Source organism: Ruegeria sp. YTSA075 (genome assembly GCF_059610245.1).
Genome location: NZ_JBXWNG010000004.1, coordinates 55456 through 169674, shown reverse-complemented (window position 1 = coordinate 169674; position 114219 = coordinate 55456). Strand labels below are relative to the sequence as shown.

110 protein-coding genes and 1 tRNA gene (2 of these 111 cut by a window edge) are annotated in these 114219 nt (G+C 58.1%); 51 read left to right on the top strand and 60 right to left on the bottom strand.

Annotation, left to right across the window (positions count from 1 at the left end):
* The 4 genes from plsY to AC2FGE_RS09350 all read left to right on the top strand — a co-directional run.
* Positions 1–360 carry the 3' portion of a glycerol-3-phosphate 1-O-acyltransferase PlsY gene (gene plsY, locus AC2FGE_RS09365; protein ID WP_496818949.1) on the top strand. 246 nt of this gene lie to the left of the window's left edge, so only the last 360 of its 606 coding nucleotides appear in the window; the start codon falls outside the window, past its left edge; it ends in the stop codon at positions 358–360.
* Complete coding sequence (locus AC2FGE_RS09360) at positions 357–626, top strand: hypothetical protein (RefSeq protein WP_496818948.1); 270 nt, start codon at positions 357–359, stop codon at positions 624–626. The genes plsY and AC2FGE_RS09360 overlap by 4 nt, the downstream gene beginning before the upstream one ends.
* A 188-nt stretch (positions 627–814) precedes the next feature.
* The gene (locus AC2FGE_RS09355; protein WP_496818947.1) at positions 815–1288 is read left to right on the top strand and encodes a YHS domain-containing (seleno)protein; all 474 of its coding nucleotides are present in this window, start codon (positions 815–817) and stop codon (positions 1286–1288) included.
* 258 nt (positions 1289–1546) lie between these two features.
* Entirely contained in the window at positions 1547–2080 is a 534-nt protein-coding gene (locus tag AC2FGE_RS09350) for an outer membrane protein (protein ID WP_496818946.1), read from the top strand.
* Positions 2081–2131: 51 nt separating this feature from the next.
* Here the strand turns inward: AC2FGE_RS09350 and AC2FGE_RS09345 are convergent, their stop codons facing one another.
* From AC2FGE_RS09345 to AC2FGE_RS09335, 3 genes are all read right to left on the bottom strand, one after another.
* On the bottom strand, positions 2132–3115 hold the full coding sequence (locus AC2FGE_RS09345) for a quinone oxidoreductase family protein (RefSeq protein ID WP_496818945.1): 984 nt from the start codon (positions 3113–3115) through the stop codon (positions 2132–2134).
* Positions 3116–3223: 108 nt separating this feature from the next.
* Positions 3224–4210 (bottom strand): NAD(P)H-quinone oxidoreductase, encoded by a 987-nt coding sequence (locus tag AC2FGE_RS09340; RefSeq protein WP_496818944.1) that lies wholly within the window; start codon positions 4208–4210, stop codon positions 3224–3226.
* A 57-nt stretch (positions 4211–4267) separates the two neighbouring features.
* On the bottom strand, positions 4268–4960 hold the full coding sequence (locus AC2FGE_RS09335; protein WP_496818943.1) for a COQ9 family protein: 693 nt from the start codon (positions 4958–4960) through the stop codon (positions 4268–4270).
* Positions 4961–5071: 111 nt separating this feature from the next.
* Between AC2FGE_RS09335 and rpsU the strand changes: the two genes are divergently transcribed.
* Both rpsU and AC2FGE_RS09325 read left to right on the top strand, forming a co-directional pair.
* A complete protein-coding gene (gene rpsU / locus AC2FGE_RS09330) occupies positions 5072–5278 on the top strand; it encodes a 30S ribosomal protein S21 (protein ID WP_008207378.1) in 207 nt (68 codons plus the stop codon).
* A 303-nt stretch (positions 5279–5581) separates the two neighbouring features.
* Positions 5582–6616, top strand: a complete 1035-nt coding sequence (locus tag AC2FGE_RS09325; protein WP_496818942.1) for a CAP domain-containing protein — start codon at positions 5582–5584, stop codon at positions 6614–6616.
* A 65-nt stretch (positions 6617–6681) separates the two neighbouring features.
* Here the strand turns inward: AC2FGE_RS09325 and ppk2 are convergent, their stop codons facing one another.
* Positions 6682–7617 carry a polyphosphate kinase 2 gene (ppk2, locus tag AC2FGE_RS09320; protein WP_496818940.1) on the bottom strand — a complete coding sequence of 312 codons (936 nt, stop codon included), beginning with the start codon at positions 7615–7617 and terminating at the stop codon, positions 6682–6684.
* 253 nt (positions 7618–7870) lie between these two features.
* On the opposite strand from ppk2, the gene AC2FGE_RS09315 reads away from it, so the two are divergent.
* On the top strand, positions 7871–8683 hold the full coding sequence (locus AC2FGE_RS09315; RefSeq protein WP_496818939.1) for a CPBP family intramembrane glutamic endopeptidase: 813 nt from the start codon (positions 7871–7873) through the stop codon (positions 8681–8683).
* Here AC2FGE_RS09315 and AC2FGE_RS09310 read toward each other — a convergent pair whose 3' ends face one another.
* Positions 8684–9142 carry an Lrp/AsnC family transcriptional regulator gene (locus tag AC2FGE_RS09310; RefSeq protein ID WP_496818938.1) on the bottom strand — a complete coding sequence of 153 codons (459 nt, stop codon included), beginning with the start codon at positions 9140–9142 and terminating at the stop codon, positions 8684–8686.
* A 138-nt stretch (positions 9143–9280) separates the two neighbouring features.
* Here AC2FGE_RS09310 and ald point away from each other — a divergent pair, with 138 nt between their 5' ends.
* Positions 9281–10399, top strand: coding sequence for an alanine dehydrogenase (gene ald / locus AC2FGE_RS09305; RefSeq protein ID WP_496818937.1), 1119 nt, complete (start codon positions 9281–9283; stop codon positions 10397–10399).
* A gap of 189 nt (positions 10400–10588) precedes the next feature.
* Here ald and AC2FGE_RS09300 read toward each other — a convergent pair whose 3' ends face one another.
* Together AC2FGE_RS09300 and mscL are read right to left on the bottom strand one after the other, a co-directional pair.
* The gene (locus tag AC2FGE_RS09300; RefSeq protein WP_496819252.1) at positions 10589–11383 is read right to left on the bottom strand and encodes a mechanosensitive ion channel family protein; all 795 of its coding nucleotides are present in this window, start codon (positions 11381–11383) and stop codon (positions 10589–10591) included.
* Positions 11384–11494: 111 nt separating this feature from the next.
* Complete coding sequence (gene mscL, locus AC2FGE_RS09295; RefSeq protein ID WP_496818936.1) at positions 11495–11923, bottom strand: large conductance mechanosensitive channel protein MscL; 429 nt, start codon at positions 11921–11923, stop codon at positions 11495–11497.
* A gap of 145 nt (positions 11924–12068) precedes the next feature.
* Between mscL and AC2FGE_RS09290 the strand changes: the two genes are divergently transcribed.
* A complete protein-coding gene (locus AC2FGE_RS09290) occupies positions 12069–12767 on the top strand; it encodes a glutathione S-transferase family protein (RefSeq protein ID WP_496818935.1) in 699 nt (232 codons plus the stop codon).
* A gap of 62 nt (positions 12768–12829) precedes the next feature.
* Here the strand turns inward: AC2FGE_RS09290 and AC2FGE_RS09285 are convergent, their stop codons facing one another.
* The gene (locus tag AC2FGE_RS09285) at positions 12830–13279 is read right to left on the bottom strand and encodes a YtoQ family protein (RefSeq protein WP_496818934.1); all 450 of its coding nucleotides are present in this window, start codon (positions 13277–13279) and stop codon (positions 12830–12832) included.
* Positions 13280–13364: 85 nt separating this feature from the next.
* On the bottom strand, positions 13365–14000 hold the full coding sequence (locus tag AC2FGE_RS09280) for a class I SAM-dependent methyltransferase (protein ID WP_496818933.1): 636 nt from the start codon (positions 13998–14000) through the stop codon (positions 13365–13367).
* Positions 14001–14084: 84 nt separating this feature from the next.
* On the opposite strand from AC2FGE_RS09280, the gene AC2FGE_RS09275 reads away from it, so the two are divergent.
* Entirely contained in the window at positions 14085–14969 is an 885-nt protein-coding gene (locus tag AC2FGE_RS09275; RefSeq protein WP_496818932.1) for a LysR family transcriptional regulator, read from the top strand.
* A gap of 45 nt (positions 14970–15014) precedes the next feature.
* On the opposite strand, the gene pheT is transcribed toward AC2FGE_RS09275, so the two are convergent.
* The 10 genes from pheT to AC2FGE_RS09225 all read right to left on the bottom strand — a co-directional run bounded on the left by pheT (position 15015) and on the right by AC2FGE_RS09225 (position 25593).
* On the bottom strand, positions 15015–17411 hold the full coding sequence (gene pheT, locus AC2FGE_RS09270) for a phenylalanine--tRNA ligase subunit beta (RefSeq protein WP_496818931.1): 2397 nt from the start codon (positions 17409–17411) through the stop codon (positions 15015–15017).
* Positions 17412–17482: 71 nt separating this feature from the next.
* Positions 17483–18256: a type 1 glutamine amidotransferase gene (locus AC2FGE_RS09265; protein ID WP_496818930.1), complete on the bottom strand. Its 774-nt coding sequence runs from the start codon at positions 18254–18256 to the stop codon at positions 17483–17485.
* A gap of 83 nt (positions 18257–18339) precedes the next feature.
* Positions 18340–19143 carry a CE1 family esterase gene (locus AC2FGE_RS09260; RefSeq protein WP_496818929.1) on the bottom strand — a complete coding sequence of 268 codons (804 nt, stop codon included), beginning with the start codon at positions 19141–19143 and terminating at the stop codon, positions 18340–18342.
* A gap of 192 nt (positions 19144–19335) precedes the next feature.
* Complete coding sequence (locus tag AC2FGE_RS09255; protein WP_496818928.1) at positions 19336–19800, bottom strand: hypothetical protein; 465 nt, start codon at positions 19798–19800, stop codon at positions 19336–19338.
* A gap of 110 nt (positions 19801–19910) precedes the next feature.
* The gene (pheS, locus tag AC2FGE_RS09250) at positions 19911–20984 is read right to left on the bottom strand and encodes a phenylalanine--tRNA ligase subunit alpha (protein ID WP_496818927.1); all 1074 of its coding nucleotides are present in this window, start codon (positions 20982–20984) and stop codon (positions 19911–19913) included.
* A gap of 85 nt (positions 20985–21069) precedes the next feature.
* Complete coding sequence (locus AC2FGE_RS09245; RefSeq protein WP_496818926.1) at positions 21070–22140, bottom strand: Hint domain-containing protein; 1071 nt, start codon at positions 22138–22140, stop codon at positions 21070–21072.
* A gap of 106 nt (positions 22141–22246) precedes the next feature.
* Positions 22247–23617, bottom strand: a complete 1371-nt coding sequence (locus AC2FGE_RS09240; protein WP_496818925.1) for a glutamate--cysteine ligase — start codon at positions 23615–23617, stop codon at positions 22247–22249.
* Positions 23618–23684: 67 nt separating this feature from the next.
* Positions 23685–24212 carry a hypothetical protein gene (locus AC2FGE_RS09235; RefSeq protein WP_496818924.1) on the bottom strand — a complete coding sequence of 176 codons (528 nt, stop codon included), beginning with the start codon at positions 24210–24212 and terminating at the stop codon, positions 23685–23687.
* Positions 24209–24871, bottom strand: coding sequence for a hypothetical protein (locus AC2FGE_RS09230; RefSeq protein ID WP_496818923.1), 663 nt, complete (start codon positions 24869–24871; stop codon positions 24209–24211). The genes AC2FGE_RS09235 and AC2FGE_RS09230 overlap by 4 nt, the downstream gene beginning before the upstream one ends.
* Positions 24868–25593 (bottom strand): 16S rRNA (uracil(1498)-N(3))-methyltransferase, encoded by a 726-nt coding sequence (locus AC2FGE_RS09225; RefSeq protein ID WP_496818922.1) that lies wholly within the window; start codon positions 25591–25593, stop codon positions 24868–24870. The genes AC2FGE_RS09230 and AC2FGE_RS09225 overlap by 4 nt, the downstream gene beginning before the upstream one ends.
* A gap of 12 nt (positions 25594–25605) precedes the next feature.
* On the opposite strand from AC2FGE_RS09225, the gene ubiA reads away from it, so the two are divergent.
* The 4 genes from ubiA (at position 25606) to AC2FGE_RS09205 (ending at position 29783) form a co-directional block, all read left to right on the top strand.
* Complete coding sequence (gene ubiA, locus AC2FGE_RS09220; RefSeq protein ID WP_496818921.1) at positions 25606–26568, top strand: 4-hydroxybenzoate octaprenyltransferase; 963 nt, start codon at positions 25606–25608, stop codon at positions 26566–26568.
* Between the two features lie 63 nt (positions 26569–26631).
* Positions 26632–28551, top strand: coding sequence for an OmpA family protein (locus AC2FGE_RS09215; protein WP_496818920.1), 1920 nt, complete (start codon positions 26632–26634; stop codon positions 28549–28551).
* Between the two features lies 1 nt (position 28552).
* Positions 28553–28873, top strand: a complete 321-nt coding sequence (locus AC2FGE_RS09210; RefSeq protein WP_170446384.1) for a hypothetical protein — start codon at positions 28553–28555, stop codon at positions 28871–28873.
* A 91-nt stretch (positions 28874–28964) separates the two neighbouring features.
* The gene (locus tag AC2FGE_RS09205; protein WP_496818919.1) at positions 28965–29783 is read left to right on the top strand and encodes an isocitrate lyase/PEP mutase family protein; all 819 of its coding nucleotides are present in this window, start codon (positions 28965–28967) and stop codon (positions 29781–29783) included.
* A 30-nt stretch (positions 29784–29813) separates the two neighbouring features.
* On the opposite strand, the gene AC2FGE_RS09200 is transcribed toward AC2FGE_RS09205, so the two are convergent.
* The 3 genes from AC2FGE_RS09200 to pgsA are packed head-to-tail and all read right to left on the bottom strand — an operon-like array spanning position 29814 to position 31176.
* The gene (locus AC2FGE_RS09200; RefSeq protein WP_496818918.1) at positions 29814–30257 is read right to left on the bottom strand and encodes a molybdenum cofactor biosynthesis protein MoaE; all 444 of its coding nucleotides are present in this window, start codon (positions 30255–30257) and stop codon (positions 29814–29816) included.
* Position 30258: 1 nt separating this feature from the next.
* A complete protein-coding gene (gene moaD / locus AC2FGE_RS09195; RefSeq protein ID WP_496818917.1) occupies positions 30259–30504 on the bottom strand; it encodes a molybdopterin converting factor subunit 1 in 246 nt (81 codons plus the stop codon).
* A gap of 3 nt (positions 30505–30507) precedes the next feature.
* Positions 30508–31176, bottom strand: coding sequence for a CDP-diacylglycerol--glycerol-3-phosphate 3-phosphatidyltransferase (gene pgsA / locus AC2FGE_RS09190; RefSeq protein ID WP_496818916.1), 669 nt, complete (start codon positions 31174–31176; stop codon positions 30508–30510).
* A 170-nt stretch (positions 31177–31346) separates the two neighbouring features.
* Here pgsA and AC2FGE_RS09185 point away from each other — a divergent pair, with 170 nt between their 5' ends.
* Complete coding sequence (locus tag AC2FGE_RS09185) at positions 31347–32231, top strand: DMT family transporter (RefSeq protein ID WP_496818915.1); 885 nt, start codon at positions 31347–31349, stop codon at positions 32229–32231.
* Here AC2FGE_RS09185 and uvrC read toward each other — a convergent pair.
* The 6 genes from uvrC to AC2FGE_RS09155 form a co-directional block, all read right to left on the bottom strand.
* Positions 32228–34102, bottom strand: a complete 1875-nt coding sequence (uvrC, locus tag AC2FGE_RS09180; RefSeq protein WP_496818914.1) for an excinuclease ABC subunit UvrC — start codon at positions 34100–34102, stop codon at positions 32228–32230. The genes AC2FGE_RS09185 and uvrC overlap by 4 nt on opposite strands.
* A 290-nt stretch (positions 34103–34392) precedes the next feature.
* Entirely contained in the window at positions 34393–35172 is a 780-nt protein-coding gene (locus AC2FGE_RS09175) for an SDR family oxidoreductase (RefSeq protein ID WP_496818913.1), read from the bottom strand.
* A gap of 21 nt (positions 35173–35193) precedes the next feature.
* The gene (locus AC2FGE_RS09170) at positions 35194–36144 is read right to left on the bottom strand and encodes a calcium/sodium antiporter (RefSeq protein WP_496818911.1); all 951 of its coding nucleotides are present in this window, start codon (positions 36142–36144) and stop codon (positions 35194–35196) included.
* A 168-nt stretch (positions 36145–36312) separates the two neighbouring features.
* The gene (locus AC2FGE_RS09165) at positions 36313–37110 is read right to left on the bottom strand and encodes a S49 family peptidase (protein WP_496818910.1); all 798 of its coding nucleotides are present in this window, start codon (positions 37108–37110) and stop codon (positions 36313–36315) included.
* A 103-nt stretch (positions 37111–37213) separates the two neighbouring features.
* Positions 37214–37975, bottom strand: a complete 762-nt coding sequence (locus AC2FGE_RS09160) for an ABC transporter permease (RefSeq protein WP_496818909.1) — start codon at positions 37973–37975, stop codon at positions 37214–37216.
* Positions 37972–38901, bottom strand: coding sequence for an ABC transporter ATP-binding protein (locus AC2FGE_RS09155; protein ID WP_496818908.1), 930 nt, complete (start codon positions 38899–38901; stop codon positions 37972–37974). The genes AC2FGE_RS09160 and AC2FGE_RS09155 overlap by 4 nt, the downstream gene beginning before the upstream one ends.
* A 172-nt stretch (positions 38902–39073) precedes the next feature.
* Between AC2FGE_RS09155 and AC2FGE_RS09150 the strand changes: the two genes are divergently transcribed.
* Entirely contained in the window at positions 39074–40183 is a 1110-nt protein-coding gene (locus tag AC2FGE_RS09150) for a CaiB/BaiF CoA transferase family protein (protein ID WP_496818907.1), read from the top strand.
* A gap of 58 nt (positions 40184–40241) precedes the next feature.
* On the opposite strand, the gene hemE is transcribed toward AC2FGE_RS09150, so the two are convergent.
* The gene (gene hemE / locus AC2FGE_RS09145; protein ID WP_496818906.1) at positions 40242–41276 is read right to left on the bottom strand and encodes a uroporphyrinogen decarboxylase; all 1035 of its coding nucleotides are present in this window, start codon (positions 41274–41276) and stop codon (positions 40242–40244) included.
* Positions 41277–41384: 108 nt separating this feature from the next.
* On the opposite strand from hemE, the gene hemC reads away from it, so the two are divergent.
* Complete coding sequence (gene hemC, locus AC2FGE_RS09140; RefSeq protein ID WP_496818905.1) at positions 41385–42347, top strand: hydroxymethylbilane synthase; 963 nt, start codon at positions 41385–41387, stop codon at positions 42345–42347.
* Between the two features lie 226 nt (positions 42348–42573).
* Here hemC and AC2FGE_RS09135 read toward each other — a convergent pair whose 3' ends face one another.
* From AC2FGE_RS09135 to AC2FGE_RS09110, 6 genes are read right to left on the bottom strand one after another with little or no spacing between them, the layout of a single operon-like run.
* A complete protein-coding gene (locus AC2FGE_RS09135; protein WP_496818904.1) occupies positions 42574–43845 on the bottom strand; it encodes an aspartate aminotransferase family protein in 1272 nt (423 codons plus the stop codon).
* Positions 43846–43878: 33 nt separating this feature from the next.
* Entirely contained in the window at positions 43879–44985 is a 1107-nt protein-coding gene (locus tag AC2FGE_RS09130; RefSeq protein ID WP_496818903.1) for a mandelate racemase/muconate lactonizing enzyme family protein, read from the bottom strand.
* Positions 44982–45266: a cupin domain-containing protein gene (locus AC2FGE_RS09125; RefSeq protein WP_496818901.1), complete on the bottom strand. Its 285-nt coding sequence runs from the start codon at positions 45264–45266 to the stop codon at positions 44982–44984. Before AC2FGE_RS09125 ends, AC2FGE_RS09130 begins: the two co-directional genes overlap by 4 nt.
* On the bottom strand, positions 45263–46369 hold the full coding sequence (locus AC2FGE_RS09120) for a mandelate racemase/muconate lactonizing enzyme family protein (protein WP_496818900.1): 1107 nt from the start codon (positions 46367–46369) through the stop codon (positions 45263–45265). The genes AC2FGE_RS09125 and AC2FGE_RS09120 overlap by 4 nt, the downstream gene beginning before the upstream one ends.
* Positions 46366–46944: a dimethylsulfonioproprionate lyase family protein gene (locus AC2FGE_RS09115; RefSeq protein WP_496818899.1), complete on the bottom strand. Its 579-nt coding sequence runs from the start codon at positions 46942–46944 to the stop codon at positions 46366–46368. The genes AC2FGE_RS09120 and AC2FGE_RS09115 overlap by 4 nt, the downstream gene beginning before the upstream one ends.
* Positions 46941–48023, bottom strand: a complete 1083-nt coding sequence (locus AC2FGE_RS09110; RefSeq protein WP_496818898.1) for an alcohol dehydrogenase family protein — start codon at positions 48021–48023, stop codon at positions 46941–46943. Before AC2FGE_RS09110 ends, AC2FGE_RS09115 begins: the two co-directional genes overlap by 4 nt.
* 96 nt (positions 48024–48119) lie before the next feature.
* Between AC2FGE_RS09110 and AC2FGE_RS09105 the strand changes: the two genes are divergently transcribed.
* The 11 genes from AC2FGE_RS09105 (at position 48120) to AC2FGE_RS09055 (ending at position 59938) form a co-directional block, all read left to right on the top strand.
* A complete protein-coding gene (locus tag AC2FGE_RS09105) occupies positions 48120–49007 on the top strand; it encodes a MurR/RpiR family transcriptional regulator (protein WP_480544457.1) in 888 nt (295 codons plus the stop codon).
* Positions 49008–49141: 134 nt separating this feature from the next.
* On the top strand, positions 49142–49843 hold the full coding sequence (locus tag AC2FGE_RS09100) for a hypothetical protein (RefSeq protein ID WP_496818897.1): 702 nt from the start codon (positions 49142–49144) through the stop codon (positions 49841–49843).
* Positions 49840–51150, top strand: coding sequence for a hypothetical protein (locus AC2FGE_RS09095; protein ID WP_496818896.1), 1311 nt, complete (start codon positions 49840–49842; stop codon positions 51148–51150). Before AC2FGE_RS09100 ends, AC2FGE_RS09095 begins: the two co-directional genes overlap by 4 nt.
* Positions 51140–52096 (top strand): AAA family ATPase, encoded by a 957-nt coding sequence (locus tag AC2FGE_RS09090; protein ID WP_496818895.1) that lies wholly within the window; start codon positions 51140–51142, stop codon positions 52094–52096. Before AC2FGE_RS09095 ends, AC2FGE_RS09090 begins: the two co-directional genes overlap by 11 nt.
* 17 nt (positions 52097–52113) lie before the next feature.
* A complete protein-coding gene (locus tag AC2FGE_RS09085) occupies positions 52114–53376 on the top strand; it encodes a DUF58 domain-containing protein (protein ID WP_496818894.1) in 1263 nt (420 codons plus the stop codon).
* On the top strand, positions 53376–54371 hold the full coding sequence (locus AC2FGE_RS09080; RefSeq protein WP_496818893.1) for a stage II sporulation protein M: 996 nt from the start codon (positions 53376–53378) through the stop codon (positions 54369–54371). The genes AC2FGE_RS09085 and AC2FGE_RS09080 overlap by 1 nt, the downstream gene beginning before the upstream one ends.
* Positions 54368–55261: an RDD family protein gene (locus AC2FGE_RS09075; protein WP_496818892.1), complete on the top strand. Its 894-nt coding sequence runs from the start codon at positions 54368–54370 to the stop codon at positions 55259–55261. Before AC2FGE_RS09080 ends, AC2FGE_RS09075 begins: the two co-directional genes overlap by 4 nt.
* Before the next feature lie 121 nt (positions 55262–55382).
* Positions 55383–56174 (top strand): hypothetical protein, encoded by a 792-nt coding sequence (locus AC2FGE_RS09070; protein ID WP_496818891.1) that lies wholly within the window; start codon positions 55383–55385, stop codon positions 56172–56174.
* Positions 56175–56315: 141 nt separating this feature from the next.
* Positions 56316–56405 (top strand) — tRNA-Ser (locus AC2FGE_RS09065).
* A gap of 530 nt (positions 56406–56935) precedes the next feature.
* Positions 56936–58354: a mannose-1-phosphate guanylyltransferase/mannose-6-phosphate isomerase gene (locus AC2FGE_RS09060; protein WP_496818890.1), complete on the top strand. Its 1419-nt coding sequence runs from the start codon at positions 56936–56938 to the stop codon at positions 58352–58354.
* A 90-nt stretch (positions 58355–58444) separates the two neighbouring features.
* Positions 58445–59938, top strand: coding sequence for a glycosyltransferase family 4 protein (locus tag AC2FGE_RS09055; RefSeq protein WP_496818889.1), 1494 nt, complete (start codon positions 58445–58447; stop codon positions 59936–59938).
* Between the two features lie 43 nt (positions 59939–59981).
* On the opposite strand, the gene AC2FGE_RS09050 is transcribed toward AC2FGE_RS09055, so the two are convergent.
* Together AC2FGE_RS09050 and AC2FGE_RS09045 are read right to left on the bottom strand one after the other, a co-directional pair.
* The gene (locus tag AC2FGE_RS09050) at positions 59982–61238 is read right to left on the bottom strand and encodes a glycosyltransferase (RefSeq protein ID WP_496818888.1); all 1257 of its coding nucleotides are present in this window, start codon (positions 61236–61238) and stop codon (positions 59982–59984) included.
* Positions 61239–61282: 44 nt separating this feature from the next.
* Positions 61283–61573 (bottom strand): hypothetical protein, encoded by a 291-nt coding sequence (locus tag AC2FGE_RS09045; protein ID WP_496818887.1) that lies wholly within the window; start codon positions 61571–61573, stop codon positions 61283–61285.
* A 249-nt stretch (positions 61574–61822) separates the two neighbouring features.
* Here AC2FGE_RS09045 and gmd point away from each other — a divergent pair, with 249 nt between their 5' ends.
* From gmd to AC2FGE_RS09015, 6 genes are all read left to right on the top strand, one after another.
* Entirely contained in the window at positions 61823–62860 is a 1038-nt protein-coding gene (gmd, locus tag AC2FGE_RS09040; RefSeq protein ID WP_496818886.1) for a GDP-mannose 4,6-dehydratase, read from the top strand.
* Between the two features lie 17 nt (positions 62861–62877).
* Positions 62878–63750, top strand: coding sequence for a GDP-mannose 4,6-dehydratase (locus tag AC2FGE_RS09035; RefSeq protein ID WP_496818885.1), 873 nt, complete (start codon positions 62878–62880; stop codon positions 63748–63750).
* A 123-nt stretch (positions 63751–63873) separates the two neighbouring features.
* Complete coding sequence (locus AC2FGE_RS09030) at positions 63874–65574, top strand: class I SAM-dependent methyltransferase (protein WP_496818884.1); 1701 nt, start codon at positions 63874–63876, stop codon at positions 65572–65574.
* On the top strand, positions 65571–66764 hold the full coding sequence (locus tag AC2FGE_RS09025) for a glycosyltransferase family 4 protein (RefSeq protein ID WP_496818883.1): 1194 nt from the start codon (positions 65571–65573) through the stop codon (positions 66762–66764). The genes AC2FGE_RS09030 and AC2FGE_RS09025 overlap by 4 nt, the downstream gene beginning before the upstream one ends.
* 97 nt (positions 66765–66861) lie before the next feature.
* Positions 66862–68550 carry an FkbM family methyltransferase gene (locus AC2FGE_RS09020; RefSeq protein WP_496818882.1) on the top strand — a complete coding sequence of 563 codons (1689 nt, stop codon included), beginning with the start codon at positions 66862–66864 and terminating at the stop codon, positions 68548–68550.
* On the top strand, positions 68543–69391 hold the full coding sequence (locus AC2FGE_RS09015) for a class I SAM-dependent methyltransferase (RefSeq protein ID WP_496818881.1): 849 nt from the start codon (positions 68543–68545) through the stop codon (positions 69389–69391). Before AC2FGE_RS09020 ends, AC2FGE_RS09015 begins: the two co-directional genes overlap by 8 nt.
* Before the next feature lie 330 nt (positions 69392–69721).
* Here AC2FGE_RS09015 and AC2FGE_RS09010 read toward each other — a convergent pair whose 3' ends face one another.
* The 11 genes from AC2FGE_RS09010 to AC2FGE_RS08960 all read right to left on the bottom strand — a co-directional run bounded on the left by AC2FGE_RS09010 (position 69722) and on the right by AC2FGE_RS08960 (position 78318).
* The gene (locus AC2FGE_RS09010) at positions 69722–69964 is read right to left on the bottom strand and encodes a hypothetical protein (RefSeq protein ID WP_496818880.1); all 243 of its coding nucleotides are present in this window, start codon (positions 69962–69964) and stop codon (positions 69722–69724) included.
* A gap of 152 nt (positions 69965–70116) precedes the next feature.
* Positions 70117–70593, bottom strand: a complete 477-nt coding sequence (gene smpB / locus AC2FGE_RS09005; protein WP_170379480.1) for an SsrA-binding protein SmpB — start codon at positions 70591–70593, stop codon at positions 70117–70119.
* A gap of 57 nt (positions 70594–70650) precedes the next feature.
* Positions 70651–71193, bottom strand: coding sequence for an isopentenyl-diphosphate delta-isomerase (idi, locus tag AC2FGE_RS09000; protein WP_496818879.1), 543 nt, complete (start codon positions 71191–71193; stop codon positions 70651–70653).
* A gap of 198 nt (positions 71194–71391) precedes the next feature.
* The gene (locus tag AC2FGE_RS08995) at positions 71392–71805 is read right to left on the bottom strand and encodes a c-type cytochrome (protein WP_480500269.1); all 414 of its coding nucleotides are present in this window, start codon (positions 71803–71805) and stop codon (positions 71392–71394) included.
* Between the two features lie 110 nt (positions 71806–71915).
* Positions 71916–72929 (bottom strand): P1 family peptidase, encoded by a 1014-nt coding sequence (locus tag AC2FGE_RS08990; RefSeq protein ID WP_496818878.1) that lies wholly within the window; start codon positions 72927–72929, stop codon positions 71916–71918.
* An 81-nt stretch (positions 72930–73010) separates the two neighbouring features.
* Positions 73011–73757, bottom strand: a complete 747-nt coding sequence (locus AC2FGE_RS08985; protein WP_496818877.1) for an SDR family oxidoreductase — start codon at positions 73755–73757, stop codon at positions 73011–73013.
* A gap of 54 nt (positions 73758–73811) precedes the next feature.
* Positions 73812–74231 carry an alternative ribosome rescue aminoacyl-tRNA hydrolase ArfB gene (gene arfB / locus AC2FGE_RS08980; RefSeq protein ID WP_496818876.1) on the bottom strand — a complete coding sequence of 140 codons (420 nt, stop codon included), beginning with the start codon at positions 74229–74231 and terminating at the stop codon, positions 73812–73814.
* Between the two features lie 263 nt (positions 74232–74494).
* Positions 74495–75142 (bottom strand): queuosine precursor transporter, encoded by a 648-nt coding sequence (locus AC2FGE_RS08975; RefSeq protein WP_496818875.1) that lies wholly within the window; start codon positions 75140–75142, stop codon positions 74495–74497.
* Positions 75143–75233: 91 nt separating this feature from the next.
* A complete protein-coding gene (locus AC2FGE_RS08970; protein ID WP_496818874.1) occupies positions 75234–76118 on the bottom strand; it encodes an esterase-like activity of phytase family protein in 885 nt (294 codons plus the stop codon).
* On the bottom strand, positions 76091–76954 hold the full coding sequence (gene mepA / locus AC2FGE_RS08965; protein ID WP_496818873.1) for a penicillin-insensitive murein endopeptidase: 864 nt from the start codon (positions 76952–76954) through the stop codon (positions 76091–76093). Before mepA ends, AC2FGE_RS08970 begins: the two co-directional genes overlap by 28 nt.
* A complete protein-coding gene (locus AC2FGE_RS08960; RefSeq protein WP_496818872.1) occupies positions 76951–78318 on the bottom strand; it encodes an MFS transporter in 1368 nt (455 codons plus the stop codon). Before AC2FGE_RS08960 ends, mepA begins: the two co-directional genes overlap by 4 nt.
* A gap of 128 nt (positions 78319–78446) precedes the next feature.
* Between AC2FGE_RS08960 and AC2FGE_RS08955 the strand changes: the two genes are divergently transcribed.
* From AC2FGE_RS08955 to yaaA, 3 genes are all read left to right on the top strand, one after another.
* A complete protein-coding gene (locus AC2FGE_RS08955) occupies positions 78447–78734 on the top strand; it encodes a YggT family protein (RefSeq protein ID WP_496818871.1) in 288 nt (95 codons plus the stop codon).
* A gap of 78 nt (positions 78735–78812) precedes the next feature.
* A complete protein-coding gene (recQ, locus tag AC2FGE_RS08950; protein ID WP_496818870.1) occupies positions 78813–80852 on the top strand; it encodes a DNA helicase RecQ in 2040 nt (679 codons plus the stop codon).
* Between the two features lie 133 nt (positions 80853–80985).
* A complete protein-coding gene (yaaA, locus tag AC2FGE_RS08945) occupies positions 80986–81756 on the top strand; it encodes a peroxide stress protein YaaA (protein WP_496818869.1) in 771 nt (256 codons plus the stop codon).
* An 82-nt stretch (positions 81757–81838) separates the two neighbouring features.
* On the opposite strand, the gene AC2FGE_RS08940 is transcribed toward yaaA, so the two are convergent.
* Positions 81839–84028: a response regulator gene (locus tag AC2FGE_RS08940; protein ID WP_496819251.1), complete on the bottom strand. Its 2190-nt coding sequence runs from the start codon at positions 84026–84028 to the stop codon at positions 81839–81841.
* 115 nt (positions 84029–84143) lie between these two features.
* On the opposite strand from AC2FGE_RS08940, the gene AC2FGE_RS08935 reads away from it, so the two are divergent.
* Positions 84144–89567, top strand: a complete 5424-nt coding sequence (locus AC2FGE_RS08935; RefSeq protein WP_496818868.1) for an alpha-2-macroglobulin family protein — start codon at positions 84144–84146, stop codon at positions 89565–89567.
* 36 nt (positions 89568–89603) lie between these two features.
* Positions 89604–91640: a penicillin-binding protein 1C gene (pbpC, locus tag AC2FGE_RS08930; protein WP_496818867.1), complete on the top strand. Its 2037-nt coding sequence runs from the start codon at positions 89604–89606 to the stop codon at positions 91638–91640.
* An 11-nt stretch (positions 91641–91651) separates the two neighbouring features.
* On the opposite strand, the gene AC2FGE_RS08925 is transcribed toward pbpC, so the two are convergent.
* The 4 genes from AC2FGE_RS08925 to AC2FGE_RS08910 are packed head-to-tail and all read right to left on the bottom strand — an operon-like array spanning position 91652 to position 98329.
* Positions 91652–93694, bottom strand: coding sequence for a hypothetical protein (locus tag AC2FGE_RS08925; protein ID WP_496818866.1), 2043 nt, complete (start codon positions 93692–93694; stop codon positions 91652–91654).
* Positions 93691–96453 carry a DUF4159 domain-containing protein gene (locus AC2FGE_RS08920; RefSeq protein ID WP_496818865.1) on the bottom strand — a complete coding sequence of 921 codons (2763 nt, stop codon included), beginning with the start codon at positions 96451–96453 and terminating at the stop codon, positions 93691–93693. The genes AC2FGE_RS08925 and AC2FGE_RS08920 overlap by 4 nt, the downstream gene beginning before the upstream one ends.
* Complete coding sequence (locus AC2FGE_RS08915; RefSeq protein WP_496818864.1) at positions 96450–97325, bottom strand: DUF58 domain-containing protein; 876 nt, start codon at positions 97323–97325, stop codon at positions 96450–96452. The genes AC2FGE_RS08920 and AC2FGE_RS08915 overlap by 4 nt, the downstream gene beginning before the upstream one ends.
* Positions 97322–98329, bottom strand: coding sequence for an AAA family ATPase (locus tag AC2FGE_RS08910; RefSeq protein WP_496818863.1), 1008 nt, complete (start codon positions 98327–98329; stop codon positions 97322–97324). Before AC2FGE_RS08910 ends, AC2FGE_RS08915 begins: the two co-directional genes overlap by 4 nt.
* Positions 98330–98393: 64 nt before the next feature.
* Between AC2FGE_RS08910 and AC2FGE_RS08905 the strand changes: the two genes are divergently transcribed.
* Entirely contained in the window at positions 98394–98972 is a 579-nt protein-coding gene (locus tag AC2FGE_RS08905; protein ID WP_496818862.1) for a DUF1285 domain-containing protein, read from the top strand.
* Here AC2FGE_RS08905 and AC2FGE_RS08900 read toward each other — a convergent pair.
* A complete protein-coding gene (locus tag AC2FGE_RS08900; protein WP_496818860.1) occupies positions 98969–99904 on the bottom strand; it encodes a DMT family transporter in 936 nt (311 codons plus the stop codon). The two genes, AC2FGE_RS08905 and AC2FGE_RS08900, sit on opposite strands and share 4 nt — an antisense overlap.
* Positions 99905–100082: 178 nt before the next feature.
* Between AC2FGE_RS08900 and AC2FGE_RS08895 the strand changes: the two genes are divergently transcribed.
* Together AC2FGE_RS08895 and AC2FGE_RS08890 are read left to right on the top strand one after the other, a co-directional pair.
* The gene (locus AC2FGE_RS08895; RefSeq protein WP_496819250.1) at positions 100083–100838 is read left to right on the top strand and encodes a hydroxypyruvate isomerase family protein; all 756 of its coding nucleotides are present in this window, start codon (positions 100083–100085) and stop codon (positions 100836–100838) included.
* A 70-nt stretch (positions 100839–100908) separates the two neighbouring features.
* A complete protein-coding gene (locus AC2FGE_RS08890; protein WP_496818859.1) occupies positions 100909–101139 on the top strand; it encodes a DUF2798 domain-containing protein in 231 nt (76 codons plus the stop codon).
* A gap of 43 nt (positions 101140–101182) precedes the next feature.
* On the opposite strand, the gene polA is transcribed toward AC2FGE_RS08890, so the two are convergent.
* Positions 101183–103984: a DNA polymerase I gene (gene polA, locus AC2FGE_RS08885; RefSeq protein WP_496818858.1), complete on the bottom strand. Its 2802-nt coding sequence runs from the start codon at positions 103982–103984 to the stop codon at positions 101183–101185.
* Between polA and AC2FGE_RS08880 the strand changes: the two genes are divergently transcribed.
* On the top strand, positions 103952–104383 hold the full coding sequence (locus AC2FGE_RS08880) for a hypothetical protein (RefSeq protein WP_496818857.1): 432 nt from the start codon (positions 103952–103954) through the stop codon (positions 104381–104383). The genes polA and AC2FGE_RS08880 overlap by 33 nt on opposite strands.
* Positions 104384–104532: 149 nt before the next feature.
* Here the strand turns inward: AC2FGE_RS08880 and AC2FGE_RS08875 are convergent, their stop codons facing one another.
* Together AC2FGE_RS08875 and AC2FGE_RS08870 are read right to left on the bottom strand one after the other, a co-directional pair.
* A complete protein-coding gene (locus tag AC2FGE_RS08875) occupies positions 104533–105003 on the bottom strand; it encodes a hypothetical protein (protein WP_496818856.1) in 471 nt (156 codons plus the stop codon).
* 82 nt (positions 105004–105085) lie between these two features.
* Positions 105086–105262, bottom strand: a complete 177-nt coding sequence (locus tag AC2FGE_RS08870; RefSeq protein ID WP_170533977.1) for a zinc-finger domain-containing protein — start codon at positions 105260–105262, stop codon at positions 105086–105088.
* A gap of 87 nt (positions 105263–105349) precedes the next feature.
* Between AC2FGE_RS08870 and AC2FGE_RS08865 the strand changes: the two genes are divergently transcribed.
* The gene (locus tag AC2FGE_RS08865) at positions 105350–106291 is read left to right on the top strand and encodes an ABC transporter ATP-binding protein (RefSeq protein ID WP_496819249.1); all 942 of its coding nucleotides are present in this window, start codon (positions 105350–105352) and stop codon (positions 106289–106291) included.
* A gap of 20 nt (positions 106292–106311) precedes the next feature.
* Here the strand turns inward: AC2FGE_RS08865 and AC2FGE_RS08860 are convergent, their stop codons facing one another.
* Complete coding sequence (locus AC2FGE_RS08860; RefSeq protein WP_496818855.1) at positions 106312–106776, bottom strand: DUF1203 domain-containing protein; 465 nt, start codon at positions 106774–106776, stop codon at positions 106312–106314.
* Positions 106777–106929: 153 nt separating this feature from the next.
* Between AC2FGE_RS08860 and AC2FGE_RS08855 the strand changes: the two genes are divergently transcribed.
* Both AC2FGE_RS08855 and AC2FGE_RS08850 read left to right on the top strand, forming a co-directional pair.
* On the top strand, positions 106930–107343 hold the full coding sequence (locus tag AC2FGE_RS08855; protein ID WP_496818854.1) for a group III truncated hemoglobin: 414 nt from the start codon (positions 106930–106932) through the stop codon (positions 107341–107343).
* A 143-nt stretch (positions 107344–107486) separates the two neighbouring features.
* Complete coding sequence (locus tag AC2FGE_RS08850) at positions 107487–108425, top strand: DMT family transporter (protein ID WP_496818853.1); 939 nt, start codon at positions 107487–107489, stop codon at positions 108423–108425.
* A 52-nt stretch (positions 108426–108477) separates the two neighbouring features.
* On the opposite strand, the gene AC2FGE_RS08845 is transcribed toward AC2FGE_RS08850, so the two are convergent.
* Complete coding sequence (locus AC2FGE_RS08845) at positions 108478–109590, bottom strand: S-(hydroxymethyl)glutathione dehydrogenase/class III alcohol dehydrogenase (protein WP_496818852.1); 1113 nt, start codon at positions 109588–109590, stop codon at positions 108478–108480.
* A 129-nt stretch (positions 109591–109719) separates the two neighbouring features.
* Between AC2FGE_RS08845 and AC2FGE_RS08840 the strand changes: the two genes are divergently transcribed.
* A complete protein-coding gene (locus tag AC2FGE_RS08840) occupies positions 109720–110007 on the top strand; it encodes an I78 family peptidase inhibitor (RefSeq protein WP_496818851.1) in 288 nt (95 codons plus the stop codon).
* A 13-nt stretch (positions 110008–110020) separates the two neighbouring features.
* Here the strand turns inward: AC2FGE_RS08840 and AC2FGE_RS08835 are convergent, their stop codons facing one another.
* Positions 110021–110746: an SDR family NAD(P)-dependent oxidoreductase gene (locus AC2FGE_RS08835; RefSeq protein WP_496818850.1), complete on the bottom strand. Its 726-nt coding sequence runs from the start codon at positions 110744–110746 to the stop codon at positions 110021–110023.
* Between the two features lie 186 nt (positions 110747–110932).
* Here AC2FGE_RS08835 and AC2FGE_RS08830 point away from each other — a divergent pair, with 186 nt between their 5' ends.
* The 4 genes in view from AC2FGE_RS08830 to AC2FGE_RS08815 are tightly spaced (each overlapping or abutting the next) and all read left to right on the top strand, a layout consistent with a single transcriptional unit that may run on beyond the window.
* The gene (locus AC2FGE_RS08830) at positions 110933–112267 is read left to right on the top strand and encodes an NAD(P)/FAD-dependent oxidoreductase (RefSeq protein ID WP_496818849.1); all 1335 of its coding nucleotides are present in this window, start codon (positions 110933–110935) and stop codon (positions 112265–112267) included.
* Entirely contained in the window at positions 112218–112766 is a 549-nt protein-coding gene (locus tag AC2FGE_RS08825; RefSeq protein WP_496818848.1) for a hypothetical protein, read from the top strand. Before AC2FGE_RS08830 ends, AC2FGE_RS08825 begins: the two co-directional genes overlap by 50 nt.
* Positions 112766–113989 (top strand): MFS transporter, encoded by a 1224-nt coding sequence (locus AC2FGE_RS08820; protein WP_496818847.1) that lies wholly within the window; start codon positions 112766–112768, stop codon positions 113987–113989. The genes AC2FGE_RS08825 and AC2FGE_RS08820 overlap by 1 nt, the downstream gene beginning before the upstream one ends.
* Positions 113986–114219, top strand: partial view of a DUF3833 domain-containing protein gene (locus AC2FGE_RS08815; protein WP_496818846.1) — the start only. 384 nt of this gene lie beyond the right edge of the window; only the first 234 of its 618 coding nucleotides appear in the window; the start codon lies at positions 113986–113988; its stop codon lies beyond the right edge, outside the window. Before AC2FGE_RS08820 ends, AC2FGE_RS08815 begins: the two co-directional genes overlap by 4 nt.

Below are 114219 nucleotides of genomic sequence, written 5' to 3'. Positions count from 1 at the left end.
GCCGGTGAAGACGCGGCCCAGATTGCAGCGCTCATGGCGTTTTTGGGCCATTGCTATCCCGTTTGGTTAAGCTTCAAGGGCGGCAAGGGCGTGGCCACATTCCTCGGCCTTTGGCTGGCACTGGATTGGCGGGTCGGTGTTGCCTGCTGTCTGACGTGGTTGGTTGCGGCGGCGATCTGGCGGATATCCTCAATCGGCGCACTGGCGGCGGCCGCATTGTCGACCACCTGGATCGTGGTGCTGACGGATGGCTCCACCTTCGTTTTGGGTATTGCGCTCACCTTGCTGGTCTACTGGCGCCACAACGCCAATGTAGCACGTATCAAGGCGGGGACTGAGCCCAAGATCGGAAAGCCGTGACCGCGACCGACGCGTTCACCCGCGCCTTTTTCGCATTGCCCTTGGGCACATTCACTGGCCGCGCCCAGGGGCGGCGCTATGTGGTCTCGCGTCAGGCCATAGCAGGAAACAAGTCCCATAAGCTTGTGGCGCGTGAGCTTGGTGGCTCGGACTATATAAGCCTGAACCTCTATCAAACACGCAACAGCGGCGCATTGCTGCGCCCTTGCGAAATGCCTGCCCAGAAGGTTACCGACTTTGTTCTGGCACTGACGCCCGAGGACTAACCCGACCACATTTCTGAACAGCATCTCTGCACCTCTGCACAATCACAATTGATTGCTTTGAACGTGAACATCCGGCTTCCCACCTGAGGTTCTGTGACGGCCAATTACCGGCGTCACAGGACAAAATCCGGGATCGCAAATCGCAATTACGGCGACCGCGCGCATCCCCTTTCACGAAAGGTGAAGCTATGAACACGTTTAAATCTCTGATCGGTGGCGTTGCACTGTCTGTTGCCCTGGCAACTTCGACCCTGGCCGCAGGCGTTGAAATCAATGCCAGCTCGACCGGGCTGGCGATGCAGGGCTATGACCCGGTTGCGTATTTTACCGAAGGTGAAGCCACCAAGGGCGATTACCGCATCACCACACTGCATGATGACGCAATGTACCGCTTCTCGTCCGAGGAAAACAAAGCCGCATTTGAAGCCAACCCCGAAGCATATCTGCCTGCATATGGCGGCTACTGCGCCTTCGGTGCGGCGATGGGCTTCAAGTTTGATGGTGACCCGAACCATTGGAAAATCGTCGACAACACACTGTATCTGAACCTGTCGAAAGACATTCAGGAACGCTGGGAGGGCGACATCCCAGGTTTCATCGAACAAGCCAGCACAAACTGGGAAGACATTGCTGACAAAGCTCCGGCTGAACTGCAGCAATAATCCGCCTAGAAATTATCGTCTGTCGGCGGCAGCTCGTTCTGCCGCCGCTTCTTATTTGAAGCCATCGCGGCGCATCCTACCTTTCAGAGTACAGACCCGGTCATGGCGGGCACAGGCCGGTCGAATTGACCAGCATTCCGTACGGAAAATATGGGCAACGGTGATCCAGTCTCGGATTGAGACCGTAACAGCTTGTACAATCGCGCAGCCACAAACCCAAGGCAGCTGCGCGCATATTTCGAATGAAAGGATCAGAAGATGAAAGTGAAACTGGCTCTAATAGCAGCTGTATCGAGTATGACGGCCGGGTCGCTCATGGCGCAGTCCACCGGAGACTGGACCGGATTCTACGGCGGTTTGCAGTTGGGTTATCTCGACGCTGACACCAACCTTTCCGGCGTCGATGGTGATGGTGCGATTGGCGGCATCATCCTGGGCTACGATTATGATTTGGGCGACTGGGTTGTTGGTGGTGGTTTTGACTATGACTGGGCAGATATCGACCTGTCGGGCGCGGCCACAATCGAGGATGTCTGGCGTATCAAAGCGCGTGCGGGTTACAAAGTGACCCCCCAAGGATTGCTTTACGGCGTTGGCGGCTATGCCGAAGCCGGGACCGATACCTTGGGCAGCGATGATGGTTGGTTCATCGGCGCAGGATATGAACAAGCCGTTGCCCCCAATGTCACCATCGGGGCCGAGTTGCTGTATCATGAATTCGACAACTTCAACTCTAGCGGCGTGGATGTCGATGCCACCACACTTCAGTTCCGTGCAGCGTATCGTTTCTGATCCGCTTTGGCATATCAAACAGACCCGGCGCATCCCGCCGGGTCTTTCCGTTCAAACATCCAATATCGTGCTACCGGTGGTCTGGCGCGCCTCAAGCGCGCGATGCGCGTCGGCGATCTGATCCAGAGGAAAACGCTGGTCGATATGAATCTTGACCTCGCCACCTTCGACCTTACCAAACAACCGCCGCGCCATGGCCTGACAGACCGTGTGATCGCCAATATGCGTAAATAGGGTTGGACGGGTGATCTTGAGCGATCCTTTCTGCCCCAGGATCCCGATATTCACAGGCGGCACCGGCCCCGAAGCATTGCCGAATGAGATCATCATCCCAAGCGGTTTCAGGCAGTCCAGCGACCCCTCAAACGTGTCGGCGCCGACCGAATCCATCACCACGTCAACGCCGTGCCCATTGGTGATCTCGGCCACGCGTTCGACGAAGTTCTCGGTGCGGTAGTTGATGCAATGCGCCGCGCCGTTGAACTGGGCCAGCGCGCATTTCTCATCTGTACCGGCAGTACCGATCAGAGTGATGCCTTCGGATTTCGCCCATTGGCAGGCGATCAGGCCGACACCCCCGGCCGCAGCGTGGAACAACACCGTATCCCCGCGACGCAAAGGCGTGGTGCGGTGGAACAGATATTCAACGGTCATGCCCTTCAGCATCATCGCCGCCGCCGCTTCGAATGAAATGCCGTCTGGCAACGGACAAACCTGAGCCGCTGGCATCACCCGCGCCTCGCAATAGGCGCCCGACGGTGCGGCAGCATAGGCGGCGTGCTGACCCGGTGTCAGATGAGCGACTCCGTCGCCAACGGCTTCGATCACGCCCGACGCTTCCATCCCCAGCGCATGCGGCAACTCCAACGGATAGAGGCCGGTGCGCTGATAAACATCGATGAAGTTCAGGCCGCAAGCATGATGGCGGATGCGAACCTCACCTGGACCGGGATCGCCCAAGGGCCGATCTTCGATCTGCAAGACCTCGGAGCCGCCGAATTCGTGGATGACGACTGTGCGCGCAGTATTCTGCATTCTGAACCTCCTCTTGCCTGACCCCAAGCTAGCATGCTTGCGTGACAGGGCAATCAGGAGCTTGTGCTGCGGCGAGTTTGCGCGCGGATCAAACCCCGCGCATCGCCGCTAGCCCGCAACGTTCAGAACGATTTTGCCAATATGGGTCGAGCTTTCCATATGCGCGTGTGCCGCCGCAGCATCCGCCAGGGGAAATTCGCTGTCCATGACCGGGGCAACCCTGCCCGCAGCCAGCAAAGGCCAGACAGCTTCACGCAGGTCCTGCGCGATCTTGGCTTTGGCCAGATCGCTTTGCGGGCGCAAGGTACTGCCGGTCAGCGTCAGGCGTTTGACCATCATCAGAGCAAAATTCAACTCAGCCACAGGGCCTTGCAGGAACGCGATTTGAACCAGCCGCCCATCCTCAGCCAACGCCTTCACGTTGCGCGGGATGTAGTCACCGCCCACCATGTCAAGGATCAGGTTCGCCCCGCCTTCAGCGCGCATGACACCTACGAAATCTTCGTCGCGGTAGTTGATGGCCTTCTCTGCCCCCAATTTCACGCAGGCGGCGCATTTCTCATCCGAGCCAGCAGTTGCAAAGACCCGCGCTCCAAAGGCATTGGCCAGCTGGATCGCAGTGGTTCCGATGCCGCTGGACCCACCATGAACAAGGAAGCGCTCGCCTGGTTTCAGACTGCCGCGCGTGAACACGTTGGACCAGACGGTAAAGAAGGTCTCGGGCAGGCAAGCCGCTTGCTTCATGTCCATCCCGTCTGGAACAGGCAGGCAATGCGCAGCGGGCGTGGCGACGTATTCGGCGTAACCGCCACCGGGCAACAAGGCGCAGACCTGATCGCCCAATGCCAAACCTTCGACGCCTGTGCCCATGGCAACTACCTCGCCCGAGGCCTCCAGCCCCGGCAGATCGCTGGCTCCGGGCGGGGGATCATAGGCTCCGGCACGTTGCAAAGCGTCCGGGCGGTTCACACCGGCATAGGCGACCTTCAGCACAACTTGTCCGGCGTCCGCCATCGGCATCGGTCGCTCAGTCAGCTTAAGAACATCGGGACCACCGGGCTGAGTGATTTCGACAGCGCGCATCATTCGGGTCATGGGCAAATCTCCTTTGCGCAATGCCTAGCTGTCATCTGGGAAAAGGCCAAGCTTTGACTACTTGCGCGGGTTCAGCAGGCCCGGCAAATCGGCGCGCATCTTCATCGGGGCCTTGACCTGACCAGCCAGCCAATTGGGCACGGCCAGAAACGGTTTGAACAACGGGTTGCTGTTGACCTGCGCCTTGAGCTTTTCAAACTGCATTACGTCGCCAATGCGCCTGTCCAGAAACTCCCACGTCTTCTGGTGATCAGGCGAATCGTCCCCCAGCCAGAACAAAAGGGTCGAAGAGTAGACGCCCGACAGCGTCGCGCGCTTGGTGTACCAGTTCACGTCATCCGACGTGTCACCCAAAGCGTCCCAGATCAGATCGCAGGTGCCCCAAACAGCCTTGGCCCCGTCACCTGCATGCATTGGCAGGGCAAACAGTGTCATGCCCCGGCGGACCAGTTCCTTATCCTCAACCGCCTCAAGCCGGAACCGAACAGCAGCGGCGATCTTTTCGCGGAACTTGAGCGCGCTCAGGTCTTCGGACTTGATCCGATCCAGCATCATCTGATCCCCACGCGCATGATAGGCCAGCGCCAGATCAACCGCGCCACGCGGGCAAATCGCCCGGGCAAGACCCTCATCCAGATCACACTCAGCAATGGCGGCGCGAAAGCTCGTTTCGGACCATCCGTCAAACGGAACATGGGCAAGCATCGCGTCCAGCATCTGCTGTTTTGCGTCTTCATAAGTCACTGTCATGGCGGTTCTCCGGTGTTCGGGGCCAGTACTAGACAAGATAGAACAGCTTTGCTATACGGCCAACTCCTGCAATTTCCTTGCAACTCTATCTAGAAAGGTGGTGACAACCACATGCAGGTTAGTGTTCGCGACAATAACGTCGATCAGGCGCTTCGTGCCCTGAAGAAAAAGCTGCAGCGCGAAGGCGTGTTCCGTGAAATGAAGCTGAAGCAACATTTCGAGAAACCGTCCGAGAAGAAAGCGCGCGAGAAAGCTGAAGCGATCCGTCGTGCCCGTAAACTGGCACGCAAGAAAGCCCAGCGCGAAGGTATGCTCTAAGCATCGCCCCCATCTCGTCCAGCTTTGGATGACACTATTTGACGACCCCCGAGGCCCTGCCCGGGGGTTTGTCGTTTCTGGGACCGGTTTGATCTTGCCGACTCGTGCGCGATGCTGTGCGGCAAGCTGCCATTTCACACCCGGCAGGATTTTGCCCGGCATGTTGCAGCGCAGCGAATCCCGTATCGGTAGCACAGCGACGCCCAAATTCGCCTGCCAGGTCAACCCACCTATCCGTCACAGGAAAGGTCTTTGTATCAGCCTCTCGTCTACCCAGACACCAAATCAAAAACGGAGGCTACTATGTCGACTGCAAGCACAATCGAGCGCGAAATGCTCGCACTTATCAATGAAGAGCGCACATCCCGAGGGCTGAACCCGCTGCAATTGGAAACCAACTTGAACGAGTCATCCGAGGATCACAGTACCTGGATGCTGGACCGCGATATCTTCAGCCATACAGGTGCGGGCGGGTCCAGCGCGACCCAGCGGATGCAGGCCGCGGGGTTTGATCTGTCGGGCAGCTGGCGCACCGGTGAAAACATCGCCTGGCAATCTGAACGCGGCGCGCCGGGGATCAGCGACGATGTCGCGCAGCTGCATCAGAACCTGATGAACAGCCCCGGCCACCGCGCAAATATCCTGAACCCGAACTTCGAATATATCGGGATCGGGATCGAAACAGGCGATATGCAGGGTTTTGACGCCGTGATGGTCACGCAAAACTTTGGCGCAACAGGTGGTACGGTGGACCTGGATACAGGCACGACGCCAACCCCTATGCCGATGCCCGAAGAACCGGAGGTGCCCGAAGAGCCCGAAACACCGGAAGAGCCTGAGACACCCGAGGAACCTCAGACGCCGGAAGTTCCAGAAGAACCAGAGACTCCGGAAGAACCCGAAGCGCCAGAAGAACCGGAAACGCCTACGGAGCCGGAAACGCCGGAGGAACCAGAGACCCCCGTGGAACCAGAAACGCCAGAGGAACCCGAAGAACCTGTGGAACCTGAAACACCGGAAGAACCCGAAGTGCCCGAAGAACCAGAAACGCCTGAACCCACGGCTGAGAATGGTTTCGATATAGAAGCCTTCGTCGCGGCGCTTGAAGAATTCCTGAATGAGGTGCTCGCACTGGTCGATGACTTCGACTGGATCGATATCGAACTGCCCGGCGCACAGCCCGGTGGTGACGTACCAATGGATGACGATCTGATCCTGATCCCGGAAGCTGGCGATGGTGCAACGCCACCGGCAGAACCCGTCGCAGGCTTCACCGACGATGATGACATGCTGATCTTCACCCCAATGGGTGGCGAATGCATGATGGACGTCGCCTAACGGCTGGCCCTATGGCGAGGCGCGGGACATCGCGCCTCGCATTTCTGATCAGAGGCCCGTTTCGCCTAGTAGATTTTCGGAACGTACAACTCGTCGGGCAGAATGCGGCGTTCGTAATCCGGGTTGTACTTGCGATCGGGCAGGTCGACCCGCTCCTGCGGCACGTCCGTATAGGGGATCTTGGTCAACAGATGCTCGATACAGTTCAGACGTTCGCGTTTTTTGTCGTTGCCTTCGACAATGTACCACGGCGCTTCGGAAATGTTCGTCCGGAACAACATATCCTCTTTCGCCTTGGTGTAGGATTCCCAGCGGATGCGGGATTCCAGATCCATCGGAGACAATTTCCACTGTTTCATCGGATCATGAATCCGCATGAGGAATCGCAATTGCTGCTCTTCATCGGTGATCGAGAACCAGTATTTCAGCAGGATGATCCCGGACCGCACCAGCATCCGTTCAAATTCGGGAACGTCCTGAAAGAACTGTTCAACCTGATCCTCGGTCGCAAAGCCCATGACGCGTTCAACGCCGGCGCGGTTGTACCAGGAGCGGTCGAAGAACACGATTTCACCTGCCGCAGGTAGATGCGGAACATAGCGCTGGAAATACCACTGGCTTTGTTCCCGTCGGCTGGGCGCAGGCAGCGCCACCACACGCGCGACACGAGGGTTCAGACGCTGGGTGATCCGCTTGATCACGCCCCCCTTACCCGCACTGTCGCGGCCTTCGAACAGGATGCACACTTTGGCACCGGTATGCTGCACCCAATCCTGAACCTTGATCAGCTCGGCCTGCAGGCGCAGCAGGTTGCGGAAATAAACCTTGCGATCCAGCATATCAGGATGCTGATCCTTGTAGATCTTGCGCACTTCCATCGACAGCATGGGTTCGCTGAACTCGATCTCAAAATCTTCGTCCAGCGTATCTTCCAGTTCGGCCTCTAGCCAGTCTTTGGGAGGGTCATTGTTTTCGTACGCCAAAGTCTGTTCCTTCTTCATTCACCGGGTGCGGACAGTAACGCGCCTGTGTAACCGCCTGATGTCATCGGATAAGTTGATCTTTTTGCACTGTGCCAATGAGGTGGGCGCCGCCATGTAAAGACATTACGTGCAATTTGAACCTCTCGCGCAGGGGATACAACCGTAAGAATTGCCGCAACTCGAAAGGCTTGCACCATGGAAAGCTGCGCGCCATGACTAAGCCAGTCGAACTGTCGAGGCCACCGTGGCGCATTTCCTGTCCCATCTACCAATGATCTGGCCCTGGCTGATCTTGATCGCAGCCCAGATTACCGCACTGAGCGGGCGGATGGGCGTGGCTTTGGCGTTGTTGATTCTGTTCGTAAGCATTGTCTCAGTCGCCAATCTGATCACGCCATGGGCGATTGCAGTGATTGCGATCGGGTTGCTGGGGGCCGCAACTCTGCCGCGCCTGAGCGGCGCGATGGCAGTTGCCGGGCATACACTTCTGATCCTGTGGTGTTTTGCGTTAGGCGCGCATCTGATTCCTGGGTTGAATAATCTGCTTGTATTGGATCAGGTCTATGCCGGTGAAAACAGCGCCGCGTTTACGATGTATCTGAACCTCGACAAACCAATGGTGTTCTTTGCTGTCCTGTTAGCTTGGCCCAGCATGCTGATTGCACGTCATAAAACCAATACAATATGGCTCGTCACCGGGCTTGCCTTGCTGCCATTGATCTTTCTTGCCGCTGTTGCAATCGGCGCATTGCGGCCAGAGGTTAAATTGCCCGCGTGGTGGTTGGTCTTTGCAGTTTCAAACCTGTTTCTGACCTGTTTCGCGGAAGAGGCACTTTTCCGTGGCTACCTGCAATCTCTGCTCAGTTCGAAACTTGGCCCGCTTGGTGGCGTTGTCGCAGCCAGCCTGCTGTTCGGTCTGGCGCATTTCGGCGGTGGTCCAGCCCTGGTAGCCTTCGCCACGGTCCTGGGCTTGGGTCTGGGGCTGGCCTATGCCGCGACCGGGCGGCTCTGGGTGCCAATTGCAATGCACTTCGCCTTTAATTTCATCCATCTCGCCTATTTCACCTATCCGGTACCCGCCTGATCAGACCGGCAAGGCCGTGGTCTTGAACACCGTCCGCAAGGCAAACGAGCTTTGCATCTGCGCGACGCCCGGCAGGCGTGACAGATATTGGCGGTGAATGCGGGCGAAATCTTCGGTGTTTTCGGCGACGACTTTCAGAAGATAATCTGCCGTCCCCGCCATCAGGTGACATTCCAACACATCCGGAATGCGGGCCACCGCCTTTTCGAATACATCCAGAACTTCTTCGGCCTGACCCTGCAAGGTGATCTCGACAAACACGGTTGTGGGAACATTCATCTTCCGCGCGTCCAGCAAGGCCACGTAGTTTCGAATATAGCCCTCCAGTTCCAGCCGTTGGACCCGGCGATGGCAAGCCGAAGGTGAAAGGTTCACCTTCTCTGACAGGTCCGCATTCGAAACCCGACCATTCTTTTGCAGAGCAGCCAGAATCTTACGATCAGTCGTATCTAAGCTCATTTGCGCATATCCATTGCGTTAATTCAGGTTTATTCGCTGGATTCTTTCATAAGAAAGCCCAATAGCAGGTATTGTTTCACAGAAATTGCGTCAGGTAATGCACATAATTTAGGCAGTTTATGAACGGAGGAGGGTCACATGAAAATCGGGTGCCCAAAGGAAATTAAACCCCAGGAATTCCGCGTTGGAATGACGCCGAATGCAGCTCAGGAAGCGGTATCGCGTGGGCATGAGGTGCTTATCGAAACCGGTGCCGGGATCGGCGCAGGTTTTGACAATGACGCCTATGTCGCCGCTGGTGCGCGCATTCTGGACACGGCAGAAGAGGTGTTTGCCACCGCCGACATGATCGTGAAGGTCAAAGAACCCCAGGCCGGAGAGCGCAAGATGTTGCGTGAAGGTCAGTTGCTGTTCACCTACCTGCATCTGGCACCCGATCCGGATCAGACCCATGACCTGCTGGAATCGGGCTGTACGGCCATTGCCTATGAAACCGTAACCGATGCCAATGGTGGCCTGCCTCTGCTCGCCCCGATGTCCGAAGTTGCCGGGCGCCTGGCCCCTCAGGTCGGGTCATGGACCTTGCAAAAGGCCAATGGCGGGCGCGGTGTGCTGATGGGTGGCGTGCCTGGGGTTGGCCCGGCCAAGGTCGTCGTGATCGGCGGTGGCGTGGTTGGCACCCATGCGGCGAAGATCGCCGCTGGCATGGGAGCAGATGTAACCGTTCTGGATCGGTCCCTGCCTCGCCTGCGCTATCTGGACGATGTGTTTGGCGGCCAGTTCAAGAACCAGTATTCAACGGCCGGTGCAACTGCCGAGTTGATCCGCGATGCCGATATGGTCATCGGCGCGGTTCTGATCCCCGGCGCAGCAGCCCCCAAGCTGGTCTCGCGCGCGCAGCTGTCGACAATGAAACCCGGTGCGGTGCTGGTGGATGTGGCCATCGATCAGGGCGGTTGTTTCGAAACCTCTCGCGCGACCACCCATGCCGATCCGATCTATGAGGTCGATGGGGTAATGCACTACTGCGTGGCCAACATGCCGGGCGCTGTAGCGCGCACCTCGACTATTGCACTGGGCAACGCAACAATGCCGTTCATGTTGTCATTGGCAGATAAAGGCTGGAAACAGGCCTGTCAGGACGATCCGCATCTGCTGGCGGGACTGAACGTCCATGCCGGACAACTGACCTACTACGCAGTTGGCAAGGCGCTTGGCATCGACGTCGTCTCGCCCAACGTGGTAATCAAGGCGTAACCCTCCCGCCCCTGAAAGCGCCTTTTGAAAAAAGGCGCTTTACAGCGTTGGGCGTAGCGCCGCGCCTATGGCGCGGCGCGGGTGTTCAAAACAAACCGTCAAGAAAACGAAACAGCGCCACACGACAGTGCGGCGCCGGGCCCGACCGGAGAAGGGCATTTTGAATGCGCGATCGACGGGCGGGAGCCTTTAGCCCTGCTTCTGAATTTCGACCGAATGCGGATAAGGAATCGAGACACCCTTGGCGTCGAAGGCTTCCTTGATGGTCTTGGTCAGCTCGAATTTCACATCCCAGTAGTCCGCCGCTGCACACCACAGACGCGCAGTTAGATCGACCGAGCTGTCACCCAGATTTGTGACCCTCACCCAAGGCTCTGGATCCTTGTGGATGCGCGCATCCGCATTGGCGACATCCAAAATGATCTTCATGGCCTCATCCGCGCTGTCACCATAATCGATACCGAACACCAGATCGACACGCCGCGTTTCATGCGCAGAGTAGTTGGTAATCACCGACCCCCAGGCCTGCCCGTTCGGGACAATGATCTGTACATTGTCTGGCGTCACCAGTTCAGTGGTGAACAGGTTCAGGTCTTTGACCGTTCCCGCCGTTCCGCCAATATCCACATACTGACCCAGCTTATAGGGTCGGAACACAACCAGCATCACGCCCGCCGCCAGATCACTGAGCGTGCCTTGCAGCGCAAGACCGATCGCCAGAGAGGCAGCACCCAGAATGGCAACGATACTTGTGGCCTCGATCCCGAAGATCCCAAGAACGGCCACGAGGACGATCGCCAAGATCACCCATTTGACAAGGCTGGCCGCAAAATTCCCAAGCGTAGGATCGATCTGAGGCGTTTTGTTGATGCGACGCCGCACAACGCCCGATACCATCCCTGCCACGATCCAACCGATGATCAGAACAATCAAAGCCTTGCCCGCGTTCAACAGGATCGGCATGTAGCTATTTGCTAAATCCATGGCTTGATTTGCCATATCGACCGTCTGATCCATGTCTGATTTCCTTCTTGATCAAATTGAAAGGGCGCCGCCAATGATACGGAGCCCCTGTTTTCTTGCCAAATTCGAGCGTTACTTCTTCAAAGCGTCGCGGATTTCCATCAGGATATCCAGCTCGCTTGGGCCAGCGGGCGTTTCTTCGGCAACTTCCTCTTCTTTGGCAGCCGCATCCTTAACGCGGTTCACTGACCGCACAAGCATGAACACAACCCATGCGATGATCAGAAAGTTGATGACCGCCATGATGAACGCCCCATAGGCAAACACCGAAGCGCCGGTTTCACGCGCCGCGTCCAGGCTGGCCCCTTCGGCAACCTCACCTGCAAGCACAGCGTAGTTATTGGTAAAATCAATCCCACCTGTGAACAGACCAATCAATGGATTGATCAGGTCCCCAACCAGCGATGTCACGATTGCAGTGAATGCAGCACCGATAATGATACCCACAGCCATGTCCATGACATTGCCCTTGGCAATGAATGTTTTGAACTCCTGGATCATGTGTTCCCTCTTTCCTGTTGTTAGTGTTTTTCGCCTTTGTTCGCGCATAGGCGCAGAGTAATTGTGCGCTAATTGCACCTTAAAACATATTTTTTTATGGGAAAGCGTGCCTATTTTTCCCCAATCAGATCATTCAGGAGAGCCCATGTCCTCTTTAGCCCGCTTTGCCGTGACTCAAAAATGGCCCGCCAAAGATCCGTCGGTCATTCAGCTTTATTCCTTTCCAACCCCAAACGGGGTCAAAGCCTCGATTATGCTGGAAGAAACCGGCCTGCCTTATGAGGCGCATAAGGTCACATTGGCCGATGCCGACGTCAAAAGCCCCGAGTTCCTGTCGTTGAACCCCAATAACAAAATCCCGGCGATCATTGATCCCAACGGTCCTGATGGTGAACCTATCGGCCTGTTCGAAAGCGGCGCGATACTGCTGTATCTGGCCGAAAAGACCGGTAAGTTCATCGGTCAAAACGCATCCGACAAACACCATATCACCCAATGGCTGATGTTTCAGATGGGTGGTATTGGGCCGATGCTTGGCCAGCTAGGATTTTTCCACAAATTCGCAGGCCGCGAGATCGAAGACCCCCGCCCGCGCGAGCGCTATGTCAACGAAGCCAAGCGGCTGCTGAACGTCTTGAACCAGCAGCTTGAAGGTCAGGATTGGGTTGCCGGAGACTACTCGATCGCTGACATGGCCATTGCGCCCTGGCTGCGTGGATTGGATTTCTATGAAGCGAAGGATTTGGTCGGCTGGGACGATCACGCCAATGTCGTGGCCTATCTAGATCGTTTCCTTGAACGGCCTGCGGTTCAAAAAGGCTTGGTGACACCCGCGCGAGACTAAGACCCCCCACGCCCGTTGCCGACATCGGGCTTGCGGCCAGAACCGGTCGCAAGCCCATATTCTTAGCCCGGCAGCTTGCCGGTCAGCACATAGCGCAGAACTTCGACCACCTGAGCGGGCTCCTCAGCCACGGCGAGCGCAGCGGCGTCGACCTCTTTCAGCGCGTGCTGATGATCCGGCCCGTGCAGCACGATCAACGATTTGCCCAAGGCAGCTGCGTATCCGGCGTCAAACGCCGCATTCCACTGTTTGTACTTCTCGCCAAACCGCACAACGACCACATCTGCGTCAGCGATACCCTTACGCGTGCGGATCGCGTTCACCATCGCCCCCTTTTGGTCATGCCAATACTTGTTCGGCTCAGCGCCCAGAATGGCAACACCGCAATCGTCACTGGCTGCATGATTGGTGACCGGGCTGTTGAATGAAACATCCAGCCTCTGCGCGCCGTCAATGATTTGTTCGCGCCAATCGGTGTGAATTTCCCCGGATAGATAGACGTTCAGGCCCATGGTTCCCTCCAAAACTGTTTGGACCCTACTTAAAGGCCAATCACGCAAAGCCCAATGCGTAAGTCGAAGAACTTGCTGATGATGATTATTTCTTTTGCGCCACCAGATACCGAGATGGGGGCTTCGCCGGATAGTTCCCGCTTTCGACGATTTCAAAGCCGACATCTGTGATCGCGGTTTCAAGCGTTTTTATGTCGAACAGGTTCACATAAGGCGCTTTGCCAAAACGCTGCATCACAGGCAGCATAAGTTTCATCAGTCCAAATTTAAAACCCAAATTTCCCTCGGTAAGGCAAGGCGTTTTGGATATGAACAACCCGCCCGAGGGCAGACGTGCATAGATGTCCGCAAAGGCCGTTTCGATATCCGGCACAAGATGAAACACGTTGAAGCCAAGAATGACATCAAAGGACTGTTCATCATCGGGCGAGGTAATGTCTATGGGCGTGAATGAGATGTTGCCGATCCCTTCTTTTTTCGCCTTGTCCCGGCCAATATCCAACATGGATTCAGAAAAATCGCTGGCCGTGATATATGCGACTGACGATGCAAGCAGCAGCGCGGTTGAGCCTGTTCCGCATCCAAGCTCAAGAACATTTTGCTGTTGGGTCAGATAGGACCGGGTCCGTCCCAGAGTGTATTCATACGACTCCATGTCGCGGATTGGGCTACGCGCGTATTTCGCGGCAATGCCATCCCAGAATTTTGCACCAGTCTTCATGGTAAATCTCCTTTGCGGCCTATCTACTCATGCGGATATTGAATAGGAATTGCGGAAGATCGCAGAACACTTATACATATTTGTATGACTAGAATCGACGAATTTGATTGGAACCACATGCGCGCTTTTCTGGCGACCGCTGATACCGGATCGCTTTCAGCAGCGGCGCGGCAACTGGGACAGAGTCAACCAACACTTAGCCGCCAGATCGCTGCGCTTGAGGCTGATTTGGGCGTTTTGCTGTTCGAGCGCGTGGGCCGCTCGTTAGAAATCACGCAGGCTGGTTTGGAGATCCTGGAACACACGCGCGCCATGGGTGAAGCTGCCAACCGGATCGCCTTGACTGCATCTGGTCAGGCACAATCGATCGAGGGGCGTGTTCGGATCACTGCCAGCGATATCATGTCAGCACACATTCTGCCGGATTTGCTACACGAGGTTCAGGCGCAGGCCCCGCGCCTGCGAATAGAAGTGATCGCTTCGAACGATGTGAGTGATCTGATGCGGCGCGAAGCCGATATCGCAATCCGCCATGTGCGACCTGAACAACCTGATCTTATCGCCAAATTGGTGCAGGAAGCGCCCGGCCACTTTTACGCGTCTTCAGCGTATTTGAACCGCATGGGACACCCTAAATCCAAAGGCGATTTGTCCAACCACGACTTCATTAGCTTCGGCGACACCCATCAGATGATCGCTTATTTGGAGCCACTTGGCATTCATCTGACAGAAGATAACTTCAGGCTCGGTTCACAAAATGGCGTTGTTGCCTGGGAATATGCCAAGCACAGCTTCGGCATCGCACCCATGTCGCAGAATGTGGGGGACGCGGCTTCGGAAATGGAACGGGTTCTACCTGACATGGACCCTTTTGAATTTCCGATCTGGTTGGTCGCGCATCGCGAATTGCACACCAGTCGGCGCATCCGGTTGGTCTTTGATGTGCTGACCAAGTTCTTCTCGAACTGAAAAGCGCGCCAAAAGGCGCGCTCTGCAAAGTGTATGTTGCTTCGGTTACCCGCGCAGGACACCGCCCGTCGCTTTGGAAACCTTGGCGATGATCTTCTCGGCCACCGCCTCGATATCTTTTTCTTTCAGCGTTGCGTCAGTGGGTTGCAGGCGCACGGTGATGGCCAGGGATTTCTTGCCCTCACCCAGGCTACCGCCGATAAACTCATCAAAGACGCGCACATCTTCGATCAGCGCCTTGTCAGCACCCGCAGCGGCGTTGACCAGCGTCAGCGCTTCGACGCCTTCGTCGACGACAAAGGCAAAGTCACGCTCGACCGCTTGCAGATCACGCAGCTCTAAAGCCGCGCGGGTCGCGGAGCATTTACGGGGCAGAGGCACCTGATCCGGCCAGATGGTGAACGCCATCGCCGGGCCCTTGATGTCCATGGCCTGCAGAATGCGCGGGTGCAAGTCACCGAATACGCCCAACACCTTTTTCGGACCCAGGCAAATCTTGCCGTGGCGGCCCGGATGCCACCATGCATCCCCGTCGCGCAATATCTGAACCTTGGCGGGCGCACCGATGGCCGCCAGCACAGCCTCGGCATCCGCTTTGACATCAAATAGATCGACCGGGCGGGATGCGCCATGCACGTCCTTTGGACCCGAGCGGCCAACTAGAAGGCCGGTGATCTGCGTTAGCTGTTCCCCCGGCTCGCCGTCATGGAAAACCGGGCCAACCTCAAACAGGGCAACATCCGTATAGCCGCGCGCCTGATTGCGGGCAGCAGCCTGAAGCAATCCGGGAAGTAGATCGGGGCGCATGTGGCTCATCTCGGACGAGATCGGGTTTTCCAGCTGGGTCGCCGCGTCCCCCCCTCCGAACAAAGCCGCTGCATGCTGATCAATGAAAGTGTAGGTAACACATTCATTGTAACCCAGCGTAGCACAGGTGCGACGCGCCATCGACTGGCGGCGCTGAGTCGGGGTCATCACCGGCTTCGGGATTCCATCGGTCACACGCGGCAACGGTTTGCCCTGCAGTTTGGTCAACGAGGCAATCCGCGCGACCTCTTCCACCAGGTCAGCCTCACCCATGACATCGGGGCGCCAGCTGGGCACATGGGCCATTTCACCTTCGAGACGGAAGCCCAGACGCGTCAGGGTCTGGCGCTGATCGCTTTCTGGAATGTCCATGCCAACCAGAGACCGCACACGTTCCGCATCCAGCTTGTAGGCACGCGCATGCTTGGGCGCTTTGCCGGCCTCAACCACCTTGGACGCTTCGCCACCACAGATATCCAGGATCATCTGGGTCGCATGTTCCAGCCCTTCAAGCGTGTATTCCGGATCAACGCCGCGTTCGAACCGATACCGCGCATCCGAGTTGATTTTGAGCGCACGACCCGTCAGGGCAATCTGTACATGATCCCAAAACGCGCTTTCGAGGAAGACATTCACTGTCTCGTCGGTACAGCCTGTCTCTTCTCCGCCCATGATACCAGCAATCGATTCCGGGCCATTGTCGTCCGAAATCACCATCATGCCGGGTTGCAGCGTGTATTCCTTCTCATCCAGCGCCACCAGCGTTTCGCCACCTTTGGCGCGATGAACGCGCAGATTGCCCTGCACCTTGTCCGCATCAAACACGTGCAGCGGGCGGTTTTGGTCGAAGGTCATGTAGTTTGTGATGTCCACCAGCGCCGAAATCGGACGCAGGCCAATCGCCTTCAACTGATCCTGCAGCCATTGCGGGCTTGGGCCGTTCTTCACACCTTTGATCAATCGCCCCGTGAAATGCGGCGCACCGTCCAGAGTATCCTCATCAATGGTCACCTTGATCGGGCTTTCAAAATCACCCGGCACCGGAATGTAGTCGCGTATCTTCAACGTCCCCAAACCACGTGCTGCCAGATCACGCGCAATACCCGCTACGCCCAGCGCATCAGGGCGGTTGGGGGTGATCGCAATCTCGATCATCGGATCGATCTTCGACGGGTCATTCTCAGCCAGCCAGTCAACGAACTGGTCGCCAACCTCACCCGAGGGCAGCTCGATGATACCGTCATGCTCGTCCGACAGCTCCAGCTCACGCTCAGACGCCATCATGCCATAGCTTTCGACACCCCGGATCTTGCCAACATTGATGGTGATATCCAGACCGGGAATATACATGCCCGGTTTACAGACCACGACCGTGATGCCTTCGCGCGCGTTGGGGGCGCCACAGATGATCTGCAAATCACCCTCATCGGTCTCAACCGTGCATACGCGCAGCTTGTCAGCGTCGGGGTGCTTTTCGGCATGTTTCACATGGCCCAGCGTAAAGCCCGCCAGACGGTCCGCCGGGTTCACGATCTCTTCGACCTCAAGGCCAAGATCGGTCAGAGCCTCGGCGATCTCATCAACCGAAGCATCGGTATCGAGGTGGTCTTTCAGCCAGGAGAGAGTGAATTTCATCGGTCGCTATCCGCCAGAATTTTCGGGTCGGATCGCGTGTAACGGATAATCCGCGAAGGTGGAAGAGCCGCTTAGCCGTTCGTGACGAATTGCAACCAGTTCGCCAATTCAAGGCTGCGCTGGTGCAACACAACCTGGTCGGGTCGTGTTCCCAGCCGAGCGGCGGCACTGACGTCTTCCTCGGCATCGTCAAGATCGTCAGCGAGACCCTCATGTGTCGAGAAAATGCCGCGCCCACGCACGTAGTCTCCGATGTCTTTCAAGCTCAGCTCGGGGTGATACTGAACACCCCAGAACCGGATCCCGTCGCACTCATAGGCCACGGCCTGCACCTTTGAATGCGTGTTCTCGGCCAGCAGCATTGCGCCATCGGGCAAAACCTGTACCTCATCCCTGTGGATACACGGCACGGCAAAACCCGAAACCCTGCCCGCCATCATGGGATGGACAGCGCCATCCTCAGTCACAGCCAGATCCCGCGCCATCCCCACTTCCATTCCGACCGGAGACGCCCCAACCGCGCCACCAAGAACAAACATGGCCAACTGCAACCCGTTGCACGAACCCCAGATGGGCAGATTTGCGGACAATGCGAACTCCATCGCGTCGTGCTGAGCAGCCCCATCCGGAGCATCCACAGACCAGTGGACACCGGAGCCGGTAAAGATGATCCCGTCCATCCCCTGCAAATCCGCCTCATTCAGCTTTCCCTCATAAGGGTTCGAGATCCGCAACTCGGCCTCGGGAACAAGGGCGCTCAGCGTATTAACAAAACCCCTCGCCCCGGAATGGCCCCGTGCCACCATATTCGGAGTGTTGCCTTCAACGATCAGAAATCCGGTCATATCCGCTCCCCGTTTCGTTAAGGATACCGAGCGCAGCGCGTCAGAAACTCCGCTGATACCGACAGGGCGTGTCGCATTCCGGGTCAGGGGTATGTGGGATCATGCCCCAACAGCTCATCCAATTGCCAGCCAATCCAGCCATGAGGGATGAAATGCCCGCCGGGATGGGTATCGAGCACCACTTGCCCCTGCGCGCAATCGGTCCATTCCACCCGGCTGAGGGTCAGGATCGGCACCACGCTCCAATCGCCGCGTGGGATGGCATCGTGGCAGTCGTATTTCGCGCGCCAAAGCGCCACCGGATAGGTGGTGTCGCCATTCGCGCCATAGGGAAAATCCATCACCTTGTCGCGCAGGCCATGCACATGGCGCGCCTCGGCCGGGGCCTCTGGGCAATGTTCGGTCTGCTGGATCGATCCGGCCACAGCCAGCAAGGCGGCGATGTCATCGCCCGACTGGCACACATAGCGCCATGCCATCGCGCCGCCATAAGAATAGCCCGAGACATAGATGCGGTCCTGGTCAATGGGATAGCGCTTGACCACATCCTCCAGCACCCGGTCGGCAAAGGGCACGTCGCCTGTGTCCGACGTCCAGAAGTTCCATGTTTTTCGCAGCCCGTTCGGGGCGACCAGCAGCACGCCGCGCAGTTTTGTGGCCCCGGCAATGCGTTCATGGTTCACCACCACGGTCCCCTGCCGCGCCCAGCCGTGAAAGTGCAGAAGCACCGGCAGAGGTGTCTCGCCATCCCAGCCGTCAGGCTCCAGCACGTGGTACGAACGGTCGCCGACCTGACAGGCGGTATCGCCGTGGCATTCGGTGTTCCAGGGCCCCATGGCAAAGGCGGGTGAAGCGGTCAGCAGGAGGAAAAGCAGTCGATAGATCATGGACCTGACCCTACCCAGCCTGAGCGCCGAGTCACGTCACAACCCTGTGGGAACCTGTAACAAGCCGCGCCATCGCCAGACGGTAGGATGGCGATCTCCGGGGAGTGGTGGGCAATTTATGCTGGCCAAATCCGTGTGCCGTTCAAACGGAGAGCTAACGGAGACAAATCGCCAGCCCGTGCGGACCGGACATCAAGCGAAAAGCTTGAAAACAATCTGAAATAGATAAGCAACTCCAAAAAACATGAGAGCGGCTATCAATGTGTTGATCCACCATGAAAAGCGACGAACTGTCCAAAATGGAACTTCATTTCCTATGCACTCAGCACATTTAACAGATGCGACAAAGGCCGCCCGTTGGTTTAAGTATACGCAATCGACAATGACCAACTCACGAGAGGCCATTTGCGGTATCGTGACCAAGCAATGTCCTTTTTCGACATTTTTGTATTCTACATTTCGCGGTTGCCAAACTGAGATGTCCGCTGGAAAATCCGACAACACAAACTCCACGTTTGTAGCTGGCTTACTTCCAACATTCTGGAGAAAAAACTTTTCAGTGTAGATTTCTGTGTGGTTGCCGTTGCTGGTGCTATCCTCCGTTGGCACAGAAATGATATTGCGGGAGTTATTGGCGCGCCCATAAATCAGTTTCACGCGCGGCCTAAACAAGAATAGCACGCAAGCGGCCAATAACGTGAAAGCTAGCCCGATTAGTTCGTCGTGAATTGGATCAAGAGTCGCCCAGATTGACGAGGCTACTTCAATCACCGCGACAAACCACCATGCAGGTTCGGCATATCCAGCGCCGCAAACCCATAGTGGCGCAGCCAGCGCAGATCGCTGTCAAAGAACGCCCGCAAATCCGGAATGCCGTATTTCAGCATCGCCAGACGGTCGATGCCGATGCCAAAGGCAAAGCCCTGATAGACATCCGGATCGATCCCACCGGCGGCGATCACCTTGGGGTGCACCATGCCAGAGCCCAGAATCTCCATCCAGTCGTCGCCCTCACCGATCTTCAGCTGACCATTGTCCCAGGAACAGCGGATATCAACCTCGGCCGATGGCTCGGTGAAGGGGAAGTGTGAGGCGCGGAAGCGCAGTTCGACGTCGTCGACCTCGAAGAAGGCTTTCACGAACTCTTCCAGAACCCATTTCAGGTTCGCCATCGAGATGTCTTTGTCGATGGCCAGCCCTTCGACCTGATGGAACATCGGCGTGTGGGTCTGGTCATAATCAGCGCGGTACACACCGCCCGGGCAGATCACGCGGATCGGCGCGCCTTGCAGCTCCATCGAGCGGATCTGAACGGGCGAAGTATGGGTGCGCAGCACATGCGGCGGGCGGTTATCACCCTCAGCTCGGTGCATATAGAACGTGTCCATCTCGGCCCGCGCGGGGTGGTGGCCGGGAATGTTCAGCGCATCAAAGTTGTACCAGTCATCCTCGATCCGCGGCCCTTCGGCGACAGAGAAACCCAGTTCGGCAAAGATCGCGGTCAATTCCTCAGTCGCCTGGCTGATCGGATGGATCGAGCCCTCACGGCGCGCGCGGGTCGGCAGGGTGACGTCCAGCCATTCGGTGCGCAGACGCTCATCCAGTGCGGCATCGGCCAGCGCAGCCTTTTTTGCGGCCAGCGCCGAGTTGATTTCATCCTTTAGGGCATTCAGCGCCGGGCCTGCGACCTGACGTTCCTCGGGCGTCATCTTGCCCAGCTCGCGCATCTTCAACGCGACCTCGCCTTTTTTGCCCACGGCAGCGACGCGGATCGCCTCAAGCGCGTTTTCGTCGCCCGCCTCGGCGATCTGACCCAGATATTTTGTCTTTAGATCGTCCATGACGCTTCCTGAACTTGGCCCTGATTGCTGTTGACGACCTGCTATCACAGCGGCCCGCGAAAGCAAGAGGGGGCGCATGGTGCAATCAGACCGAGCGCAACAAAGCCACGGCTTTGCCGTGCCGAACGGGTCGTGCAACCTTGCCATAAGACGCAGGTGAGCGCCGGAGTTCCGGGAACAGGGCAAACAATTCTTCGGCGGTTTGCGGTGCCAACCCAGCCAGACCCTGACGACCAGGGAAAAAGCTTTCCGAGACAAGACCCGCAGTACTGAGCAACTGGTGTTGATCAAACAGCAGGTGAACATAGGTGACGCTATCGCTCGGCGACTGGATCACGGTGGTTCCGTTGACCAGCGATATGGCGGGCACCAATATCTCGGCCTCGCCAAACATCAGTTCTGCCTGCCAGCCGGATATCAAAATGCGGTGCTGCGGCGAGACCAGCACATCAACTTCTGCTCCCAGCGTACCTGCGCAAATCCGGATCGGCGCGAACCGACCACGACCGGGCACGGTACGCTGGCCGACCCAACGAACCGGTTGCAGGCCATTGTCCAGCGTGCAGACAGCGTCACCCGGTTGCAGCGTTTCGATCCTTCGCGCCCCATCCGATGTATCCACCATCGTCCCGGCGGTGAAGCAGGCGGCGCCGCTGTCCCCGGGGCTTAACGGCCCATAGACCAGCGTATTGGTGTCTGGTCGATTGAACTGCAGCGATGTCGTGGTTTGGTTCGGGCCGACCAACACTGGCAGATTGACCGAGGTTTCCCCGGCTGCAAGCCCATTCTGAGCAACAATATTCGTTGTGCCGCCGCCAATATCGTAAAAGTCGATCACCTCACCTGTGGCTGTGTTGGTTAGGGCGTAGGCTTCGTAGTTTGTCGAGCCGCCACCATTTGGATCAGTGAGCAGGATCGGGAAGTCATCCGCTGAGATTACATAGACAACCTCATTGTTGTCGGCGTCGACGGTCACTTGCGCTGTTGGAACGCTGGTGAGCGGTATTTCGATCCCGACCTGACCATTGGCCTGATAGAAGGACACAGTGAAATTGGCCGGGTCTTCGGAAGCACCAATCGACACTTCCAGAAATTCGCTGACGCCCGAGCTTGCAGCATAGGCGTTGGAATAGTGGAGTTCGCTGATACGGGCCAATCATCACCCTCCGATACAGACACGCGACAATATCCGTCGTCCCAGACCGTATTCAATCCGAGAGGAAGACACTGGCAAACCGAATGCTAACCGGAAAATGGCCTATTCAGTAGCTGTATTCGGGATAAATCCGCGTCAGATCGCCGTTCCAATCACCATTGTAGTGTTCCAGCAACTCATCAGCAGGCACCTTGCCGGTTTCGATGCTTTCCTTCAGCGCATTCAGGAAATGCGTCTCATCTGGCACAAGACCCCCGGCACCCGGACGGGCGCGTGATTTCAAGCCCGCTTCTGAGATCGCCACAACCTCGCGCGCCAGATCGTGCATGTTGATGTCGCCAACTTGCGCTTGCAGGCCTTTGACGGCGGCTTGCACCCGCAATTCCTCGCGCGTTTCTGCATCCCAATCCTTGACCAGATCCCAGGCGGCATCCAGCGCGCCTTGGTCGTAGGTCAGGCCAACCCAAAAGGCTGGCAATGCACACAGCCTGCGCCACGGGCCACCATCGGCCCCGCGCATTTCCATGAATTTCTTGATCCGCGCTTCTGGGAAGGCGGTGGTCAGATGATCGGCCCAATCCGACAAGGTTGGCGTTTCACCCGGCAAAGCGGGCAATTTGCCTTTCAGGAAATCCCGGAATGACTGCCCCAAGGCGTTGATGTATTCACCGTTGCGGTAGACAAAATACATCGGCACATCCAGCGCATATTGCACATAGCGTTCGAACCCGAATCCGTCTTCGAACACAAAGGGCAACATACCGGTGCGTGCATCATCCAGGTGCCGCCAGATATGGCTGCGCCAACTTTTCTGGCCGTTAGGCTTGCCTTCGAAAAACGGAGAATTGGCAAACAGCGCCGTCGCCACCGGCTGCAAAGCCAGAGCAACGCGCAGTTTCTGCACCATGTCGGCCTCGGAGCCGAAGTCGATATTGACCTGAACGGTACATGTCCGGCGCATCATGACGCGGCCCATGGTGCCGACCTTTTCCATATAGTCGTTCATCAGCCGATAACGCCCCTTGGGCATCAACGGCATCTCGTCATGGGTCCAGATCGGGGCCGCGCCTAGACCAATGAAGCCCACGCCGATCTCGTCGGCAATATCCTTCACCTCGCGCAGGTGAACATTCACCTCGTCGCAAGTCTCGTGAATCGTTTCCAGCGGAGCACCTGACAGCTCCAGCGCGCCGCCGGGTTCAAGGCTGACATTGGCCCCGTCTTTTTCAAGCCCGATCAGCTTGTCGCCTTCGCGCACCTCGCCCCAGCCATGGCGATCCCGCAGCCCTTCCAGCACCGCCACGATCGAACGTTTGCCCTCAAACGGCAGCGGTTTCAGACTGTCTTTGCAATAGCCGAACTTTTCATGCTCGGTCCCGATGCGCCAATCTTCCTTGGGTTTGCAACCCGATTCCAGGTATTCGGCCAGTTGTTCGTGGCGTTCGATCGGTCCGCCGCCGGACTGAGGGATGGACATGAGACCTGTGCTCCGATCCTGATGTGTCTGTCTTGGTGGTCAGTCGTGAGCGGAAACAGCGCCGGTGTCAATGCAACCGAAGATGCGCAGGGCGTGAGGGCGTGCGTTCCCAGATCACCACCGGATGGGCCGAGCGGCCGTTCAATTCCGTCAGCATTTGTTCGGTTTTCAGCCCCGGCAGCGCCGAGAAGACATCGAACAGCGCCTCAGCCCCTTCCGCATTCACAGGAATGTGAAGCGTCGGCTGCCCCGGTTGATCCAAAACCCAATGCGCAGGGGTCGAGGTGGGATCAAGCGCCAGCCTCTCAATCTCACGCGTTGCGACCATGCCACCATCGAGCGGGCCAAAATAGGTGATCTGACCCTCATCCACCGTCACGATGCCCTGCCCGCCAGATCCCGTGCGGAACCGGGCGCGCTGAATCCCGACCAAGGCCAGCGCTGCGGCGACCACGATCAATACCCATCCAAGCCACCCCAGCAAACCGCCCGGCCCATTGATCCAGCTGAGGCCGAGGATCAACACAAACACGGCGATGAGCACTTCGCGCCAGCGCCACAGGGCCAGTTTTGCTTCGGGTCGGATAAAGCTCATTTGGAAGATTTGCTTTCTATTCCGCTGTAAGGTGCCGGAATACTCTCAAACTGCATCCCTCCAAAGTCTCCTATCAATTTGTTGCCGTCTGCGGTCTTGCGAAATAGCTTTGCGCCTTCACAGTGATAACAATTCGCAAGCACAGAAGGTTTACCTCTTCTTTCGCTGTCCATTTTTCGCAATCTCGTGATTTCTTGTTCAGGCGTATTTTGCCATTCAGACCGAGGTCTCAAGTGCAACCACGGCCCTTTGGATCTATCTAATCTGAAACCAGATCTCAGAGTTTCAATGCCTTGGTCATCTGCGGAGTCCAGAAGTGAAATGGTCGTATTATCAACAAAGAACCCCCCGCACGAGTATGAGATCAGATTTGGAAAATACTCCAAAGCCGTAAAATAAGGAGGCCTGCTGATTGCCATAAAGAGGTCGGAGGAGTTTTTTGTCATCCCGCCGTACAAGAAGTGGCGACCGTCTGGGGAAAGTGCGCAATCGCTTTCGTAGATACGAGTCTTGATCCATTGTCCAAAGGTGAAAATGTCTCCATTGGTCTGCCAATGGATCAGCCGGTAAAGACTATTGCTCGCCCGATAGAGTATTACTGCATCACTGGACTCAGTTGAGAAGAATAGATGAAGTTCTTGTCTCGGCTGTTGTTTCACGACCAATCCCCCAACGCCTGTTGCCACATGGTCAGCGCCGCCACCGCCGCCGTATCGGCCCGCAGGATACGGGGCCCAAGGCTGACCACATGCGCGAACGGCAATGCAGTTAAACGCGCGCGTTCCTTATCAGAAAACCCACCCTCGGGGCCGATCAGAATGGCCCATGGCTGGCCTTTCTCATTGGCGGCCAATCGCAGGGCTGAGCCGACCTCGGCCTCGTCACAAAACATCAGCCCCCGACCTACGGGCCATGTGTCCAGTACTCGATCCAACCGCTGCAAATCAGCGACCTCGGGTACGTAGGTTCCACCGCATTGCTCGGCAGCCTCAACCGCATGGGCTTGCAGGCGGTCCTGCCGGATACGCTCGGAATTGGTGAATTCGGTCTGCACAGGCAAGATCCGCGCGGCACCCATTTCGGTTGCTTTTTCCACGATGAAATCCGTGCGCGCCTTTTTGATCGGAGCAAACAGGAGCCACAGATCAGGCGGTAACTGCAACGACTTTGTCTGTTCCAGGCAGTTGAGAACACCACCCCGTTTTCCGGCCTCGGCAACCTTGGCCAGCCATTCGCCGTCTTGTCCGTTGAACAGGGCCACAGCCCCACCCACTGACAGGCGCATGACACCGAACAGGTAATGGGCCTGCTCGCGCGTCAATTCAACCGATTGCCCCTGACCCAAAGGCTGATCTACATACAGTCTGATCTTCGCACTCATGAGGCCTTACATATGCAAGGCAATGCCCCAACACCAGATGGTCAGGTCGCTGACGCCGTAAGCGGTAACTGGGTTGACACATATGCCCCGGACTTCACCCGCCCCTATCTGCGCCTCAGCCGCGCGGACCGGCCTATCGGCACATGGCTGCTGCTGATTCCCTGTTGGTGGGGTTTGGCGCTCGCAATTTTGCATGACGGGCGACCCAGGCTTGAAGATTTGTGGATCGCCATCGGTTGTGCGCTGGGTGCCTTCCTGATGCGTGGTGCGGGCTGCACCTGGAATGACATCACGGATCGCGAGTTCGACGCACAGGTGGAACGCACGCGGTCGCGCCCTCTGCCATCCGGGCAGGTTACCGTTCGGCAAGCTGTGATCTGGATGATCCTGCAATGTGTGCTGGCTCTGGGCATCCTGCTCAGCTTCAACCAAGCCGCCATAGCGATGGGCGTTCTGTCGCTGTTGCCCGTGACGATCTATCCCTTTGCCAAACGGTTCACATGGTGGCCTCAGGTGTTCTTGGGCCTTGCATTCAACTGGGGCGCTTTGCTGGCCTGGGCAGCCCACACGGGCAGCGTGGGGTGGCCCGCAATCGCGCTGTATCTGGCGGGAATTGCGTGGACCTTGTTCTATGACACCATCTATGCACATCAGGATGCCGAAGATGATGAGCTTGTGGGGATCAAATCCACAGCGCGCCTGTTTGGTACCGATACGGCCAATTGGCTCAAGTATTTTCTGGTGATCACGGTGGCTTTGATGGGGCTGTCGATTGTTGATGCCATGGTGCCTCATGCATCCATTCTGGCACTGGTCGTTGCTCTTGGCGGCCCATGGGCCATGGGTTGGCACATGATGTGGCAATTGCGCGGGCTGGACATCGAGCACAATGATAAGCTGCTGCAGTTGTTCCATTCCAACCGCGACACCGGCCTTATTCCGCTGATCTTCCTCTGCGCCGCACTGCTGCTCTGATTGCACCTGCTGGCCGGGGTCTGTAAGAGTCCGCCAAACGCCCGAGGAGTTCAAAGCCCACACATGCGTCTGCCCTATATTCTGTCTGTTTCCCTGATCTTTGTTGTGTCTGCGGGGCTCTCACTGTTGGCGGCCAGTTTTGCCGTCACAAAGATCGAGGAAACGTCGGAGTTTGCCGTGCGCCGCGCGCTGGATCTGAGCGGCCATGATTGGGCCGAAGTGCACTCCGACGGGCTGCGCGTTGTGCTGACAGGGACCGCACCGGATGAGGCCAAACGCTTTAACGCCCTGACCGCCGCAGGCACTGAGGTCGATACCTCGCGCGTCATCGACGAGATGGATGTCACCCTGACAAGCGCGCTGGCTGCGCCCCGCTTTTCGACTGAGATTCTGCGCAATGACAGCGGTATCTCAATCATTGGCCTGATCCCGGCCAGTGAGGATCGGGAGGAACTTGTCGAGAGGTTAAACGACCTGGACCCGACCGTGGCAGTGTCGGATCTGATGGAAACCGCGGACTATCCCAAGCCAGATGGCTGGGACGATGCCATTACCTATGCCATCAACGCCTTGTCACGACTGCCCCGTGCCAAAATATCGGCCAGCCCGGGGCTGGTCCGGGTGACTGCGATTGCCGACAGTCTGGCCGAGAAAGAAAGGCTGGAGCAGGCGCTGACCCGCGCTGCCCCGCCCAGCTTGCGGATCGGTCTGTCGATCTCGGCCCCGCGCCCGGTGATCACACCCTTCACGTTGCGCTATCTCATGGGGGCTGATGGCGGGCAGTTTGATGCGTGCTCGGCTCAAGATGAAAAAGCCCGCGACCAGATCATGGCAGCGGCTCAGTCCGCGAGTTTAACCTCCCCTTTCAGCTGTACCATTGGGCTGGGCGTCCCTACGCCGCGCTGGCCCGAGGCGGCTTCGCTGGGGATCAAGGCCCTGGCAGAAATCGGTCAGGGGTCATTGACGATATCGGACGCAGATATGACCCTGATCGCCGCGCAGGGCACAAATCCGAACGTGTTTGACCGTGTGGTGGGCGAGTTGGAAAATGCCCTGCCCGAGGTCTTCGCCCTGCACGCCATTTTGCCGGAACCAGAGGCAGACGGAGCAAACGAACCCACCGAATTCTCAGCCACCCGCAGCCCCGAAGGGCTTGTGCAATTGCGCGGCCGGGTCGGCGATGAAACACTGCGCGACATGGTCGATAGCTATGCCCGCGCAACTTTCGGTTCGGAGCATGTGTACACGGCGACCCGAATTGTCCCCGACCTTCCGGGGGATTGGCCCGTGCGCGTTCTAGCCGGGCTTGAGGCACTGTCCCAGCTTCACAATGGCGCGCTGACGGTCACGACAGAGACGGTCGACCTGCATGGTACCAGCCATGACGAAGAGGCAAAGGCCCGGATCGCGCGCCTGTTGTCCGAGAAACTAGGCGACGCGCAAGAGTTCAGCCTGTCGATCACCTATGTGGAGCCACCCGAGCCCGAGGACGCCCTGCCCGACCCCGAGCAATGCGAAGAACAGATCGCCCAGATACAGTCCGCCAGCAAAATCGCGTTCGAACCCGGCTCAGCCACGATTGCAAGCGACTCGCGCGATACAGTGAATCAAATCGCCGACATCCTGCGCGACTGTGGCCCAATCCGGATGGAGATTCAGGGCCACACCGACAGTCAAGGCCGCGAAGAGATGAACCAGCAACTCAGCCAGGCGCGTGCGCAATCCATCCTGAACGAGTTGCGCGGACGGCGAATCCCAACCTCAAGCTACACAGCCGTTGGCTATGGTGAAACGCAGCCCATCGCCGACAATGACAGCGAAGAGGGCCGTGAGGAAAACCGCCGGATCGAGTTTCGTCTGATCCGCCCCGCGCCCACCGATAACACCGAGACAGGGCTCGAAGCGCTTGAATCCGAGACAGGCGCCGCAGAACAGACCGACACGACCGCATCGGAAACCGATGCGGATGCAGAGGACCAGTAAGTTGAACAGAATCGAATTCATCATCGCCACAGCCATCATCCTGTTCGCGGCCTTCTGCATGGGCTGGTTCGCCAACTGGCTGGCGCATCGCCTGTCGCGCGTCCGCCAAAGCGACGTCGCCGATCTGGACCGCATGAGCCAGGAACTGCACGAAGCCGAAGAAACCCGCGATCAGGCAATCACTTACCTGCAACAGCGCGAGGCCGAGTTGACAAACCAGCTGACCCAGACCGAGGCCGAACTGGCCGCCGCCATGGACGGCCTGCGCGCGGCAAGGCAAGAGGCTGAGGAGTTACGCGGACGGATCAACAACGCGGACTAGAGAGACCATCATCCCAGAGGTACCGGAGGCGATACACTTCTGTTGTGATATCCCCTTACCTTAAGAAATTGCTGCGAATGTAAGGGCGGCCATGTCAAATCAGCAAAAACAGTTTGAACGCTTCAAAGACCTGCACCTTGGGCCTGACGCTTTTGTAATCCCCAATGCCTGGGATGCAGGTTCGGCCAAGCTACTGGCCAGCTTGGGTTTTGAGGCACTTGCAACCACGAGCGCGGGTTATGCGTTTTCGAACGGAAAACGGGACTCTCACGCGACGCTGACCCGCGAAGAATTGTTGAGCAACGCTTCTGACATTGCCGCTGCTGTCGACCTACCTGTATCCGCTGATCTTGAAAGCGGTTTTGGTCACTCTCCCGAAATCTGCGCACAGACTGTAAGGATGGCGACCCGGATCGGTCTGATCGGTGGCTCAATAGAAGACGTGACGGGTGATCCCGACGCTCCAATCTACGACCTAAACGAAGCCGTGGATCGTATTCAGGCTGCAGCCGAGGCGTCGTCTAGCCTGCCTTTCCTGTTGACGGCACGGGCCGAGAACTATCTTTGGGGCCGCCCAGATCTAAAGGACACAATTCGACGACTACAACTGTTTTCCGAAGCCGGTGCAGATGTACTCTACGCACCTGGTCTACCCAACCTGGATGCAATCAGAACCGTGTGTTGTGAGGTCGACAAACCCGTGAACGTGGTGATGGGATTGAGTGGGCCACTATATTCCGTCTCGGAGCTTTCAGGTGCAGGAGTGCGGCGTATAAGTGTTGGTGGTTCCTTCGCCCGAGCGGCGTTCGGCGCGCTGAAGCGCGCGGCAGATGAAGTGAAATCCAAGGGAACATTCTATTATTCTGCCGATGCAATGCCCGGTGGCGAGCTTACACAGCTCATGGATTGAAATCGATGGGGTATTATGTGAGCCAGATACTCACCACCGTGTCAGCGCGTCCTCATCCTCATCCTTGGCGGCAACCCATTCGGCACCGGACTTAGTGATCTCTTTTTTCCAGAACGGCGCGCGGGACTTGAGATAGTCCATAAGGTACTCGGCTGCCTCAAACGCATCCTTGCGGTGTCGCGCTGCTGTGGCGACCATCATGATGCGGTCCCCTGGGGAGAGCCGTCCATAGCGATGAATCACGAGCACATCACCCAATGACCACCGCGCCTGAGCCTCTTGGGCGATCTGGGTCAGAGCGCGTTCTGTCATGCCGGGATAGTGTTCAATCTCCATCACATCCAGATCGCCCGAGGCCAGATCGCGCACGACGCCTGTAAAGGTCACAATGGCGCCATTGGCGTCGTCTCCGGCGGCGAAGGCATTGGCCTCGGCCCCCAGATCAAACGGCTCTTCCTGAACGGCGATACGCATGTCAGCCGCCGGTCATGGGTGGAAAAAACGCCACTTCGCGCACGCCGTCCAAGGGTGCGTCGAAATCCGAAAGCTCCTGATCCAGCGCCACGCGCAGGGCCGAGATATCAGCAAATGCAGCGGCATAGCGATCCTCGCGCGCGCTGAGTTCTGAAACCAGTTCCGACACGGTCGCGGCATCCGTCTCGACGGTTTCTTTCGGCAAGCCGATCCGCTCGCGCACCCAGGCGAAATACAGCACGTTCATCGCTTAGCTCTCCTTCAGATGAGGCATGGCTTTACGTAGGTAGTCATAACCGGTGATCAATGTGAGGGCCGCCGCGATCCATAGCAGCCACAGGCCGATCTGACCTGACCAGTACATACCCTCAAGCGTCCAACCTATGTTGTTCACATCTTCGATCTGGCGGGACAGAACCTGATCAATGGTGGTCGGGTCCATGCCAAACGTGGCCATCACAAAATAGTGCTCGAAGATGCCCTGCGAAAACAGGATTGCGATCGCCACCATTTGCGCGGTGGTCTTCCACTTGGCGAGCTTGGTGACTTTGAGCGTTCCTGCGACATCGCCCAGATACTCGCGCAGGCCCGAGACGAAGACCTCGCGAAACAGGATCACGGTGGCGGGCAGGACCAACCAGGGGGTCCAATGCTCGGTCGAATAACCGACAAGGATCATCAGCGCGACAACCACCATGGCCTTATCTGCAATCGGGTCCAGCATGGCCCCGATCTTGGTCTCCTGCTTCCACGCGCGGGCCAGATAGCCATCGAACCAGTCGGTGATCGCTGCCGACAGGAACAGGATCAGCGCAAACCAATCCGCATAGGGGCGGGTGAAATACAAAAACATTACGGCCAGACCGGGGGCAGCCAGCAGGCGCAACAGGGTCAGAATATTCGGCAGGTTCCACTTCATGGGCAGACACTACATCGCCGGGTCAGGACAGAAAAGACAAAGGGTTAAAAAACCGCACCAATCCCAGAGGCTTGGTCAAAGTGGCACAGCCGACCGAATGCGCCTTTATTCACCCTTGGCCCCGGACGGGAATGACGTCAGATTGCGAATAAATTCGCCAAAGGCACATCATGACCCCACATATCGAAACGGACGCGCGCGCCAACCTGATCGGCAGCGCCTGGATGATCGGCGCGATGGTGTGTTTCGCGCTTGAAGATGCACTGCTGAAAGCCACCGCCCTGGCCTTGCCCATCTGGCAAACACTCGTCCTGTTCGGGCTGGGTGGGTCTCTGATCTTTGCCAGTGTCGCCAAGGCGCGTGGCACACGGCTATGGCAGCCAGACGTCTTGTCGCCCGCAATGAAAATCCGTGCAGTGTTCGAGATTCTGGGGCGCCTGTTCTACATTCTGGCCTTCACATTGACTCCGCTATCCTCGGCCACTGTGATCCTGCAAGCCACGCCGCTGGTGGTTGTCGCCTGTGCGGCGCTGCTGTTTGGCGAAACCGTTGGATGGCGACGGTGGAGCGCCATTCTTGTGGGTCTGATCGGCGTCGTGATCATCATCCAACCAACAGGCGACAGCTTTAGCGTCCTGTCTTTGCTTGCCGTGTTCGGGATGCTGGGGTTTGCAGGGCGTGATCTGGCCAGTCGTGCGGCACCGGCCAGTTTGGGCACCGAGGTTCTGGGGTTTTATGGCTTCGTTTGCGTGACCATCGCCGGGCTCGCCTATAGCTTTTGGGAACAAGCAGCCATTGTATCGCTACCCCTCGATACAGGCCTGCATATGGCCGGCGCCGTGGTCCTTGGAACCATTGCCTACGCATCACTGATGAAGGCCATGCGGACCGGAGAGGTTTCGGCCGTGACCCCTTTCCGCTACTCGCGCCTACTGTTCGGGGTTGCGTTGGGCGTGGTCTTCTTCGGCGAGCATCTGGATCAGACCATGTGGATCGGCAGCGCGCTGATCGTGGCATCAGGGTTGTACATCCTATGGCGCGGGCGGCGGGTTTAACCCTTGTCGTGGAAGAAATCATAGACCTTTTGCGCCAGTCCCGCTGAGATCCCCTCGACCGCTTTTAGATCTGCCAGATTGGCGCGGCTGACCGCCTTGGCGCTGCCGAAATGCGCCAACAAGGCGCGTTTGCGCGCGGCCCCCACGCCTGGGATTTCATCCAATGGCGTTGCGCCCACAGCCTTGGCACGTTTCGCGCGATGGGTGCCGATGGCAAAGCGGTGCGCCTCATCCCTTAGTCGTTGAATGAAATACAACACGGGGTCGTTGCGTTTCAGGGCAAAGGGGCGCTGACCAATACGGTAGAATTCCTCTTTGCCGTGATCGCGGTCGACACCCTTGGCGACACCAACCATCGGGATGTCTTCGACCCCGTACTGCGCCATGATCTCATGCACCGCGCTCACCTGCCCGGCCCCACCGTCGATCAGCAACAGGTCCGGCCACATGCCCTTGTCGCGGTCAGGATCTTCCTTTTGCAGGCGCGTAAAGCGACGGGTCAGAACCTCTTTCATCATGCCGAAGTCATCACCGGGTGTCAGGTCATCGCCGCGTATGTTGAACTTGCGATAGGCGTTTTTCATATAGCCTTCAGGGCCAGCCACGATCATACCGCCGACAGCGTTGGTGCCTTGGATATGAGAGTTATCGTAGACCTCGATCCGAGCCGGAGGCGCGTCGAGATCAAATGCCTCGGCCACGCCACGCAGCAGCTTAGCCTGCGTCGCACTTTCGGACATGCGGCGGGCCAGCGACTCGCGTGCGTTGCGCAAGGCACCTGCGACCAGTTCCTGTTTCTCACCGCGCTGCGGGACAAGGATTTCAACCTTGCGCCCGGCCTTTTCAGTCAGCGCCTCCTGCATCAGGTCAGCGTTTTCGATCCCATCCGACAGGATCAACTGGCGCGGCGGTTCCTTGTTGTCGTAGAACTGGCCCAGGAAGGCCTCCATCACCTCAGCCGGGGACACATCGGCCCCAACCCGAGGATAAAAATCCTTGTTCCCCCAGTTCTGGTTGGCGCGGATGAAGAACACCTGAACACAGGCCTGCCCGCTGTCCATATAGAGGCCAATCACGTCCGCCTCGGTCACACCGCGCGGGTTGATACCCTGGCTGGTCTGCACCTGTGTCAGCGCACGGATACGATCACGCAATCCGGCGGCGCGCTCGAACTCCATCGCCTCAGACGCGGCCATCATCTGGTCGGCCAGATCTTCCTGCACCTTGGTGGACCGCCCCGACAGAAACCGTTCTGCATCTTTAACGCTTTCGGCGTAGTCGCCTTCGGAAATCAGCCCCACACAGGGCGCTGAACAGCGTTTGATCTGATAGAGTAGACAGGGTCGCGTGCGGCTGTCGAACATGGAATCCGAGCAATTGCGCAGCAGGAACGCTTTTTGCAGTTGGTTCAAAGTTCGGTTCACGGCACCGGCGCTGGCGAAAGGACCGAAATAGGCCCCTTTTTCCTTCTTCGCCCCGCGATGCTTTTTGATCTGCGGAAAGGCATGATCCTTGGCGACCAGAATATTCGGGAAACTCTTATCGTCCCGCAGCAGCACGTTGTACTTGGGTTTGAGCTGCTTGATCAGGTTCTGCTCCAGCAGCAGCGCCTCGGTCTCGGTCCGCGTGGTCAGAAACATCATCGATGCGGTCGCGGCGATCATTTTCTCAATCCGGCCCGAATGTCCCGGGCGGGTATAGTTCGATACCCGAGCCTTCAGGTTCCGCGCTTTGCCCACGTATAGAACCCGACTATCCGCATCCAGCATCCGATACACGCCCGGCGAACTGTCCAGTGTCTTCGCATAGCGCTGAATACAGGCATAGCCTGTGGGTTGAGTGTCCGGGATTGATTCGCTTGGGCCAGTCATAGCTCTGAGATATGATTCTCTGGCATTGGCTGCAATCTTGCGACGCTCAATTCAAGAGAAAACAAATCCACGGATTCTGTGGATAAGTGTGCAGATAAGTTTCGATCGGTCGGGAATCTTCCTTGTTTCATTACCAGTTCACCGATTTGCACAAAAAATAGGCACCGATCTAACACATTGTTTTTTATATATATTTTTTTGCACTTCTGGCAAGTATATGAAAAAAAAGACATTTTTGTAACGCGCAGGTAACAGAAAAGCGAGCGGTGCAAAACTTGCAGCAGATTTACCTATTCTACACCCAGAACATCTGGCGTTTGCCACCCCAAATGCTGCCCCCCATCCACGCATAGAAGCTGCCCGGTGACCGCATGAGCATCCAGAAAATAGCCCAAAGCCGCCGTGATATCGGCAGGATTCGCCCCGCGTTCCAGCACTGTGTTCGCGCGTTGGGTCTGAAAGTGCTCCTCAGACTGTCGATGGCCTTGCAGGGTCGGGCCGGGCCCGATTGCATTGACGCGGATCGCGGGTGTCAGCGCCTGTGCCGACGTCCGGGTCAGCGCCCAAAGACCCATTTTGGCAATGGTGTAGGTCATGAACTCGGGCGTCAGTTTGCGCACCCGCATGTCCACCATATTGACGATCAGCCCGGTTGCCACCGGCTCACCCAGTGCATCGGTTTCGGGCTGCAACCCTTGATCCGCCATCGCCTGTGTCAACACAAACGGCGCACGCAGATTGCTGTCGAGATGCCGGTCCCAGCTTTGACGCGTGGCGGTTTTGATGTTGTCGTATTCAAAGATCGAGGCGTTGTTCACCAAGCAGGTGATCGGCCCGCCCAGCGCCTCTGCCGCGCGCGGCAGCAGTGCAGCAACTTGCGCCTCGTCCAACAGATCCGCCTGCAGCGCGGCTGCCTTGCGACCCAGGGTTTCGATCTGTGCAACCGTCTCTGACGCGGGCCGTTGCGAACTTGCATAATGCACCGCCACATCATACCCGCGCCCGGCCAGATACAGCGCCATGGCCCGTCCCAAACGGATTCCGGCTCCGGTCACTAAGGCTCGGGACATGGGCTACCTCTCTTTGTCAGGTCACACCAGTAATGTGGTCAGATAAAGCGCATAAAGAAACGTCAAGACCAAACCCCAGATGCGCGAGATATCCTGTTTGAAAAACACAAACGGGGCCAGCAGCAGCGAGGCGCCCAACATCACCCACAGGTCAAAGCGCAGGAATTCCGGGTCGACGGGGATGTTACCGAACCAAGTGGCAATGCCAACAATGGCCAGCAGGTTGAACATGTTCGACCCGATCACATTGCCCAGCGCCACATCTGCCTGCCGCCGCAATGCCGCCATGACTGTTGTTGCCAACTCGGGCAGAGACGTCCCAATCGCGACCAGCGTGAGGCCGATCACGGTTTCGCTGATTCCATACATGCGCGCGATGATCGTGGCGTTGTCCACCAGCAAATGCGCGCCCATCGGCAGACCAATCAGACCCAGGATCAGATAGATCGAAATCTTCCAATACGGCATATCCGGATCGGCCTCTTCCAGCCCATCCAACTCAACATCAGCCGCACAGGCTTTGCGATGTGCCTTTGCATCCCGAAACGCGTTCCACAGCACCAGCCCAAGTGCGGCCAAAAGGATCGCCCCACTGAACAGGTTGAAGACACCGCAAAAGGCCAGGCCAATGAACAGAACACTGGCCAGCAACATGAAGACATAGCTTTTGCGGCTGTCGCATTCGCTTGTGTGCAGGGTTGCCAGCAATGCGGGCACACCCAGTACCAACAGGATGTTGGCCGTATTGGACCCAACGACATTGCCCAGCGCAAGACCAGGCGCACCTTCGTCAATCGCGCTGATGGCGATCAACAATTCAGGCGCCGAGGTGCCAAAGGCCACGATGGTCAGGCTGACGATCAGGGCAGGTACCCCCAATCGTAGGCTCAGGTTCACTGCTCCGCGTACCAGCGCATCGCCTGCCAACAGCAGGATCACCAAACCCAGGCCGGAGAGCAGCCATGCCGTCATGTCCGGCCTCCTTTTTCACAGGCACAAGGCCCCTTGCCGATCTGGAATCTGCCACAGCGCGGACATTTGGCCGAGCTCAAACGTTTTTGCCCGGGAAACCGCAGCTTGCCGAACATCGCCAAAACACCCATGGCAACCAGAAACAAGGTGACAATTTTGATGATCACGTCACAGACCGAAACGCGCGTAGGCCGCCCGCTCCTCTAGCCTGGCAATGGCGTCTTGCGCCAGCGACGCCCCGAAGCGCGACCAAATCGGTTTACGCACGCCGTAGCGCCGAAACTTAACCTTCTCGCCGAACCGTTCTTGCATCTTGGGTTTGAGATGGGCGATGCCTTCGATCAACCCCAACTCCTGCGCGCGTTTTCCAAGCCAGACTTCGCCGGTGAAAAGATCGGCACTTTCGTCCAGCTTGTCCCCACGGCGGGCTTTGACATGCGCAATGAAGTTTTCATGGATGTCGCCCAACAGGCCCTGCAGACGCTTGACGTCTTCCTTCTTTTCAGGCCGGAACGGGTCGAGCATTGATTTCGACTCGCCGGCCGTATGCACGCGCCGCTCGAACCCCTGCTTTGCCAAAAACTCATGCGCTCCAAATCCGGCCGAAATCACTCCGATCGACCCCAGAACCGAGCTTTCATCGGCCCAGATTTCGTCAGCCGCCGCTGCCAGCCAATAGCCGCCCGAGGCCGCGACGTCCTCGACAAAGGCAATCACCGGGATGTCGAGCTCATCAGACAGTCGCCGAATACGTGACCCGATCAGCGAACTTTGCACCGGTGAGCCACCCGGGGAGTTGATTTCCAGCGCAACGGCAACCGGCTTTCCCTTGCGAAACGCCTTTTCCAGAACCGGCGCGAGCGAGGTATCATTCAATGCTCCGCGCCCGGCCATTCCAATAGCTCCGGACAGGCGCACAACGGCGACGACGGGTTGCTTTTTGACAAAGGGCAGGCTGAGCTTCATGGGTGCCGATGTAGAGTGCCCCCAACCTGTAAACAAGGGACTCATCCGGCGTTAACCGCGACGTGAACCAAATTCGCACAGTCGATGGGCAAAAATGCAACGCCTAGCTGCGGATACGCCATCCGGTTTTGAAGATCCATCCGATCACGGCCAGGCAGATCAGGGTAAACGCAACGATGGCCAACAGGCTGAAAACAATCGGCACGTCTGCCAGCCCGTAAAACGACCACCTGAAACCCGAGATCAGATAGACGACCGGATTGAACAAGGTGATCGTCTGCCACAGAGGCGGCAGCATCGAAACAGAATAGAAAGTGCCGCCCAGAAAGATCAGCGGCGTCACCACAAGCTGTGGCACCAGAGACATCTGTTCAAAGTTGCTGGCCCAGATTCCGATAATGAAACCCAGCAGTGAAAAGCTGAGGCAGGACAGGATCAGAAACGCCGCCATAGCAAATGGGTGTTCTATTCGGATATCTACGAAGAACGTCGCCGTGATCAGGATCACCAGACCAACAAACAAGGCCTTGGTCGCCGCAGCCCCCACATAACCGATGACGATCTCGATAAAGTTCACCGGGGCCGAGAGCAGTTCGTAAATTGTACCCAGAAACTTGGGGAAATAGATGCCGAAGGACGCGTTCGAAATCGACAGCGTCACAATCGACAACATGATCAGCCCAGGCACGATGAAGGCACCATAAGACACCCCCTCGACCTCTTGAATGCGGCTGCCGATGGCGGTGCCAAAGACCACAAAATACAGCGAGGTGGACAGTACAGGCGACAGAAAACTTTGCGCCAATGTCCGAAAGAACCGGGTCATTTCAAATCGGTAGATCGCGGCGACAGCAGACCAGTTCATGCGGGCTCTCCCGATACCAGGTTGACGAATATCTCTTCCAGACTGGATTGCCGGGTCTGAACATCCCGCAAAACCAATCCGGCCTGCGCCACATCATTCAACAGAGTGGTGATCCCGGTCCGATCGGCATTGGTGTCATAGGTATAAACCAACGCATCTCCATTGCCGTTCAAGGCCAGATTATGCGCAGCCAGACTATCCGGTATCTCTGATATCGGAGCCGCCAGCATCACATCGATCTGCTTTTTACCCATCTGCGCCATCAGGGTGCCCTTGTCCTGCACCAGAAGCAACTCACCCTTGTCAATCACCCCGACCCGGTCCGCAATCGCCTCGGCCTCTTCGATGTAGTGCGTCGTCAGAATGATGGTGACACCGGCCTGTTTCAACTCGGCCACAATCTCCCACATGTCCTTGCGGAGTTCGACATCGACCCCGGCGGTGGGCTCATCCAAAAACAGAATACGGGGCTCATGCGCCAGTGCCTTGGCAATCAGCACCCGCCGCTTCATCCCGCCAGAAAGTTCCTTGATTGCGTTCCAGCGCTTGTCCCACAGCGACAGCTTTCGCAAGATCTCTTCGATCCGGCTGTCGTCGCGCCCATACCCGAAAAGACCGCGCGAAAACCGCACGGTGTTGTACACTTTCTCAAACGGCTCCAGCGCGATCTCCTGAGGCACCAATCCGATCATCCTGCGGGCAGCTCGAAACTCGGCCTGAATGTCGTGGCCGCCAACCGTGACTGATCCCGAACTTGGCGTGGTAATCCCACAGACGGTCGAGATCAGGGTGGTCTTGCCCGCCCCGTTCGGCCCAAGCAGCGCCAGAATCTCACCTTCTTCAATGTCCAGCGACACGCCTTTCAGCGCCTCAAACCCGTCAGCATAGGATTTACGCAACTCCTTGATGGACAAAATCGCAGTCATGGCTGGCCCTCGTTTATTGTCCGAACCATATCGCGCCTTGCCAGCATGCGACAGGTCAGTTCCGCACAGTGTTCTCCGCATTTTTGCGGAAAGATCAATCGCCGCCCCTGTAATCCCCCCTTGCAATCCCGCCAATCCACCGGAAACTTCTCTTAAGACAGGAGAAGGTCACATGCTGAACGGGGTACGTATCATAGAAATCGAAGGGCTTGGCCCGGCACCCTTTGCCGCCATGCTGCTGGCTGATCTGGGCGCAGATGTGATCACCATCCATCGCAAAACAGGCACGCCACCGCCCGGAATGCCAGATCGCGCGGTCTTGGATCGCGGCAAACGATCCATTGCGCTGGATCTGAAAGACGCAGACGATCTGGAAACCGCAAAACAGTTGATCGACACGGCCGACACCCTGATAGAAGGCTTCCGTCCCGGCGTGATGGAAAAGCTGGACCTCGGGCCAAATGAATGCCTGCGGCGCAATCCAAAACTGGTCTATGGGCGAATGACCGGATGGGGACAAGACAGCCCTCTGGCCCAGACGGCAGGCCATGATCTGAACTATATCGCTCTTTCGGGTGCGCTTTGGTACGCATCAGCACCCGATGCAGTTCCACAATCCCCGGCCACACTGGTGGGTGATATCGGCGGCGGTGCGATGTATCTGGTCGCAGGGCTGCTCGCAGGGCTCATCAACGCCCAAAACACAGGACAAGGCACTGTCGTTGACGCGGCGATCTATGACGGCTCAGCCCATATGATGAACCTGCTCATGACCATGCGCCAAACCGGCAACCTGCAACAGGCACGGGGCCAAAGCCTGCTGGACGGCCCCCATTGGAGCCGCACCTACACCTGCTCGGATGGGCGTTACATCACCGTTCAATGTCTCGAACCCAAATTCTATGCCGAGTTCCTGAAAATCTTGGGGCTGTCTGACGACGCCACCTTCGAACCCCAGTACAACTCGACACTCTGGCCCGACCAGACCCGCCACCTGGCCCGGCTTTTCTGCAAGCACCCACAAGATCACTGGACTGCCTTGTTTCAAGGCTCTGACGCCTGTGTCGCTCCGGTTCTCAGCCCGGATGAAGCCCTTACCCATCCCATGAATGAAACCCGTCAAACATGGCAGTTAATCGACGGCACCCTTCAAGCCGCGGCCGCGCCCCGCTTCTCAAACCACCGCTGGACCCCACAGCCCAGCCCGACCCGAGGCGAACACAGCGCCGAGATCAAAGCCGAACTCGACCGCTTACACCGATCCAATCCTTCATCTGGCTAAAAGTATCCCGGGGGATGAATTGGCCGCAGGCCAAGAAGGGGGCTGGCCCCCTTTCCCCTTACCGCCCACGCACCGTATCGATCATCAACTGCACATTCTCCGGGTCTGCATCCGGTGTGATTCCGTGCCCCAGATTGAAGATATGGGGGCCTTTTGAAAACGCCTCGACAATGCTCCGGGTTTCATCCACCAGCACCTGCCCACCCGTGACCATATGCGAGGACGCAAGATTGCCCTGAACACAGCCATCCACCTGCACATGTTTCGCCGCCCAATCGGGTGCAACCGAGTTGTCCAAAGCAACGCAATCCACGCCGGTTTCCCTTGCAAAGCCGACATAGCCATCGCCAGCTTCTCGCGGAAAACCAATGACCGGGATATCCGGATGGCGTGCCTTGATGGCTTGGGCAATCACTCGGCACGGCTCGACCGCGTATTTCCGGAATGCTTCACCCTTCAACGATCCGGCCCAGCTGTCGAAAATCTTGACCACTTCAGCACCCGCCTCAATCTGGGCCGAAAGGTATTCGATGGTTGCAAGCGTGATCCGGTCCAGCAAAGCTTCAAACAGCGCAGTGTTCCCCTCGCGCAGCGCATGCGCAGGCCCCTGATCCGGGGTGCCACGCCCGGCAATCATATAGGTCGCCACCGTCCAGGGGGCGCCCGCAAAGCCGATCAATGTGGTCTCGGATGGCAACTCGCGCGACAGAATCCGCACGGTTTCATAGACCGGAGACAGCGTCTCATGAATGTCCTCAACCGGCTTCAGAACATCGAAATCCGATTGCTGCGTGATCGTCGACAGGCGCGGGCCTTCACCGGTCACGAACCACAAATCCGCCCCCAGCGCCTGTGGCACCAACAGGATATCTGCAAACAAGATCGCCGCATCGAACCCGTATCGGCGGATCGGCTGCAACGTGACTTCTGCGGCTAGTTCCGGATTATAGCAGAGCGACAGGAAGTCCCCAGCCTGCGCTCGCGTCGCGCGATATTCGGGCAAATACCGGCCAGCCTGACGCATCATCCAGATCGGCGGTACATCCTGCACTTCACCCGCCAGCGCCCGCAACAGCTTTTTCGTCTCGGCCATCTTTGCCCCCAATATTTGCAATTTGGTTCACGGGGTCATCCTTTGGCGGCAATTTGTCAAGCGCAGCCCCCATTGTCAGGGCAATGTGACGCGACTAAAGCTGTGCCCATGACATTGACCCTGCCCACCCCCGCATCGCCGCTGAAGATCGGCACCCGAGGCTCGCCCCTGGCTTTGGCGCAAGCCTATGAAACCCGACAGCGCCTGTCTGGCGCGTTCGATCTATCTGAGGACGCGTTTGACATCGTGGTGATCAAAACCACCGGCGACAACCGCGCCATGATCGATGCGGACCGGCCGCTGAAAGAGATCGGCAACAAGGGCCTGTTCACCAAAGAGATCGAAGAGGCCATGCTGCGCGGTGACATCGACATCGCGGTGCACTCGACCAAAGACATGCCGGTTGCACAGCCCGTAGGTCTGGTGCTGGATACGTTCCTACCGCGCGAAGATGTGCGGGATGCTTTCATCTCTCCGCAGTTTCAGGCCATCCACGACCTGCCCCAGGGCGCTGTGGTTGGCACGTCCTCTCTGCGACGCAAGGCGCAACTGCTCAATCGTCGCCCCGATCTGAATGTTGTCGAGTTCCGGGGCAACGTTCAAACCCGTCTGAAGAAACTGGCAGATGGCGTGGCGGAATGCACATTCCTAGCCATGGCGGGCATTCGGCGTCTCGACATGAGCGATGTGCCGGCCAAGCCGATTTCACCTGACGAGATGCTGCCTGCCATCGCGCAAGGTGCCATCGGAATCGAACGCCGTGTTGATGACAATCGCGCCGCCGAGATGCTTGAAGCCATTCACCATGCGCAGACCAGCACACGACTGGCGGCCGAACGTTCGTTGCTGGCGGCGCTGGACGGCTCGTGCGAGACCCCGATCGCCGGTCTGGCAGAGATCGATGCAGGCCAGCTGCGACTGCGCGGCGAGGTTCTGCGCCCCGACGGGTCCGAAGCGATTGCCGAAGACACCACCGGAGCCATCGAAGACGGGGCTGAAATGGGCCGTGCTGTGGCTGATATCCTGCTTAAAAATGCGGGCCCCGGATTCTTTGAATGGAAAAAAATCTAAAAATTTTAACCAATGTGAACTTTTTCACAGCGCAGAGCCCGAATTAAGCTGATAGTGTGTTCATACCGGTTGGAAATCGGGACAGTCTCGAAAGTATCGAAAAGTTTCAAGTTGTTAGTGTTGTAATCAGTGTTCGAGGGGGCGAGATTGACCCCGACATTCAAAAGGTTCAGGGTCGCTGTTGGGGGTCAACAGCGGCCCGCCTTTTTTGGATCAAGGCGCATCTTCAGCTTATAGCGCTGACAGCTTGCTGAATCGCGTGGTGTGTCTGCTCCAGATCAGCCTCGGTGATCGCCAAAGACGGGTAGAGCTTACCTGGCGATTTGAATATGCCATGTGCGCGCAACACGTCGTTGAACAGGACATTGCGCTTAGGATCGTCATGCTTGGCGCTGCGATAGTCCCGGCAGTCATTTTTGGTAAAGTAGATATCAAACAGGGTCACGTCGCCGCAAATCTGGTGCGCGATCCCGGCCTCATTCAATGTATCGGTGAGCATGTTTTGCAGGCGCGCACCAATGTCGCGCAGGCGATCATAGGTGCCATCGCGGCGCAGAATCTCCATCGTTTTCAGCCCGGCGACTGAGGCAACGGGATTGCCTGACAAGGTGCCAAGCTGCATCAGCCATCCGCCCTCACCCACTTGCGATTTGTCGAAATGCTTCATGATATCGGCATTTGCGCCCAGCGCGGCCAGCGGGAAGCCACCACCGGTGATCTTGCCCATCGTACAGATGTCGGGTGTCACGCCATACCGCTCCTGCGCCCCACCATAGGCGAGACGGAAACCCGTGACGATTTCGTCGAAGATCAACAGGACATTATATTTGTCACACAGATTACGCAGGCCCTGCAGATAGCCGGGCATGGGCGGGATGATACGCTGTAAGGGTTCGACCATGATCGCGGCGATGTCGTCATGTTCGATCAGCAAAGTCTCAACCGCATCCAGATCATTGAACGGTGCGATCAGCATCTGGTCCGCAACACCTTGCGGGATACCCGCGCTGTCAGGGACGGCCTGTGGGAAATTGACCTGACGGCTGGGGGCCAGGCTCATCTGCGCTTCAGCGCTCATCCCGTGATAGCCGCCTTCGAATTTCAGAATTTTATCGCGCCCGGTATAGGCCCGCGCCAAGCGGATCGCGTACATATCCGCCTCACCACCCGACGCGACAAAGCGGACCTGTTCGCAACATGGCACCGCTTCAATGATGGCTTCAGCCAGTTCGATGCCCTTGGCGTTGTTGGCGAAAAAGGTCATGCCTTTGGGCAGTTGCTCCAGCACGGCCTCCATCACTTCGGGATGACCGTGGCCCAGCAACATCGGCCCCGACCCGATTAGATAGTCGATATATTCGTTGCCATCTTCATCCCAGACGCGGCTGCCTTCGCCGTGCGAAATGATGATGCCCGGATCGAAATTCCCGAACCCGCCTGCTGGCAAAACAGCCTTCGCGCGGTCGATCCATTCGGCTTGAGTGTTGATCTTCAACATGTCACGCGATCTCCATCATAATAAAATAAGCGACTATTCATAAATCGCGACCGGATCGCCCAGCGCGTCTTCGTCGGGGTGCACGCCAAGGCCCGGAGCTTCGGGCAAATGCAAGTGGCCGTTGATATTGCGGGGGCCGCGACCGCCAGCAATATCGAGGGTAATCATATCCTGACAGGCCCAGACGGCGTGACAGTTGTGATCCGGGATGGTCGCAGCCAGATGCAACGCCTCGGTATCGGCCAAAACCGTTCCGCCAGTCGCCATCACGAACATGTCGATCCCGTGGGCCAGCGCGATATCCCGCATCCGGGCGGCCTTGGTCAGACCGCCGACGCGGTTCAGCTTGATCCCAAAGACCTCGGCGATCCCGTCACGCGCGATGCGGGCCGCGTCCTGCAATGTCACAAGGCTTTCATCCACCGAAACGGGTGAGGCGTGCTGGCCCGAGATTGCGGCGATATCGTCCAGCGTTTCACCGGGTTGTTCGAACATCACGTGCAGGTCTTCGCAGACGCTCATCACGCGCAGGGCCTGTTGCCGCGTCCAGCCCCGGTTGACGTCATAAAGGACTATCTCACCCGGTCGCCGGATGCTTTCAACATCACGGACACGGGCGATGTCACGTTCCACATCGCCACCGATCTTCACCGAATGCGCCACATAGCCCCGGCTGCGATAGCGTTCGATCACCTCGCGAGTTTCCTTGACCGTCTTCGCCCCAACGGACGAGGCAATGGGGCGCGGTGTTCGGGACCCACCGCCCATCAGATCGGCAATCGGCAAACCCGCCGCCTGTCCGGCAATATCCCAGCAGGCCATATCAATCGGGCTTTTGGCGTAAAGATGGCCGGGCAAGGCCATATCCATCGCCCGTTCCACATCCAGAACCTTGCGTGGATCGAGGCCTAGGATGAAAGGCGCCATCGTTTCAATCCCGGCACGAATGCCCGGCCCGTGCGCAGGCACATAGGTATGGCCCCACGGGGTGCCTTCACCCCAGCCAGTCAGGCCAGCATCGGTTTCGATCTTCACCAGCGTCGCGTCCAGCATTTCGAACTTCAGCCGCCCACCGGACAGCCAGTAGGGATGCTCCAAAGGCAGATCAACGTGATAGACCGAGAGTCGGGTGATCTTCATTTCAATTCCACTTCCACAAAGGACATCGGGGCATCCCCGGCATTGATGACATTATGTTCGACCCCTTCATCCCGGCGATAAGCGGTTCCGGCGGGCACGGTCACCTCGTTGACCGTTCCGTCCGGCAGATCCAAACGCATGTGGCAATCGGTAATCGCCGTGATGACGTAATCCATCGCGTGGCGATGCCATCCGGTTTCTGCACCGGGCGCAAAGTCAAACCGCGTCACGCGCACGCGTTCATCGTCGATCATCTGAGTGGCAACGGCTTGTGGTTTCATAATGCGTACTCCGCTACAGGCGCGCCCAGGCTTTCGAAATCCGGTTTGACACCAAGGCCGGGTGTGTCGGGCGCGTATAGCTTGCCGTCACGGGCAATCGGGCCGCCGATGCCGGTGGATCGGGTGTTATAGTTCATAAGGTCAGTTGTGTTCTGCAGATACTCCGGCGGGGTTGAGGCGGCGAAATGGGCCACGACCGAGGATGTGATCTCGCCGCCCCATGTATCCTCGCTGACCACCGGGATGCGATTTTCGACCAGATAGTCCCGGACCCGCCGCGCCTTGCTGATCCCGCCGAGATTCGAGATTTTCAGACAGCAGATCTCGGCCCCGCGATCCGCGACAATCCGTTGGGCCATGTGGATACCGGTGACGCATTCATCCAGCTTCATCGGCTGTTCGGCAACGCGGCGCACCTGCTGGCATTCCTCATAGGTGCGGCAGGGCTGTTCCAGAATGAAATCCAGATCGCGCGTGGCGCGGGCCACCCGGACCGCATTGTCCACGCGCCAGCCCTGATTGGCATCGGCCATCGCCTTCTCACCCTGTTTCAGCAAGGGAACAATGGTGCGGATACGGTCAATGTCCGTGGCCCAGTCACCGCCCACCTTGACCTGAAACTGCCGGTATCCCTGATCGCGGTAACGATCCATCTCGGCCACGGTCTCATCCACCGCCTTCTGCGGCGCAACCCGGTACATTGGCGCACCATCAGTCAGTTTGCCGCCCAGCAGCATCCAGACCGGCTGATCGCAGGCTTGCCCCAGAATGTCCCAGCAGGCCGCGTCGAAGGGGGCCTTTGCATAGCCGTGCCCCTGCCCCAGATGATCCATCAACTGCTCGATCCGCGCTACCTGACGCGGGTCTTCGCCCAGCAGATGCGGAGCAACCAGCCGCGCCAGCGCAACCACGCCTTCGGAATGGGCGACCATGTAGTTTTCACCGCAAGGCGTGAACTCGCCGCAGCCTTGTAGCCCGGCATCGGTGTCGATGACCACGACCGAGGCGGTGGCGATTTCGATGGCGTTGCCAGCCCCCCATACGTAAGACCCGCCAACATACGGAAGCCCGGTTTGATAGATGCGGATGCGCGAGATCTTCATGCCGCATCCATTCTGGGCAGATCACACATACCCGCACCGCGCCACAGCACAAAGGTCAGGATCGGTTGATCGGTTGTGACCATGGCATGGCTTTCCCAACTGGAATGCATGCGGGTTTGATCGGGTCCGACGAAAACCGCATCCGCGTCGGTCTTGAACACAGCGCCGCCCGCCAAGGTTAGATAAAGCTCCTCAGCCTGATGGCTGTGCCGGTCATAGTTCAGCCCCGGCCCCCAATAGGCGATGTAGCCGCGCAATTGGGTCGAATGGAAATGGCCCGTGGGCCCGAACAGCTCGTAATACCCATAGCGTCGCAGGAAATCCGCGCCGACCTCCTCTTCGGTATAGGTCTGTTTCCAATGCGCCAGATGTGTGGTGCCCCGCACAGCCGCAACCAAGTTTTGGGTCAGTTCGCTGCCTTTGATTTCAAAATCCCGCACTTGGTCTGCGGCTGCAATGTGACTGGGTTGGGCTTGTATAAGGGACAGGTCCGAGGGCCACGTGCTAAACGCAGACAGCGCGGGGTGTGCCTGATGTACCTGCCGAGCGGCTTCGAGCACATCATCCAGTGTCATGGGATCACCACGATATTGCCGGTGTGTTGTTTGGCGATGAACGCGGCCTGTGCCTCTCGCAATTCCTCCAGCGGATAGGTCGCGGCGAGGGCGGGTTTGATCTCACCTGCTTCGATGTATTTCACGAGGTGCTGCATGACCTGAGGGTCAATCACGGTCGAGCCGGTGAAGGTCAGATCGCGCAGATAGAATGTACGCAGGTCGAACTCGACCATCGGCCCGGCGATAGCGCCCGAGCAGGTGTACCGCCCACCGCGTTCCATTATGTCAATCAGGTGCGGCCAATAGGGGCCACCCACCACATCGGCGACAACGGTGATTTTCTCTGACCCAAGAGCGGCGCGCAGATTTTCGGGCGCGCGGCGCAGTATTCTGTCGGGGCCCAGCTTGGCCACGTCTTCATGCTTCGCCTCAGATGCCATGGCGATGACACGGGCACCCCGGCGTTTGGCCAGCTGCACCAAAGCACCGCCAACACCACCCGACGCGCCCGGTACCAGAACCGTATCCGCGCGGGTCACATTGGCGCGGGTCAGCATCCCTTCGGCAGTTGAGTAGGAACAGGAGAATGTGGCCAGTTCAGCGTCCGAAAGGTCCGAGGTGACTGGCACGGCATTCACCGCCAATGTCGTCGCGTATTCAGCAAAGCCGCCATCCCGTTCGGACCCGTAGTAGCCCGTCTTATCCATGTTCTGCGGATCGTCCGGGTCACGCAGCCAGCCATCGGTGATCACCCGTTGTCCGACGCACGATGGGTCCACACCCTCGCCAACCGCAACGATACGACCACAAATGTCAGCGCCTTGAATGCGGGGAAAAGTGATGGGCGCACCGCCCCAAGTGGGATCATCTTCGCCAACCTCGGCAAACGCACCACCGGTTGTCGCGTCGGTCACGGTTTTCGAATACCAGCCCGACCGTGTGTTCACATCCGTATTATTCAGCCCGCATGCGGCCACACGGATCAACACCTCACCCGGCGCAGGATCGGGGCGCGGCCAGTTGTCGTGCAAAACCATCTGCTCGAGACCGCCATGTCCCATGGTCACCATGGCCTTCATTGTATCAGGCAGGGTCATCCTTTAGTCTCCGTAGTTGGGCCACGGGTTGATGCACGTTTCATGGCCTGCGATTCTGCTCGACAGGCTAATTTCACAACTGTACCATCGTCAATCATGAATGACACAAATGTATCATCAATCGTTCTGGATCGTCTGTCCGAGGAATGGGATGCCCTGACGCCCGAAGCCCAAAAGGCCGCACGGTATGTGCTGGAAAACCCTACGGATGTGGGCGTATCCACCGTGCGCGAGATAGCCGAGGCTGCCAAAGTCAAACCCAATACCTTTGTCCGCATGGCGCGGCAGGTCGGGTTCGAAGGCTACGAAGATTTCCGCGCGCCCTTCCGCGAAGCGATCCGCAAAGGTTCGGTTTCATTTCCCGACCGCGCCCGCTGGCTACAGGAAATCGGCAAATCGGGCGAGATGGGAGGGCTTTACGCCGACATGATCGGCGCGGCCATCCGCAATATTGAAGAGACATTTGCCGGCATCGATGTCGAACGACTGCGCGCAGCCGCCGAAGATATCTGGAACTGTCGCCAGATTTTCACGCTGGGCGTTGGTGTGAACAACTCGAACGCGCGCAACTTTACCTATCTGGCCTCGACAGGGATGAAGCAGTTTCACGCCATCCCCCGGTCAGGTTCGACCCCGGTGGATGATCTGGCCTGGGCGGATGAACAAGATGTCCTGATCGCCATCACCTGCCACCCCTACCGGACCGAAGTGATCGATGCGATCAAACTGGCCCGGCGGCAGGGGATGACAGTTGTTGGCATCTCGGACAGCCCCGCCAGCCCGGTGATCCTGAATGCTCAGCACGGGTTTGTCGTGGCCGCGGATACGCCGCAGTTTTTCCCCTCCTCGGTATCGACCATCGCCCTTTTGGAAACGCTGTTGTCCTTCGTCATCTCGGTTTCCAGCGATGAAATCGTGGAACGTGTCGAACGGTTTCACCAGCGCAGGCATCAGTTGGGTCTGTATGCGGCAGAGCCTGAATAGACCTACTATGCGGCTCTATCATCGCCCGGTTTCACATCCTCGATGTGGCCAATAGCAACAGGTTGTGGACGATGATCCTGACAAACGCGTCTAGGTTGTTGCCTGCCATTCGTCACTGATCTATCGATACCGCGATGAGATTTGTTTTGGCCTGTTTTTCTGCGTGTTTTCTGTGCGCCGTATCCTCTGCCTTCGCGCAGGAGGCGACGCTATCCCGACCGGACCTCAGCGCCTCGGGGCAGGACTATCTGAAAGCGGTCAGATATCGGGGGATCGACACGGATGTGCTGTATTTCGATCCCACCAAACCCGCGCCGCCGCTGGACACGGATTTCACGCCTCAGGCTGAAAACCAACCCGTTCAACTGTCTGCCGACAGTCGCTGGATCGTGGGTGCGATCTCGGCAATCGTTCTGATTTTTCTGGCGCTTTTCATCTACAATAGCGCGGGTAAAACATCTGTTTCGTTCCGCAAATCCTCGGACAATGCCCGACGCAAAGGTCGGCACAGCGGCTCAGAGACGACGGAGGACGGGGATGAAATACCTGATCTGGACGCGCTGCTCAGGCTGAAGGACCGCGATCTGGCCGTCACCGGATTGGCCCAACTGGCGCTTAGCCGGTGTCTGGCGGCAAACGAGGTTCTGTTCAAACGTAGTTGGACCCATCGCGAGGCTTTGCGCAGCATGCCGCAAAACCTGTGGTACATCCCTGATCTGCGCGCGCTGGTTCTGGAAAGCGAACGTGTGAATTTCGGTCATCACTCGATCAGTGAAGGTGATTTTGACGCACTGCTATCACGTATCCGACCCGTCCTGCGCGAGGTGCGGGCATGAGCGATACAACAGGGTTCCCATCGACAGATCGTATCCGTTTGGACTGGATCATCGTCGGCGTGGTGATTGCAATATGCGTTGGCATATTCCTCTACGTCATGGCAGGGCGCCAATACGCATTGCGCGAGTCGGCCAGTGGGTTTGATGGGCTGGACCGCTGGTTGAACAGCCAATCGCACGCCACCCAAAGCTTTACGGGCGGCTGGCCGTTGGATCGCAGCACAGTGGGCCTTCTGGTTCAGCCGCTATATGACACGCGCCTTGATGCGGATCGGACCACCGCCAAGACCAAAGAAGAGCTGTTGTTTCAACCCGATGAGTTCGATCAGAACATCGACGTCATCCGTGACAAGGCACAATCAGTGCGCAGCCTGATTATTCTGCCGAAGTGGCGCAGTGGCATGCGCCTGACAGGGTTCGGACATCCGTTTCTGATCGCGCAAAGGACCGACCTTGAAACGATCCTGCACGGGCTTGTCGGGCCCGAGGTCGGAAGCCTGCAATTCGCACGCAGACCATTTCTGGACTATGAGCTGGTCGCAGACCCGCAGTTGAAAGCCCGCATCTATGCCGCGCAAACCTTTGCCGGAAACGGGTGCGATCCCATCGTCGGACAACCGGGCGAGATGCTGCTTGGCCTGTGCCCGCTGCCGGGGTCTGAGGGCACGCAGCAAGTCTATGTCCTGTCGGACCCGGATCTGTTGAACAATCACGGCCTCACCCTGGGCGACAATGCATGGATAGCGGCGCGGGTCCTGCCTCAGATCGCCGGGGATCAACGCATCATCATCGATTACAGCGATCAGAACTGGCTGACGGCACCTGAAAACGTCGTCGCCCGTGAACGCACATGGGACGATCTGAAACGTCTATTCGAACCCCCGTTCCGAGTTTTGTGGATCGGGGCCGGCCTTTTGCTGGCGCTGTCGATATGGCGCGGTGGGTTGCGCAGTGGGCCTGTGTTGGGCCCTGCCCCGACGCTGGGCACTGGCAAACGGACCGCCAATCAGGCACGGGCACGGTTAATGCGCCTGACGGATCAGGATGGCGCGATGCTGTCGGACTATGTCGACACACGGTTGCGCGCCCGTGCGGCTACGCTGTTTGGAAATACGCAAATGGCAGTCGGCACACCTGAAGAGGCGTATCTGAAATACGTCCGCGCCAGAAAGCCTGATCTGGCCGCCCAGCTGGACACGCTGATCCAAACCATACGCGCCCTGCCCCCGCATCTGGGTGCAGATGACGCGATTTCCTACATTGACCAATTCGAACTGATACTGGAGCACCTTGCCAATGACGCTTGAAGAACTGTTCGCCCGGGCCGAGGCGCTGCGCGCCGAGATCGGCAAAGTTGTGCAAGGCCAGCAAGAGGCTGTCGATCTGCTGCTGACCGCCTTGTTCGCACGCGGGCACGTGCTGCTCGAGGGCCCTCCGGGCACGGCAAAAACCCTGTTGGCGCGCAGCTTTGCCGGGGCGCTGAACCTGCAATTCGGGCGCATCCAATTCACCCCCGATCTGATGCCGGGCGACGTGTTGGGCACCTCGATCTACAATTTTCAGACCAGCGAGTTTGTTCTAACCAAAGGCCCGGTCTTCAGCCAGATCCTGCTGGCGGATGAGATCAACCGCGCCCCGCCCAAGACCCAAGCCGCGCTGCTGCAAGCGATGAATGAGCGAATGGTGACGATTGACGGCACCGACCACATGCTGGGGTCGGAATTCATCGTCGTCGCCACCCAGAACCCGATTGAACAGCAAGGCACCTACCCCTTGCCCGAGGCGCAATTGGACCGGTTCCTGTTCAAGGTGAACCTGACCTTCCCGCCCGAAGATGTGGAACTGTCGATCCTGCGCCAGCATGCGAATGAGCCGCTGGATTTCCTGAGCGCCACGCAAACCGTGCAGCCGCTGCTGGATGCACCGACCATGTTGGCCGCGCGACGACTGATCGACGGGATCGTGCTGGATGATGACATTCTGGCCTATATCCTGCGGCTGGTTCGCGCCACGCGCGAAAGCGCGGACATTGCCTTTGGCGCCTCGACCCGAGCTGCGGATGCCATTGCCGGGGCCACCCGCGCAACGGCGGCCCTGAACGGACGTGACTTTGCGATCCCCGATGACGTCAAAACCCTGATCATCCATGCGCTTCAACACCGCATCGTGCTGTCCCCTTCGGCCGAGATCGAAGGGCGCGGCCCGCGGCAAGTGCTGGAAAACATCCTCAACCAGATCGAGGTCCCCCGCTGATCCGGCCATCCCGCATATTGCTGATCGCGGCCTGCGCGGCGCTGTGCCTGTCGCTGCTGGCGATTGTTCTGGGGGATGCAACCCGGCCCATCGCTGGCTTGCCCTGGGTTGTGCTGTGCGGTTTGGCACTTATCGATTTGCTGCTGTCCTGGCCACGTCGGCGGTCGGTGACGGTTGAACCGATGCCGGATGTCTTTGTGGGCGAGGCAGGTCAGATCGACTTGACCGTCTCCCCGACCGCGCCGGGGATGTTGGGCGAGATGGACTGGCCTGCAGGGCTGGATGGCCCGTCGGGTTTTGACCTGTCGAAAGGCTCGGTTCAAATCCCGTTTCGCGCGGGACAAAGGGGCACCTGGGATCTGTCTCACCTGTGGTTGTCATGGTCTTCGCGGCTAAGGCTGTTTGAGTTCGTCCCCAAACTGTCCTTTGGTCTGAAGATCCCTGTGGTCCCAAACATCCGCCGGGTCATGTCGGGTGAGATTTCGACAACCGTGCAGTCGCGCCTGTTTGGCGTGAAGGAAAACCGAGCCATTGGCGAAGGCACCGAGTTTCACCAGTTGCGCGATTTTGTGCGCGGAATGGATGCCAGCTCGATTGATTGGAAACGCTCGGCCCGGTATCGCTCGCTCGTGGCCAAAGAGGTGCGGGCCGAACGCAACCATCATGTGATCATCGCGTTGGATAACGGCTATCAGATGCGCGAAGAGGTCGCGGGATTGCCAAAGATCGATCACGCCATCACCGCCGCACTCGCCACCGCCTGGGCCGCAGCCATCGGAGGCGATCAGGTTGGGCTTTATGCCTATGATGCCAAACCGCGCATGTTCCTGCCCCCCGAACCGGGGCGCGCCGCGTTCAACCGGCTGCGTAGCCGCACATCTAAACTCAGCTATGAAAGCGTCGAAACCAATCATACGCTGGCCATGACCGAGTTAAACGGACGCACGCCAAAGCGCAGCCTGATCATCGTGTTCTCGGATTTCGTGGACACCACAACGGCCGAATTGATGGTCGAGAATGTCAGTGTTCTGGCAAAGCGGCATCTGATTGTCTTTGTCACGCTGCGCGACCCGATTTTGGAGGCACAGGTCAATGAGGCCCCATCAGATATGGATGGGGTGGCAGAAACGGTTTCAACCGGGCAACTGCTGCGCGAACGCCGCCTTGTGTTGGAACGGTTGCACCAACTGGGCGTCACTGTGATTGATGCGGAGCCAGGTGAGGTCTCGGCCCGCCTGATCTCGACCTATCTGGAAATCAAAGCGCGAGAGATGATCTGATGTCTGACCGTGACCTGATCCGCTCAGCCCGGTTTCGGCAGGAACGCGAAGGCGACTGGCGCAGATTGTCCGATCTGGTCGACAAGGCCGAGGGTCAGGGCCTGCATCGCATGAGCTTTCAGGAGGCGCGCGATCTGGCCGATCTGTATCGGCAGGCCACAACCTCCCTGTCCATCGCTCGCGAGATTTCGCTGGATCGCGGCTTGCTGGACTATCTCGAAGCCCTGACCAGCCGTGCCTATCTGAGCGTTTATGCCCCGCAGCAGCGGTTGGGCGGCACAATCCGCAGGTTCCTGACCAGCGGCGGGCCACGGGCGATGCGATCCTCATGGCGCGTCACACTGCTGGGGTTTCTTTGCATGGCCGCCGGGGCGCTGGCCGGATACTTCTTCTATTTCGACAACCCCGAATGGTTCTATGTTTTCATGCCATCGGACCTGGCCGGAGGGCGCGGGCCTGACGCCAGCACCGATTACCTTCGGGCGGCCATTTATGGGGAAGAGAACGCCTCGGGCCTTGGTGCTTTTGCGACCTATCTGTTTTCCCACAACACCCGGATCGCCATCTTTGTCTTTGGCCTCGGCGCGTTCTTGTGCGCGCCGACAATCATGCTGTTGTTTTACAACGGACTGATCCTTGGCGTCTTTTATGCCCTGCATATCGACCGCGGGTTGGGCTGGGACATGTTCGGATGGCTCTCGATCCACGGCGTGACCGAACTGTCGGCGATCTGCATCGCAGGCGCAGGGGGGTTGAAACTGGGTCTGGCTGTCCTGTTCCCAGGCTCTCAAACCCGGGCGGGAGCCCTCCGCGCGGCGGGCCATGATGCGGTCAAGCTGGCGCTGATCGCGGCGATGATGCTGGTGATTGCGGCCCTTTTGGAAGGATTCGGCAGGCAACTGGTACAGGACCGCTCCACTCGTATTGCCATCGGCTGGGCCATCGGGGCGCTTTGGCTGGTGTGGTTCTCGCTCGGCGGACGGAGGCGGTCATGAGCATTGCCACAATGAACCGATTGCTGCCACCCGAAGGCGTGCCGCTCTATTTCCGCGTCGCCGGTGTGGGGGTTCGAACCGCTGCGCAGCTGACCGACATTCTGATCACGGGGGCCGTGGCGGTTGCGCTGTTTCTTTTGGCGGTTTCCTTCGATCTGGTCGAACCCCTCACGGCTTCGGCCATCGGGGCGATGCTGTTCTTCGTCATCCGCATCCCCTACTACGCCGCGTCCGAGCTGATCTGGAACGGCCAAACCCTTGGCAAACGGCTGATGAAGATCAAGGTGGTTTCGGCAGACGGTCAGGCCCTGACAACGCAATCCCTGGTCGTGCGCAACCTGATGAAAGAGGCCGAGATCTTCCTGCCCGGCACGATGGTCCTGACGCTGACAACCGATGCTCTGGTTCCATCCCTTATCTCGCTGGCCTGGGTCTTGGGCGTTCTGGCGGTCCCTTTGTTCAACAAACGTCGGCAGCGGCTTGGAGACATCATCGCAGGCACCTACGTGATCCACCTACCGAAACCCGTTTTGCTGCCGGACATGTCAGAAACCAACCGGCCACTGACGGCTGCGCAATCCTCTTATCAATTCCTGTCACATCAATTGGAACATTATGGCGCATTCGAATTGCAAACCCTCGAAGGGGTTCTGCGCAGTGCCAACCGCACAAAAGGCCCCGCCGCATACAAACAGCAGAAAGAAACGCTGGCCGCTGTCTTTGCGCAGGTGCGCCGCAAGATCGACTATGCCGACCCGGTTCCAGATGCAGACCACCAAGCCTTCCTCGAAGCCTTCTACAAGGCACAGCGCGCTTTCCTCGAACAACGACAACTGTTCGGAGACAAACGGAAGGATAAGCACCACACCACCGAGAACGGCGAAGTCTAATAAGAAGCTGTTGCCGTTTTGCCTAAGGGCGAGACTTAACACGCAGTTTCCCCTTGCAGATGAATGGAAGTGCGCGGCTTTATCTCAGCCAAGAGCATATCGTTTAGTTTAGGATATACAGATGGCTGACACTGCAACTTCTGACCTCCACGCCCCCTTCGGAGTGGGCGCGGTTCTGAGTGATACATTTTCGATTTTCTTCCGAAAAATTCACATCGTGATCCTGTTGGGTTTTATCCCGGCTCTGATCGATGTCATTGTGAATACATATGCCTGGGATACGGATTTCGAGGCCGTCCCGGGGGTTGAGTTTGACTGGGCGACCTTCAGTTCCACCTTTGTCGTGGCCCTGTTGATCTCATCCGTCGCCATCTCACTAACCTCGGCCATGGTCATCCAACTGGCCTATGACGCCAAATCCGGGCGGCCCGCCCAGATTGGCCAATATTTCAAAAACGCCTTGGTCAACCTGCCAGCCTTGGTGGTTTTGTCCATCGTAAGCGGCATTCTGATCGTGATCGGGTTTGCGCTTGTGTTTGTACCCGGGCTTTGGCTCTACGCCGTATTCTCAGTCATTGTCCCGGCCATCGTCATCGACAAATCCGGTTTCGGAGCGCTCAATCGCAGTTCGCAGCTGACAAAGGGCTATCGCTGGCCGATCGTCGGCACATTGATCGTGCTTGTTCTATGCATTTTCTTGGTCTCATTTGTGGTTGGGTTTGTATTCGCCGTCGGGTTTGGCGACACCTCTGCCATCGGCTTCGAACCCACCCCTACTTGGATCGTAGCCGAGGCTGTCCTGAACGCTCTGGCCTATGGCTGGACAGGTGTCGTCATCGCGATGATCTTCGCCCGTCTGAAAGAAATCAAAGAAGGTGTCAGTGTCTCAGACCTGATCGACGTGTTCCGTTAGGCCGCGCGCAGCCCCGGCGGCGGCACATCCGCCGCCGGGGCTTTGGTCCGTCTTCAGAACCACGCTTGAGGTCAGAAAAAATGACACAAGCACCAAAATCGACCTTGTAACTCCGTGACATGCACGGATATACCCGTCGACGGAGACGTGGCCGAGTGGTCGAAGGCGCTCCCCTGCTAAGGGAGTAGGCGGGAAACCGTCTCGAGGGTTCGAATCCCTTCGTCTCCGCCACCACCCCAATTTTATACATGATTTCTGTGTCTTGCAGTATACATTGGGTTTTGAGCATTTGCCTTGCCCCATCAGAACTTCAACCTGCCGTAACTTCGAGACAATCTCTTCGGGCTTCGGTCTCTTGTTTGCCATTCGTGGTCCTCCGTTTCCTAAACATAACGGTGGAACAGTTCAGTTGGGGAGGCTCAGACTTCAGAACCGGATCGATTCATTGTAAACCCGATCCACCAGATGCCGAGACTAAACAACTAGGTCTTGAAAAAGCTGAAAGAGCGCGTGGAGGTAGGAGAGAAACGGCGAGGCGGTCCTGAGTGAAAGCCAAGCTGCGTACATGATCGGTAAAGCTCAGTCCGGAGGTGATCTCTGCCGCTACAGCGTGATCTCTTCGGTCAACGGAAGCTACGCAACAGAGCCCATGGTTAACATTTTCTTGCCGAAAGCTGCCCCACCAATAAAAGAACCATCTTGAAAAACTGCTGTTAAGTTGAGAATAGAAACCTCTATTTACTGGCAAAGGTTGTTTGATCGTGTCCATCACTCCTGTTCTTCTCTGCGGCGGCTCCGGTACCCGTCTTTGGCCGCTGTCTCGGAAATCCTATCCAAAGCAGTTTGCCGCCATTGCCGGGGAAGAGACCCTGTTTCAGGCCTCGGCCAGGCGCCTGTCCGGAGAGGGTTATGCTGCCCCCGTTGTGGTGACCGGGTCTGATTTCCGGTTTATCGTGACCGAACAGCTGCAGGCAGCGGGCATTGATCCAGGCGCGATTTTGATTGAGCCTGAAGGGCGCAATACTGCGCCTGCGGTTCTGGCTGCAGCCTTGCATGTGGCTATGTCCGACCCTGATGCCTTGCTGCTGGTCGCACCGTCTGATCATGTTGTGCCAGATGCAGACGCATTCCGCGCCGCTGTGGTTGCGGGTGTGCCAGCGGCTAAGGCCGGGCAACTGGTAACCTTTGGAATTACACCGGACCGGCCTGAGACCGGCTATGGGTATCTCAAACTGGCGACTGCACCTGAAGGCATCACACCCGTCAAGCTCGACAGCTTTGTCGAGAAACCTGATGTGGATACTGCCACGGCGATGGTGGCCGATGGCAAACATCTGTGGAATGGCGGTATCTTCCTGTTCCGGGCAAGCGATATCATCGCCGCCTTTGAAACCCACGCGCCAGCGCTGATGACGCCGGTCAAGGCAGCTTGCGAAGCGGCCAGGGCGGATCTGGGTTTCCTGCGGCTGGACCCGGAGGCCTGGAAGCAAGCCGAGGATATCTCGATCGACTATGCCGTGATGGAAAAAGCTGACAACCTGAGCGTTGTGCCGTTTTCCGCCGGCTGGTCCGACCTGGGGGATTGGGACTCGGTCTGGCGTGAGGCGGGTCCGGATGAAAACGGTGTTGTGGCGACAGGCGCCGTTACGGCAATTGAGTGCAGTGACACACTTTTGCGGTCCGAGGCGGACAATCTCGAGGTGGTGGGCATCGGCCTGAAAGACGTCATCACTGTGGCAATGCCTGATGCGGTTCTGGTGGCGGATAAATCCCGCGCGCAGGACGTGAAGAAGGCCGTCGAAGCGCTTAAGGCCAAGGGCGCCAGCCAGGCCACCATATTTCCCAAGGATTTCCGCCCTTGGGGCTGGTTTGAAAGCCTGGTCGTCGGCGGACGCTTTCAGGTCAAACGCATTCACGTCCACCCCGGCGCGGCACTGTCCCTGCAAAGCCATCACCACCGCTCCGAACACTGGATCGTGGTCGAGGGGACTGCGAAGGTCACGGTCGACGACGACGTTAAACTGGTGACCGAAAACCAGTCTGTATACATCCCGCTTGGTGCCGTGCACCGCATGGAAAACCCCGGAAAAGTACCCATGGTGCTGATCGAAGTGCAAACCGGAAGCTATCTGGGCGAGGATGACATCATCCGTTATGAGGATGTCTACGCACGCGGATAAAATCGGGGCTGCGTGTCGCCCCTTATCGGGTCGAAAACAGCGTAACCCGATCAGAGAGGGGCAGGCAGTTTGCCACTGGGAGATTTTGAGATGTCCGACATGCAGGCTGGGCAAGACAGGCGCACGTTCTTTTTCGATATATCAAGTTTGATCGGCTATGTGAGCAAGATCGACCGGTATTCCGGAATTCAGCGGGTCGTCGTGACGATGATCGTTGAGATGTCCAGGCTTGTAGATGCCGACCGGCTGTACCTGTCCTGGAGAGACAGGAAATCGGGACGCTATTTGTGTTTGCCCTTCTCAGAGATCGGAACTGAAGCATTCGCCTCACCTGAAAGCATGCGCCGGATCTTTCGCCCGTCCGTGGCCCGGCGTGACAACCTGCCTCCTTTGAAAAAATACCGCACCAAACCGGTGAAGTATTATCTTCAGCGGACCTGGTTGGATGTGGCGGCCCGTTTGGGGCATGATCGGCGTTTCCATAAATACAATATGTCCGCCAGGATGTGGCGCGACGCGCGAAAGGGCCGCAAGCAGGTAAAACAGCAGACCCTCAGCCCGGTGGAGTTCTCATCGCGCGCGCGTGCAGGTGATCACTTGGTGCTGCTAGACAGCGCATGGTTCTCGGAACAGATCGATATTTTTCTGCAAGCCCGCAGGGCAGAGCTTGTGGTGCATTCCATGGTCTATGATCTGATCCCCATTGTCGCCCCGCAAACGTGTGACGGAATGGGTCCGGCTAATTTTTACCAGTGGCTCATGCGATCCCGGGAATACACGAATCATTATCTGGCAATTTCACAGGCAACCCTCAGAGATCTGAAGGATTTCTTTTCCGCCCATGGTGTCGATGCCCCTGCCACCGTAGTGCCACTGGCCCAGGCCGCCTTACCATCGTGGGCAGACATGGGCCTGCAGCAGCAGGGGGTTGGACCCCTGTCGGCAAATATCGCCACCGCAGCCTATCCGGGATTGCGGGAATTGATCACGTTGGATGACAGCTTGCGCCATGTTGTTGCCAGCCCTTTTGTCCTGTGTGTCGGAACCATAGAGGCGCGCAAGAATGTCTGGCGCATTGCCTTGGCCTGGAAAGCCTTGCTGGACCAAGGATATGTGGATCTGCCCAAGCTTGTCTTTGCCGGGCGTCGGGGCTGGTTGCGGCAGGACTTTGAAGACCTGTTGGCAGCAACCGGGAATATCTACGGTTATGTCCGGGTTATTGAAGGGCCATCCGACGAAGAGCTCAACATGCTTTACGGCCATTGCCAGTTCTCCATCATGGCCAGCCTGTATGAAGGCTGGGGATTGCCGGTGGGTGAGGCGCTGGCTTACGGCAAGACGGCTGTGGTCGCGAACAATTCTTCGCTGCCAGAAGTCGGAGAGGACCTGGTGGAATATTGCGATGCGACCCAGGTCTCCAGCATCGCAGAAGCGGTCAAGCGTCTGCTGGATGTTGATCATCGTGCTGCGCTTGAGGCTAAAATCGCCGAGGCCGATCTGCGCGACTGGGCCGATGTGGCCCGCGATCTGCACACTGCCGTCACCACCGCTGTCCAGATCGAGCAACAGGGAAAAACCGGCTGAACCTGTCCTGGTTCAGCCAGCAGCCTGTACTGCGCAAGGTGGGTCAGAGCCCTTCCAGAACGCGTTGCAGATCATCCGCGACGCTGCTCCATGTACGCAAATTCGGATGTGCCGCAGTGATGCGGTCGCGCAGGTCGGTGGCAAAGGCGATGTCCTCCTGCAAGCGGCGTAAGTGCGCGGCCAGCTCTTCGGGACTGTCGGGGTCAAAGTAGAGCCCCAAATCACCGCACACTTCGCGCAGTACAGGAGCCGTTGAGCAGATTGCGGGTGTTCCAAACCAGAGCGCTTCACCTGCAGGCAATCCCCAGCCTTCCATCCGGGTGGCCATCACCACCGCAAGTGCATTGCGATACAGCGCCACCAGATCCTCTTGTGCCGGGCTGTCGATAAAGACGACCTTGTCGCGGATGGCCGCCATATCCTCTGAGGCCAGGTATTTCTGAGTGGTTTTGCGCAGGGCTCCGGCAATGACCAGGGTCGGCACTGTTGCGCCCTGAGCTTGCAGAATCTGAAGCGCTCCGAACGAGGCCTCGAGGTTTTTCCGACCCATCGTGGCGCCAACTGTCAGGATGTAGGGCGCGGGCGGCAGTGTCAGGGTCGCTTCGCGATCCCCTTCTGCACATTCATGAACAAGCGGGATCGATGTGACCACCGGTGGAACAGGGGGCAGAACACCCTGTTCCGAGAAGGACAGCAATTCGGATTTGGTGAACTCAGATATGGTCATGATCTCGGTGGAGTTTGAAATCACGATCCGGTTGTCGTCCAGGAATTTGCCCGGGAAATAAGCCGATTTATGTCCGAACTGAGAGTGCAGCGGGATCATGTCATATAGCAGCGGTACCAACCGCGGGCGCACACCGTGCCGCTCCAGTGAATCAATTGCATCCGTGATCAACTTGGGTCTGGCAGCAGAGACCAGGGTTTTGCCGGACATGTCCAAACGCGGCGGTGTCAAACCGGACTTCGCCCACATCTTCTTGTTGCGCCGTTTGAGAAGCGGATTCACCGCGCGCGTTGCCAGCTTGGTCAGAACCGTTTTGCGTTTGTAGGCTGGGCGAATGCGTATTTCCTGAATGCCCAAGGGAACGTTCAGATCGACGGTCCCATCCTCGTGAAGTTCCGGAAACACTTCCAAAAACCCGTCATGGGCATAGGAGAAGACACCATACCGCACCGGGGCCTTGCGCTGCACAAGCTGCAGGCCGAGTTCATGCACAACACGCATAATCCCGTAAAACCGCAGCTTGCCGGTGGAGGCGCTGAAGACCTCGGTGAGATCAAAGACAATTTCAGACATCTGACTGGCGTTACTCCGCGGCTTCATCTTTGGGGCATTGGTGTTCAAGCAGTCACCGATCTTACCATCAGCGCCTCTTGATGAAAGCGCGGACCAATATCCGAAGATTTCCTGGTTTGGTAAGGGATCACCCTATGGCGCGGCAGCTTTCTACAAGGCGTTTGGTGATATGCGGTGACATTCCGGTTGTCCGCCTTGTGCAGACAACAGACTTGAATGTATCTGTACATTCCCTGAACCGTAAAAAACGCAATGATGATACCCGCTGCTGTGGAGATCATGCCGATCATCGTAACAATCGAAATTCCATCGAGTTTCTGTTGTTCTATGGCCATCAAGGTTCAGTCTGATTGGGGTGGTTCTGCCCGGTCAATGAAGGAGCGATGCCTGAAAGGGTCATTAGTGTCAAGGCGAGCCCCGGACCCGTTTGAGACACACGCTTTATCAATTCGTTATTATGCAGTCCCAAAAAGGCTGTTGAGGTCTGCGGGAACACATTGGTTAATCGGCAAACTTACGCCGACAAGCGGTAGACGCATTAGGTTTGATCAGCTAAAGCCCAGCATAACAAAAGAGGGCTTAGAATGACCAAAACCGCAATTGTCACAGGTATTACCGGGCAAGATGGAGCCTATCTGGCAGAGCTTCTTCTTGAAAAGGGATATAAAGTTGTCGGCACGTTCCGCCGGGTGGTTTCCACCAATTTCTGGCGTATCGATGATTTGGGCATCCGTTCGCATCCCAACCTGTCACTGGAAGAGCTTGACCTGACCGATATGGGCGCAATGATCCGTCTGATTCAGAAGACGGAGCCCCATGAAGTTTACAATCTTGCGGCACAGAGTTTTGTAGGAATTTCGTTCGACCAGCCCGCCACGACATCCCAGATCACTGGCATTGGGGCGCTGCATTGGCTTGAAGCAATCCGAATTGTGAATCCTAAAATTCGTTTCTATCAGGCATCCACATCGGAAATGTTCGGCAAGGTTCAGGAGATTCCTCAACGGGAAGAAACACCTTTCTGGCCACGCAGCCCTTATGGCGTAGCCAAGCTTTACGCTCATTGGATGACCATAAACTATCGCGAAAGCTATGATATTTTTGGCACATCCGGGATTCTGTTCAATCACGAAAGCCCGCTCAGGGGGTTGGAGTTCGTGACCCGGAAAATCACCGATGGTGTGGCCAAGATCAAACTGGGACAGCTTGATTGCCTGGAACTTGGGAACATGGATGCCAAGCGTGATTGGGGATTTGCGAAGGATTACGTGGACGGGATGTGGCGTATGCTGCAGGCGGACACACCGGACACGTTTGTTCTGGCAACCGGGCGAACCGAAACTGTACGCGATTTTGTCACGATGGCGTTCAAGGGCGCAGGCATTGGCCTGCGATTTGAAGGGCAAGGGGAAGATGAAGTGGCGATTGACGCCGAATCAAACCGTGTTCTGGTGCGCATCAATCCAAAATACTATCGCCCCGCCGAGGTCGAGCTGCTGATTGGTGACGCAAGCAAGGCCAAGGACGTTCTGGGCTGGGAGGCCACGACCTCTCTTGAAGATCTCTGTGAGATGATGGTCGCAGCTGATCTGGCGCGCAACGAACGGGGCGTTTCGTTCTGATGTCAGGGGGCCGCGTCTTGATCACTGGCCGTTACGGGTTCACCGGGCGATACGTGGCTGCTGAACTGGAGGCAGCGGGATGGGAGGTCTGGGGCACTGGGATGACGATGCCCCCTGCGCAAGACCCGACCTATCTGCAGGCGGATCTTTCGGACAGCGCGGCAATTGCCCATGTTGTAGACAGGGTGAAACCTGATGCGGTGATCCATCTGGCTGCGATTGCGTTTGTCGCGCATGGAGCAGCTGAGGACTTCTACAAGGTAAACGTGATTGGAACCCGGGTTTTGCTGGAGGCATTGGCTCAGGCCGGCGTGGGCCAGTCCGGGGTCATTTTGGCAAGCAGCGCCAATATTTATGGCAACTCGAAACAGGCGCCGATTGCGGAAACAGCCTCTCCCGCGCCCGTGAACGATTACGCGGTTTCGAAACTGGCTATGGAATACATGGCTCAGCTGTTTACGGATCGCTTGCCGATCGTGATCGCGCGGCCTTTCAACTACACCGGACGCGGGCAGAATGCCCAATTCCTTGTCCCTAAAATCGTGGCCCATTTCCGGCAGCGCGCCCCGCAAATCGAACTGGGTAACCTTGATGTTGCCCGGGACTTTTCCGACGTTCGCGATGTGGCGCGGGCTTATCGGGAACTGCTGCGTCCGGATCTGCGAGGACAGCGGGTAAATATCTGCTCTGGAGTGGCGACCCCTTTGCAGCGCATTGTGGACATGTGCAGCGACATTACCGGGCACATTCTGAACGTGACCGTGAACCCCCAGTTTGTGCGCGCCAATGAGGTGAAGGAATTGATGGGAGATGTCACATTGTACCGTAGTCTGACTCAGACCGAGCCGAATTACAGCTTACAGGAGACACTTAAATGGATGTTGGCGTAAGAACCTAAAGTGAAGTGGTTTTCCGCAATGTTGTGAAAAAACAAGCACTTAACCTATAGTTGATGATTTAGGTTGCTTCGCAATCTGGGCATCTGTACGAAAGCAAAAATTCTAAAACCGAGTATGGGACATTCCGTGGCTTCTTCTACAAAAGACATTTTGCAGCGATTGGCAGGTCGGGCCCATCGGGGCGGGGCATTTAATTCAGACGTTTTGATTGCAATTTCCGAAGTTCTGCCAAGTGGCGACATCAAAACGCTTGAGACCGGTTGTGGGAAATCAACCATTATGTTCTCTAACCTGGCCGCCAAGCACGTTGTGTTTGCGTATGATGACAGGGATATGCCGGACAGTTCGGTTGGTTTGGTGCAGAAAGATCCGGAATTCAAAGCGGATTGCACTGAGTTTGTTTATGGCCCAACGCAGCAGACATTGCCTGTCCACCAGTTTACGGATGATGATATGTTTGATGTCATCCTTATTGACGGGCCGCATGGTTACCCCTTCCCGGATCTTGAATACGCCATTCTTTATGAGCGCCTTAAGGTCGGCGGAATTCTCATTATTGATGACGTCCACATTCCGTCGATCGGCAATATGTATGATCTTCTGCGTGAAGATCGCATGTATGAGGAAATTGGTGTCTTCGCGACAACCGGGCTTTTGAAGCGAACCGATGTGGAAGGTGTCCCGGCGGACGGTGATCATTGGTATGAACAAAGCTATAACTACGCCCGCTTCCCGCTTGGGATGGAAAAATACAATATTGACCGGACCTTGACGCCGGATGGGCGTATCGATCTGAAGAATGACGCGCACCTGTCTCAGTATGTCATCAAGTCCATCGAAAGTGCCCCTGCCAAAAAGGCCGCGCAAACGATTGATATCGGCGCATCTCTGGAAGTGTTTGTGCCCGAAAGCGTCGGTACATCGCTGACGGTCGAGTTGGAGTACAAATCCATTTACGCCGACGCCGCCAAAGATGCGGTTTTGATGATTGGCAACTATCGTGAGCCGTTACCCTATAGCAAGCGGTGGTCAAAGATCAAAACGGTTGTTCCACGTCCCGAAGGCGGCCGTTTGATTGCGACGATCCTCCATCCACATGCCATTCCGGAACATGACCGGGACGCAGCAGCAACACGCTATGAGTTCCGGCGCTTGGGGTCATATGTTCGGGCGTTTAAGGTTACGGGCTCAAAGAAGGGCGCGCAGCCTGTTGCCACACCGATGTCGGATACACAAAGCGCGGTGGCACAAGTGGCTTCCCACTCGGAAGATTTCAAAGCCACATTGGTCGAAATCGGCAAAGACTATCCCTATCAAGTTGCCGACAAGGCCGAGATCCTACCACGACCGATAGGGGCTTTGGGTGAATCTGTCACTCGCGTTCAACGGCTTTTGCAACGCAAGCTTTATTGGTCAGTCGCCGAGCTTCTTGCATTCGATGGCGCGGAATTCGCCGAGGCGATTGCCTATGCCTTGCAGGGGCGGGAGGCCACCGAGGCAGAGAGCCACGCGTTGGATCGCGACAATAGTGCCCCCGTTCGTCTTCGAATGATCCTTGAGCTCGACCATGCAAACCGCAAATCCGGAAACCCCGCTCGTGTGATGGGGATAAGAAAATTGCGCAACCTTTGGCGGTTGGAGCGCCTGTGTACACGCAAAAATATCAAGCCCCTCAAAAAGCTGTTTGCAAGCCGGGTGCGCAAGGAAGCACGACGTATATATCATCAACAAATCTCGCAGATTTCTACGATCCAGTATGTGCAAGCTGTCCTTGATAGAATGGACATGGATGCCGGACGGGCCAAAACTTTATGAAACGCATTGTTATCGCAAATTTCTATTCCACGTGGCCGGCTGTCGGTGGTGGGCAAAGACGCATATTTTACCTCGCACGCGAGCTTTCCAAACAGTTCGACGTCGAACTCATTGTTCCGGACAGGCACGGGCGCAACGAGACGGTTATTTTTGGCCCGAACCTGCGCGAGATACGGGTTGCTGTCGAAGGACGGTTCCGTGAGCTCGAGATCAAGCTGGATGCCGAAGTTCAAATGGCCGCTGATGTTGCGTATGCTCTGCATTGGGATGAGTGCGTCCTGTATAATGAAGTCCTTGCCAACCGGCTGGCTGTATCGGACGCATGTGTAACAGCACACCCTTATTCGATTTATGCGCTTCTGCAGGCGCGGGGCGACACGGACATCCCGATTGTCTTTGACTCTCAGAATGTCGAGCTTCAGCAGAAAACCTCTGTCCTTGAACGCTTCCCGCATCTGTTGAAAGTTGTTCGGGATGTGGAGGAAACGGCGCTGTTGAAGTCGCAACATGTGATTGCCTGCACACCCAACGATGCGACCACGTTCGCAAAGGAATACGGTGTAGACGCCGACCAGATAACGATCATCGAAAACGGTGTGGACGCGCTTGGGGTGCCCCACGTGCCTGAAGATGCGTTGCCCCGGATACGCACGCGTTTGGGTTTGAAAGATCAGCTGACAGCGGTCTTCGGCGGCTCTTTCCATCATCCGAATTTCTCGGCTGCCGACCGCATTCTCGATTTTGCAAAACAGATCCCGGACATGCAATTCATTGTGCTCGGCGGGGTGTGCAACTACGGCCCGTTGAGAGACTCGACTCTGGAAAACGTCATTCGTTTGGGAGAGGTCGATGAAACCACAAAATGGATGGCATTCCGTGTTGCGGATATCGGCCTCAACCCAATGGATATTGGGTCAGGTTCCAACATCAAGATGTTCGAGTATGCAGCTGCTGAGCTGGCTGTGGTCTCTTCACCGTTCGGTGCCCGCGGCCTGGGTCTGAAGGAAGAAAGCGAGTTTATCGTTTGCGCGTTGGACGAGATGCGAGAGACGCTCGGCGCCTTGACGATCGAGGATCGCGCAAGACTTGCGGACATAGGTGTTGCCGCCCGTCAGAGTGTCACCAGAACCGCTGATTGGTCAGTGATCGGCAAGAGATATAGTGCGTGTTTTTCGGCTTTGACCCTCTGAGGCAGCCGTAGCCCTGTGGTTTTTCGCGTTTAGATTTGCGGACAAAACAAAACGATTTCATGATGGCAAACATCATGTCTGGGACAAGGATGGCGTGATGAGTGGAGATACGAGCCCAGTGATGAAAGCAAGTGGCACCTTTTCGGTACACGTTCAGAAGTACCTAGAGTATTATTTGCAGAGTCATTTTCATGCGCTTCGCAAAGTGAAATCTGCTGCTTTCGGGGACAACCCGTTTGCGCAATGCATGCAAGCCTATTCCAAGTATTACGCTTTTGACTGGAAGCGCGTTCACGATTCCCCGAACCGCGCTCTCAAGTCGAGAAGCATCAATCTCCTCTACATAGGCGGCCCGTATCGCCTTCTGGACACGACGCGCGCGATCAAACAGGCGCTTGAGTGTTTGTCCGACACCGGGGTTCTGGTTTTGCCGTGCTTGAATGTTCCGGCGAATTATCTGTGTTTTCAGTTCTTAAAAGACCATCCGCAGTTCCAACTCCACCTTACGATGGAAAACACGGCGTTCTTCGGATTCCATCGTTTGCCGTCATCGGGGGAAACAGGATGGTGGTCCGAAGCCTTCAATGTCGAACATTTACCGGCCTTTGATTATCTTGCCTATTCGATCCGCCCCAAACTGCCGGTCCGCTTTGCATATGACGGGTATCTGAGCCAGTGCGGCCCAGAGTTTCAAACGGGTTTCATGACCCGATCCGGCCGGGTGGTTTCGCACGGTTATAGGTCACAGATGGCCTTCTCTCTTGAGGCACCTTCCACCAGACAGGTGGAGGTGAGCATTGAGCTGCGCGCGTTGGATCCTGCAAGCAGGCCAGAGGCGGGCCTTGTTCTGCGCGTGGCCGATGCGGACCCCGTTTCGGTTGATCTAAGTGCGGCAGCACCTGTCCGTCGGACGATAAGCGCGACATTGCCGGATGATAACGTTCTGCCAATTGTCTTTGAGCACAGCGGGCTTGTCGATGGATCGGAACTGAGCGAGCCGGAGATTGATCTTCCGGATGTGAGTTTGCCCAATATCCAACTGTTGTCAGTGGCGATTGCGGAATGTGGCGAAACCTCGCCTCCGGTAACGCTGTCGCAACATCAGGGCAGCGTGCGAACGTTCGACCATGCCGGGCAGACTTTTCGGTTCTTCGTGGACAATCCGCATGACAGCATACAGGCGCATCACTGTGCCGGGGAATTCTACGAAATCGAAGAACTGGAACTGATTGGCGCACATGTTCCGGCAAGTGCCCGAATACTCGATATTGGCGCAAATATCGGGAACCATGCGGTCTATTTCGAGAAAATCCTGAAGGCGCAGAAAGTCACGGCAATTGAACTGCAGCAACGCGTTATCTCGGTTTTGCGTCTGAATGTTGCGCTGAACGAACTGAAAACCGTTGATTTGTCAAACCTGGGTATGGGATTTGGTGCATCTTCGCATTCTGCGCGCATCCAGATCTCGCAGGCTTTCAACGTAGCAGGGGCGCATTTCGACCCGGATCCGGTGGGCGGGTTTGAAATTCGAAAAGGCGATGACGTTGTTGGGAACGAGGATTTCGACTTCATCAAGATCGATGTCGAAGGTATGGAGTGCGAAGTCATCGAAGGCCTTTCCCAAACCATTGCCAGATGCCAGCCAATGCTGTTTGTGGAAGTATGGAACGAAAATCTGGACAGGTTCCATGCCTTGCTTGCCGATCTGGGATATGAAGTCAGCGCAGAATTCCAGCGCTACGATGTTGCAACCAACCTTCTGATGAAAGCACGCACCTATGAATGATAAAACAGATACTTCGTGTCGTCTGTGTGGTGGGGCGACCGATTACATTTTCGCAAAGACAATTCTGCGGCGTTATGACGTTCGCTATTATGCCTGCCAGGAATGCGGCAGTCAGCAGACGGATTATCCCTTCTGGCTGGACGAATCTTACGCAATTCCGGGCCTGACCATAGATGTTGGCGCAGCACCTCGTTGCATCAAGAACTGGTTGGCCGCGAAGGTCTTTCTGGACCTGCTTGAAATCCCTTTGACTGCAAAGGGTATGGATTTTGGAGCAGGCCCGGGGCTGTTTGCCAGCCTGATGAGGAGTGTCGGGCGGGATTTTCAAACCTTCGATGCATTTGCTCAGCCGCTCTTTTCCAGCTACTCCGCGCTTGAGAATATCGATGACATTTCAGCGGATGTTATCACTGCGTTTGAAGTGTTCGAACATCTTCCTGATCCGAAGGTCACACTGGATGACTTGCTGTCCCGGGGTGCCCCGATTTTCATTTTTACAACCTGGCCTGTTGATGATCAGCCGGAAGACTGGCTCTATTATCTGCCGGATTGCGGCCAACACGTCTTCTTCTATTCGGTGAAAGGGCTTGAGAATATTGGGCGCGCGCATGGCTATGAGATGATCGTGTCACAGTATTTCTACGTCTTCTATGCACCTGACAAACTGTCGGCCGAACAAGTTGAAAATGTTGGAAACTTCTCGCTCAATTCGATTGAAATGCTGGAATCCCAGGTTCAGGAAATCCTGCTGAGTGTGATTATGGGGAACGAGTATCTGGACAAAGATTTCAGCGCAGCAATGGACCGCTTTAGCACAGAGCTTCTGCCGCAATCTTCCTAGGATTCTCATGGGCTTTGGCCCCATCGCATGCGTCGGTCAGTGGCTGAACTTTTGCTGTCTTGGTTAGGAAAGATAGCTTCTAGCCCGACATACTCTGATGAATGGCCAAAGGAACGTCGGCGGAACCGCGAGATTCCTGACGAGATTGTGGACGTGTTTGCGAACTCTGAGTTGTTCAAAGGTATCGTAACGAATTCGGCCTGCGGTAATCGCATTTGGCTTGCTCTGTTGAAGGGGTGAGCAAACCCTACTTTAAGACGAGGGACGCTTTTGGGGGGTAGATCACCACTTCATCTTCAAATGCTTGATGTGGCGTCGTGAACTGGACTGTCATCCGGGCTGCTGATCTTTTGTTGCGGCCCAGCTTTCCTGCGCCGCCGGGTCGATCCGGTTGGTGATGAACAGAAAGACCGCGCCGATCCCTCCGACCGTGAACATGACGGCCTGCCAAACCTGCGGCGACGATCGCCGCAGCGTCGCCCCGACCGCTCCGCTGCCATTGTAGGGTCTGATCCGGTAATCCGCGCCCTGTCGGGTATCCCATTGGCGCGGAATTTCTATCTGGGTGAGCATTACATGATAGATCAGCGTGAATGGGGTTTCGGAAGGAAGGGTTTAGGACGCATCTTCTGCGCGTCGATCAGCCAGAAAAGATCGCTGATGTCACCGCTTCGTTTTCCGAGTCGTGAAACACGCAGCGCACTGGAAACTACTGCATCCTGACCCTAGCTGTGATCTTTCATCAATCGCTGCTTCTGGCGTGACCAGTCCCGCTTGGCCTGGGTCTCGCGCTTGTCGTGCAGCTTTTTGCCCTTGGCGATACCGATTTTCAGCTTGGCCCGGCCCTTGTGATTAAAATATAGAACCAACGGCACCAGTGTCATGCCCTTGCGTTGTGTCGCATTCCACAGGTTCGACAATTCCTTGCGCGAGACCAGCAGTTTACGGCGGCGGCGTTCTTCGTGCTTGAACACTTTGGCCTGCTCATACGGGGCGATGTAGCTGTTGATCAGCCACAGCTCTCCGTCGTCGACCGAGGCATAGCTTTCGGCAATATTGGATCCGCCCGCCCGCAGGGATTTGACCTCGGACCCTTCCAGCATGATGCCACACTCGATATCCTCTTCGATCGCGTAGTCGAAGCGGGCACGCCTATTTTCGGCGATCACTTTGTAGTTTGGGTCAGTCTTCTGCTTGGCCATGACGGGTTGATTTAGGCGGCTTGCACCTGCCATGCAAGGCCAGCGCAGGCTTTCACATCACGATTGTGCGGAAATGATCAGGTCCGGACCGAAAATCGTGTCGGAATGGTTGTGCAGATAAATCTTGAGCCAGGGTGTAAAGCGTTCCGGGTGGCGTCGCACCTCGGCCAGAAGATCGTGATAGTCGATCCAGCGAATATCCATCACTTCGTCCGGGTTCGGCTCGATCTTCAGCGGGCCACGTGCATGCGCTAAGAAAACGTCCACCACCTCATGCTCGATCAGGTTGTTGCCCACATCGGCGTGATACTCCAGACGGTGACGGTATTCAGGATACAGCCCCGTGATCCCGAGTTCTTCGCGCAAACGGCGCACTGCGCAGGCCGACGCACCTTCGTCCCAGTCAGGATGAGTGCAACAGGTGTTCGCCCACAGACCCGGCGTGTGGTACTTGCCCAACGCCCTGCGCTGCATCAGGATTTCAGTGCCACGCACCACAAAGACAGACACAGCCTTGTGCCTGAGGCCTTTTTCATGTGCCTCAAGTTTGTCCACGGGGGTCAACTCACCATCAACCCAAGCCGGGATCATGATTCCCATATGTCGTCTCCTGATGCCGATCCATCGGACTGGCGAACTTTGATGTGGTGCTATGGCCGGATCGGCTTGGCATCGGGGCCCATCCGCTCCGGATCGGGCCGCGTTGGGACAAAATGGCAATGATCGGTCGGATTATCAACCTTACGAAAAGCCGCAGGTAAGGCGGCTTTTCGATTTGTCATCGGGTCATCTGAAATCCTATTCGCCTGATACGCTGAGGATATAGGCATAGACATCTTCGCCACCGGATTTCAGTTTGAAACTCATCTTTGACTTGGCCGCAGTGTCATCCAGGTATTCTTTCAGGAAGGCTCTGGGATCTTGAGAATAGGCGACAAAGGTTTCTTCGTCCCAGACAAGTCCGTTTTCGCCGGCTTCGACAATGCTGTCACCATATTTGAACCCTTCCAGGGTCCCTGCGGTACGGCCTGCGACCCCGTAAAGGTTCGGTCCGGTTTTACCGCCTTTAACAATCACATCGCCCGCAGGGTCAGCGATCATGTGGCAGGATTTGCATCTGTTGAAAGCTTTCTTGCCCGCCTCTGCATCACCTTCTGCATAAACAGGCAGGGCAAGCAAGCCGACGATTGTGGTGGCGAGGAAACGATTCATATTCTTTGCTCCAGATTTGCGTGGCTGGCCTAAATGGAGCTTTGTAGCGCCGGTGAGTCAACGCGCAGATTGCCGCGCGTAGTCTGTGTCGCGGTAGCAAAACGCCGGGCCTAACCAGACATGTTGAGCTGTGACCAGCAGGGCAGCAGATCGCCCGTAGCGGGCGAGGCCAGATAGATCGCACGCGCGATAGCCCGCGCCAAACAGAGCGAAGCCGCATGGCCGATCATCCCAAGTTCGGCATCATTGGCCAACTCCACCGCCCCTGTGCTGACACCAAAGACCAAATCACCATCCCCCGGTGTGTGGGCAGGCAAGACCGCGCGCGCGATGCCATCATGCGCGGCCACGGCCAGTCTATGACATTGCGGCTTCGACAAGGCCGCATCGGTGGCGACAATGGCGATTGTGGTATTCGATCTCTCGGGATCGGCCCGCATTGCGCTGGCCTTGCGGCTCGCGCCCGGCTGGCCCAATCCGGCGCGCGGATCAGGGCCTAAACCACCGAATTCTTCGCCTTGTTCGAATGGGGCGGCCCAGAAATGCCGGTCACCGGGGGTTGTAACACTCCCCAGCGGATTGGCCGCAACAAGCGCGCCTACTGTGATCCCTGTGTCCAGTACTGCCGAAGCCGAGCCCAACCCGCCCTTCTGCATCGCGGCCAGGGCTCCGGTTCCTGCGCCAGCAGTACCCAGTGCGAAGTCTTCGCTGGCCCCCTCAAAGGCGCGCCGCCCGAGCGCACGATAGGGATTTTCGGACCAGTCTTTGTTGCCACCGTTCAACAGATCAAACAGGATCGCGCCGGGGACAATCGGAACCGCGGTGTTGCCAACCGGATATCCCCGGCCCAGCGCCCTTAGTGCATCTGACACGCCCGAGCATGCGTCCAGCCCAAAGGCTGAACCGCCAGACAGGGCAATCGCGTCGACATGGGCAACAGATTTATCAGGGGCCAACAGATCGGTTTCTCGCGTCCCCGGCGCGCCACCCATCACATGAACCGAGGCTGTGAAAGCAGCGTCCGCCGTAAGAATGGTTGTGCCAGATTTGAGATCGGCGTCCTGGGCGTTGCCAACCTTCAAGCCAGAAACATCGGTGATCAGATTTTTGGGTCCAGGGGTCATTGCAATCTGTGATGTTGGGGGTGGGAAGCGCGCAGGCGCGCTGCCTCCGGCGGGGATATTTTTGGCCAGATGAAGAGTGGATCAGATACAGCGGCCACCGTCGACCTCGAGCGCAGTGCCGGTGATCATGCTGGCCTCATCCGAACAAAGGAACAGAGCAGCGTTGGCCATGTCCTGAGGGGTTGAGAAGCGACCCAGTGGGATGGTGGACAGAAACTTGGCACGAATCTCGGGCGTGTCTTCGCCCATGAAGGATTTGAGCAACGGGGTTTCCCCAGCCACGGGGCAAATTGCGTTCACGCGGATACCGCTTGGGGCAAGTTCTACGGCCATCGTTTTGGTCGCAGTGATCATCCAGCCCTTGGAGGCGTTATACCAGTTCAGGTTCGGGCGCGGCGACAGGCCCGCCGTGGAGGCGACATTCAGGATGGCACCTGCTTTGCGCGTTTTCATGGCGGGCACAAAGGCGCGGGCGGTCAGATAGACGGATTTCATATTCACGTTGAAGACGCGATCGAAATCATCCTCTGAGACATCTTCCAGCGGAGTTGGCAGATGGGTGACGCCGGCGTTGTTGACCAGAATGTCGATGGTACCGAAGTGGTTTGTTGCAGCCTCGGTCATGGAGTGAACCGAGGCGCTGTTTGACACATCGACTTGTTGAGCGACGGCCTGCTTACCCAAAGTGTTGGCCATATCCTGTGCCGCATCACCGTTGATATCGGCGATCATCACCCGCGCGCCTTCAGACAGGAACCGCTGCACGATCCCGGCCCCAAAGCCTGAGGCACCGCCCGTTACAAGTGCGGTTTTACCTTCTAACCTCATGATCTGGCTCTCCCTTACCGGGTCAGACTAGCAAGGTGCCGCGAAACTGCCAGTTCAATCTTCTGAGACTTTGCCCCGCAGTACTTTGACGTCGCCACGAGCCTTTTTCGCGGCCAGACGGCGTTTGACCGAGCCGTAGGTAGGCTTGGTGGCAATACGGCGCTTGGGTTTGACCAGCGCCCGTGAGATCAGCTCAGCCAATCGGGAACGCGCGATCTCGCGGTTGCGGGCCTGGCTGCGGGTTTCCTCACATTGAATGATGATCGCCCCATCTTTGGTCCAGCGTCGCCCGGCCAGTCGTTTCAAGCGGTTCTTGACTGGGTCAGGCAAAGACGGTGAACGCACGGCTTCGAACCGCAATTCCACGGCGGTGGAGACCTTGTTGACATTCTGACCACCAGGACCCGAAGACCGTACAAAGCTTTCGGTCATTTCCCAGTCTTGCAGAGTGATATCGTCAGTAATGCGCAACATGGGTTGGACCTTACAAGGCGCGAGTGGAAACAGAAAGGGCCGCCCCGGTGGGACGGCCCTTCGAAAGTTCAGGAGGTCGGGTCGGTTAGATCGATCGACCAGCCGGAGCGAGCGCTCCGCCAAGGGCTGCCCTAGCAGGCTGTCCCCCCGGTTGTTCCGACACCTCTCTCCAATCTCTTTCTTGACACTGGATCACCTCCTTTTCTATCTGTTGCGGTTAGCTTTGAACCTGACACAAGATGCGCCATTCTCAAAGCACTTTTTTAGGCAGGCTGTGCAGCGGTCAGACGAGCGACGATCATCTTGAACGGGATCAGGGCAATCAGGGCCAGCGACAGTTTTACCAGCCAATCCGCGAAAGCCAGCGTCACCCAAAGCGGTGCCATTGGGCCGGACAGCATGAACGGCACTGGCTCCCACGCCCAGTTGATCGCGGCGTCAGCGTTTGCGCCGAAGAAGGTGACCGAGGCCGAGAAGGCAAGGGTGAAGAAAATCGCCGTGTCCAGCGCCGATCCGACCAGCGTCGAAACCAGCGGTGCGCGCCACCAACGGCCACCGCGCAACGAATTGAAGATGGTCACATCGGTCAGCTGCGCGATCAGGAAGGCGGTGCCTGACGCGACGGCGATCCGCAGTGGGACAGCGGCATAGGTGAAACCGTCGCCTTGCAGCATGATCTGACTGCCGATCAGCGAACAGATGATACCGGTGACAAACCCGGCAAACACGACCTTGCGGGCGGGACCCACGCCATAGACGCGGTTCATGATGTCAGTGACCAGGAAGGCCAGCGGATAGGTGAAAGCACCCCAGGTCAGCAACCCATCAAGGATCAGGAACTGGACCAGAATGTTCGACGCCACGACAATGGTGGCCATGGCAAGGATGCCGGGAATATAAGAGCGTTGCATTTTCAGATGCCCGTTTTGACAAGGTAGCGGCGACTTGGCCTCGGGCTCATCCCAAGGCAAGCCGTGCGTTTAGACCTTTGCTCTGCACCTGTCAATCGGGCAGCAGATATTCAACCAGTTCGGTCTGTTGCAACGCCAGAAAATTATCATCCGAAATCATCGTGGCGCGCAGTTGCCCCTGATCGCCGCGCCAGATTGACAAACCTTCCAGGTTGTCATGCGTGCCTTTGCTGGTCTCGAATAGGATTTCTTCGGCTTCTGGTGTATCGCCAGAGACATCCCACCGCCGCAGACGCGACCGAAAGCCGGTGATAGATGCCGTCCGCTCAAGCACATAGAAACGCCCATCGGGGCCGAAATCAGCGGCAACAGGTTGGAACTTACCCCTCTGAGGCAACACGAAGGGCGTTGACCATGTGTGCCCGTCCCAGCGATAGACCGGGATCTCGCCATCCACTGTACGGCTCTTCTCCGTGAGGGTGTAGAGGCGCCCCTGATCATCGATGGCCAGACCTTCGAAGGACCCGTTGCGCTCCAGATCATCAAAGGTTTTGGGGCGCGGCAGAACACGGGCGTTTGTCCCCGGCGCCGAATAATAGGCGACGCGGTGAACACCTTCAAAAGAAATATAAAAACCACCATCCGGGGCCATTGCGATCCCTTCGGAATCACCAGCATAGCCCAGCATGATACGCCCGGTACTGGATAAGACCGGCCAATGGCCCAAAATGCGAATGTCGGATACTTGATCCCCGTCGCGGTCGACCCGCGCAGTTATCAAGGTCGCCCGGTCGCTTAGAACCGTAAGATGACGCCCCTTATCCGAAACATGAATCGCCGAGAAACCACCGAACCAATCGGCGTTGTTCCTCCAGTTAAAGCTGCTTAGTTGGGATGCAGTTTTGACCTCAACCGCCCCAACCGAGCCGGTACACAGACATGCAGCGATCAGTTTGACGATAAAACGGCGGCGCATTGCTTGGGCAAATCAGCCAGAACATATTCCCGGCGTTTCTTGGGGGCAGGCGCATTCGGGTTGGGCGGCGGCGGGTTGAGAATGTTGTTCACCCATTCCTGCGCCTGAGCGCAGCCATCACCCTTGGGAATTGGGTCCTGATTGACGCAGCCTTTTGACCCCTTGGGACAGTTCAGACGCACGTGGAAATGATAGTGATGCCCCCACCAGGGCCTGATCTTGCGCAGGTATGCACGGTTGCCTTTCTCGTCCTTGCACATCTGAACCTTGGCTCCGGGGAATACAAAAATCCGCGCCACGCGTTTGTCCTTCGCCGCTGCACGCAGCACAGCGTGGTGCTGCTTGGTCCAATTGTTGTTCACAAAGGCCCCGTTCGAGCGGCGCAGAGAAATCGACGAAAGGTTCTCGCGTGCTTTGCGGCTTAGGCGCATGTCGCCGCCCGGCAGCATCCAGATATCGATATCCAGACCCAGTTGATGGGACCGATGGCCCGATGTCATCGGCCCACCCCTTGGCTGGCTGATATCCCCCACATAAAGGCCGTTCCACCCCGGTTGCTTTGCGGCAAATCGGCTGAGGTCCTGCACATAGTCAATCGCAACAGGATGACCCCAATTGCGGTTGCGCGACAGGCGCATGGCCTGCCAAGTCGGTCCGGTTTCAGGCAACTGCACCGAGCCGGCCGCGCATCCACGCGAATAACTGCCGAAAGCAGCCGGTTTTTGTTGTGAACTAACCCGTTTTGACCCGAACAACTGCTTGGCCAAGGGCTCGGCCGTTGCTGTGCTCGCCAAAGCAAGCGCGGCCAAAACGATAAGAAAACGTCGTAAAATCATCTGCTCTGATCCCCTTCAGGTTTCACCCAGCGCATCAGTATGAGACCCAGAATAAACAACAGAATGATGGGTGACACCCCCAGTCTTGCACTGCCGGTCACAGCTGTTGCAATCCCGATCAGAAGAGGTGCGGCAAAGGCCGTGGCGCGGCCCGACAGACCATAGAGCCCAAAGCTTTCGACCGGGGTTTTTGGATCGGTATGGCGCACCATCATCGACCGGCTGGCCGATTGCAGGATACCGCCCATGCCGCCGATCAGCACACCGCAACCAAAGAAGACCAGATCTGGCAGGCCGGACCCTTCGGGCAGCGAAATGCCGTAGATCTGCGTTCGATCCATTGACACAACGGTCACACACACAAAGATCAGAACCCAAATCGCCACGAGGATTACCGGTTTAGGGCCGAATTTCTTATCCATCTTGCCGCCGATCCAAGCGAAGATCGCCGAGGCCAAAACGCTGACAATGCCAAACACACCGATCTTGATCAGGTCCCATTCCAGCACCAAGCGGGCATAGACGCCGCCAAAGCTGTAAAGCCCGTTCAGCGCATCGCGGTAGAACATGGACGAGCCCAGATAGCTGGCCAGGCTCAGGCGATGGCGCAGGTTTGATATGGATTTGGCAAGCAGGCTCAGCGCTTCGCCCATACTGCCCTTTTTATCCGTCGGCGCGTCATCACGCACCCACAGAAAATACGGCACCATGAACAGGAGGAACCATCCAGCCGTGAACGGCCCGACAAAGCGTGTGCCCTGCTGTTGCGCCGCATCCAGCCCAAACAGCGGGTCCATCCCGATCAGCGTCTTGCCGTTGGGCTGTTCCACAAACAGCGCCAGCATGATCGCCAGAGAGATCAGACCGCCGAAATAGCCAAAGGCAAATCCCGAACCGGAAATCTCGCCCACTTCACTGTCGTCCCCCAGATCGGGCAGCTGAGAGTTGACGAAGATCAGCGCATATTCCGCGCCGACAAATCCCAAACCAAAGGCCGACAGCATCAGCCACATGTTCGACCCGTCCGGCATCGTGTACCACAGCGCAGCCGAGCCCACTGCATACATGACCGAGAAGCCGAAAATCCACGGGATGCGCCGCCCCGACACATCGGCCATTGCCCCCAGCAAGGGGGCGCCAAAGGCGATGATCAATCCGGTGATGGTCAGGCAATTGGCCCAGACGGTTTGTGCTTGCGCAGCGGCGGCCTCGGCATCCAGCCCTGTACCAGAGTAGTATCCGGCAGCCAGCCCGGCAAAATAGGGACCAAAAACAAAGGTCACCAACAAGGTGTGATAGGGCTGACTGGCCCAATCAAAGAACCACCAACCCCAAATGCGCTTACGCCTGGAAATCTCTGCCATCTCTGCCCCTGATGTTCTTTGATGTCATAAGACGGGCGTTTGACCCATTTCGCAAGCTTTCAGTTGGCCCGGTCTTGCTCTTTGCGGCAGGTGCGCTTAGGTCTCAGCCAGTCAAGAACGGAGTGCTTATGCTGTCGCTGATACAAATCCTGCTGCTGGTCCTGGACATTGTCTGGTTCATCATTCTTGCTCATGTGATCATGAGTTGGTTGATCAACTTCCAGGTTCTGAATCTGCACCAGCAGCTGGTGGCGCAAATCTGGTACGGGCTGAACCGCATCTTGGAGCCAATTTATGGCCCAATTCGCCGTTTCCTACCAAATATGGGCGGGCTTGATCTAACCCCTCTGGTTGTGCTGATCGGTGTCTATGCTCTGCGGATCATCCTGATCAACAATGCGGTCTATTTTTACTGACCTCTTGTTCACCGAATCTTAGTATGTGATTGTCCTGTCTTAAGAGCAGATAAACCTTAAAACAGGGCCACCCCGCAGATGTTCGACTCCGCACCCTTGCTGCGAGATGTCTTTGGATTTGACGCCTTCCGCCCCGGGCAGGAGGAGATCGTCGATGCCGTGACCGCAGGTGAAAACGTGCTGGCGATCATGCCTACGGGGGGCGGTAAATCCCTGTGCTTCCAACTGCCTGCCCTGCTGCGCGACGGGGTGACGGTGGTGATATCCCCACTCATCGCCCTGATGCGCGATCAGGTCCGTGGGTTGCAGGAAGCAGGGGTTGAGGCAGGCGCCCTGACCTCGGGCAACACCCCCGAAGAAACCGATGCGGTGTGGGAGGCGTTGGAGGCCGGACGGCTGAAACTCCTCTACATGGCCCCCGAACGCCTGGCGGCCGGATCCGCATTGGGGATGCTGCGCCGGATCAATGTCAGCCTGATCGCCGTGGATGAGGCGCATTGCGTCAGCCAATGGGGGCACGATTTCCGCCCTGACTATTTGCGGATCGGAGAGCTGCGGCGAGCGCTGAACGTGCCGCTGGCTGCCTTCACCGCCACCGCAGATGCCGAAACCCAAGATGAGATCGTCGAGAAGCTGTTCGACGGGACCGCCCCGCGCAAGTTCCTGCGTGGCTTCGACCGGCCCAACATCCATCTGGCCTTCGGTGCCAAGGACGGCCCCCGCAAACAGATCCTCGATTTCGCCGGGGCGCGAAAGGGTCAGTCCGGCATCGTCTATTGCGGCACCCGCAACAAGACCGAGGTGCTGGCGCAAGCGCTGCGCGCCGAGGGCCATGTGGCCTGTCACTACCATGGCGGCATGGATCCCGAAGACCGCCGCATTGTCGAAACCCGTTTCGCGCGCGAGGACGGTTTGATCGTGGTGGCCACCGTGGCCTTTGGGATGGGAATCGACAAACCCGATATCCGCTGGGTGGCCCATGCGGACCTGCCCAAATCCATCGAAGCCTACTATCAAGAAATCGGGCGCGCTGGTCGCGATGGCGGCCCGGCTGAAACCCTCACTCTGTTCGGCCCTGATGATATCCGCCTGCGCCGGTCGCAGATCGATGAAGGGCTCGCCCCGCCTGAAAGGCGCATGGCCGACCACGCCCGCCTGAACGCGCTGCTGGGTCTGGCCGAGGCGCTGAAATGCCGCCGTCAGACCCTGTTGGGCTATTTCGGCGAACAGGCCGAACCCTGCGGCAAATGCGATCTGTGCGATACTCCGCCCGAGGTTTTCGATGGCACCACCCCGGTCCGCATGGCCCTATCTGCGATCTTGCGCACCGAGGAATGGTTCGGTGCAGGCCATCTGATCGACATTCTTTTGGGCAATGAGACAGATAAAACTCGCGCCCGCCGTCATGACGCGCTGTCCACCTGGGGGATCGGCAAGGAGTGGTCCCGCCCGCAATGGCAAGCGATCTTCCGACAGATGATGGGGCATGATCTGGTGCGCCCCGACCCCGAGCGCCACGGCGCGCTGCGTATGACCGAGGCAGCGAAACCGATCCTGAAGGGTGAGGCGCAGATTGAGCTGCGCAAAGACACGATCCGCAAGGCCACGCGCCGCCCTGCGGTCAAAGCGATGGTATGCGAGGAAGACGCGCCGCTGCTGAGCGCGCTCAAAGCCAAGCGCCGGGCCTTGGCGGAATCCGCCCGTGTTCCGGCCTATGTCATCTTCCCGGATCGGACCCTGATCGAAATGGCCGAAAAGCGCCCGATGACGCTGGATGATATGGCCCGGATTGGCGGAGTCGGTGCGAAGAAGCTGGAACGCTATGGCGATACTTTTCTTGAGGTAATCGCAGGCGAGGCCGCTGCAGTTCACCCCGCGCGCCGTAAACTGGCGGGCCGCGATCAGGGTGAGATTTATGACCGTTTGCTGGAGGTACAGTCCCTATTGTCACGTGGTCCGGATGGAATCGACAAACCACTGACTTGCTCTGCCTCGCAACTGGCGAAGGTGGCGCAGCTACGCCCGGATGATCCGCGCGGGATCGAACAGGTGTTGGGCGATCGCCGTCACGAAAGGTTTGGCGCGGCCTTTCTGGACGTGCTGCGGGATGCGGGTTAGGTCGCTTTGCGTTGCAATGGTGTCGAAAGACGCGGCCTCTCCCTGCGGTCCACCGCGCCTTTCGACAAAAGCTCTTTTGGTAAAACGCAAAACGACCTAGATACCGCAGGACAGGCAAAGAAAGAGGGCGGATATGCTGGTAGTGATTTCCCCGGCCAAGCGGCTGGACTGGGCAGAGCGGGATGTTGAGGTGACGGCACCCGATTTTCAGGATGACGCAATCCGCCTATCGAAAACAGCGCGCAACCTGACCCTTAGCGAACTGAAAAAGCTGATGGACCTCAGCGATGATCTGGCGCGTCTGAACCGAGACCGCTATCGCGCTTTTGCCGATGCGCCCGAACTTGAGGCCACCCGCCCCGCAGCGTTGGCCTTTGCCGGGGATACATATCAAGGGCTTGAAGCGGCCTCACTGGATACAGATGAGATGGCCTGGGCACAGGATCACCTGCGCATTCTGTCAGGCCTCTATGGCGTGTTGCGCCCCTTGGATGCAATTCAACCTTATCGATTGGAGATGGGCAGCAAACTGAAGACGCGCCGTGGCAAAAACCTTTATGAATATTGGCGCGACCAGCTTAGCAAAGCGTTGAATGCGCAGGCCGAAGAGGTTGGTCGCGATATTCTGGTGAATTGCGCCAGTCAGGAGTATTTTGGCGCAGTGGACCTGAAAGCCCTGAAACTACGCGTCATCACGCCGGTCTTTATGGAAGACAAGGCGGGCAGCCCGAAAATCGTGAGCTTCTTTGCAAAGAAAGCCCGCGGTGCGATGGCGCGATACATTGTTCAACACCGCCTGACCGATCCGCAGGCGTTGCTGGAGTTTGACAGCGGTGGATATGCCTATCGTGCGGATTTGTCGGAGGCGGACAAACCGGTTTTTGTACGGCCTTATCAGGCCTGATACGTCGGGCAAGCGGTTGGAGCGAGGGGCCAGCCCCTCGCGCTCCCCGAGGTATTTTTGAACAGAAGAAGGCGGGGCAATTTCAGTCCGTTTCAGGTGTGATCGGAGCAATGCCATCGGGGAGATGATCCAGGATCATCTGATGGATCAACTTTTTATGCAGCGGTTTGGTCAGGTAGTGATCAAGCCCCGCTGACAGAATACCTTGATCATCCCCTGCCATGGCATGGGCAGTCAGCGCGACGATAGGCACATGCCGCCCGGTTTCAATCTCTTGCCTGCGGATCTCAGCGGTGGCCTGTTTGCCATCCATTTTCGGCATCGAAATATCCATGAAGATCAAGTCGGGGGTAAAATCGTGATAGGCCTCAACCGCCTCGATCCCGTTTCCGGCAAAGCGCAATTCGATATTCAGATCTTTTACCATCTTCTTCAGGATCAGTTGGTTGGTGCGATTGTCCTCGGCTGCCAGAACACGCATCAACCTGCCCCCTTCGACGCGGAGTTCGGTGTCTGGCTCGGCTGAGGGGTCGGGGCTGAGCGCCGCGCTGCCCAGTGCGATCAGGCGGCTATACAGTTCGGAGCGAGGGATGGGTTTTTGCAAAACGCCTTCGATCAGCTGCCGGGCGGGACTGGCGTGGATGACACCCGGATTGCCTGACATGATCACCAGAGGCAGATCGGCCCAACCGCGATCTTTCAGCGTTGTTGCCAGTTCCAGCCCGTCCATATCTGGTAGATCGTGATCGCAAAGGATCAGATCGATCGATCGATCCAGTTTTGACAGCGCTTCGCTACCTGATGCGCAGACGGTGACCTTAGCGCCCATCCGGCTGAGTTGTTTTTCAAGGATCGCCCGGTTCACGGCCAGATCTTCGACCACCATGACGTTCTTCAGACGTCCGTCCAGATCAGGCGGCACGGGTTGCGGACCTTCCGCCGTAGGCAGAGAGATACGGAACCCAAAGCACGAGCCCTGCCCCAGTTCACTTTCCACCCAGACCGCACCGCCCATCATCGTGATCAGACGTTTGGTGATGGCCAGGCCCAGACCTGTACCCTCAAACTGGCGGTTGCGTTCGTCTTCGACCTGATTGAACTCTCCAAAGATGTGCCCGATCTTGTCGGCCTCGATCCCGATCCCGGTATCTTCGATCGCAATATGGATATCGCAGTGCTGCTGATCGGGATAGGGCACGCCGGTAACGCGGATCAGCACATGCCCTTCGATGGTAAATTTGACCGCATTGCCCACCAGGTTGGTCAGAACCTGCCGCACCCGCCCCGGATCACCAACAAAAAGCGTTGGCAGGAACAGGTCGTAATCCACCAGCAGGGTCAGGCCTTTGTCGCGCACGCTGGGCTGCAACAGCATCGCAACCTCAAGAATACAGCGTTCCAGGTCGAACTTTTCGGGATGCAGGATCAGCTTGTCGGCTTCGATCTTCGAATAGTCCAGCACATCATTGATAATGACCAGCAAAGCCTCTCCCGAGTTGCGGATCGTGTTGACGTAAAGGCGCTGTTCTTCGTCCATCGGCGTCTCGGACAGCAGCTCGGTCATGCCAACGATACCGTTCATCGGCGTGCGAATCTCATGGCTCATATTCGCAAGGAAAGCCGATTTGGCACGGTTCGCGGTTTCGGCCCTGTCGCGGGCGGCCTGTAGCTCGGTCTCATGCCGGACCGAGGCGGTGATGTTCAGCGCCAGGCTGACCACATCGCCCCCGCTGCCACGCTGGTCGATCAGACGAATAAACTGACCGTTCCACAGCTGGACAACCTCGGGCGGAGGGTTGGAACGGGTCCAGCGTCTCTGCATACGTGCGCACCATTCAGGCGCGCTTTCCTGCCCGATATCCACGATCCCTTCGCTGGTCAGCAATTCGAGAATTCGCAGATAAGAAACACCCGGCGCGACCTCATCCAATCCTTCGAACACGCTGAGATACGCGGTGTTTGCGCTGATCAACCGGCTGTCGCCGTCAAAAAAGGCAAACCCGTCCTGAATGGTCTGGATCGAATGCCAAAGGCGTCGTTCTGCCACTTCGATTTTTGCATTGGCAACGGTGAGGTCTGATTTGACCTTCTCATTTTCATCCCGGACCGTCTCAACCTCGGCCTGGGTTTCGCCAATGCGTTTGGTCAGGGCCATGGCATGGCGGCCCAACTTGCGGTTGGCCGAGGACAATTCCGCCTGTTTCAGCTCCAGCATCCGTTCGGCCGCAAGACGCGCGCGTCGCTCTTGTGCCAGTTTCTGTGCAAGACTCATTGCTTTCGATCCCGTTCGTTCCACGCTCAGCATCCCGTCAACCGGTGAAAAAGTGTTTAAGCCGTTGCGTGACAGGCAGGCTGCGTGCGAGGCTGTGCTGGAATAGGAGGTCGTCATGCACCGCTTTGTATTTATTTCAATTGCTTACATCATTTCTTGCCTGATCCTGCCGATAGCGTCCCTGGCCCAGACTGCGATCCCCGAATTTCGCTATGTCACCACGCGGGATGCGGATTTCTATGGCTCGGATCTGGATGCACTATTCGATACAGACCTGGCGTCCTGCATTCGGGCCTGCTCGGCCAATCAACGTTGTACGGCCTTTACCTATAACACCCGGTCGAGCGCCTGTTTCCCCAAAAGCGGTGTGAACCGGCAAGAAGTGTATCAGGGCGCTTTGTCAGCGCAAAAGGTTTCAACCTCGGATCAGACCCTAATATTGGGGAAAACGCGGGCTGAGGTGCTGGACTTCCTTAGTCAGAAAGACCTTAACCGAGCGGCAAAACAGGCCCGGGACCTGGGGTTTACTCACAACGCGGGGGGCCGCGATCTGCAGACTTTGCTGGAGGCCGCGCGAACCGCCGAAAGTAATCGCTTGGCGATGCTGTGGACGGGGGCCGCTGTATCGCTTAGCGACGCGCCGGATCTGTGGGTCGAATATGCCCGGTTGCTGCAGGTCGCCAAACCGCCCGCAAATGGCAGTCGATTTGAACAGCGCCAACGCGCGGTCGATGCCGCAATCAACGGGTATCTTCGGGCCGATGCACCGGGCACCCAGATTGCCGCCTTGATGACACTCGCTGACGCGCTGGAAGCCGTGGATCGCGGGCGCGACATGGTCTCGGCCTTGCGGCTGGCTGAACAGGTGCAACCGCGCGAGGATGTGCTGGCCGCCCTGGACGACGCCATCGGCAAATATGGCTTCCGTGTCATCGACAGCACCGTTGAAAGCAACGCCGCCTCACCCCGCATCTGCGTTGAGTTCTCGGAGCCGCTGGTCAAGGCCGGGGTCGATTATGACCCCTATGTGCAGCGCAACGATGAGGGGCTGGTGGTTCAGCTGGACAGCAAATCCCTATGCGTCGATGGGGTGGCGCATGGTCAGCGCTATCGCCTTGCACTGCGCGAGGGGCTTCCGGCTGCGTCCGGAGAGGTTCTGAACCGCACCGTTGAACTGACGCACTACGTACGCGACCGCGCGCCATCGGTTCGGTTTCCGGGACGCAGCTACGTTCTGCCAAAGGCCGCAGATGCCGCGTTGCCGGTTGAAACAGTCAACACACCGACACTGGACCTGACCCTGCGGCGCGTCAGTGACCGCAACCTGATCCGTGCCGTTCAGCAGGATTTCTTTGGTCGCCCACTCAACGAATGGCAGGAACGGGCGTTCTCGGATGAAATTGCCGAGGATATCTGGAGCGGAACGGCCGACGTTGCGAATGAGCTGAACCAAACCATGACCACCCGCCTGCCTATGGCCGAGGCGATTTCCGATCAACCCGCCGGTATCTATGCGCTAACGGCACGTGTGCCGGGCTCCGACCCTTATGACGATCCCGGCGCGACCCAATGGTTTGTTCTGACCGATCTGGGGATCAGTACCGCGCTGGGCACCGATGGGCTGCATGTCACCGTGCGTGGGTTGGCAGACGCCATGCCGCAAGAGGGGATCGACGTCTCGTTGATCTCAAACGCCAATGCGGTGATTTCCAAAGGTCAGACCGATGACAGCGGCTATATCCGCTTTGATGCGGGCCTGACACGCGGCAGGGGCGGCAGCGCACCTGCGCTGGTTATGGCATCCAATGGCGATACGGATTTCAGCTTCTTGTCTCTGACCGACCCGGCCTTTGACCTATCGGATCGCGGGGTCGAAGGGCGCGCGCCCGCCGGACCGGTTGATGTGTTTCTGACCACCGACCGAGGGGCCTATCGCGCGGGTGAGGTGATCCATCTCACAGCCCTGTCGCGTGACAGCACCGCCCAGGCGATTGATGGTCTGCCGCTGACCGTGATCCTGTCACGCCCAGATGGGGTTGAATATCGTCGTGCTGTTTCCGATGGCGGGGTCGCTGGCGGACATGTCTTTGCTCTGCCTGTCGCCGCAGATGTGCCGCGCGGGGCGTGGAAGATCGAGGTCAAATCCGACCCCAAAGGCGATGCACTGGCCAGCCAAACCGTGCTGGTCGAGGATTTTCTGCCCGAACGCATCGACTTTGACCTGTCGCTACCGGATGCGCCTTTGCGCCCCGGTGACACGCCGCCCCTGCAGATTGACGCGCGGTACTTGTTCGGCGCACCGGGGTCAGATCTGAGCATTGATGGTCAGGTCATCACACGCCGCGCCGACTCTGTCCCCGGCTTTGAAGCCTATCGCTTTGGCCGCTACGATTCCGAAATATCGACCCGCAGCACCTACTTCGGCGACGCCCGCACGGATGCCGCCGGGCAAGCCACGATTGCTGTGGAGATCCCTGTGTTAGAGACTGACGGCGCACCGATCGAAGCTGTAGTTATCGCCCGCCTTGCCGATGGATCGGGCCGTCCGGTGGAACGCCGCCTGACCGCACCTGTGCAGCCAGCGCAGGCCATGATCGGGGTGCGCCCGCTCTTTGAGGATGTTCTTCAACAAGGCACCGAGGCCGCTTTCCAAATCATCGGTCTGTCACCCGACCTGACACCGGAACCCATGCGCCTGCGCTGGACACTGAACAAGGTCGAGACCCGCTATCAATGGTATCAGCTTTATGGCAACTGGAATTGGGAACCAACCACGCGCCGCACCCGCATCGCGACGGGCGAGATTGAAACGACAACAGACCCGATAAACCTGACGCAACCCGTCGATTGGGGTCAGTATGAGTTGGTCGTTCAGCGCCTCGACGGCGCCTACGCGGAAACAGCGGTCGAGTTCTCTGCGGGCTGGTATCAGGCAGCCGACGCCTCGGTCTCGCCCGACCGGCTGGACATGTCGCTGGATCTCGTGAGCTATCAGCCGGGTGATACCGCGCAGCTGCGCATCGTCCCGCGCATGGCCGGAGTGGCGCAGATTGAAGTTCTCTCAAACCGAGTGATCCATCGCCAGATGGTCAAGGTGCCTGAAGGCGAAACCGTGATCCCGCTTGAGGTAACTGAGGACTGGGGCGCGGGAGCTTATGTCACCGCAACAGTGATCCGCCCGATGGATGTCGCCGCCGGCCAGAACCCTGCGCGCGCCATGGGCGTGGCCCATGCGACCGTCGAACCAGTGGGTCGTACACTGGATGTGGCGGTTGACGTACCCGAGGTGACCTCACCCCGACAATCACAAAAAGCCCTTGTTAGGGTCGAAAATGCGCACAGGGATGATCCTGTCTGGCTGACTTTGGCTGCCGTGGACGTTGGTATCTTGAACCTCACTGGGTTCGAAAGCCCGGACCCGCAGGGCTACTATTTTGGCCGGCGACGTCTGGGCGTTGATCTGCGAGATGTTTATGGTCGATTGATCGATGGTATGAACGGCGCAATGGGAACTGTGCGTTCCGGCGGGGACAGTTCGGGCCTGCGGCGGCAATCCCCGCCGCCGACGCAGGACCTGATGGCTGTTTTCAGCGGGCCGGTTCAGGTCGACGAAAATGGAGAGGTCGAAATCGACATCCCCCTGCCCGCCTTCAACGGCACCGTGCGAATAATGGCGGTGGCCTGGTCCAATGCCGCCGTAGGTCAGGCCGAGGCCGAGATGATCGTCCGCGACCCGGTTGTTGTCACCGCCAGCCTGCCGCGTTTTCTGGCCCCCGGCGACCAGAGCCGGATGTTGTTGGAGATCGTGCATGCCGATGGACCCTCGGGAGAGATGGGTTTGGGGCTGACATCTTCTGCCGGGCTGGAACTGGGCGATGCTCCCACCAGCTTTGTGCTGGACGACGGCGGCAAGGCGACATTCGAAATCCCCATCCGCGCTCTTGCGGTCGGAGACCCGGAGATCAGCGTAGCCATCTCAACTCCGGATGGCCGTGATCTGTCTCAAACCCTACGGATGCCAATCCGTGCGAATGACCCTGTTGTGGCTCAGACACGGCAGTTTTCGATGGGCGAAGGTGATAGCTTCCTGTTCACGCAGGATGTCTTTGACGGCTTCCAACCGGGATCGGCCAAGGCGATCCTGTCCGCAGGCGCTTTGGCGAAGTTCGACACGCCCGGCCTGTTGGATCAGTTGAATCGCTACCCCTATGGCTGCACCGAGCAGATCACCAGCAAGGCACTGCCGCTGCTCTATCTGTCATCGGTCGCGCAGGCGACCGGGCTGGGCGATGGCCCGCTGGTGGACCAGCGCATCAATGACTCGATCCGCAGCATCCTGACGCGGCAATCGTCGAACGGTGCCTTCGGCCTCTGGCGAGCAAACAGCGGCGATTTCTGGCTGGATGCCTATGTCACTGACTTCCTGTCGCGCGCCCGAGCACAAGGTCACGCAGTACCCGACCGGGCCTTTGCACAGGCCATGGATAACCTGCGCAACCGCATCAACTATGCCCCCGATTTCGACAAGGGTGGTCAGGACATTGCCTACGCTCTGATGGTGCTCGCGCGTGAAAGAGCCGCCTCGATGGGAGACCTGCGGTATTATGCCGACGCCAAGGGGGACGCGTTCGACACTCCGCTGGCCGCAGCGCAATTGGGGGCGGCTCTGGCGTCATACGGAGATCAGGCCCGCGCCGATGCAATGTTCACCCGCGCGGCCCAAATGCTGGACCAACGACCTGAACAAGGGCAATCCCGCTGGCGCGCCGATTATGGCACCACTCTGCGGGATGCCGCCGGTCTGCTGACGCTTGCGGTGAATACGGGCAGTCAGGCGGTGGACCGCGACGCCCTGATCCAGCGTGTCAGCGCTGGTCGGCAGTATCTGTCCACTCAAGAGGCCTCTTGGTCTTTGCTGGCCGCCCATGCGCTGGTCACTGATCCGACCGGGTCTGGGTTGAGGGTGAATGGCGCTCCGGTATCGGGCCCCTTTATTCAGGTTCTGGAAAGCGGGTTGGCGGATGAGTTGAACATCACCGCCACCGACGCGAACCCAACAGACATCACCCTGACCGTCACGGGCATCCCGACCACCCCGCCGCAAGCGGGCGGCACCGGCTATGCAATCAACCGGTCCTATTATTCGATGGATGGCGATCCGCTTGACCCGTCCTCGTTCGCCACTGGCGACCGGTTCGTCACCGTTCTGACCGTCACACCCTTTGAAAACGGCGGGGCGCGGCTGATGGTAGATGATCCGCTGGCCGCCGGGATCGAGATCGACAATCCAAGCCTGCTGCGTTCGGGCGATGTGCGGGCGCTGGACTGGATGGACCTGTCAGAGGCCAGACATACCGAATTCCGCTCGGATCGGTTCCTGGCGGCGGTTGACTTGTCCGGCGACGAGACTGTGACGCTGGCCTATGTGGCCCGCGCAGTCACGCCCGGCACCTTCCACCACCCGGCAGCATCGGTCGAGGACATGTATCGCCCGCAAAACCGTGCACGTACCGAAACGGGGCAAGTAGAGGTTCGGTGATCCGCCGTCCGGCATATCAAAAAGCAGGGTACCGGGATGCCTAGACGCGCCACATTGCTAATGGCGCTGGCCAGTGCGCTCTACCTGACCGCTTTTGCACGGGACCGCGCCGAGGAGTGGGTCGACGCGACCATCCTGCCTCCGGTTCTGGCCGAAACCTCGGTTGAGATGCGGGACCGCAATGGTGCTTTGCTGCGGGCTTTTCCGGTCGAGGATGGCATCTGGCGGATGCAGCCCGGCCCGGTTGACCCTCGCTTTGTCGATATGCTGATCCGGTATGAGGATAAGCGGTTCTGGTCTCACAATGGTATCGATCCTGCTGCGATGATCCGCGCTGCGGGTCAAGCACTCTGGAATGGCCGCGCAGTCTCGGGCGGATCGACCCTGACCATGCAGGTTGCGCGGCTGATCGAGGATGGCCCCACTGGACGATGGAGCGGCAAACTCCGCCAGGTTAGGGTCGCATTGGCGCTGGAGCAACGGCTGAGCAAGCAGCAGATTCTGGACCTCTATCTGATCCACGCGCCCTACGGCGGCAATCTGGAAGGCACTCGCGCAGGCGCGCGGGCGTGGTTCGGGAAAGACCCGACGCGATTGACGGCTGCGCAAGCAGCGTTGCTGGTGGCCCTGCCGCAAGCGCCCGAATCCCGCCGGCCGGATCGGGCAAATACGAATGCGGAAAAAGCCCGCAATCGCGTTTTGCGTCGGATGCAGCGGCATGGAGTGTTGTCGTCAGACGACATGCAGGCGGCGCTGATTGAAGCGGTTCCCACGCAGATGCGCCCCTTCCCACGCCATGCGCCGCATCTGACCGATCACGCGTTACGCGCGCGCCCCGAGGCCCAGACCCACGATCTGACCCTGGATGCGCGCCTTCAATCCCGGCTAGAGGTATTGGTGGCCCAAGCAGCCTCCGAAGCGGGTCCGCGTATTTCGGGCGCTCTGATCGTGGCCGATCATCACAGCGGTGACGTACTCGCCTCGGTCGGATCAGCAGGCTATCAGGACGCGCGGCAGGGATTTGTCGATATGACCCGCGCGGTGCGTTCGCCCGGGTCGACGCTCAAGCCCTTGATCTATGGCATGGCCTTCGATCAGGGACTGGCCCATCCTGAAACCCTGATCAGCGACAGCCCGGTGATGTTTGGCCGCTACGCCCCGCGCAATTTCAACGGTATGTTTCGTGGCGATGTCCGGGTGCGCGACGCGCTGCAACTGTCATTGAACATCCCCGTCGTGCGATTAACGAATGAACTCGGCCCAGCCCGTGTCATGGCCGCCCTGCGCGATGCCGGAACGCAGCCGAAACTAAGTGGCGGCGCACCCGGTTTGGCGATCTCGCTGGGCGGCGTCGGGCTCAGCCTGCGGGATCTGGTGCAACTTTATGCGACGCTCGCAGCAGGGGGTCAGGGGCCAGTTCTATATCACGATGCTTTGGCTGGCCGGACACAGACCACGCGCACCCTTTCAGATGTCGCCGCGTGGCAGGTGGCCGACATCCTGTCTGGGCTAGCACCCCCTTCGGGTGCTGCTGGGCAGGGGTTGGCTTATAAAACCGGCACGTCTTATGGGCATCGTGACGCTTGGGCGATTGGCTTTGACGGGCAGCATGTCATCGGGGTTTGGTTGGGCCGTGCTGATGGCACCCCAGTGCCCGGCGCCTTTGGAGGAGAGCTGGCCGCCCCCCTGTTGTTTGAAGCCTTCGGGCATCTGAAACCCGCCCCCACACCCTTGCGCCCGCCGCCCCCATCCACTTTGATCCTTGGCGCGGCTGAATTGCCCCAGCCTTTGCAACGGTTCCAACCGCGCAGCGCCGCGTTTGAGAAAGACCCAAGCGCGCCCGACCTGGTATTTCCACCAAACAACGCCGTGTTAGAGACGAACGGAGCCCCCCTGACCGTCAAACTGCGCGGCGGGGTTGGGCCGTTTTCCCTGTTGGCTGATGGGGTTCCGGTGCTGACAGATCAACGGCAACGAGAGTTTGATATCCCAAATCCCGGTCGTGGTTTTTCACACTTGGTGGTGGTAGATGCACGCGGCGCGTCTGATCAGGTCTCGATCCAGGTCGATTAAGGTGTGAACCCTTAACGGCGACCTTCGCGCAGCCAGCCGCCCAACAGGAACCCACCCGCAAGCAGCAGCACCAACCAGGGGGGCAGCAGCCCGGCCTGGGTAACATCACGCGTTTCATACGCCTCGCGCGGCGTCAGACCAATCCAGCCGCGCCCGGCCGCCGGTCGCCCGGCCCGGACGTTGCGGACCGCAGGCACACCATCCTCCAAGCGGATGACGCCGCCACGCATCTGATCAATCACCGGTTCCAGAACGTCGCCCGTTGCGATGGTCTGCTCAAACTCCTTTGGTGCGGCGGGGCCCAGCCCGATCACAGCCATCAGGTCGCCCTCCTGCAAGCGATAAAGACCAATCTCAGGCCCGAAATACTGCGCTTCAAACCGACCGGGCGTGACCTCATCAAGTGTCATCTCAAGCGTTTCGCCATTAGGGCTGGTGATCGTCACCGGGCCAACCTCTTCTTCGAGGGTCTGACGGATGATGCGCATCGACTGGCCATTGGCCTCGGCCCACAGCGCCTCTTCCTCCAGCTCCGGCTCTTTCATCATCCAATGGGCAAGACGGCGCAGCAGTTCCAGCTGCGGCCCGCCGCCCTCGAACCCCCGACTCCAGAGCCAGGCGTGATCCGAAGCCAGCATGGCAACGCGCCCTTCACCCACCCGGTTCAGAACCAACAGCGGGCGGTCCTCGACCCCCGTCATCAAAACCTGACCCTCGCGATGTTTCACGTCGATCTGACGAAGCCATGCGCCCCAATCCTCGGAATCACCCAGATTGGTGGTGACTGGATGCCGGTGGCCCAGATCGCTGACCATAGGCACATAGCGTTCTTCGATCACGCGCGCGGTTGGCTGCGCCGGTAAGATCGACGCGAGCGGTGAGCGAAAAATACTGTCCGCAGTGGCAAAATCAGGACCCGCTGCAATCAGCACTGCGCCGCCATCGTTGATATAGTCGGTCACGTTGTCCAGATAGATCGCGGGCAAGATGCCGCGTCGTTTGTAACGATCAAAGATGATCAGGTCGAAGTCGTTGATCTTTTCCAGAAACAGCTCTCGGGTCGGGAAGGCGATCAGTGACAGTTCATCGACCGGCACGCCATCCTGCTTTTCCGGTGGGCGCAGGATTGTAAAGTGAACGAGATCAACGGAACTATCTGATTTCAAAAGGTTGCGCCACGTGCGACCGCCCGGATGCGGCTCGCCTGAGACCAGAAGAACGCGCAACCGATCACGGACACCATTCATCTGGATCAGCGCAGTGTTATTGCGATCCGTCAGCTCACCCTCGGCCTCTGGGACCGTGAACTGGATGACATTGCGCCCGCCATGAGGCAGCGTGATGGGCAATTCCACGTCCATGCCAATCGGGATGGTGAACTGCTGCGGCTCACCGCCGTCAACGGAAATCTCAAGGGGTGCATTTGCGGCACCAACAGGTGCGGCGCCACTGTCTTCGACCCGCAAAGTCAATGTTACAGGTTCGCCGATAATAGCAAAGGCAGGCGCGTTGCGGACGATCAGCCTGCGGTCCCAATCGCTTTCGCGCCCGGTTTCCAGCAGATGCATCGGTGCAGGCAGGTCGGGGGCCTGATCGACGTCGTGGACGATCCCGTCCGAGACCACAAGGATACCGGCAATCCGCGCACGTGGTTCTTCGGCCAGCGCAGCGTTTACGGCGGCCATCACCTGCGTGCCTTCATCCCCATCCCCGTCGCCAACGCGAATGCGGCGCAGTTCGGTATTGTCGCGCGAGTCGATCTCGGCGGCCAGCGCCTCAGCGGCCTCGGCGGTCTGATCCGCGCGATCCGAAAGGGACTGGCTGGCGCTTTCATCCTCGATCATCAGAACGATATCGGTCAGCGGCGCGCGATCTTCGACCTGATACACCGGACCGGCCAGAGCAGCGATCACGACCAAAGCAGCCAAGCCGCGCAGCGCCCAACCGGACAGACCTCGCCAGAGGGCCAGAACGATCCCGCAAACCGCAATTGCGGCAACGACGGCCAGCATGGGCCATGGAATTAGCGGATCAAAGATGACAGTTCCGGTCATTGTCCCAACCTGTCCAGCAGAGCAGGCACGTGGACCTGATCGGATTTATAGTTCCCGGTCAGGACATGCATCACCAGATTGACACCAAAGCGGTTGGCCAGCTCGCGCTGCCGCTCGCCCGCATAACCGCGTCCCACCGGCAGCAACGCCTGCCCGTTGCGGTCCACTGCCCAAGCCCCGGCCCAGTCGTTGCCGCCAATCACCACTGGCGTCACGTTGTCATTGAGGTTGCGGAAGGGCATCCCCTCGATCTGCTCGGCATCCAGCGGCGCAGCTTCAACCCAGACCTCGGTGCCCGCATAGCGGCCCGGAAAATCCTGTAACAGATAAAAGGTCCGGGTCAGGACATGATCACGCGGAATAGGCTCTAACGCGGGGATATTCAGCGGGGCGGCCAGCTGTTGCAGCTTGCGCCCATTTGGGCTGGAAGCGCCGAACCCGGCAATATCCGCATCGCGCGTATCGAACAGGATCATGCCGCCTGACCGCAGATAAGCGTTCAGCTTGGCATAGGCCTGCGCTGATGGTTGCGACTGATCGGGTGTGATCGGCCAATAAAGCAATGGGAAAAAGGCCAATTCATCGCGTTCCAGATCCACACCAAACGGCTCTGCCGGTTCTACAGATGTGCGGAAGAACAGCGTCTGCCCCAAGCCACGTAGGCCTGCCTGCGCGATATCGTCCACCCGCGCATCGCCGGTCAGAACATGTGCCAGAACCAACTCTTGTGTGGCGGCGAGAGCGAAATCCGTATCATCCGGCGTTTGCGCCTGCGCCTCAGGCACCAAAAGCAGGCCCCCCAGCGCAACAGCCGTTGCTTTGGCCAGACCCAACCGGCCTGACAACGCAAGCGACGCGATCACATCCACGGTCAAAAGGATCAGCGCGAGGCTGAGCAGCAAACCACCCAATGGCGTCTCGGTCGTTACTTCCTGTCCTTTGATTGGAACACCAGCGGGCCAGACAACCGGGCGCAGGGTTGCCTCTTCGGCCAACACGTTGCGTGCCAGCTTTTGCTTACCGCTTTCGTAAAGACCGGGGCGGATATCGGGACCAATATGGCCAGAGACCAGTTCGACGCCATCCACACCCGCCAGAGTGCCCGCGTCGGACAACGTACCAAAGCCGTCCATGATCTGCACAGGTTCCCACGTGGTGCCTTGCAACTGATCCACTTGGCGCGATTTCGCAGCCGAGGCCACGGCCAGACGATCCAGCATTTCCACAAACAGGCCCGAGAGTGGCAGGCTGGACCATTCCGCATCCGCAGTCACATGAAACAGGACCACCTGACCCAATCCCAATGCCTTGCGGGTGACCAGAGGCGTGCCATCCGACAACGACGCAATCACCCGATCCGCCAGATTGGGATCCGGTTGAGCCATGACTTGGGTTGAGACGACAACATCACCGGGTATCTGCAGCCCGTAAAAGGGCGACGCTTCAGCGAACGGGGCCAGTGTCTTGGCCTCGCCCCAACTCATCGCTCCACCGACAGTACGCCCACCGCTGCGCAGGCGCACGGGCAGCAACGTGTCTTCTTCGTCCCGGCCCAGATCGCTGGCGGCCATGCGGGGCCCGGCAAAGCGCAGCAACAGGCCGCCCTGTTCGACCCATTCGATCAGACCCGCCTGTTCCGTGTCAGACATTTGCGCCACGTCCGACAGAACGATCACATCCGGGTTTGCAGGCAGAACCTCAAGCAACCCACCTTCGACGAAATCCGCTGTGGGGATCAGAACCTGAGTCAGATAGTGCAGCGGCGACAGCAGCTCCAACCCTTCGCGGTTCACCGTCCCCGCGATCAGCGCAACCTCGCGCCGGCGCAGGCTGTCATCGGTCAGCGTTACGGCCCCGGCTGATTTTTGGCCCTGAATCTCGAACCGAGTGATCCGGGCGCGCAGTTCCGATGGCAGGGCAAGTTCGATATGCGCCTCGGTCGCGCCTGCCTCAAAAGCCAGTTCAGCAGATTGCAGAACGCGCGCGGTACCCGCAGGATCACGGCCCTGCGCCAGAATGGTCACGGTTTCCTCAGGGCCAGGTTCGGCCCGCAACACCGTCACCTGAATGACGCCATCCTGATAGGCTGCCGGAAGGATGGCCAATGCATCCGAAGGGGATTGATAAACCGTCACTTCGCCGCGAGATTGCAGCGCTGACACTAAACCTTCATGGCCGTCATAGCTCAACCGATCACTGAACCAATGCGTATCAAACCCGCCTTCTACCTGATCCAGCGCTGCTATGATCTGTTCGATCTGCGCCTCCGCAGGCTGCCACGGATTTGGAACCAGACCGGGCAGACGATTGCGCCACGCCTCTGCCGCCTGAAACACCGGCGGTTCCGGTTCGGTCAATCGCAGGATCGAGACAGGGCGGCTTGAGCGGCCCGCCTCGGTCAATTGCGCATCGATCTGGTCCAGCGTCGAGGACCACCGTGTAGCACCACCCCAGCTGGCATCCAGCACCAGCAGCAAAGGCCCGGTGCCCGTTTCATCGCGCGAGGGGTTCAAAACCGGACCCGCCAAGCCAATGATGATCGCTGCCGCTGCCAGCATACGCAGCAAGAGCAGCCACCACGGTGTGCGGTCCGAAACGCTCTCGTCATCTTTCAACCCCAGCAGCAATGTCACCGCCGGGAACAAGCGCCGGATCGGCGCGGGGGGCACGGCACGCAGAATCAACCACAGGATCGGCAAGGTCAGCAGACCCAACAGCACCCATGGGGCGGTAAAGCCTATGCCCGCCAGAACCGTCATCGCGTGCCCCCGTCCAACGCGCGATAGAGCCAAAGCAGCGCCGCCTGCGCGCTATCGCCGGTGCGATGCAGACCCAGCTGCCATCCGGTTACGCGACACAGTTGTGTCAGCGCGTCCTTGCGCTGCGCCAATCGGTCCAGATAGCGATCGCGCAGGTCTCCGGCTTTGAGGGTTTCATGGCGGGTGGTCCCGCCAACGCTTTCGAAAATGGTACGACCGCGATAGGGGAACGATTCCTCGCTTGGGTCCAACACCTGTAAGATCACACCGCGCACGCCGCGGTCAGCGGCTTTGGTCAGTGCCAGTTCAACCTCATCCATTGGGCCTAGGAAATCGGATATGAACACAGCACGCGCATGCGGGATCATGGCGCGGTGTTCAGGTGGGGCATAGTCCGACTGATCATCCTCGGACCAGGCCTGCGCCAATCGGATGATCTGCGCATTGCCGCGCCGGGGCGGCAAGGTTGTGCCCGTCAGGCCAACACGTTCACCGCCGCGCACAAGTAGAATGGCCGTAGCCAGACCCAACAACCGCGCCCTGTCCGATTTCGTAGGCAGGCCTTTGTCCGAAGCAAAGCGCATAGACGCGCCCTGATCGACCCACAGCATCACCGATTGCGCAATTTGCCATTCGCGTTCGCGCACAAATTGCTGGTCCCCTCGCGCTGATCGACGATGGTCGATCATCCGGCGACTATCTCCGATCTGAGCAGGGCGATATTGCCAGAAATCATCGCCCATACCGGATCGCCGCCGACCATGGTCGCCCAACAAAACGGTTCCGGCCAGGTGTTCGGCGCGCGCCAACAGGGGCGGCAGCCGCGATGCCTCGGCCTCGGATCGTTCTCGAAGGGTCAGCGCAGCATTCACGCCGCAGCCTCGGTTCGGATCAGTCCAGCGGCGGTGGATTCGATGAGGTCTGACAAGCTGTCGCCCCGCGCCCGTGCCGCGAAGTTCAGCGCCATCCGATGACTCAGCACCGGGCGAGCCATATCCAGCACATCTTCGGCATTCGGCGCCAAACGCCCTTGAAGCATGGCACGCGCCCGAACCGTCATCATCAACGCCTGTGCCGCACGGGGACCGGGCCCCCAGGCGACGGTTTCCTTGACCCGCTCGGACACGCCCGCTTCATCCGGGCGGAAGGCGCGAACGAGATCGAGGATCAGTTCGACAACCGAATCCCCTACCGGCATCCGGCGCAACAGGACTTGCGCGGCGAGCAATTCCTCTTTGGTGAAAATCTGATGCGCGTCATCTTCTTCGACGCCTGTGGTGGCCAGCAGAATGTCCCGCTCAGTCTGACGATCCGGGTATTCAACATCGATCTGAACAAGGAACCGGTCCAGCTGCGCCTCGGGCAAGGGATAGGTGCCTTCCTGCTCAATTGGGTTCTGGGTGGCCAGCACGTGGAAGGGTACACCCAGCGAGCGATCCTCGCCCGCCACGGTCACCGTGCGTTCCTGCATCGCCTGCAGCAGCGCCGATTGGGTCCTTGGGCTGGCGCGGTTGATCTCATCCGCCATCAGCAATTGACAAAAGATCGGGCCTGAGATGAACCGGAAATGACGGCTGCCGTCATCCGCCGTGTCCAGAACTTCGGACCCCAGAATATCGGCAGGCATCAGGTCGGGCGTGAACTGAATTCGGTTTCCATGCAGGCCCATCACGGTCGACAGCGTCTCGACCAGTCGCGTCTTCCCAAGACCCGGCAGACCAATCAACAAAGCGTGCCCGCCACACAAAAGCGCTGTCAGGGTCAGGTCCACAACCCTCTCCTGCCCGATGAAGCGGCGGGTGATCGAGGCCTTGGCCTCCTGCAACTTGGTTTCCAGCGCTTCGATCTCGGATACGAGGTCGGCAGGTTCGGTCATGACTTTCCCTTCCGTGGACTATTATAGATGAAGTGTATCGCGCTAAGAGGAAATGGCAAAAGCAATGAGCGGACAAAAACCCGTGAAACCTTCGCCGGATGGTTTGGCTGCATCAGTCAAAGCGGCCAAAACCAAGGGTCTACCGCCCGTTCACCTGTGGAATCCTCCGTTTTGCGGCGATCTGGACATCAAGATCGCCAAAGATGGTTCTTGGAGTTATTTAGGGTCGCCGATCAACAGGTTCGAGTTGGTGAAGCTTTTTTCCTCAATTCTTAAGAAAGAAGACGGCAAGTATTACCTCGTGACCCCGGTCGAGAAGGTGGGAATCACCGTCGAGGATGCGCCGTTTCTTGCCGTCGACTTCGACCAGACGGGAGATGGCGTGTCACAAGACCTGACATTTTCCACCCATGTGGGCGATACGGCTATTGCCGGGCCGGATCATCCGATCCGTATTGTCATCGATACGGAAACAGAAGAACCTGCGCCCTACGTATTGATCCGAAACAACCTTGAAGCACGCATTGACCGCAAAAGCTTCTACCGACTCGTGGATATTGGCACCAAGCATGATGATTGGTTTGGTGTCTGGTCGGGCGGCCAGTTCTTTCCGCTAATCTCAGCGTCAGACCTACCGGGCTAAGCGATACGCGCGACCTTGCGGTCCTGCGCCAGAATCACAGCCATGGCGACAATTCCTGCACCCAGCGCGCGGGTCCAGTTCCAATTGTCCCCCAGCATCAGCATGATCAGCATCACATAGAACGGTGCGATATTGACGTGGAACGAGGCCAGCGCCACGCCCAACCTTTCGATCGAGGCGACAAAGAACACCTGGCTCAGCCCCATCGACACAAGCGCATAGATCGCCAGCATCCCCGCCTGCGACGCATCAAACGGGGTGGTTGGCACGACCGGCATCCCAATCTGCACAGCCACGGCGTACAGCACCAGCGACGTGACCAGCGCACCTGTGAAGGTAATCGTGCTGCGCCCGGTCTGGCTCAGGTCCCGGAAGTCGCGTGCCGTTGCCATACAGGCCCAGCAGAACAATCCGGTGGCCAGTATGGCGCAGGTTGCCCCCAATCCCAGTTGGGCCGGGGCCACAGCGTTCGTCGCAATCAGGCCACCGATGATCGAGATGATCACGGCCACGGCGAATCTCCACCGTAACCGCCGTGTGCCGGTCGCCAGTTCGATCAGGGTCGCAAACAAGGGCGCACAGGAGGCGATCAGCGCCACGGTCACCGGGTCGGTCAGTTTCTGCGCGACAATAAGCAGGAACATGCCCGTACCCAGAACACCACCCACAAACAGCGCGTGCCCCCATCTGGCGCGCAACACGCGGCCGGGGCCGTCAATCAGAATCCAGATCGGCACCATCACGGCCACCGCCATCAGCAACCGTGCCGCGAACAACGCCACCGGCGGCCAGCTTTGCAACAGGATCTCAGCCGCCGGAAATCCGGCAGCCCATGTCAGCATGGATGCTACAGCCAGCCCATTGCCGGGCAAGGCCGAGCCGCGCCCACCAGGCACAGATAAAGATGTCCCGCGCACGGGGTCTGGGCTCATCGCCATAGGATCGGACCTTCATAAGGAACGGCGCATGAAAATGATTCGCCGTGTGGCTTTGAAGATTGATACTTTGCCTGTCGTGTTCTGGTCGATTTTCGACAATCTGTCGTTTTCAGTCTCTTTCCTGAAGTTCGCCCGCCCGTTAGGGTCAGCCCACCGAACCACGGGACCACTCATGCCCAGATTTGCTGCCAATCTTTCGCTGCTCTTTACCGAGCTGCCGTATCTTGATCGTTTCGAAGCCGCCACGCGCGCCGGGTTCAAGGCCGTCGAGATTCTGTTTCCTTACGATCTGGCGGCAAAGGAAACCCGCCGCGCCTTGCTGGCCAACGGGCTGGAGCTGGTTCTGATCAACGCCCCTCCGCCTAACTACACGGGCGGCCAGCCGGGTTATGCGGCTGTGCCAGGCGGCGAGGCGCGGTTCCAATCCGATATCCGGCGCGTCCTGCGCTATGCTGAACTGCTGCGCCCGCAGACGATACATATCATGTCAGGCTACACCTCCGGGCCGCAGGCGATGACGTGTTTTGTGCAAAACCTGCAATGGGCGGCAGACTTTGCGCCAAATCAGCAGTTCACCATAGAACCGCTGAACCCTGTGTCGCAGCCCGACTATTTCCTGAACGACTACGCGCTTGCGGCTGAGGTTCTGGATCAGGTGGACCGCCTCAATATCGGCCTGCAATTTGACAGCTTCCACGCGCAGATGATCCACGGGGATGCGCTTGCCATATGGCAGCGATATCAGGGCCGCGTGACCCATGCCCAGATCGGAGCCGCCCCGGACCGGTCCGAGCCGGGCGATGGCCCGATCGACTTTCCCGCCCTGTTCGACGCCATCGACAACAGCGGATACGACGGATGGGTCAGCGCCGAATACAACCCAACGACGCCACACACTGTCGATTCACTGGGCTGGATGGCGCGCTAACGCGCCCGACACTGGTATTTACTGCGAAAATATCGCACAGCTTGGCGCGGTAAAGGAACGGATGATACTGATGACCCATGCCCGATTGTCACATGTTGTGTTCTGCCTGATCATGTCAGGGCTGATGTCCTGCATCGTGACCGGGATCGCCACGGTCAAGGCCATCGGATTTGGGCCGGGCACGTTTGGGGATTGGATGGCCGCCTGGGCCTTTTGCTGGCCCATAGCCTTCACGGTCATTGTGACCCTAGGGCCGAGTGTCAAACGGCTGGTCGACCGACTGGTCAGGCCCAAGGCCTGACCCGCCGCGAAGAGGGCCCATCGGGCGTGATGAGCGGCGCGCCTTAGTGTGCCTCGGCCCAGTTTGCACCGCGCCCGGCGTCAACATCCAGCTTCACGTCCAGCTTCACCGCCGGGTCCGAGGCCCCCTCCATCACATCGCGCGCCGCGTCGATCAACTGGTCCACCCCTTCCTCGGCCACCTCGAACAGTAATTCGTCATGCACCTGCAACAGCATCTTGGCGGGCAGCCCTTGAATCGCGTCGGGCATACGCACCATCGCGCGCCGGATCACATCCGCAGCGGTGCCCTGAATCGGAGCGTTGATCGCCGCCCGGCGCGAGAACCCCGCATGCGGCCCCTTGGCATTGATCTCAGGCGTGTGGATTTTGCGCCCAAACAAGGTCTGCACATAGCCCTGCTCTTTCGCAAATGCGATGGTGTCGTCCATGTAGGCGCGAATACCGGGGAAGCGTTCGAAATAGCGGTCGATAAACCCCTGCGCCTCGGCCCGCGGAATGCGCAGATTGCGCGCCAGCCCAAAGCCCGAAATGCCGTAGATCACACCAAAGTTGATCGCTTTGGCCTGACGGCGAATATCCGGCGTCATCTCATCCAGCGGGACATCGAACATTTCGGACGCGGTCATGGCGTGAATGTCCAGCCCGTCGGCAAACGCCTGTTTCAACGCATCAATCCCAGCGATATGCGCGAGAATCCGCAGTTCGATCTGGCTGTAGTCGAGACTGACCAGTACATTGCCGGGTTCCGCAATGAACGCCTCGCGAATGCGCCGCCCTTCCTCTGTGCGCACCGGAATGTTCTGCAGGTTCGGATCGGTTGAGGCCAGACGACCGGTATTCGCCCCGGTAATCGAATAAGACGTATGCACGCGGCCCGTGTCCGGATTGATATGGGTTTGCAACGCGTCTGTGTATGTCGATTTCAGCTTGGACAGCTGCCGCCAGTCCAAAACACGGCGCGGCAATTCATGCTCGGTCGCCAGATCCTCAAGAATATCGGCCCCGGTTGAATATTTCCCAGTCTTGCCTTTCTTGCCGCCTTCGAGCCCCATCTTGTCGAACAGGATTTCTCCCAACTGCGCCGGCGAGCCGACATTGAAGTTCTCACCGGCCAATTCGTGAATTTCAGCCTCTAACCCGGCCATTTTTTGCGCAAAGGCATTCGACATCCGGCTCAGCACATCGCGGTCCACCTTGATGCCATGCATCTCCATTTCAGCCAGAACCGGAACCAGAGGGCGTTCCAGGGTTTCATAAACCGTCGTCACCTGAACCTGATGCAGTTGCGGCTTGAACAATTGCCACAGGCGCAGCGTGATATCCGCATCCTCGGCCGCATAGGCCGTGGCCTCATCAATTGGCACCTTGTCGAAGGTGATCGCCGATTTGCCCGAGCCCAGAAGCGGTTTAATCGGGATCGGCGTGTGGTTCAGATAACGCTCGGACAGAGTATCCATCCCGTGCCCATGCTCACCGCCATGCATGGCGTAGGACATCAGCATCGTGTCATCGATGAGGGCTATCTCGATACCATAGCGCGCAAAGATCTTGGCATCGTATTTCATGTTCTGCCCGATCTTGAGGATCGACGGGTCCTCGAACATGGGCTTCAGCATCGCCAGAGCGTCATCCAACGCCATTTGCCCTTCGGCCAGATCGTCCGATCCAAACAGATCATCGGTTGCATTGGCGCGATGGGTCAGCGGGATATAGCAGGCCTCACCCGCTTCGACACATAAGGATATGCCAACCAGATCGGCGATCATCTCGTTCAGGCCGGTGGTTTCCGTATCAACGGCGATCCAGCCGGTTTCATAGGCCCGGTCGACCCAGATTTGCAGCGCCGCCGTATCCCGCACACATTCGTACTTCGAGGCGTCGAATGGAGTATCCTCAACCTCAGACACAAGTTCGGGCGCAGGTGCATCTGCGATGGTCGGGGCCTCAGCCCCCAGCTTGTCAGCAATGCGCTTGGTGAGGGTGCGGAACTCCATATCCGCCAGAAAGCCCAACAGGGTTTCGGGCTCGGGGTCCTTTACCTCAAGGTCATCAAGGGTGAAATCCAGTGGGGTTTGCTCATCCAGCTGCACCAGCTTCTTCGACAGCTCAATCTGGTCGCGCTTGTCGATCAGCGTTTGGCGACGCTTGGGTTGCTTGATCTCTTCCGCGCGGTCCAGCAGGGTTTCCAGATCGCCATATTCATTGATCAGCAGCGCTGCGGTCTTGACCCCGATCCCCGGCGCGCCCGGCACGTTGTCAACGGAATCCCCGGCCAGCGCCTGTACATCGACCACGCGTTCAGGGCCGACACCAAATTTCTCGATCACCCCATCGCGGTCGATGCGCTTGTTCTTCATCGCATCCAGCATTTCCACACCATCGCCAACCAGCTGCATCAGGTCCTTGTCGGAACTGACAATGGTCACCCTGCCCCCAGCCTCGCGTGCCTGAACAGCAAGGGTGGCGATGATGTCGTCGGCCTCATACCCCTCCAACTCTTTACAGGCGATGTTGAAGGCCTTTGTTGCTTCACGGGTCAGCGGCATCTGTGGACGCAGGTCCTCGGGCATCGCCTCGCGGTTGGCCTTGTAGAGGTCATACATGTCATTGCGGAACGTATGAGAGCCCTTGTCGAAGATCACCGCCACATGGGTCGGTGCATCCGGGCCATCATTCCCTTCGACATATTTCTGCAGCATGTTGCAAAAGCCCGAAACCGCGCCAATCGGCAGTCCGTCGGATTTCCGTGTCAGCGGTGGCAGAGCGTGATAGGCCCTGAAAATAAAGGCCGATCCGTCGATCAGATGCAGGTGACACCCTTTTCCGAAATTGCCCTTGCTCATGGTGTCGCGCCCCCTAAAGTGCTGATCATGTTCATTCAGCGCTTTTTATCCGCCATCCCGCTTGTGACCGCAATCACTGTTCTGGCAGCACCGGCATATTCTGGCCCCAAACTGCCAATCGATTGTGTAGCTGACCAGTCAACTGGTGCGAATTGCGTACCGATCCTTGCCTGCCTCGGTCAGGACGGTATCTACTTTACCGGTCGGGCTATTGGATGGAGTACGGGAACCTTTGCCGGACAAAGCAGTGCCGACTTCGCATGTTACGGAGAATGGGTATCGCAAGGATCTTTCGGATTGGGCGAAGCCAACATCACCTGCGACAACGCGCTGTCAGGGCGAGCTTTTTTACCTACCAACATCCAGAGACCGGCACCGCCACTGGCCTCGGTGCGCTGAGCAATGGCGAACCCTTTCGCGTATGGACCGGTTTCAACGTCGAGCAATTCCTGCTTAATGAGTATGGCGATATCGACGCGGCGGAAATGTGCAAAGTAGCCTCCAAACCCATTAGTTAGAGACGTTTTGCTACCCGAAACGCTTTCAGACTACCCGCCAAACAAGCCGCTGAAAACGTCCGAAAAGCTGTTGAGCAAAGCCATAATGACCAACACGCCGAGGAAGGCAAAAAACGCGAAGGCGAAGAACTGAAACAGGATTGCGCCGATACCAACGGCAATCCCGGCGATAGCAGGGCGCCGCCTTTCGTGACGCAGGATACCAACGACCGACAGAACAACCGCCAAACCACCCAACATCGCCACACCGATCTGCAGGAAATCATCCAGATCGCGTGCGCGGGCAACAGGCTCGGGCTGTTCCAATCCCGCCGCAGATCGCAGGGTGGATTTGCCGATTTCAGCCGCCAGTTCACCCAGCGACACGCCTGTGGATTGCTGCGGCGCGAAGGGTCCAGCCCAGAAGACGAACAAGGCAGCAAACAGCGCCAAGGAGGCGATGCAAAAGCCAATCCAACCGAAAATCGGGTTGGCAGAGTCATTGGGTGCAATGTCGGTCATCACGCTCGCCTACGCTGTTTGCACCAATGCAATAGCACAACAAACACGGCGAGATTTGGGCGAAACCCGATTGGGCCAGCAATCAGCCCTGCTCTGTGCCTTTCAGAACATATTTGCAGTCGCAATAGGGGCACTCGACCCAGCCGGTATCTTCGGGGATTTGAAGCCAGACGCGCGGATGGCCCAGCGCACCTTCGCCGCCGTCACAGGCGACACGGGTGGTTTCGACGATCTTGGTTTCCGGCGCTTCGATGGTCACGGCTGGCGATCCTTCACTGGTTGTCGGCCTCGCGGGCATGCATTAGGTGCGTTTATGAGCGATGAGCAATCCGGGGGCAAGAGCCACATGAGCGATGCGGCAATCAGGATCGAAGGTCTGCGCAAGACCTATCGGGCAAGCAAGGGTCAGCCCGAGAAGCACGCATTGAAGGGGATTGACCTGTCCATCCCAAGCGGTTCGGTCTTTGGGCTTTTGGGCCCGAACGGCGCGGGTAAATCGACCCTGATCAATATTCTGGCCGGGCTGGTGATCAAAACCTCCGGCAAGGTTTCGATCTGGGGCTTCGATCAGGATCAGAACCCACGCCAGTCCCGCGCCGCCATCGGCGTGATGCCGCAAGAGCTGAACCTGGACCCGTTCTTCACCCCGCGCGGCGCATTGGAGGTGCAGGCCGGTCTGTATGGCGTACCCAAGGCCCAGCGCCGCAGCGACGAGATTCTGGAACTCGTCGGCCTCAGCGACAAGGCCGAGGCTTATGCGCGCACGCTGTCGGGCGGGATGCGGCGGCGGTTGCTGCTGGCCAAGGCGCTGGTGCATCACCCCAGGATTCTGGTTCTGGATGAACCCACGGCCGGTGTCGATATCGAGTTGCGCCAGATGCTTTGGACCAACGTGCGCAAGCTGAACGAACAGGGAATGACGATCATCCTGACCACGCATTACCTCGAAGAAGCGCAGGAAATGTGTGATCAGATCGCCATCATCAACCATGGTGAGAAGATCACCCAGGACAGCACCGCCAATTTGCTGGGCCGCATGGACCGGCGCACCATGGTGATCATACCCGATAGCTCGGTTGCGGATCTGCCCTCGGCTGACGGGGTCGAGGCCTCGCTTCGCGATGATGGCAGCCTGCTATTGCAGTATCGCAGCGCCCAGACCAGCGCCGAGCAGGTTTTGGAATCCGTTCGTGCCGCGGGTATCCGCATCCGTGATGTGCGCACAGAGGAGGCTGACCTTGAGGATGTGTTCCTTGCCCTGACCTCGTCTCAGGCTCGAACGTCCTAAGCGCGGCTTAGAACCCGCCCTTAGCCCCGGTCTATCCGCGCTTGATAGCAGTTGTTGCGCGCAGATCGGACGTGGATATAGGCCACATCGGGACGGTCAAAGATATCTTTGACCTTTGCACCAATCTGATCCGTGGGGGTGATCGCTCCGGTGCCATAAACGATCCGGTCATCCTGCCCGTATCCCTTGATCAGATAGTCAGGAGAGCTGGTCAGAATCTCGGGCAATTCATCCCCTTCATAGCGCTCGCAGGGTTCGGCACACAAAAATATCGGCCCGGTTTCCGCATAAGGATGCGTTGCGGCAAAGGGCCTGTGCGCCAGAACCAGCATCGGCGCGCCTTCGGGTATGTTTTGCAGACAATGACGGCAGGGATTGCCTGCGCCGGTTGAAACAGCGTGCTCTGACGTGGCTCCATAGGCATCCGGACCACCCTGCTGCAGGGTGCGGACTTCGTCAGTGGGCAATGCAGTGATTTTGAACATATCAATCCTCCAGTTTTCCGGACCATGCCCAATCATGACCACGCCGCGCGACCCGATTCCTGCGCAAATCGCCTGTCGCCATTGGCCGTAAGGATAAGCGCGACAAAACCACGCCTGTAGAACCGCCGGGATTCTGGTTAGGACCAAAACACTATGACCCGACCCGTCCTGCCGCCGCGTTTTCCGGCCACGCCTGATCAGATCAATGTGCAAGTCCGCGCCTTCTATGCCCGTGTCCGAATCGACCCGGTGCTGGGTCCCGTTTTTGCGCAACATGTCGATGACTGGCCCGCGCATGAGGAAAAGATCGCCTCATTCTGGCGCAACGCAATCTTGTTTGAGCGCGGGTATGATGGCAATCCGCAGCGGGTTCATATCGAAAGGCCGGCAGTTCAGCCCGACATGTTCGCCCATTGGCTGGATCTGTTCGAAGAGGTCGCAACCCAGACGCTGCCATCCGAAACCGCAACGCCCTGGGTCGCTCTGGCGCGACGCATCGGGGTGGGGATGAAGGCAGGGGTGCAATCGGCGCGTCAGCCCAAGGATGCGCCGCCGATCCTGCGTTGATCCCTCGGCATGGCGGCTTTGCACTGTTAGCGGTAAAATAGGGACTATGCGGGCTGGCCAATTGGGTTTACTTAGGGGCAGACAGCCCACATTGCGCTGCGCGGCATTGTGCCACCACACCAACATCACCCGAGGCCACAGTGATGAGCACTCAGAACACCACCCTTCGGGGACTTGGTTACGCGTTTCTTGGATTCGCGGTATTTGCTACGCATGACGCACTGATCAAGGTGCTGGGCGGAACCTATTCGGTGATGCAGATCATCTTTTTCGCCACTCTGTTCTCCTTTGTCCCCATGGCGGTGACGATCCTGACCGACCGAACCACCGGGAACTTCTTACCGCACCACCCCTGGCTGGTGCTGTTGCGGTCAACTCTGATGGTCACGGCCATGGTCTGTGCCTTCTACGCCTTTTCGGTGCTTCCACTGGCCGAGGTCTATTCGCTGCTGTTTTCCTTCCCACTGATCGTCACCGTTCTGTCGATCCCGATATTGGGAGAGGTCGTCCGCGCCCAGCGCTGGGCCGCCGTAGGCGTCGGCCTGATTGGGGTTCTGATCGTTCTACGCCCCGGTTCAACGGACATCACTCTGGGCCACCTGGCCGCGCTGACCGCCGCGTTTTGTAGCGCGTTTGGGTCTGTTCTGGTGCGTAAGATCGGGAATGAGGAACGATCCGCTGTCCTGATCCTGTATCCCATGCTGCTGGCCATTGTGGTCATGAGCCTGATGCAACCCGCTGTCTATCAACCGCCTTCGCTGCTGCATCTTGCGATGATGGCGCTGGTCGGCGTGTTCTCGGTCATCGCCCAGCACCTGATCATACTCGCCTACCGTGCCGCGCCTGCCGGAGTGGTTGCACCCAGCCAGTACAGCCAGATCATCTGGGCCACTTTGTTCGGTATGCTCTTCTTTGGCGAGCGCCCAGACGGCTGGGTCGCCGTCGGCGCAAGTATCATCATCGCGTCTGGTGTTTTTGTGGTTTGGCGGGAAAGCCGATCCAACACCACGTCCGTGAACACTCCGGTTCTGCGGGTTCGCTCACCTCGGTCGGATACGGGTGCGTCACGACCGGGGGAATGAAGAACGGCGCGCCAACCCGCGCGCCGTTGTCAAGATTAATAAGCGTGGTGTCTTAGTAAACCACCACCGACCGGATGCTCTCACCCTTATGCATCAGGTCGAAGCCGTGGTTGATGTCATCCAGACCCATGGTGTGGGTGATCATCGGGTCGATCTCGATCTTGCCATCCATGTACCAGTCAACGATCTTGGGCACATCTGTCCGGCCCCGCGCGCCGCCAAAGGCCGTGCCGCGCCACGAGCGGCCGGTGACCAGTTGGAACGGACGAGTCGAGATCTCGGCACCCGCAGGGGCCACGCCGATGATGATCGATTCACCCCAGCCCTTATGCGCAGATTCCAGCGCGTCGCGCATCACGCCCACATTACCTGTGGCGTCGAATGTGTAATCCGCACCGCCCTTGGTCAGATTGACCAGATAGGGCACCAGATCGCCTTCGACCTCTTTCGGGTTGACGAAATCGGTCATGCCGAACTTGGTGGCCATTTCCACCTTCGATGGGTTCAGATCGACACCGACGATCTGATCGGCACCGGCCAGACGCAGGCCCTGGATCACGTTCAGACCGATGCCCCCCAGTCCGAACACAATGGCACGGCTGCCCAGTTCGACCTTGGCAGTGTTGATCACCGCTCCGATGCCGGTGGTCACGCCGCAACCGATATAGCAAATCTTGTCGAACGGCGCGTCCTCGCGCACTTTGGCCAGCGCGATTTCCGGCAGAACCGTGTGGTTCGCGAAGGTCGAGCAGCCCATGTAGTGCAGGATCGGATCGCCATCCAGGGTCGAGAACCGTGAGGTTCCGTCGGGCATCAGCCCTTTACCTTGAGTTTCGCGGATCGCCTGACACAGGTTAGTCTTGGGATGCAGACAGTACTCGCATTCGCGGCATTCCGGGGTGTAGAGCGGGATCACATGATCACCGGGCTTCAGACTGGTCACACCGGGGCCGACCTCGACCACCACGCCTGCGCCTTCATGACCCAGGATGGCCGGAAACAAGCCCTCGGGATCCGCACCCGACAGGGTGAACTCATCGGTGTGGCAAATGCCGGTGGCCTTGATCTCAACCAGAACCTCGCCCGCCTTGGGGCCTTCGAGGTTCACATCCATAACTTCTAAAGGCTTACCAGCCTGAACAGCAACGGCTGCACGGGTGCGCATAGTAATGTTCTCCCTGTTCTATTTGCCTCGACCCTGCGTCAAGTCCGGGGTTTTTTCAACCGTGCATTCATGCCAGACTGTTCAAATAATTGAAAATACAGAAACGACATTGCCGAACGGGGAACGCCAATGCACCGATTTATTCCAATCCTGTTCCTTCTCGCCGCCTGTTCCGAGCCGCCGGTCTCCGAAGAACCTCCAATCGAGCCAGAGGCGGCACCGGTCGATCTGGCTTTTTGCCAGGGCGATCCCTTTACCGAAACGATTGGCCAGCAGGTTTCAACCATTCAGGCCGATCTGCCCGAACGCAGCCGCGTGCTGGGGCCCAACGACATTGCAACGCAGGATTATCGCATCGACAGACTGAATGTGTTTGTGGATGAAACCGGGGTAATCCTACGCCTGACGTGCGGCTGACCGTGGATTAACGCTATTTACCGCGGTAGATCAACCAATCCGGCAGATAGTCCAGCAACCGGATGACCCACGAAAACGGGGCCGGGAAATCGGTACGGAAACGACGACGCGACATCGCTTTGATCACACGATCTGCCGCGTCCTCAGCCGTCATCAACATCGGCATCTTGAAATTGTTCTTCTCGGTCAGGCGGGTCTTGATGAAACCTGGATTGACGATACGCACCGTGACCCCTGTGCCCGCCAGATCAAAGCGCATGGTTTCTGCCAGCGACACCAAAGCCGCCTTGCTGGCCGCATAGCCCACAGCCGCAGGCAATCCGCGATAGCCTGACAGAGACCCGATCAGAGTGATATCGCCGCGACCGGCGCGCACGAAGGACGGCACCGTCTCACCCAGAACCCGCAACGCTCCGGTATAGTTCACATCGGTCATGGCCAGTACCGCCTCGGTCTCCCAATCGGCGCTACGCATCGGCTCATAGGCTCCGGCATTGTAAACCAGCCCGTCGACCTCTCCGGCATCGCCCACAGCACGGCGCACCGCATCCAGATCGGTGACATCAAAAGGCACCGCGCGTGCGTTGGGCAGGCTTGCGCAAATATCGTCCAGCCGATCCGCATTGCGCGCCGACAGGACCAGATGTGCGCCTTTACGGCTGAGCCCCTCGGCCAACGCACGGCCGAGCCCCTCGCTAGCGCCCACGATCCAATAGGTTTTTCCGTCAAAGCTGCTCATGTCTGGGCCGTATTGTGTTCTGATAGTGCTTTTACGGGCGGGCACGGATGCTGGATCACGCCGCCATACAGGAAATTCGACGCAGACGTCACAATATAGAGCAGCATCGAAAATAATCTAATCTGATTGATCCGACATGAAACCTGCTACGTATCCCCTTGTAAAATGTCGCACTAAGGGGATCACATGTTCGACGAAACGCGAGGCGAGCGCAAGAAAATCGCAATCGTAGGTGCAGGCATTTCCGGTCTATCCGCAGCCTATTATCTGTCAGAAGACCACGACATCACTATTTATGAGGCCGAGCCCCGGCTGGGCGGGCATGCCCGCACCGTCATGGCGGGAAAAAACGGCGATCAACCGGTCGATACCGGGTTCATCGTTTTTAACTACGCGACTTATCCGTACCTGACCAAGCTGTTCGACGAGTTGAACGTGCCGGTCACCAAATCAGAGATGAGCTTTGGCGCAACCATCGATAATGGTCGCATCGAATACGGTCTGAACAACCTGCGCACACTGACTGCGCAAAAGCGCAATCTGGCGCGCCCTGCCTACTACAAGATGATCGCCGACATCCTGCGCTTTGGCAAAGAGGCCCCTGAGGTCGCCAAAGATGATGACACAACAATCGGAGAGCTGGTGGATCAACTGCGTTTGGGCCACTGGTTCCGCCACAACTATCTGATGCCGATGTGCGGCGCGATCTGGTCAACCCCGGTGGAGTTCGTGGATCAGTTCCCGGCGCGCTCGCTGGTACAATTCTTCCGCAATCATGCTTTGCTGGCCAGTGGCCGGGCCAATCAGCATCAGTGGTATACGGTCAAAGGTGGCAGCATCGAATATGTGCGTCGCATCGACGCCGCGCTGCGCGAACGGGGCTGCGAAATCCGGCTGGGTTCTCCGGTCGATCACGTTGAGCGCGGCGACATGGGCGTTACGGTGGCAAGCCAGGGACTCACCGACCAGTTTGATGAGATCATTCTAGCCACCCATTCTGACCAGTCCCGCGCCATTCTGGGCGCAAACGCCACCACGGCTGAGGCTGCTGCGCTTGAGGCGATCCGGTATCAGCCGAACAACGCCATTCTGCATTGCGATCCCGGCCAAATGCCGAAACGCCGTGCTTGCTGGTCCAGCTGGACCTATCGCTCGCAAGCCGGGAATGTTGGTGTCACCTACTGGATGAACCGGCTGCAGAACATTCCGGACAGCGATCCGCTGTTCGTGACGCTGAACGCGTCGTCAGAGATTCACGCGGATAAAATCTATGACCGGGTCGAATTTGCCCACCCGGTGTTCGACAAGGCCGCCCTGAAAGCACAAGGGCAAATCCGCGAGATGCAGGGACAGAACCGGACCTGGTTCGCCGGAGCCTATAACCGGCACGGGTTTCACGAAGACGGGATTGCCAGCGCGATGCATGTTGTGGATCGCATCAAAGGCACCCCGCAAACGATCGGAGCTGACCATGGCACTTTGGAACAAGACCCAGCCATCCCTGCTGTTGCGGCTGAATAGGCGTCTCTGGCGCGCTGGGCTTCTGTCCTTGACGCTGCTGGCCCCCGGTGGGCTGGCGGCTGATCCGCTGTCGAGCGAGTTGCAAGACCCAAAGCAGATCGGCAGCGGGACCTTTCGGTTTCTCGGCCTGCCTCTCTATGACGCGAAACTCTACACACCAGGCGGGGCTGCGTTCAACTGGAGCGAGGATTTTGGCCTGCAACTGACTTACCGCAAAAACCTGAAACAAAAAGCGCTGGTCGAGTCGACGCTGGAAGAAATGGCCCGTCAGGGCAATCCGCAGCCCACGCAGGCGCAGCTTGAAACCTGCTTTCAGGCTGTCAGCAAAGGCGACAGCTATCTGGCGATCTCGGAAGGGCCCAATAAAGTCGGTTTCTGGCGGAATGGCACCCAGACCTGCACATTGGCGAGCAACGACATCAAGAAGTCCTTCATGTCGATCTTTCTGGGCAACGACACGCGCTCGGCCAGCTTTACACAAAGCTTGAAGGGCCAGTGATGCTGTATCCCCGTGTCAGCCTGTACGCGCTGATGCTCGCCGCGGCGGGTATCCCGCTTTACATTCACCTGCCGCGCTTTGCGGCGGTGAACCTGGGCATTGGTCTTGGGGTGATCGGCACGGTCCTTCTGGTCATTCGGCTGGTCGATCTGGTTCAGGACCCGCTGATAGGCTGGGCCATCGACCGCTGGCCGGACGGGCAGCTTTTGTTCGCCGCCTTGGCCGCGCTGGGTCTGGCCATCGGCTTCCCCCTGCTGTTTGGCCTGCCCGCAGGCGCCAGTATTGCCACTTTGGTGGCGGTCCTGATCTTGCTGTTCTCGGCCTACAGCCTCGGTACGATCCTTTTATATGGTCGCAGCGCGACGCTTGCAAAAAAGGCCGATGCCAAAGAGCTGATGACACTCGCCGCCTACCGTGAAGGTGGGCAATTGACAGGCGTCGTTATCGCCGCCAGCGCCCCGGCGCTGTTCGTGGCCTTGGGTGCATCCGCACAAGGATATCCCGCCTTTGGCCTGTTTCTGGGCCTGTTGGCACTGTTAACCCTAATCCTGACCATTCCAATCTGGCGGCGTACGCCGATCACTGGTCAGGGACTTTCCTTCGCCGGGCTCGGGCAGGCAGGAGCCCTGAGATTGCTGGCGTTGGCACTGGTCAATAGCCTGCCGGTCGCCATCACATCCACCTTGTTCCTGTTCTTTGTCGAAGATCGCCTGCAACTGCCCGGAAAAGCAGGGCCGCTTTTGATCCTGTTCTTCCTCAGCGCAGGCGCAAGCGTGCCGCTTTGGGCCAAACTCAGCAACCGGATCGGCCCGAAAAAGACCCTGATGATCGCCATGCCCCTGTCCATCGCAGGGTTTATAGGAGCGGCCAGCCTGGACGCCGGCGCTTTGGTCGGCTTCGCCATCATCTGCGTCGCGTCCGGTGCCGCGCTTGGGGCGGATATGGTCGTCCTGCCCGCCATGTTTTCCGTTGTGCTGACGCGCGCGGGGCTGAACGCCTCGGCCGCGTTTGGCATCTGGTCTTTTGCCGGCAAGCTGGGCCTCGCGCTCGCTGCCTTCTTCACTCTGCCGCTGCTGGAACGCAGCGGCTTTACACCCGGTCAAACCAATAGTGTCGAGGCGTTGAACACCCTCAACCTCGCCTATGCCGTGCTGCCCTGCATCCTAAAGCTTGGGGCATTCGGGATGGTTCTGACCCTGCCCACGGAGGTTACAGCCAAATGAACACAGTTTTCGTGTTTCTACTCGCCATCCTCGCTGTTCTAGCGGCCAAGGGGCGATTTCTCAGCTTCCGCTCACAATCGCCAGCCGATTATGCGGGGACGGGTCCCAACTTCTCGCTAAAAAAGCACTTGAATGGCGAAATCCTATCCGAAGGCCTGATCTATGGCCCGAATGGCAAGATGTCGAACAGCTTCGTGGCGCGCATGGTCGGCGAATGGGATGGCAACTCG

Bases quoted from the DNA above. Each gene is read 5' to 3' on its own strand.
- AC2FGE_RS09355 (WP_496818947.1), top strand. From the start codon at position 815: ATGAACACGTTTAAATCTCTGATCGGTGGCGTTGCACTGTCTGTTGCC.
- AC2FGE_RS09350 (WP_496818946.1), top strand. From the start codon at position 1,547: ATGAAAGTGAAACTGGCTCTAATAGCAGCTGTATCGAGTATGACGGCC.
- AC2FGE_RS09345 (WP_496818945.1), bottom strand. From the start codon at position 3,115: ATGCAGAATACTGCGCGCACAGTCGTCATCCACGAATTCGGCGGCTCC.
- AC2FGE_RS09340 (WP_496818944.1), bottom strand. From the start codon at position 4,210: ATGACCCGAATGATGCGCGCTGTCGAAATCACTCAGCCCGGTGGTCCC.
- AC2FGE_RS09335 (WP_496818943.1), bottom strand. From the start codon at position 4,960: ATGACAGTGACTTATGAAGACGCAAAACAGCAGATGCTGGACGCGATG.
- rpsU (WP_008207378.1), top strand. From the start codon at position 5,072: ATGCAGGTTAGTGTTCGCGACAATAACGTCGATCAGGCGCTTCGTGCC.
- AC2FGE_RS09325 (WP_496818942.1), top strand. From the start codon at position 5,582: ATGTCGACTGCAAGCACAATCGAGCGCGAAATGCTCGCACTTATCAAT.
- ppk2 (WP_496818940.1), bottom strand. From the start codon at position 7,617: ATGAAGAAGGAACAGACTTTGGCGTACGAAAACAATGACCCTCCCAAA.
- AC2FGE_RS09315 (WP_496818939.1), top strand. From the start codon at position 7,871: ATGATCTGGCCCTGGCTGATCTTGATCGCAGCCCAGATTACCGCACTG.
- AC2FGE_RS09310 (WP_496818938.1), bottom strand. From the start codon at position 9,142: ATGAGCTTAGATACGACTGATCGTAAGATTCTGGCTGCTCTGCAAAAG.
- ald (WP_496818937.1), top strand. From the start codon at position 9,281: ATGAAAATCGGGTGCCCAAAGGAAATTAAACCCCAGGAATTCCGCGTT.
- AC2FGE_RS09300 (WP_496819252.1), bottom strand. From the start codon at position 11,383: ATGGATTTAGCAAATAGCTACATGCCGATCCTGTTGAACGCGGGCAAG.
- mscL (WP_496818936.1), bottom strand. From the start codon at position 11,923: ATGATCCAGGAGTTCAAAACATTCATTGCCAAGGGCAATGTCATGGAC.
- AC2FGE_RS09290 (WP_496818935.1), top strand. From the start codon at position 12,069: ATGTCCTCTTTAGCCCGCTTTGCCGTGACTCAAAAATGGCCCGCCAAA.
- AC2FGE_RS09285 (WP_496818934.1), bottom strand. From the start codon at position 13,279: ATGGGCCTGAACGTCTATCTATCCGGGGAAATTCACACCGATTGGCGC.
- AC2FGE_RS09280 (WP_496818933.1), bottom strand. From the start codon at position 14,000: ATGAAGACTGGTGCAAAATTCTGGGATGGCATTGCCGCGAAATACGCG.
- AC2FGE_RS09275 (WP_496818932.1), top strand. From the start codon at position 14,085: ATGACTAGAATCGACGAATTTGATTGGAACCACATGCGCGCTTTTCTG.
- pheT (WP_496818931.1), bottom strand. From the start codon at position 17,411: ATGAAATTCACTCTCTCCTGGCTGAAAGACCACCTCGATACCGATGCT.
- AC2FGE_RS09265 (WP_496818930.1), bottom strand. From the start codon at position 18,256: ATGACCGGATTTCTGATCGTTGAAGGCAACACTCCGAATATGGTGGCA.
- AC2FGE_RS09260 (WP_496818929.1), bottom strand. From the start codon at position 19,143: ATGATCTATCGACTGCTTTTCCTCCTGCTGACCGCTTCACCCGCCTTT.
- pheS (WP_496818927.1), bottom strand. From the start codon at position 20,984: ATGGACGATCTAAAGACAAAATATCTGGGTCAGATCGCCGAGGCGGGC.
- AC2FGE_RS09240 (WP_496818925.1), bottom strand. From the start codon at position 23,617: ATGTCCATCCCTCAGTCCGGCGGCGGACCGATCGAACGCCACGAACAA.
- AC2FGE_RS09235 (WP_496818924.1), bottom strand. From the start codon at position 24,212: ATGAGCTTTATCCGACCCGAAGCAAAACTGGCCCTGTGGCGCTGGCGC.
- AC2FGE_RS09225 (WP_496818922.1), bottom strand. From the start codon at position 25,593: ATGAGTGCGAAGATCAGACTGTATGTAGATCAGCCTTTGGGTCAGGGG.
- ubiA (WP_496818921.1), top strand. From the start codon at position 25,606: ATGCAAGGCAATGCCCCAACACCAGATGGTCAGGTCGCTGACGCCGTA.
- AC2FGE_RS09215 (WP_496818920.1), top strand. From the start codon at position 26,632: ATGCGTCTGCCCTATATTCTGTCTGTTTCCCTGATCTTTGTTGTGTCT.
- AC2FGE_RS09205 (WP_496818919.1), top strand. From the start codon at position 28,965: ATGTCAAATCAGCAAAAACAGTTTGAACGCTTCAAAGACCTGCACCTT.
- AC2FGE_RS09200 (WP_496818918.1), bottom strand. From the start codon at position 30,257: ATGCGTATCGCCGTTCAGGAAGAGCCGTTTGATCTGGGGGCCGAGGCC.
- moaD (WP_496818917.1), bottom strand. From the start codon at position 30,504: ATGAACGTGCTGTATTTCGCCTGGGTGCGCGAGCGGATCGGCTTGCCG.
- pgsA (WP_496818916.1), bottom strand. From the start codon at position 31,176: ATGAAGTGGAACCTGCCGAATATTCTGACCCTGTTGCGCCTGCTGGCT.
- AC2FGE_RS09185 (WP_496818915.1), top strand. From the start codon at position 31,347: ATGACCCCACATATCGAAACGGACGCGCGCGCCAACCTGATCGGCAGC.
- uvrC (WP_496818914.1), bottom strand. From the start codon at position 34,102: ATGACTGGCCCAAGCGAATCAATCCCGGACACTCAACCCACAGGCTAT.
- AC2FGE_RS09175 (WP_496818913.1), bottom strand. From the start codon at position 35,172: ATGTCCCGAGCCTTAGTGACCGGAGCCGGAATCCGTTTGGGACGGGCC.
- AC2FGE_RS09170 (WP_496818911.1), bottom strand. From the start codon at position 36,144: ATGACGGCATGGCTGCTCTCCGGCCTGGGTTTGGTGATCCTGCTGTTG.
- AC2FGE_RS09165 (WP_496818910.1), bottom strand. From the start codon at position 37,110: ATGAAGCTCAGCCTGCCCTTTGTCAAAAAGCAACCCGTCGTCGCCGTT.
- AC2FGE_RS09160 (WP_496818909.1), bottom strand. From the start codon at position 37,975: ATGAACTGGTCTGCTGTCGCCGCGATCTACCGATTTGAAATGACCCGG.
- AC2FGE_RS09155 (WP_496818908.1), bottom strand. From the start codon at position 38,901: ATGACTGCGATTTTGTCCATCAAGGAGTTGCGTAAATCCTATGCTGAC.
- AC2FGE_RS09150 (WP_496818907.1), top strand. From the start codon at position 39,074: ATGCTGAACGGGGTACGTATCATAGAAATCGAAGGGCTTGGCCCGGCA.
- hemE (WP_496818906.1), bottom strand. From the start codon at position 41,276: ATGGCCGAGACGAAAAAGCTGTTGCGGGCGCTGGCGGGTGAAGTGCAG.
- hemC (WP_496818905.1), top strand. From the start codon at position 41,385: ATGACATTGACCCTGCCCACCCCCGCATCGCCGCTGAAGATCGGCACC.
- AC2FGE_RS09135 (WP_496818904.1), bottom strand. From the start codon at position 43,845: ATGTTGAAGATCAACACTCAAGCCGAATGGATCGACCGCGCGAAGGCT.
- AC2FGE_RS09130 (WP_496818903.1), bottom strand. From the start codon at position 44,985: ATGAAGATCACCCGACTCTCGGTCTATCACGTTGATCTGCCTTTGGAG.
- AC2FGE_RS09125 (WP_496818901.1), bottom strand. From the start codon at position 45,266: ATGAAACCACAAGCCGTTGCCACTCAGATGATCGACGATGAACGCGTG.
- AC2FGE_RS09120 (WP_496818900.1), bottom strand. From the start codon at position 46,369: ATGAAGATCTCGCGCATCCGCATCTATCAAACCGGGCTTCCGTATGTT.
- AC2FGE_RS09115 (WP_496818899.1), bottom strand. From the start codon at position 46,944: ATGACACTGGATGATGTGCTCGAAGCCGCTCGGCAGGTACATCAGGCA.
- AC2FGE_RS09110 (WP_496818898.1), bottom strand. From the start codon at position 48,023: ATGACCCTGCCTGATACAATGAAGGCCATGGTGACCATGGGACATGGC.
- AC2FGE_RS09105 (WP_480544457.1), top strand. From the start codon at position 48,120: ATGAATGACACAAATGTATCATCAATCGTTCTGGATCGTCTGTCCGAG.
- AC2FGE_RS09100 (WP_496818897.1), top strand. From the start codon at position 49,142: ATGAGATTTGTTTTGGCCTGTTTTTCTGCGTGTTTTCTGTGCGCCGTA.
- AC2FGE_RS09095 (WP_496818896.1), top strand. From the start codon at position 49,840: ATGAGCGATACAACAGGGTTCCCATCGACAGATCGTATCCGTTTGGAC.
- AC2FGE_RS09090 (WP_496818895.1), top strand. From the start codon at position 51,140: ATGACGCTTGAAGAACTGTTCGCCCGGGCCGAGGCGCTGCGCGCCGAG.
- AC2FGE_RS09080 (WP_496818893.1), top strand. From the start codon at position 53,376: ATGTCTGACCGTGACCTGATCCGCTCAGCCCGGTTTCGGCAGGAACGC.
- AC2FGE_RS09075 (WP_496818892.1), top strand. From the start codon at position 54,368: ATGAGCATTGCCACAATGAACCGATTGCTGCCACCCGAAGGCGTGCCG.
- AC2FGE_RS09070 (WP_496818891.1), top strand. From the start codon at position 55,383: ATGGCTGACACTGCAACTTCTGACCTCCACGCCCCCTTCGGAGTGGGC.
- AC2FGE_RS09055 (WP_496818889.1), top strand. From the start codon at position 58,445: ATGTCCGACATGCAGGCTGGGCAAGACAGGCGCACGTTCTTTTTCGAT.
- AC2FGE_RS09050 (WP_496818888.1), bottom strand. From the start codon at position 61,238: ATGTCTGAAATTGTCTTTGATCTCACCGAGGTCTTCAGCGCCTCCACC.
- AC2FGE_RS09045 (WP_496818887.1), bottom strand. From the start codon at position 61,573: ATGGCCATAGAACAACAGAAACTCGATGGAATTTCGATTGTTACGATG.
- gmd (WP_496818886.1), top strand. From the start codon at position 61,823: ATGACCAAAACCGCAATTGTCACAGGTATTACCGGGCAAGATGGAGCC.
- AC2FGE_RS09030 (WP_496818884.1), top strand. From the start codon at position 63,874: ATGGGACATTCCGTGGCTTCTTCTACAAAAGACATTTTGCAGCGATTG.
- AC2FGE_RS09025 (WP_496818883.1), top strand. From the start codon at position 65,571: ATGAAACGCATTGTTATCGCAAATTTCTATTCCACGTGGCCGGCTGTC.
- AC2FGE_RS09020 (WP_496818882.1), top strand. From the start codon at position 66,862: ATGAGTGGAGATACGAGCCCAGTGATGAAAGCAAGTGGCACCTTTTCG.
- AC2FGE_RS09015 (WP_496818881.1), top strand. From the start codon at position 68,543: ATGAATGATAAAACAGATACTTCGTGTCGTCTGTGTGGTGGGGCGACC.
- AC2FGE_RS09010 (WP_496818880.1), bottom strand. From the start codon at position 69,964: ATGCTCACCCAGATAGAAATTCCGCGCCAATGGGATACCCGACAGGGC.
- smpB (WP_170379480.1), bottom strand. From the start codon at position 70,593: ATGGCCAAGCAGAAGACTGACCCAAACTACAAAGTGATCGCCGAAAAT.
- idi (WP_496818879.1), bottom strand. From the start codon at position 71,193: ATGGGAATCATGATCCCGGCTTGGGTTGATGGTGAGTTGACCCCCGTG.
- AC2FGE_RS08995 (WP_480500269.1), bottom strand. From the start codon at position 71,805: ATGAATCGTTTCCTCGCCACCACAATCGTCGGCTTGCTTGCCCTGCCT.
- AC2FGE_RS08990 (WP_496818878.1), bottom strand. From the start codon at position 72,929: ATGACCCCTGGACCCAAAAATCTGATCACCGATGTTTCTGGCTTGAAG.
- AC2FGE_RS08985 (WP_496818877.1), bottom strand. From the start codon at position 73,757: ATGAGGTTAGAAGGTAAAACCGCACTTGTAACGGGCGGTGCCTCAGGC.
- arfB (WP_496818876.1), bottom strand. From the start codon at position 74,231: ATGTTGCGCATTACTGACGATATCACTCTGCAAGACTGGGAAATGACC.
- AC2FGE_RS08975 (WP_496818875.1), bottom strand. From the start codon at position 75,142: ATGCAACGCTCTTATATTCCCGGCATCCTTGCCATGGCCACCATTGTC.
- AC2FGE_RS08970 (WP_496818874.1), bottom strand. From the start codon at position 76,118: ATGCGCCGCCGTTTTATCGTCAAACTGATCGCTGCATGTCTGTGTACC.
- mepA (WP_496818873.1), bottom strand. From the start codon at position 76,954: ATGATTTTACGACGTTTTCTTATCGTTTTGGCCGCGCTTGCTTTGGCG.
- AC2FGE_RS08960 (WP_496818872.1), bottom strand. From the start codon at position 78,318: ATGGCAGAGATTTCCAGGCGTAAGCGCATTTGGGGTTGGTGGTTCTTT.
- AC2FGE_RS08955 (WP_496818871.1), top strand. From the start codon at position 78,447: ATGCTGTCGCTGATACAAATCCTGCTGCTGGTCCTGGACATTGTCTGG.
- recQ (WP_496818870.1), top strand. From the start codon at position 78,813: ATGTTCGACTCCGCACCCTTGCTGCGAGATGTCTTTGGATTTGACGCC.
- yaaA (WP_496818869.1), top strand. From the start codon at position 80,986: ATGCTGGTAGTGATTTCCCCGGCCAAGCGGCTGGACTGGGCAGAGCGG.
- AC2FGE_RS08940 (WP_496819251.1), bottom strand. From the start codon at position 84,028: ATGAGTCTTGCACAGAAACTGGCACAAGAGCGACGCGCGCGTCTTGCG.
- AC2FGE_RS08935 (WP_496818868.1), top strand. From the start codon at position 84,144: ATGCACCGCTTTGTATTTATTTCAATTGCTTACATCATTTCTTGCCTG.
- pbpC (WP_496818867.1), top strand. From the start codon at position 89,604: ATGCCTAGACGCGCCACATTGCTAATGGCGCTGGCCAGTGCGCTCTAC.
- AC2FGE_RS08925 (WP_496818866.1), bottom strand. From the start codon at position 93,694: ATGACCGGAACTGTCATCTTTGATCCGCTAATTCCATGGCCCATGCTG.
- AC2FGE_RS08920 (WP_496818865.1), bottom strand. From the start codon at position 96,453: ATGACGGTTCTGGCGGGCATAGGCTTTACCGCCCCATGGGTGCTGTTG.
- AC2FGE_RS08910 (WP_496818863.1), bottom strand. From the start codon at position 98,329: ATGACCGAACCTGCCGACCTCGTATCCGAGATCGAAGCGCTGGAAACC.
- AC2FGE_RS08905 (WP_496818862.1), top strand. From the start codon at position 98,394: ATGAGCGGACAAAAACCCGTGAAACCTTCGCCGGATGGTTTGGCTGCA.
- AC2FGE_RS08900 (WP_496818860.1), bottom strand. From the start codon at position 99,904: ATGAGCCCAGACCCCGTGCGCGGGACATCTTTATCTGTGCCTGGTGGG.
- AC2FGE_RS08895 (WP_496819250.1), top strand. From the start codon at position 100,083: ATGCCCAGATTTGCTGCCAATCTTTCGCTGCTCTTTACCGAGCTGCCG.
- AC2FGE_RS08890 (WP_496818859.1), top strand. From the start codon at position 100,909: ATGACCCATGCCCGATTGTCACATGTTGTGTTCTGCCTGATCATGTCA.
- polA (WP_496818858.1), bottom strand. From the start codon at position 103,984: ATGAGCAAGGGCAATTTCGGAAAAGGGTGTCACCTGCATCTGATCGAC.
- AC2FGE_RS08875 (WP_496818856.1), bottom strand. From the start codon at position 105,003: ATGACCGACATTGCACCCAATGACTCTGCCAACCCGATTTTCGGTTGG.
- AC2FGE_RS08865 (WP_496819249.1), top strand. From the start codon at position 105,350: ATGAGCGATGCGGCAATCAGGATCGAAGGTCTGCGCAAGACCTATCGG.
- AC2FGE_RS08860 (WP_496818855.1), bottom strand. From the start codon at position 106,776: ATGTTCAAAATCACTGCATTGCCCACTGACGAAGTCCGCACCCTGCAG.
- AC2FGE_RS08855 (WP_496818854.1), top strand. From the start codon at position 106,930: ATGACCCGACCCGTCCTGCCGCCGCGTTTTCCGGCCACGCCTGATCAG.
- AC2FGE_RS08850 (WP_496818853.1), top strand. From the start codon at position 107,487: ATGAGCACTCAGAACACCACCCTTCGGGGACTTGGTTACGCGTTTCTT.
- AC2FGE_RS08845 (WP_496818852.1), bottom strand. From the start codon at position 109,590: ATGCGCACCCGTGCAGCCGTTGCTGTTCAGGCTGGTAAGCCTTTAGAA.
- AC2FGE_RS08840 (WP_496818851.1), top strand. From the start codon at position 109,720: ATGCACCGATTTATTCCAATCCTGTTCCTTCTCGCCGCCTGTTCCGAG.
- AC2FGE_RS08835 (WP_496818850.1), bottom strand. From the start codon at position 110,746: ATGAGCAGCTTTGACGGAAAAACCTATTGGATCGTGGGCGCTAGCGAG.
- AC2FGE_RS08830 (WP_496818849.1), top strand. From the start codon at position 110,933: ATGTTCGACGAAACGCGAGGCGAGCGCAAGAAAATCGCAATCGTAGGT.
- AC2FGE_RS08825 (WP_496818848.1), top strand. From the start codon at position 112,218: ATGGCACTTTGGAACAAGACCCAGCCATCCCTGCTGTTGCGGCTGAAT.
- AC2FGE_RS08820 (WP_496818847.1), top strand. From the start codon at position 112,766: ATGCTGTATCCCCGTGTCAGCCTGTACGCGCTGATGCTCGCCGCGGCG.